107 protein-coding genes and 3 pseudogenes (2 of these 110 cut by a window edge) are annotated in these 113,776 nt (G+C 64.8%); 52 read left to right on the forward strand and 58 right to left on the reverse strand.

Translation table 11 applies throughout. The features are described 5' to 3' along the window. On the reverse strand, positions 1–420 hold the 5' portion of the coding sequence (locus tag LGN19_RS05735) for a GspH/FimT family pseudopilin (RefSeq protein WP_226213556.1). 84 nt of this gene lie to the left of the window's left edge; the window shows 420 of its 504 coding nt (coding positions 1–420); it begins with the start codon at positions 418–420; its stop codon lies beyond the left edge, outside the window. 4 nt (positions 421–424) lie between these two features. Further along, positions 425–904: a type II secretion system major pseudopilin GspG gene (gspG, locus tag LGN19_RS05740; RefSeq protein ID WP_374102098.1), complete on the reverse strand. Its 480-nt coding sequence runs from the start codon at positions 902–904 to the stop codon at positions 425–427. A gap of 72 nt (positions 905–976) precedes the next feature. Here gspG and LGN19_RS05745 point away from each other — a divergent pair, with 72 nt between their 5' ends. After that, positions 977–1,423, forward strand: a complete 447-nt coding sequence (locus LGN19_RS05745; RefSeq protein ID WP_226213557.1) for a type II secretion system protein N — start codon at positions 977–979, stop codon at positions 1,421–1,423. An 11-nt stretch (positions 1,424–1,434) separates the two neighbouring features. On the opposite strand, the gene gspF is transcribed toward LGN19_RS05745, so the two are convergent. Both gspF and LGN19_RS05755 read right to left on the reverse strand, forming a co-directional pair. After that, on the reverse strand, positions 1,435–2,652 hold the full coding sequence (gspF, locus tag LGN19_RS05750) for a type II secretion system inner membrane protein GspF (protein ID WP_122947474.1): 1,218 nt from the start codon (positions 2,650–2,652) through the stop codon (positions 1,435–1,437). A gap of 261 nt (positions 2,653–2,913) precedes the next feature. Continuing rightward, positions 2,914–3,096 (reverse strand): hypothetical protein, encoded by a 183-nt coding sequence (locus LGN19_RS05755; RefSeq protein ID WP_226213558.1) that lies wholly within the window; start codon positions 3,094–3,096, stop codon positions 2,914–2,916. A 197-nt stretch (positions 3,097–3,293) separates the two neighbouring features. On the opposite strand from LGN19_RS05755, the gene LGN19_RS05760 reads away from it, so the two are divergent. Next, complete coding sequence (locus LGN19_RS05760; protein ID WP_043177410.1) at positions 3,294–4,661, forward strand: substrate-binding domain-containing protein; 1,368 nt, start codon at positions 3,294–3,296, stop codon at positions 4,659–4,661. A gap of 474 nt (positions 4,662–5,135) precedes the next feature. On the opposite strand, the gene LGN19_RS05765 is transcribed toward LGN19_RS05760, so the two are convergent. The 8 genes from LGN19_RS05765 to LGN19_RS05800 all read right to left on the reverse strand — a co-directional run bounded on the left by LGN19_RS05765 (position 5,136) and on the right by LGN19_RS05800 (position 27,635). Next, positions 5,136–17,855, reverse strand: a complete 12,720-nt coding sequence (locus tag LGN19_RS05765) for a filamentous haemagglutinin family protein (protein ID WP_413227200.1) — start codon at positions 17,853–17,855, stop codon at positions 5,136–5,138. Between the two features lie 311 nt (positions 17,856–18,166). Beyond that, complete coding sequence (locus tag LGN19_RS05770; protein WP_226213560.1) at positions 18,167–20,407, reverse strand: tetratricopeptide repeat protein; 2,241 nt, start codon at positions 20,405–20,407, stop codon at positions 18,167–18,169. Then, on the reverse strand, positions 20,404–22,647 hold the full coding sequence (locus tag LGN19_RS05775; RefSeq protein WP_226213561.1) for a tetratricopeptide repeat protein: 2,244 nt from the start codon (positions 22,645–22,647) through the stop codon (positions 20,404–20,406). Before LGN19_RS05775 ends, LGN19_RS05770 begins: the two co-directional genes overlap by 4 nt. Positions 22,648–22,688: 41 nt before the next feature. After that, positions 22,689–24,917, reverse strand: a complete 2,229-nt coding sequence (locus LGN19_RS05780) for a tetratricopeptide repeat protein (RefSeq protein WP_226213562.1) — start codon at positions 24,915–24,917, stop codon at positions 22,689–22,691. Between the two features lie 183 nt (positions 24,918–25,100). Beyond that, the gene (locus LGN19_RS05785; protein WP_174956316.1) at positions 25,101–25,763 is read right to left on the reverse strand and encodes a type II secretion system protein J; all 663 of its coding nucleotides are present in this window, start codon (positions 25,761–25,763) and stop codon (positions 25,101–25,103) included. Continuing rightward, positions 25,747–26,178: a type II secretion system minor pseudopilin GspI gene (gene gspI / locus LGN19_RS05790; protein ID WP_175223330.1), complete on the reverse strand. Its 432-nt coding sequence runs from the start codon at positions 26,176–26,178 to the stop codon at positions 25,747–25,749. Before gspI ends, LGN19_RS05785 begins: the two co-directional genes overlap by 17 nt. Before the next feature lie 304 nt (positions 26,179–26,482). Beyond that, positions 26,483–26,689: a hypothetical protein gene (locus LGN19_RS05795; protein ID WP_122949560.1), complete on the reverse strand. Its 207-nt coding sequence runs from the start codon at positions 26,687–26,689 to the stop codon at positions 26,483–26,485. 340 nt (positions 26,690–27,029) lie between these two features. Next, a complete protein-coding gene (locus LGN19_RS05800) occupies positions 27,030–27,635 on the reverse strand; it encodes an alpha-ketoglutarate-dependent dioxygenase AlkB family protein (RefSeq protein WP_226213563.1) in 606 nt (201 codons plus the stop codon). Between the two features lie 241 nt (positions 27,636–27,876). Between LGN19_RS05800 and LGN19_RS05805 the strand changes: the two genes are divergently transcribed. Then, positions 27,877–28,464, forward strand: a complete 588-nt coding sequence (locus tag LGN19_RS05805; protein ID WP_122947481.1) for a malonic semialdehyde reductase — start codon at positions 27,877–27,879, stop codon at positions 28,462–28,464. A 72-nt stretch (positions 28,465–28,536) separates the two neighbouring features. Here the strand turns inward: LGN19_RS05805 and LGN19_RS05810 are convergent, their stop codons facing one another. Continuing rightward, positions 28,537–29,685 carry a metallophosphoesterase gene (locus LGN19_RS05810; RefSeq protein ID WP_226213564.1) on the reverse strand — a complete coding sequence of 383 codons (1,149 nt, stop codon included), beginning with the start codon at positions 29,683–29,685 and terminating at the stop codon, positions 28,537–28,539. A 146-nt stretch (positions 29,686–29,831) separates the two neighbouring features. Between LGN19_RS05810 and LGN19_RS05815 the strand changes: the two genes are divergently transcribed. The 6 genes from LGN19_RS05815 (at position 29,832) to LGN19_RS05840 (ending at position 36,585) form a co-directional block, all read left to right on the forward strand. Further along, a complete protein-coding gene (locus LGN19_RS05815; RefSeq protein ID WP_226213565.1) occupies positions 29,832–30,284 on the forward strand; it encodes a hypothetical protein in 453 nt (150 codons plus the stop codon). A 265-nt stretch (positions 30,285–30,549) separates the two neighbouring features. After that, complete coding sequence (locus LGN19_RS05820) at positions 30,550–30,843, forward strand: hypothetical protein (protein WP_226213566.1); 294 nt, start codon at positions 30,550–30,552, stop codon at positions 30,841–30,843. Beyond that, complete coding sequence (gene mdtN / locus LGN19_RS05825; protein ID WP_174956318.1) at positions 30,840–31,889, forward strand: multidrug transporter subunit MdtN; 1,050 nt, start codon at positions 30,840–30,842, stop codon at positions 31,887–31,889. Before LGN19_RS05820 ends, mdtN begins: the two co-directional genes overlap by 4 nt. Next, the gene (locus LGN19_RS05830) at positions 31,870–34,041 is read left to right on the forward strand and encodes an FUSC family protein (protein ID WP_226213567.1); all 2,172 of its coding nucleotides are present in this window, start codon (positions 31,870–31,872) and stop codon (positions 34,039–34,041) included. The genes mdtN and LGN19_RS05830 overlap by 20 nt, the downstream gene beginning before the upstream one ends. Beyond that, positions 34,028–35,572: a TolC family protein gene (locus tag LGN19_RS05835; protein WP_122947487.1), complete on the forward strand. Its 1,545-nt coding sequence runs from the start codon at positions 34,028–34,030 to the stop codon at positions 35,570–35,572. Before LGN19_RS05830 ends, LGN19_RS05835 begins: the two co-directional genes overlap by 14 nt. 305 nt (positions 35,573–35,877) lie before the next feature. Then, complete coding sequence (locus tag LGN19_RS05840) at positions 35,878–36,585, forward strand: MgtC/SapB family protein (RefSeq protein WP_011354660.1); 708 nt, start codon at positions 35,878–35,880, stop codon at positions 36,583–36,585. Between the two features lie 50 nt (positions 36,586–36,635). On the opposite strand, the gene LGN19_RS05845 is transcribed toward LGN19_RS05840, so the two are convergent. After that, positions 36,636–37,355, reverse strand: a complete 720-nt coding sequence (locus LGN19_RS05845; RefSeq protein ID WP_174960506.1) for an autoinducer binding domain-containing protein — start codon at positions 37,353–37,355, stop codon at positions 36,636–36,638. A 73-nt stretch (positions 37,356–37,428) separates the two neighbouring features. On the opposite strand from LGN19_RS05845, the gene LGN19_RS05850 reads away from it, so the two are divergent. The 3 genes from LGN19_RS05850 to LGN19_RS05860 all read left to right on the forward strand — a co-directional run bounded on the left by LGN19_RS05850 (position 37,429) and on the right by LGN19_RS05860 (position 39,511). Then, positions 37,429–37,872: a DUF4902 domain-containing protein gene (locus LGN19_RS05850; protein ID WP_175223679.1), complete on the forward strand. Its 444-nt coding sequence runs from the start codon at positions 37,429–37,431 to the stop codon at positions 37,870–37,872. Positions 37,873–38,086: 214 nt separating this feature from the next. Continuing rightward, positions 38,087–38,695 (forward strand): acyl-homoserine-lactone synthase, encoded by a 609-nt coding sequence (locus LGN19_RS05855; RefSeq protein WP_043177453.1) that lies wholly within the window; start codon positions 38,087–38,089, stop codon positions 38,693–38,695. A gap of 51 nt (positions 38,696–38,746) precedes the next feature. Then, entirely contained in the window at positions 38,747–39,511 is a 765-nt protein-coding gene (locus LGN19_RS05860; protein WP_175223678.1) for a hypothetical protein, read from the forward strand. Between the two features lie 173 nt (positions 39,512–39,684). Here LGN19_RS05860 and LGN19_RS05865 read toward each other — a convergent pair whose 3' ends face one another. Beyond that, positions 39,685–39,975, reverse strand: coding sequence for a hypothetical protein (locus tag LGN19_RS05865; protein ID WP_122947491.1), 291 nt, complete (start codon positions 39,973–39,975; stop codon positions 39,685–39,687). A gap of 302 nt (positions 39,976–40,277) precedes the next feature. Between LGN19_RS05865 and LGN19_RS05870 the strand changes: the two genes are divergently transcribed. Then, positions 40,278–40,664, forward strand: a complete 387-nt coding sequence (locus LGN19_RS05870; protein WP_319000631.1) for a VOC family protein — start codon at positions 40,278–40,280, stop codon at positions 40,662–40,664. A 21-nt stretch (positions 40,665–40,685) separates the two neighbouring features. Here LGN19_RS05870 and LGN19_RS05875 read toward each other — a convergent pair whose 3' ends face one another. Beyond that, entirely contained in the window at positions 40,686–41,252 is a 567-nt protein-coding gene (locus tag LGN19_RS05875) for a GNAT family N-acetyltransferase (RefSeq protein ID WP_226213569.1), read from the reverse strand. 369 nt (positions 41,253–41,621) lie between these two features. Between LGN19_RS05875 and LGN19_RS05880 the strand changes: the two genes are divergently transcribed. The 4 genes from LGN19_RS05880 to LGN19_RS05895 all read left to right on the forward strand — a co-directional run bounded on the left by LGN19_RS05880 (position 41,622) and on the right by LGN19_RS05895 (position 44,190). Beyond that, entirely contained in the window at positions 41,622–42,680 is a 1,059-nt protein-coding gene (locus tag LGN19_RS05880; RefSeq protein WP_226213570.1) for a RelA/SpoT domain-containing protein, read from the forward strand. Positions 42,681–43,211: 531 nt separating this feature from the next. After that, positions 43,212–43,592, forward strand: a complete 381-nt coding sequence (locus tag LGN19_RS05885) for a hypothetical protein (protein WP_226213571.1) — start codon at positions 43,212–43,214, stop codon at positions 43,590–43,592. After that, positions 43,593–43,874, forward strand: a complete 282-nt coding sequence (locus tag LGN19_RS05890) for a hypothetical protein (protein ID WP_226213572.1) — start codon at positions 43,593–43,595, stop codon at positions 43,872–43,874. Positions 43,875–43,884: 10 nt separating this feature from the next. Then, a complete protein-coding gene (locus LGN19_RS05895; protein WP_226213573.1) occupies positions 43,885–44,190 on the forward strand; it encodes a hypothetical protein in 306 nt (101 codons plus the stop codon). Positions 44,191–44,287: 97 nt separating this feature from the next. On the opposite strand, the gene LGN19_RS05900 is transcribed toward LGN19_RS05895, so the two are convergent. The 13 genes and pseudogenes from LGN19_RS05900 to LGN19_RS05960 form a co-directional block, all read right to left on the reverse strand. Beyond that, positions 44,288–45,181 carry a hypothetical protein gene (locus LGN19_RS05900; protein WP_226213574.1) on the reverse strand — a complete coding sequence of 298 codons (894 nt, stop codon included), beginning with the start codon at positions 45,179–45,181 and terminating at the stop codon, positions 44,288–44,290. A 109-nt stretch (positions 45,182–45,290) separates the two neighbouring features. Next, positions 45,291–45,773 (reverse strand): DUF2514 family protein, encoded by a 483-nt coding sequence (locus LGN19_RS05905; protein ID WP_226213575.1) that lies wholly within the window; start codon positions 45,771–45,773, stop codon positions 45,291–45,293. After that, positions 45,770–46,219, reverse strand: coding sequence for a D-Ala-D-Ala carboxypeptidase family metallohydrolase (locus LGN19_RS05910; protein ID WP_226213576.1), 450 nt, complete (start codon positions 46,217–46,219; stop codon positions 45,770–45,772). The genes LGN19_RS05905 and LGN19_RS05910 overlap by 4 nt, the downstream gene beginning before the upstream one ends. 2 nt (positions 46,220–46,221) lie before the next feature. Further along, positions 46,222–46,506, reverse strand: a complete 285-nt coding sequence (locus LGN19_RS05915; RefSeq protein WP_226213577.1) for a phage holin family protein — start codon at positions 46,504–46,506, stop codon at positions 46,222–46,224. Positions 46,507–46,560: 54 nt separating this feature from the next. Continuing rightward, on the reverse strand, positions 46,561–47,277 hold the full coding sequence (locus LGN19_RS05920) for a hypothetical protein (RefSeq protein WP_226213578.1): 717 nt from the start codon (positions 47,275–47,277) through the stop codon (positions 46,561–46,563). Then, positions 47,277–47,591: a hypothetical protein gene (locus LGN19_RS05925; RefSeq protein ID WP_226213579.1), complete on the reverse strand. Its 315-nt coding sequence runs from the start codon at positions 47,589–47,591 to the stop codon at positions 47,277–47,279. Before LGN19_RS05925 ends, LGN19_RS05920 begins: the two co-directional genes overlap by 1 nt. Further along, the gene (locus tag LGN19_RS05930) at positions 47,582–52,636 is read right to left on the reverse strand and encodes a phage tail protein (RefSeq protein ID WP_226213580.1); all 5,055 of its coding nucleotides are present in this window, start codon (positions 52,634–52,636) and stop codon (positions 47,582–47,584) included. The genes LGN19_RS05925 and LGN19_RS05930 overlap by 10 nt, the downstream gene beginning before the upstream one ends. After that, positions 52,633–52,836 (reverse strand): annotated as a pseudogene (locus LGN19_RS05935) (tail assembly protein); the annotation flags it as partial. The gene LGN19_RS05930 and the pseudogene LGN19_RS05935, both read right to left, overlap by 4 nt. After that, positions 52,803–53,294 (reverse strand): replication protein, encoded by a 492-nt coding sequence (locus tag LGN19_RS05940; protein WP_319000625.1) that lies wholly within the window; start codon positions 53,292–53,294, stop codon positions 52,803–52,805. The gene LGN19_RS05940 and the pseudogene LGN19_RS05935, both read right to left, overlap by 34 nt. Continuing rightward, positions 53,291–54,160: a ParB/RepB/Spo0J family partition protein gene (locus LGN19_RS05945; RefSeq protein ID WP_205191477.1), complete on the reverse strand. Its 870-nt coding sequence runs from the start codon at positions 54,158–54,160 to the stop codon at positions 53,291–53,293. Before LGN19_RS05945 ends, LGN19_RS05940 begins: the two co-directional genes overlap by 4 nt. A gap of 18 nt (positions 54,161–54,178) precedes the next feature. After that, on the reverse strand, positions 54,179–54,475 hold the full coding sequence (locus tag LGN19_RS05950; protein ID WP_205191476.1) for a hypothetical protein: 297 nt from the start codon (positions 54,473–54,475) through the stop codon (positions 54,179–54,181). 1 nt (position 54,476) lies between these two features. Beyond that, entirely contained in the window at positions 54,477–54,734 is a 258-nt protein-coding gene (locus tag LGN19_RS05955) for a hypothetical protein (protein WP_205191480.1), read from the reverse strand. An 82-nt stretch (positions 54,735–54,816) separates the two neighbouring features. Then, positions 54,817–55,116, reverse strand: coding sequence for a DNA-binding protein (locus LGN19_RS05960; RefSeq protein ID WP_264172947.1), 300 nt, complete (start codon positions 55,114–55,116; stop codon positions 54,817–54,819). Between the two features lie 163 nt (positions 55,117–55,279). Here LGN19_RS05960 and LGN19_RS05965 point away from each other — a divergent pair, with 163 nt between their 5' ends. Beyond that, positions 55,280–55,549: a hypothetical protein gene (locus tag LGN19_RS05965; protein ID WP_205191475.1), complete on the forward strand. Its 270-nt coding sequence runs from the start codon at positions 55,280–55,282 to the stop codon at positions 55,547–55,549. 150 nt (positions 55,550–55,699) lie between these two features. Here LGN19_RS05965 and LGN19_RS05970 read toward each other — a convergent pair whose 3' ends face one another. Continuing rightward, positions 55,700–55,939 carry a YdaS family helix-turn-helix protein gene (locus LGN19_RS05970; protein ID WP_205191474.1) on the reverse strand — a complete coding sequence of 80 codons (240 nt, stop codon included), beginning with the start codon at positions 55,937–55,939 and terminating at the stop codon, positions 55,700–55,702. Positions 55,940–56,024: 85 nt separating this feature from the next. On the opposite strand from LGN19_RS05970, the gene LGN19_RS05975 reads away from it, so the two are divergent. Further along, positions 56,025–56,426: a hypothetical protein gene (locus LGN19_RS05975; RefSeq protein ID WP_205191473.1), complete on the forward strand. Its 402-nt coding sequence runs from the start codon at positions 56,025–56,027 to the stop codon at positions 56,424–56,426. A 630-nt stretch (positions 56,427–57,056) separates the two neighbouring features. Here LGN19_RS05975 and LGN19_RS39870 read toward each other — a convergent pair. After that, positions 57,057–57,410: an HNH endonuclease gene (locus tag LGN19_RS39870; RefSeq protein WP_413227188.1), complete on the reverse strand. Its 354-nt coding sequence runs from the start codon at positions 57,408–57,410 to the stop codon at positions 57,057–57,059. Positions 57,411–57,686: 276 nt separating this feature from the next. Between LGN19_RS39870 and LGN19_RS05980 the strand changes: the two genes are divergently transcribed. The 7 genes from LGN19_RS05980 to LGN19_RS06010 all read left to right on the forward strand — a co-directional run bounded on the left by LGN19_RS05980 (position 57,687) and on the right by LGN19_RS06010 (position 62,269). Continuing rightward, on the forward strand, positions 57,687–58,334 hold the full coding sequence (locus LGN19_RS05980) for a hypothetical protein (RefSeq protein WP_205191472.1): 648 nt from the start codon (positions 57,687–57,689) through the stop codon (positions 58,332–58,334). An 834-nt stretch (positions 58,335–59,168) separates the two neighbouring features. After that, entirely contained in the window at positions 59,169–59,405 is a 237-nt protein-coding gene (locus LGN19_RS05985; RefSeq protein WP_174927503.1) for a hypothetical protein, read from the forward strand. A gap of 28 nt (positions 59,406–59,433) precedes the next feature. Beyond that, positions 59,434–59,592, forward strand: a complete 159-nt coding sequence (locus LGN19_RS05990) for a hypothetical protein (RefSeq protein WP_174927502.1) — start codon at positions 59,434–59,436, stop codon at positions 59,590–59,592. Between the two features lie 33 nt (positions 59,593–59,625). Next, positions 59,626–59,790, forward strand: coding sequence for a hypothetical protein (locus LGN19_RS05995; protein WP_174927501.1), 165 nt, complete (start codon positions 59,626–59,628; stop codon positions 59,788–59,790). Positions 59,791–59,993: 203 nt separating this feature from the next. Next, positions 59,994–60,788: a DNA adenine methylase gene (locus tag LGN19_RS06000; protein WP_205168800.1), complete on the forward strand. Its 795-nt coding sequence runs from the start codon at positions 59,994–59,996 to the stop codon at positions 60,786–60,788. A 91-nt stretch (positions 60,789–60,879) separates the two neighbouring features. Next, the gene (locus LGN19_RS06005; protein ID WP_205168798.1) at positions 60,880–61,173 is read left to right on the forward strand and encodes a hypothetical protein; all 294 of its coding nucleotides are present in this window, start codon (positions 60,880–60,882) and stop codon (positions 61,171–61,173) included. A 400-nt stretch (positions 61,174–61,573) separates the two neighbouring features. Beyond that, on the forward strand, positions 61,574–62,269 hold the full coding sequence (locus tag LGN19_RS06010) for a hypothetical protein (protein ID WP_226213581.1): 696 nt from the start codon (positions 61,574–61,576) through the stop codon (positions 62,267–62,269). Between the two features lie 290 nt (positions 62,270–62,559). Here LGN19_RS06010 and LGN19_RS06015 read toward each other — a convergent pair whose 3' ends face one another. Further along, positions 62,560–62,796, reverse strand: coding sequence for a hypothetical protein (locus LGN19_RS06015; RefSeq protein WP_175220846.1), 237 nt, complete (start codon positions 62,794–62,796; stop codon positions 62,560–62,562). A gap of 87 nt (positions 62,797–62,883) precedes the next feature. On the opposite strand from LGN19_RS06015, the gene LGN19_RS06020 reads away from it, so the two are divergent. From LGN19_RS06020 to LGN19_RS06040, 5 genes are read left to right on the forward strand one after another with little or no spacing between them, the layout of a single operon-like run. Beyond that, positions 62,884–63,204, forward strand: a complete 321-nt coding sequence (locus LGN19_RS06020) for a hypothetical protein (protein WP_226213582.1) — start codon at positions 62,884–62,886, stop codon at positions 63,202–63,204. An 8-nt stretch (positions 63,205–63,212) separates the two neighbouring features. Further along, positions 63,213–63,980 carry a hypothetical protein gene (locus LGN19_RS06025; protein ID WP_226213583.1) on the forward strand — a complete coding sequence of 256 codons (768 nt, stop codon included), beginning with the start codon at positions 63,213–63,215 and terminating at the stop codon, positions 63,978–63,980. After that, a complete protein-coding gene (locus LGN19_RS06030; protein ID WP_226213584.1) occupies positions 63,958–65,466 on the forward strand; it encodes a hypothetical protein in 1,509 nt (502 codons plus the stop codon). The genes LGN19_RS06025 and LGN19_RS06030 overlap by 23 nt, the downstream gene beginning before the upstream one ends. Then, positions 65,463–65,729, forward strand: a complete 267-nt coding sequence (locus LGN19_RS06035; protein ID WP_226213585.1) for a hypothetical protein — start codon at positions 65,463–65,465, stop codon at positions 65,727–65,729. The genes LGN19_RS06030 and LGN19_RS06035 overlap by 4 nt, the downstream gene beginning before the upstream one ends. A gap of 11 nt (positions 65,730–65,740) precedes the next feature. Beyond that, positions 65,741–66,178, forward strand: coding sequence for a hypothetical protein (locus LGN19_RS06040; protein WP_226213586.1), 438 nt, complete (start codon positions 65,741–65,743; stop codon positions 66,176–66,178). Here the strand turns inward: LGN19_RS06040 and LGN19_RS06045 are convergent. Together LGN19_RS06045 and LGN19_RS06050 are read right to left on the reverse strand one after the other, a co-directional pair. Beyond that, positions 66,147–66,389, reverse strand: coding sequence for a hypothetical protein (locus tag LGN19_RS06045; RefSeq protein WP_089445524.1), 243 nt, complete (start codon positions 66,387–66,389; stop codon positions 66,147–66,149). The genes LGN19_RS06040 and LGN19_RS06045 overlap by 32 nt on opposite strands. Before the next feature lie 196 nt (positions 66,390–66,585). Beyond that, a pseudogene (locus LGN19_RS06050) lies at positions 66,586–66,795 on the reverse strand (hypothetical protein). Between the two features lie 37 nt (positions 66,796–66,832). On the opposite strand from LGN19_RS06050, the gene LGN19_RS06055 reads away from it, so the two are divergent. From LGN19_RS06055 to LGN19_RS06065, 3 genes are all read left to right on the forward strand, one after another. Beyond that, complete coding sequence (locus tag LGN19_RS06055; RefSeq protein WP_226213587.1) at positions 66,833–67,129, forward strand: helix-turn-helix transcriptional regulator; 297 nt, start codon at positions 66,833–66,835, stop codon at positions 67,127–67,129. 240 nt (positions 67,130–67,369) lie between these two features. Further along, positions 67,370–67,792, forward strand: coding sequence for an NUDIX hydrolase (locus LGN19_RS06060; protein ID WP_122947500.1), 423 nt, complete (start codon positions 67,370–67,372; stop codon positions 67,790–67,792). 68 nt (positions 67,793–67,860) lie between these two features. Next, positions 67,861–68,160 carry a hydrogenase maturation factor gene (locus LGN19_RS06065; RefSeq protein ID WP_226213588.1) on the forward strand — a complete coding sequence of 100 codons (300 nt, stop codon included), beginning with the start codon at positions 67,861–67,863 and terminating at the stop codon, positions 68,158–68,160. Between the two features lie 19 nt (positions 68,161–68,179). Here LGN19_RS06065 and LGN19_RS06070 read toward each other — a convergent pair whose 3' ends face one another. The 3 genes from LGN19_RS06070 to phaP all read right to left on the reverse strand — a co-directional run bounded on the left by LGN19_RS06070 (position 68,180) and on the right by phaP (position 69,564). Continuing rightward, positions 68,180–68,515, reverse strand: coding sequence for a hypothetical protein (locus LGN19_RS06070; protein ID WP_226213589.1), 336 nt, complete (start codon positions 68,513–68,515; stop codon positions 68,180–68,182). A gap of 333 nt (positions 68,516–68,848) precedes the next feature. Continuing rightward, positions 68,849–69,046, reverse strand: coding sequence for a hypothetical protein (locus LGN19_RS06080; protein WP_122947503.1), 198 nt, complete (start codon positions 69,044–69,046; stop codon positions 68,849–68,851). Positions 69,047–69,213: 167 nt separating this feature from the next. Further along, positions 69,214–69,564 (reverse strand): TIGR01841 family phasin, encoded by a 351-nt coding sequence (gene phaP / locus LGN19_RS06085; protein WP_122947504.1) that lies wholly within the window; start codon positions 69,562–69,564, stop codon positions 69,214–69,216. A gap of 499 nt (positions 69,565–70,063) precedes the next feature. On the opposite strand from phaP, the gene phoU reads away from it, so the two are divergent. After that, entirely contained in the window at positions 70,064–70,771 is a 708-nt protein-coding gene (gene phoU, locus LGN19_RS06090) for a phosphate signaling complex protein PhoU (protein WP_226213590.1), read from the forward strand. A 528-nt stretch (positions 70,772–71,299) separates the two neighbouring features. On the opposite strand, the gene LGN19_RS06095 is transcribed toward phoU, so the two are convergent. Next, entirely contained in the window at positions 71,300–71,509 is a 210-nt protein-coding gene (locus tag LGN19_RS06095; RefSeq protein WP_226213591.1) for a hypothetical protein, read from the reverse strand. A gap of 36 nt (positions 71,510–71,545) precedes the next feature. Here LGN19_RS06095 and LGN19_RS06100 point away from each other — a divergent pair, with 36 nt between their 5' ends. Next, entirely contained in the window at positions 71,546–71,719 is a 174-nt protein-coding gene (locus tag LGN19_RS06100) for a helix-turn-helix transcriptional regulator (RefSeq protein ID WP_226213592.1), read from the forward strand. 70 nt (positions 71,720–71,789) lie between these two features. Here the strand turns inward: LGN19_RS06100 and LGN19_RS06105 are convergent, their stop codons facing one another. Together LGN19_RS06105 and ribA are read right to left on the reverse strand one after the other, a co-directional pair. Next, complete coding sequence (locus LGN19_RS06105; RefSeq protein WP_226213593.1) at positions 71,790–73,064, reverse strand: tyrosine-type recombinase/integrase; 1,275 nt, start codon at positions 73,062–73,064, stop codon at positions 71,790–71,792. Positions 73,065–73,285: 221 nt separating this feature from the next. Further along, complete coding sequence (ribA, locus tag LGN19_RS06110; protein WP_122947508.1) at positions 73,286–73,936, reverse strand: GTP cyclohydrolase II; 651 nt, start codon at positions 73,934–73,936, stop codon at positions 73,286–73,288. Between the two features lie 177 nt (positions 73,937–74,113). Here ribA and LGN19_RS06115 point away from each other — a divergent pair, with 177 nt between their 5' ends. Beyond that, positions 74,114–74,575 (forward strand): CBS domain-containing protein, encoded by a 462-nt coding sequence (locus LGN19_RS06115; RefSeq protein ID WP_021162297.1) that lies wholly within the window; start codon positions 74,114–74,116, stop codon positions 74,573–74,575. Positions 74,576–74,729: 154 nt separating this feature from the next. Here the strand turns inward: LGN19_RS06115 and LGN19_RS06120 are convergent, their stop codons facing one another. Beyond that, the gene (locus tag LGN19_RS06120) at positions 74,730–75,059 is read right to left on the reverse strand and encodes a DUF4148 domain-containing protein (RefSeq protein ID WP_122947509.1); all 330 of its coding nucleotides are present in this window, start codon (positions 75,057–75,059) and stop codon (positions 74,730–74,732) included. 512 nt (positions 75,060–75,571) lie between these two features. Here LGN19_RS06120 and LGN19_RS06125 point away from each other — a divergent pair. After that, positions 75,572–75,970, forward strand: a complete 399-nt coding sequence (locus LGN19_RS06125; RefSeq protein WP_043179609.1) for a GreA/GreB family elongation factor — start codon at positions 75,572–75,574, stop codon at positions 75,968–75,970. Positions 75,971–76,147: 177 nt separating this feature from the next. Here LGN19_RS06125 and LGN19_RS06130 read toward each other — a convergent pair whose 3' ends face one another. Continuing rightward, entirely contained in the window at positions 76,148–77,275 is a 1,128-nt protein-coding gene (locus LGN19_RS06130) for a porin (protein ID WP_043179611.1), read from the reverse strand. Between the two features lie 609 nt (positions 77,276–77,884). Here LGN19_RS06130 and LGN19_RS06135 point away from each other — a divergent pair. Beyond that, positions 77,885–78,259, forward strand: coding sequence for a hypothetical protein (locus tag LGN19_RS06135; protein ID WP_226213594.1), 375 nt, complete (start codon positions 77,885–77,887; stop codon positions 78,257–78,259). Positions 78,260–78,750: 491 nt separating this feature from the next. Here LGN19_RS06135 and LGN19_RS06140 read toward each other — a convergent pair whose 3' ends face one another. After that, positions 78,751–79,137, reverse strand: coding sequence for a winged helix-turn-helix transcriptional regulator (locus LGN19_RS06140; RefSeq protein ID WP_226213595.1), 387 nt, complete (start codon positions 79,135–79,137; stop codon positions 78,751–78,753). Positions 79,138–79,466: 329 nt separating this feature from the next. Between LGN19_RS06140 and LGN19_RS06145 the strand changes: the two genes are divergently transcribed. The 3 genes from LGN19_RS06145 (at position 79,467) to LGN19_RS06155 (ending at position 83,025) form a co-directional block, all read left to right on the forward strand. Then, entirely contained in the window at positions 79,467–79,943 is a 477-nt protein-coding gene (locus LGN19_RS06145; RefSeq protein ID WP_122947512.1) for a nuclear transport factor 2 family protein, read from the forward strand. Between the two features lie 222 nt (positions 79,944–80,165). After that, positions 80,166–80,981: a helix-turn-helix transcriptional regulator gene (locus LGN19_RS06150; RefSeq protein ID WP_174960644.1), complete on the forward strand. Its 816-nt coding sequence runs from the start codon at positions 80,166–80,168 to the stop codon at positions 80,979–80,981. Positions 80,982–81,399: 418 nt separating this feature from the next. Next, the gene (locus tag LGN19_RS06155; RefSeq protein ID WP_226213596.1) at positions 81,400–83,025 is read left to right on the forward strand and encodes an amidohydrolase; all 1,626 of its coding nucleotides are present in this window, start codon (positions 81,400–81,402) and stop codon (positions 83,023–83,025) included. A 19-nt stretch (positions 83,026–83,044) separates the two neighbouring features. On the opposite strand, the gene LGN19_RS06160 is transcribed toward LGN19_RS06155, so the two are convergent. From LGN19_RS06160 to LGN19_RS06170, 3 genes are all read right to left on the reverse strand, one after another. After that, a complete protein-coding gene (locus LGN19_RS06160) occupies positions 83,045–83,656 on the reverse strand; it encodes a cysteine hydrolase family protein (RefSeq protein ID WP_226213597.1) in 612 nt (203 codons plus the stop codon). Positions 83,657–83,829: 173 nt separating this feature from the next. Beyond that, complete coding sequence (locus LGN19_RS06165; RefSeq protein WP_226213598.1) at positions 83,830–85,080, reverse strand: MFS transporter; 1,251 nt, start codon at positions 85,078–85,080, stop codon at positions 83,830–83,832. Positions 85,081–85,236: 156 nt separating this feature from the next. Continuing rightward, the gene (locus tag LGN19_RS06170; RefSeq protein ID WP_174976922.1) at positions 85,237–86,553 is read right to left on the reverse strand and encodes an MFS transporter; all 1,317 of its coding nucleotides are present in this window, start codon (positions 86,551–86,553) and stop codon (positions 85,237–85,239) included. A 323-nt stretch (positions 86,554–86,876) separates the two neighbouring features. Here LGN19_RS06170 and LGN19_RS06175 point away from each other — a divergent pair, with 323 nt between their 5' ends. After that, positions 86,877–87,794 carry a LysR family transcriptional regulator gene (locus tag LGN19_RS06175; RefSeq protein WP_122947518.1) on the forward strand — a complete coding sequence of 306 codons (918 nt, stop codon included), beginning with the start codon at positions 86,877–86,879 and terminating at the stop codon, positions 87,792–87,794. Positions 87,795–87,813: 19 nt separating this feature from the next. On the opposite strand, the gene LGN19_RS06180 is transcribed toward LGN19_RS06175, so the two are convergent. From LGN19_RS06180 to LGN19_RS06190, 3 genes are all read right to left on the reverse strand, one after another. Continuing rightward, positions 87,814–88,959 (reverse strand): porin, encoded by a 1,146-nt coding sequence (locus LGN19_RS06180; protein WP_226213599.1) that lies wholly within the window; start codon positions 88,957–88,959, stop codon positions 87,814–87,816. A 63-nt stretch (positions 88,960–89,022) separates the two neighbouring features. Then, positions 89,023–90,120, reverse strand: a complete 1,098-nt coding sequence (locus LGN19_RS06185) for a M14 family metallopeptidase (protein WP_226213600.1) — start codon at positions 90,118–90,120, stop codon at positions 89,023–89,025. A 7-nt stretch (positions 90,121–90,127) separates the two neighbouring features. Continuing rightward, positions 90,128–91,459, reverse strand: coding sequence for an MFS transporter (locus LGN19_RS06190; RefSeq protein WP_174960532.1), 1,332 nt, complete (start codon positions 91,457–91,459; stop codon positions 90,128–90,130). 132 nt (positions 91,460–91,591) lie between these two features. Between LGN19_RS06190 and LGN19_RS06195 the strand changes: the two genes are divergently transcribed. The 3 genes from LGN19_RS06195 to LGN19_RS06205 all read left to right on the forward strand — a co-directional run bounded on the left by LGN19_RS06195 (position 91,592) and on the right by LGN19_RS06205 (position 93,989). After that, entirely contained in the window at positions 91,592–92,485 is an 894-nt protein-coding gene (locus tag LGN19_RS06195; RefSeq protein ID WP_122949563.1) for a LysR family transcriptional regulator, read from the forward strand. A 183-nt stretch (positions 92,486–92,668) separates the two neighbouring features. Then, a complete protein-coding gene (locus LGN19_RS06200) occupies positions 92,669–93,205 on the forward strand; it encodes a VOC family protein (protein WP_226213601.1) in 537 nt (178 codons plus the stop codon). A gap of 28 nt (positions 93,206–93,233) precedes the next feature. Continuing rightward, on the forward strand, positions 93,234–93,989 hold the full coding sequence (locus LGN19_RS06205; RefSeq protein WP_226213602.1) for a glucose 1-dehydrogenase: 756 nt from the start codon (positions 93,234–93,236) through the stop codon (positions 93,987–93,989). Between the two features lie 190 nt (positions 93,990–94,179). Here the strand turns inward: LGN19_RS06205 and LGN19_RS06210 are convergent, their stop codons facing one another. Next, entirely contained in the window at positions 94,180–95,697 is a 1,518-nt protein-coding gene (locus LGN19_RS06210; protein WP_226213603.1) for a purine-cytosine permease family protein, read from the reverse strand. Positions 95,698–95,899: 202 nt separating this feature from the next. Continuing rightward, positions 95,900–96,547 carry a glutathione S-transferase family protein gene (locus LGN19_RS06215; RefSeq protein WP_226213604.1) on the reverse strand — a complete coding sequence of 216 codons (648 nt, stop codon included), beginning with the start codon at positions 96,545–96,547 and terminating at the stop codon, positions 95,900–95,902. Between the two features lie 104 nt (positions 96,548–96,651). On the opposite strand from LGN19_RS06215, the gene LGN19_RS06220 reads away from it, so the two are divergent. Continuing rightward, positions 96,652–97,770 carry a transketolase-like TK C-terminal-containing protein gene (locus LGN19_RS06220; protein ID WP_226213605.1) on the forward strand — a complete coding sequence of 373 codons (1,119 nt, stop codon included), beginning with the start codon at positions 96,652–96,654 and terminating at the stop codon, positions 97,768–97,770. An 18-nt stretch (positions 97,771–97,788) separates the two neighbouring features. Here the strand turns inward: LGN19_RS06220 and LGN19_RS06225 are convergent, their stop codons facing one another. After that, positions 97,789–98,244, reverse strand: a complete 456-nt coding sequence (locus tag LGN19_RS06225; RefSeq protein ID WP_226213606.1) for a MarR family winged helix-turn-helix transcriptional regulator — start codon at positions 98,242–98,244, stop codon at positions 97,789–97,791. 173 nt (positions 98,245–98,417) lie between these two features. Between LGN19_RS06225 and aceE the strand changes: the two genes are divergently transcribed. Next, on the forward strand, positions 98,418–101,156 hold the full coding sequence (gene aceE, locus LGN19_RS06230; RefSeq protein ID WP_226213607.1) for a pyruvate dehydrogenase (acetyl-transferring), homodimeric type: 2,739 nt from the start codon (positions 98,418–98,420) through the stop codon (positions 101,154–101,156). Positions 101,157–101,212: 56 nt separating this feature from the next. Here the strand turns inward: aceE and LGN19_RS06235 are convergent, their stop codons facing one another. The 3 genes from LGN19_RS06235 to LGN19_RS06245 are packed head-to-tail and all read right to left on the reverse strand — an operon-like array spanning position 101,213 to position 107,158. Next, complete coding sequence (locus tag LGN19_RS06235; RefSeq protein ID WP_226213608.1) at positions 101,213–102,736, reverse strand: efflux transporter outer membrane subunit; 1,524 nt, start codon at positions 102,734–102,736, stop codon at positions 101,213–101,215. After that, positions 102,733–105,906, reverse strand: a complete 3,174-nt coding sequence (locus LGN19_RS06240) for an efflux RND transporter permease subunit (protein WP_174960550.1) — start codon at positions 105,904–105,906, stop codon at positions 102,733–102,735. The genes LGN19_RS06235 and LGN19_RS06240 overlap by 4 nt, the downstream gene beginning before the upstream one ends. Positions 105,907–105,919: 13 nt before the next feature. After that, on the reverse strand, positions 105,920–107,158 hold the full coding sequence (locus tag LGN19_RS06245; RefSeq protein WP_174960552.1) for an efflux RND transporter periplasmic adaptor subunit: 1,239 nt from the start codon (positions 107,156–107,158) through the stop codon (positions 105,920–105,922). Between the two features lie 80 nt (positions 107,159–107,238). Here LGN19_RS06245 and soxR point away from each other — a divergent pair, with 80 nt between their 5' ends. Together soxR and LGN19_RS06255 are read left to right on the forward strand one after the other, a co-directional pair. Next, positions 107,239–107,718, forward strand: coding sequence for a redox-sensitive transcriptional activator SoxR (soxR, locus tag LGN19_RS06250; RefSeq protein WP_175220302.1), 480 nt, complete (start codon positions 107,239–107,241; stop codon positions 107,716–107,718). A gap of 129 nt (positions 107,719–107,847) precedes the next feature. Further along, positions 107,848–108,084, forward strand: a pseudogene (locus LGN19_RS06255) (LysR family transcriptional regulator); the annotation flags it as partial. 31 nt (positions 108,085–108,115) lie between these two features. On the opposite strand, the gene LGN19_RS06260 reads toward LGN19_RS06255, so the two are convergent. Then, a complete protein-coding gene (locus tag LGN19_RS06260) occupies positions 108,116–108,769 on the reverse strand; it encodes a TetR/AcrR family transcriptional regulator (RefSeq protein ID WP_226213609.1) in 654 nt (217 codons plus the stop codon). 149 nt (positions 108,770–108,918) lie between these two features. On the opposite strand from LGN19_RS06260, the gene LGN19_RS06265 reads away from it, so the two are divergent. Both LGN19_RS06265 and LGN19_RS06270 read left to right on the forward strand, forming a co-directional pair. Then, a complete protein-coding gene (locus tag LGN19_RS06265; protein ID WP_069252032.1) occupies positions 108,919–110,211 on the forward strand; it encodes an NAD(P)/FAD-dependent oxidoreductase in 1,293 nt (430 codons plus the stop codon). 44 nt (positions 110,212–110,255) lie between these two features. Continuing rightward, entirely contained in the window at positions 110,256–110,654 is a 399-nt protein-coding gene (locus tag LGN19_RS06270; protein ID WP_122947536.1) for a DUF3331 domain-containing protein, read from the forward strand. A gap of 29 nt (positions 110,655–110,683) precedes the next feature. Here the strand turns inward: LGN19_RS06270 and LGN19_RS06275 are convergent, their stop codons facing one another. After that, entirely contained in the window at positions 110,684–112,012 is a 1,329-nt protein-coding gene (locus LGN19_RS06275) for a dicarboxylate/amino acid:cation symporter (protein WP_122947537.1), read from the reverse strand. Between the two features lie 225 nt (positions 112,013–112,237). After that, positions 112,238–113,776 carry the 3' portion of a gamma-glutamyltransferase gene (gene ggt, locus LGN19_RS06280; RefSeq protein ID WP_226213610.1) on the reverse strand. 213 nt of this gene lie beyond the right edge of the window, so 1,539 of the gene's 1,752 nt are visible here — the last part of the coding sequence; its start codon lies beyond the right edge, outside the window — the gene reads right to left on this strand; it ends in the stop codon at positions 112,238–112,240.

A 113,776-nucleotide genomic window follows, 5' to 3' on the forward strand; every position in this document is an offset into this window, starting at 1 on the left:
CGGCACGTCGATGCTTTCGCTGCCGAGCACGATACGCGACGGCGTTTCGCCGCCCCCCGTGTAACGCACCGACACGCCAGTCACCTCCGTGCCCCAGCGGCGCGCGCGATACATGTCGTCCGTCATCGGCGCCCACGCGCCGCTTTCCGTGCGCTGCACGAAGCGATAGCCGCCGCCCACCGCTTGCCACGCGATCGGCATCGAGCGCACCTGCGCTTCGTCGCCGGCCGATTCGAGCAGGTTCGCGAGCCGCTGCGCTTCCTCGGCCAGATCCGTGCGGCGATTGCGCGACGGCGCGAGCGTCACGACCGCGACCAGCAGCCCGACGATCACGAGCACGACGAGCATCTCCAGCAGCGTGAAGCCGGCCGCACGGCGCAACGCGAGCGGACGCTGTTTCCTGACGAGCGCGATCCTCATGCCGTTACTGCCACGAGCCGATGTCCGCATCGTTCCCCTCGCCGCCCGGCTTGCCGTCCGCGCCGTAGCTGAACACGTCGATCGCGCCATGCGCGCCCGGGTTCAGGTATTGATACGGGTTACCCCATGGATCCTTCGGCAAGCGTTCCAGATAACCGCCGTCCTTCCAGTTGTTCGGCACCGGATCGGTGGTCGGCTTCTGGACCAGCGCGGCAAGCCCCTGCTCCTGCGACGGATAGCGGCCGTTGTCGAGTCGATACAGGTTCAGCGACTGCATCATCGTGCCGATGTCCTGCTTCGCGGCGATGCGGCGCGCCTCGTCGGGACGGCTCATGATCTTCGGCACGATCAGCGCCGCGAGAATCCCGAGGATCGCGACCACCACCATGATCTCGATCAGCGTGAAGCCGCGTTGCATGCGACGGCGCGCGCTGTCATGCGGCCGGCCGGCATGCAACGTTCGGACTTCTTCGTGGCGCGTCATCATGCATTCACCCTTGCGTCAAAGAATGGAAACCGTTCCTGTTCATCGAACCCACCGAACCCATTCGCTGCCATGAAACCGCTCGCCCTGCTTCGCACCGTTCCGTCCCGCATCGATCCGCTGGCGCTCGTCGCGACGCTTGCAGCCGGCGCGGCGCTCGTCGCCGTTTCGATGTGGGCCGCGCGCGCACTGAACGCGCCCGATGCACCGGCCCCTGCCCAACCCGCGCCGCCCGCGCCGTTCGACGTCACGGCCGGTGCGCAGCTGTTCGGCGCCAAACCCGACGACAGCCGCAACACGATCCAGTTGCTCGGCGTGCTCGCATTCGACGCGCGCCGTGCAGCCGCGATCGTCAGCGTCGGCGGCGAAGCGGCGCGCGTCGTGCGGATCGGTTCGGTGATCGGTGAAGCCGCGAAGCTTGCTGAAGTGCGCGCCCGCTCGATCGTCGTCGACCGCAACGGCCTGCAACGCGAGATCGCGCTGCCCGCCGTGCAGAACGCCAACGCGTTCGTGCGCTGAGCCGCAGCACATCACTGCACCATGTTGTTCAGCTCGATGATCGGCATCATCACCGCGAGCACGATCACGAGCACGACGCCGCCCATCGCCAGGATCAGCAACGGTTCGAGCAGGCTCGTGAGGAACATCGTGCGGCGCTCAAGCTCGCGCGATTCGCCTTCGGACGCGCGGTCGAGCATCGTCGTCACGTCGCCGGTCGCCTCGCCCGAGCGGATCAGGTGCACGAGCACCGGCGGAAACGTCTTCGTATGGGCCAGCGCGCGCGACAGCGCCGAGCCTTCGCGCACGCGCACGATCGCATCGTCGACGTTCGCGCTCATCGCTCGGTTCGACAGTGTTTCGCCGGCCGCCTGCAACGCGCGCAGGATCGGCACGCCGGCTGCGGTCAGGATGCCGAGCGTGCTTGCAAAACGCACGGTGTTGTAGCCGCGCACGAGCTTGCCGGCGAGCGGCGCGCCCAGCAGCCAGTGGTCGAACTTCAGCCGCGGCCCGTCCTGCGACAGCACCTTGCGGATCGCGAAGACGATCGCGACCGTCGCCAGCAGCGACGCCCACCACCAGTGCCGCACGAAATCGGACAACGCCATCATCACGACCGTCAGCGTCGGCAACTGCTGCTTCGTGCTGGTGAACACGTTGGCCACCTGCGGCACCACGTAGCTCAGCAGGAACGTGACGATGCCGAACGCGATCAGCGTGACGATGCCGGGATACGTGAACGCCAGCAGGATCTTCTGCTTCAGTGCGTTGCTCTGCTCGATGTAGTCGGCCAGGCGAGACAGCACGATGCCGAGCTTGCCCGTGTGCTCGCCGGCCGCGACGAGCGCGCGATAGATCTCCGGAAAGTCGCGCGGATGCTGGCTCAACGCATTCGCGAACGAATGGCCGCCGACGACTTCCGCACGGATCGACGCCATCAGCTCGCGCAGGTATTCGCGCTCCGCCTGCTCGCTCAGCACCGACAGCGATTCGTCGAGCGGCAACCCCGCAACCAGCAGGCTCGCGAGCTGGCGCGTGATGATCGCCTGCTCGCGCTGCGACAGCTTGCGGCCGAGCGACAGGCGTTGATGACGTTCGCCGTGCAGGCGCTGCGCGGCGAGTTCGACCACGAGCGGCGTGAGACCTTGCGTGCGCAGATGGCTGCGGCCTGCGCGCGCGCTGTCGGCTTCGAGCACGCCTTTCAGCGTGCGGCCGGTGGGATCGATCGCTTCGTAACGGAATGCCGACATGTCAGTGCCCTCGTGTCACGTGTGCGACTTGCTCGGCGACGTCGTGCAACGAGTCGGACGGAGTCGTCAGGGAAGACTACGGAGCGAACCGGCGCAGATTTGTGACGGATGTTGGGCTACCTTTTTTGGCTCTGGCAGGCGTTATTACTTTCGGCCGGCGATCTTATATTGGATAAATGATTTAATTCATATCGATAGCATCAATTATTCAATAATTTACCGCCCGTCAATCACGAATCAATACTCTCCAATTAACACCATTCAATCAATTTCATGAATATATAAATCGGATAGCCGATGCGCCGCCAGAAGAAATGTTCCGTAGCATCCGCCACGAAACTGACTTGATGTTGCGATATAGCTGCCGTGTGCGCCAACACGCCTGCAGCGCAAGTCTGTCACCACGGTACGCCACCATCTTCCCAACATCTGGGAATCATTCATCCCGCGAATCGATCCCGATTCACCGCCTACCAATCCGGATAAAGCATTGGCAATATCGCCAAAAATGTTCCGTACCATTCGTTATTAAAAATTCACACGCCGCATACGGATTTCCTCCTACATTTATCCGGCGGTCTACACGGTATTCAAACCGCAGCAGCAGGCTTCCCGTTTATCTTCGTCCAAGGAAATTTCTCATGAAATCCAGCAAGCGCAAGATCTGTCAAGTCCTCGCTCTCGTCGTTTCGGGCATGGGTGCATCCGTCGCGATGGCCGCAGGCCCGCTGATTCAAGGTGGTGGCTCGTCGCTCGTCGCGCCGACGATCGGCGCCAGCGCCAACCCCAACGTCACCCCGCCCGTGACGGCTTCCGGCGAACTCGGTCTGTTCGGCTCGTCCAACGCCTCATTCACGTACTTCTCGGTCGGTTCGGGCGCAGGCCAGAACGCGTTCCTGAACAACCAGCCGACGTACCTCGGCGCAGGCGTCACGGGCACGGTCAACTTCGCGAACAGCGATGCCGCGCTGACCACCGCGCAAGTCGCGTCGTATAACGCCAGCACGATCGGCGCGAACAGCGGCCCGCTGATCCAGATCCCGTACATCGTGACGGCCATCACGGTGCCGGTCGTCAACGGTCCGGCCGTGACGAGCGCGAACACGCCGCAAACGACGCCGGGTCAAGCGCACAGCATCGCGCTGAACGACGACGACCTGTGCGGCATCTTCTCGGGCAAGCTGACGAACTGGAATCAGGTCACCAATCCGGAAGGCGGCCTCTACTCGACGAACGCCCCGATCAAGGTCATCTATCGCTCGGACAGCAGCGGCACGACCGAACTGCTGACCCGTCACCTGGCCGCTGTCTGCACGGCCGGCAACACGGCGACGGGCGTCAAGTTCGTCGATTCGCTGACGTTTGCAAACACGACGGCATTCCCGGCCGGCGTGCCGGGGAACTTCATCGGCGCTTCGGGCAGCGGCCCGATTGTCAATGGTGTCGTGACCGGTGTCCGCGGCTCGCTCGCATCGCTGTCGTCGGCAGGCGTTGCCGCCGTCGCGTACCTGAGCCCGGACTACACGAACACGTTCCTCGCGTCGCAAAGCTCGGTCGTGACGTCGTCGGGCGCGCTGCAGCTTCCGGTCGCCAGCCTGTACAACTCGACGAACGGCGTGTACTACGCACCGACGTATGCAAACGCAACGACGGCACTGGGCACGATTGCCGCCCCGTCCAACCCTGCCGATCCGAATGCATGGGTACCGGTCTCGGGGCCGAATTACGCGGCTCTCGCCAACCCGAAGGCCGGCTATCCGGTATCGGGCACGAGCCAGATCATCCTGAGCCAGTGCTACGCCAACCCGACGGTTGCATCGAATGTTCAGAGCTTCCTGAACAACCACTACACGAACGCCAGCTACGCATCGGTCGTTCATGGCAATGGCTTCGACACCGTGCCGTCGAGCTTCCGGACCGCGATCTCGGCGAACTTCCTGAGCAACTCGAGCGGGAACGGCCTGGACATCGGCGATGCAGGCAACTGCTCCTTGTACACCGGCCGTTAAGCGGTAACACTGCTGATTCAACGCGTCCTGTTGAACCCGCCTCGCTCCTGCGAGGCGGGTTTTTTATGGAACGGCCACTATCGGATGGATAGAGGCACAAGCAGACGCCACATACATCGCATGAAACGGATCGTGGCCGCAGGCACGATTCCATTCCCGTGCCCCTCACCTGCCCCCGGCAATCCGCCGCTGCGCTTCCACATCGCCGTATTCGAAGCAACGCCAGCCTCGGCACCACACGGCCTCGATGTCCGATTGCAGTGCGTTTGAATCAACGGTGTTCCCGAACAAGACCCTCCGGAACAGGCACCGCGACGTCTTCGTTCCCGTTGACCAGCAGGCTGCCTGAGCTTGTGCAACTCGGGGCCTTAAAACGACATGCCCCCACTCCGAACACGAAACGGGGGCATGTGCTTCCATTCACTTCGATCGATGCGGATCCTCGCAGCTCAACACACTCAGTTCGGGTCGAATTCAGAACCTGTTCAATTTCACGAGTTCGTCCTTGCCAAGCAAAGTCCGCTGGGTCGGCCCCGCCGCGCCGAACCCAAGCAGGGCGACCGAGTTCGACGAATCGTAGCCAACCTGCTCCGACCTGCGCCGCTTCGATCCGCCATCCTGACCGTTATCCCCAAAGCCCTCGACCTGCACGCTGATCGTCCAGCGGCGCGGAGCAACGCCCGATGCATTGTTCTTCGCGATGTCCTGCGCGACCTGGCTCGCCGCCGACGCCGCCGAACTCGCGGCAGTCAGCGCGCCCGTATTCACCGCCTGAACGAGCGGGATACCGGTCGCCTTGCCGGTCACCTGGATGTTGTCCGCGTTCACGACACGCAACGCGGCGACGTTGAGGTTGCCTGCGCGTATGCCCGCATCACCAGCATCGACGGTACCCCGCGGCGCGATCAGGTTGACCGTGCCCTTCGGTGCGCCCGGGATGCTCTGCAGCGTCGCGATCCCCGCCCCCGTCACCTGCCCGCGCGAATCGACCGTGCAGTAGTGGTTCGCATCGCAGACATACTGCGGCGCCGGTGTGTCCGCCGACGTTTTCGCGCCCTTGCCTGCGTTGATGTCGCCGTTCGAACTCCAGATCGTCATGTCGCCGCCCTGTTCGGTGAAGATCCGGCTCTGTGCGAGCAGCACGCTCTGGTCCGTGAAGATGTCGACGTTACCCTTCTCGAGCGTCAGGATCCCCATCGTGCCGGGGCCGGCAACGACCTTCCCGCCACTGTCGACGATCTGCGGCGGCGCCGTCGTACTGCCGACGAGCGCCTGCCCGCCCGGCCCGAGGATCGTCACGTCGCCGCCTTGCTGCGTCTGGATCGTCGTGCTGCGGATATCGAGGTTGCCCGTGCTCGCGGGCTTGTTCGCCCCATTCGAGCCGCCCTCCAGATTGTTCGCCGTATAGCCGAACGAAGCGGGGAACAGCGTGTTGATCGCCTGGTACCCTCGCGAATACTTGCCGTTGTACCGGCTCGCCGGGTCGTTGAAGTCCGCACCGACCTGTGCCAGCACGCCGAACAGCACCTTTTCCGCGAAAAGCTGCTGGATGTAAGACGGCAACGCCTGGAATTGCTTCCACGCGTCGTCGGCCGTCAACCGGCCGACCTTCGCCAGCGCAGCGTCCTTGTCCGCCTGCAATCCCGTATCGACGCCAAGCCCCGCGTCGTACTGCTCCATGAACGCGATCAATGCAGGCGTCGCACTCGGCACACCGGCCACAGAGCTGCCCGGAGCGATATAGGCCGATACGAATCCCGGCAGATCGACACCCGGCCCGACGCCGAACAGCACGTTGACGTTCGCGCTCTCGTGCGGCAGGTTCGGGTTGTTCGCGTTACCTACCGCGTCGATACCGGTGAACACTTGTGCGAGCCCACCTGTATTGGCAACCTGGTTGTACAACTCGGCCTGACTCGTCAGCGGGCCGATGTTGCGTCCCGCCTGTATATCGAACCATCCGGGCCCGCCGATCGCCAGCACCGGAACAGCGCCGCCGCCGGTATAAGGGATCGGCGTGTCGTAGATATCTCGGCCGGCCACGACTCGAGTCACATCGGAACTGCGCAGGTTTTGCCCCCAGAACGCGAGGTTAACGATGTCCTGCCCGGCTTGCAGAAGCGCCGGTTTGTCGATCGATAGCGTAATGAGGCTCCGGTAGAGCCCGTCATTGTTGTTGGGATTGTCCGCCGTGCCGTTGACGATGCTTCCATTCAGGCTGTAGATGCGTGCGGGCTGCAAGTCGTCACCGTGAAGTGCATTCAGCGCATGGGCAGCGAGCGTCGTATTCGTCAACGCCGGAATCACCGCTAGTGGATTTGTCGGCGAAGGCATCTGCGAAGGATCGGCGTCGGACATACCGAACGTATTAGGCAGATTAGTCCCTACCAGTACTGACGATATGCTGGATAGATTCACGGATCGATCCGCAACCAGATTCAACTGGCCAACGGCCGACGGATAAAGCACACCACCCGAGTCGATATTGATCCCGCCGTCAAATGCCGTCAGATTGACGCTAGCCGGCAGTACGCCATTGGCCCCTGTCAACAAGCCGCCGAGCGAGCCGAGCCGGACGTCTCCGGTTGTGGACAGCACATTCACCGCAGAAGTCGGCGAGTATCCCTTGCTGTCGGCATACTGGCCGTAATTCGACAGGTTGATTGTAGTGGCGAGTTGCCCACCTGGCGGGTCGAAACGACTTGCATACGACGGGTTCAGCACTGCGCCGATTTCAACGCCTTGACGCGCCATGACATCGAGCACGCCATCCTGCGTCGCAAGCACCGTCGATACGGCAATCGGGGCCTTCACACTAGTCATGGGAGATGACACGGCAATATCAGATCCGATGCTTCCGCCAGCCGATATCGTCCCTGAGCCCTTCGCGACGAAGTAGTCGCCGCTCAGAATATCGGCACCGGCTCGCACCGTCAGATTTCCACCTCCGACAGTCACAGGCTTACCGCTTTCGTTCAAGTACCACGTAGTCGGCAGCGACACGGCGAGGTCGGCAATATTGCCACCGGCGCTGATCGACACGTTGCCGCCAACGCTCATCACGCCTTGACCGAATGCGCCGAAATCGATCGACGATCGGGTCAACGGAGCCTGAATGCCATAACCATCCGAGGTTTTCGCCGCGGTGATCTGCATCCACGGCCACCAGTACTGGCCGATATTGTTCCCCACGCCGCCGGTCACCGCACCCGTCGCATCGGTCACGTTCTGAATTCCGTTGATATCGCCCTGCACGCGAATCGAAATGTCGCCGGCCGAATCAGGGTTCACGGCCGGCGTAACCAGGATGTCTTGCAGGCCCGAGCCGCCATTAGCGACAGCCGAGGCAAGCCCCAACGCGGGCGAACCCTGCGCAGGCGCGCCCGCCGTGTACACGCCCCCTGGAGCGGTCGTATCGGCCAGCGTGAAATCGGTGGCCGCCGCAATGTCGATCGAACCCGTTCCCGTCCTGATCGTTGTCGGCTGCAGCAAGGCCAACCCGTTCGAGTCGATATAGGCAGTGTGCTGATTCAATGTGACGTTGCCCGCGGGCCCACTCGCCGAACTGAGCGCTGCGCTCGGTTGCACGGCGAGGGGATTGGCACTCGCCAGATCTGCGCCACCGACAATACGGTACGACGTGCTTTGACCGCTCAGCAATGCTGCATAGCTGATCGGTAACGGGTTGTCGGCAGTTGCAACGTTCGCGGGTGCGTTGCCTGGCAACGCACCTATATTGACGCCTGAGTTCGCGATCGACAGCGGAGCGGCCGGTGCGTAGAAGAAACTGTACGCATTCCTGGGATTCACGAACACCAGGTTCGGAGACTTCGTGAAAGACAATCGATCCAGATAAGTTCCGTACAAGGCAATGTACTGCCCATAATCACTGGGCTTCGACGACATGACCGGTGGTGTCGGCGTGCCAAATGGCTCGAAGAGGACGACGCCGTTCCGCACCACGCCGGCAACTGTATTATTTGAGTACCCTTGGAACCACGAGCCCGGACCATAGTACGCGTCGGCATAATCCTTGTAGGACGCATAGTTCGACAGCACCGGAGCCGGCGTGCGCAACGGGATATAAGGCATGATGTGGAATGCGTATTTCCCACTTGCCCAGTAGCCGTAATACGAACCCCATGAACTACCGTACTGCAGATAGTCGGAGTAGTACTGAGCCGCTTGATTCTGAAGCGGCGCGGTCAGCGCAACGTTTGGGTCGTATAGCGGATTCGTCGGATTGCTGCCGATCGACGTCAGCGATTGGCTCGATCCATCGGTAAATTGCACGGTGATCGATGCGGGATCGTCAACCGATATCAGGCTGTTGTAAAGGGTCAACGCAGCGGCATACGTCCCCGTAGCAGAGGCATTCCCCGCCGCCCCCAGAATCGTCGCGACCTGGCTCTGAAAAAATCCGTCGGTAATACTCGCTTCCGCATCGAAATTGTTCGATGCGCGGAACGTCAGCATCGGCGCGACCGTCCCGTTATAACGATACGAAGGATCGATCGTCCCGCTGTTGTTCGGCAGTCCCGCGCCGAGATTCCAGTTGGACAGGACCGAGATGTTGCCACCGTTGATCGCCGTGCTCGGATTGTCGAATTCGACACCGGGTGCCATCCGGAAATTCGCGATGTTCGCCGTCGAGCCCTGCAGCGTCGGCCCATTCGCTCCGAGCCCGCTCTGAATGAATCCCATCAGCGTGCCGGGCGTCATCGACAGCGTGCCGTCGCTCGCCTTGACGATCTGTCCGCCGTAGTAATTCTGATGATCGGCGTTCGCAGTCGTCGGAACGAAGTACGCACTGTCTATCCCCGGGAATCCGATCGACGAGATCCCCGTGTACAACGACGCCAAATCTGCCTGGCTCCCCGTCAGCGTCACCTGCGCGCCAGTCGCATTGTTCGTCAGCGTGCCGCCGCCGTCGCCGTTCGCGTCCGGCGTGAACGAGAAAGTCGGCGGATTGGTGCCTTGCGCGGTGAAGGTGCCGGCCAGCAAATGCCCGTTGCTGTCATACCAGCCTGCCGGATCGACGATGCCGTCGAAGTGCTGCGCACCCGATGTCGTATCGGTCGTGCTCCACGTCGCGTACGCCTCGAGCGTTGTCGCACGGGAACCGACGATACCCTTGCCGTCGTTGAACGCATTCGGCAGCTGAACATCGACGCTGCCATCCGCGAGCAACGGCGCGCGGAAATTCACCGTGCCGCCCGACAACCCGCCGGCCATCCCGCCCGATACGTCGATCAGCGCATTCGCACCGACACGGATCAGCCCCGAACGCGACGGATCGATATTCTCGTATCCATAGGTCGCGTTGTACGGGTTCGCCACTGTTGGATCGAACATCGCGCTCGTGCCGATGTTCACCTTGCCACCGCGCTGCGTCGGGTCGGAGCCGCGTGCGAGCAGCGTGCCCTCCACATCGACGCCGCTGCGCCCGTACAGGTCGATTTGCCCGCCCGCCTTGCCCGACGCGTCGATCGTGCCCAGCACGTTCACGTTGCCGTTCGCCGTATCCGACGCATTGCCCGCGCCGCCGTCGGCCGTCAGCGACACCGAGCGCGCGGTCAGCGCGTTACCGGCCGACAACGTCAGGTTGCCGGACTTCGTATGAACCGCAATCGACTGGTTCACGCCGCTCGATGCGAGCGTCTGCGCCAACGAATCGAGATCGGCCGCCCCGGCCGTGTCGAGCGACAGCGAGCCACCCGCATAGCCGTTCGTCGCGCCGCCCTTGATCGTGCCGTTGAGATTCACGACCTGCTTCGGCGCAGACAGCGTCAGGCTGCCCGCCGCGCCGCCGCCTTTCGCGCCGGAGAAATCGAGCGTCGCGCCCGACTGCACGTCGACCGTCCCTGCATCGGCGGTCAGGATGATCGAACCGGCCGGCGCGTACTGCGTCACGTCGAAGAACTGTTTCGACACGCCCGCGGCGCTGACCGTCGAACCGCTGCCGATCGTCAGGTTGCCGGTGGTCGCCTCGAGGCTCACGTTGCCGGCCGGTGCCGCGATCGTCGCGCCGTTGTCGGCCACCGTGCTGCCAACGAATTTCCACGCGCCGCCGACCGGCGTTTTCGTCAGCGCCGTGCCCGCTGCGCCGTTCAGCGTCAGGACACCGGACGTCTTCACGGTCGACGCGGAACTCGTATCGGCCAGATACACCGGGGCATTCAGCGTCACCGGCAATGCACCGAAATCGAACGTCCCCGTGCCTTGCGCCACGATGCCGCCGCTCGCGGTCATGTTCACCGACGAGAACCCGCTCAGCGTCTTCGTGCCGGCGCCGAAGTCGATCTCCTTCCCGTTGACCGTCAGCGTGCCTCCCCCTGCTGAGCCCGCACCGTTGGGCGCGCCCGTCTCGTTCGTGAATGCGATCTGCTGTCCGTTCAACGTGACGTGGCCGCCGTCGCTCGTGAACGTGCCGGCGCTCAGGTCCACGCTCTTGCCGAACGTCGCGTTCACGTCGCCGACGAAACCCATTGCGCCGTAACTGCGCAGCGAAACGAGATCCGCATTGGCAAGCTGCGCGAGCCCGGCCGGATCAATCACGAAGCCCGGCAGGTTCGCGGCGGCCGCACCGCTCGCATTCGTGAACGTGATCGCCGAGCCGTCCGCGGTAATCGCTTTGCCCGACAGCACCGCGCTCGGATCGACCTTCAGGTTGCCCGACGAATCGAGCATCAGCGCCTGGCCGCCCGACAGCGTCGCGCCCGCACCGACCGTCAGCAGCCCCGTGCCGGTGCCGCCCGTGCGCGTGAGCGGCGCCATCGCGCCGTTCGATACGCGCAGCAGCGCGCCGTCGCCTGCGATCGTGATCGGCTGGTCCTTCGCGGCCGGGTAGTCGCCGGCGGCCACGATCGACGCCCCCGCGTCGACACGCAAGCCATTCGCCGCGCTCGAATCCGTGCCGCTCGCGTCGGTCTTCGTCACGAGCAGGATCTCTGGGCCCTTCAACGACGAGCCGGCATCGTTCGACACCACCACGCTGTTCGCAATCGGCGTGATCGTCACGCCCTTCGTCGTCGCGACGCGCGTGCCGCCGATCAGCAGGCTGCCGGCGTTCAGCGAATCGAGCGCATCGCCGCCGATCTGCAGATAGCCGGGCAGCGCCGCGCTGCCGTTGCCGGTGATCTGGATGTCCTGAGACGCGACGTCGACCTCGGCCGGCGCGCCGCCCACACCTGCCGCCGCGTTCAGCGTCGCACCGAGCGTGAGCGCCTTCGTTGCAGCCAGCACGAGCTGGCCGCCGTCCACCGGCAGCGGCGGCGTCACGTTGCCCTGCTTCGCAGCCTGCACGGTGAAGAAGTCGTTTGCCCCCTTCAGCGTGTATTGCGAGTACTGCTGCCACGTCGCACCCGACTGCACGTTGAAGAGCGTCGGCGTCGCGCTGCGGCCGCCCGTCACCGCATCGGCAAAATACCCGGCCGCCACGACGGTGCCGTCCGGCAGCACCTGCGACGCGCCCGGCACGACGTTGCCGGTCGTCGCCGATACCGTCACGCGATAGGCGCCCGGCAGCGTCGCGTACTTGCCGGGCAGCAGCGTGTAATAGCCAGGTGCTAGGCCCGGCACGCCGGACAGGTACACGGCCTTGCCGATCGCGTCGTTCATGCCGGCCTGGCCGACACCCAGCGTCACGGTCTTGGTCGTCGGCGTCCCGTTGCTGGCGACATCAGGCTGCAGGATCTGTGCAAACAGCGGATCGTAGGCGGCAACCGGCGCTTGCGTGCCCGGCACGATCGCGTAGACGTTCCCGGCGCCCGCGTTGACCGGCACGGCCGTTGCGCCCTTGCCGTTCGCATAGCTCACGTTGTATTGCGACAGCACGTCACGCGTGCCGCCCGTGCCCGGCACCCATTCGGCGGCCTGCAGGTCACCGCCGCCGGACAGGTCGATCGTCGCGCCCTTGTTGAGTGCGACGCTGGTGCCGTTCACGCCGATGTACTTGGCCGGCGGCGCACTCAGGTCAGACGCCGTCGTGCCCGCGAGCGGGTTGAACTGCCATTCGACGCCATCGACCGTCGTGCCGTAAGGAATGGTCGATCTGCCGTTCGAAACCGACGTCACGCTGCCGTTCGCGAACGTCACCGAATCGGTCGCGACCAGCGGCAGGTTGCCGAACTGCTTCTGCGTCGCACTGTTCGTCGGGTCGCCGACGCCGAATACGAGCGAGCCGGACGGCGCGCGCACGGCACCGCCCTGCACGATGTTCGTCGCGTCGACGAGCAGCGTGCCGCCCGCCGACAGCGGCGTGCCGGACGCACCAGTCGTGCCGAACGTAACGGTGGTCGGCGCGGGTTTGCCGGTGGTCGAATCGACCGGGCCGACCGCATCGACGATGAACGTGCTGCCGGTCGCCGGATAAACGTCCGCCGCGTTGAACGTCACGTTGCCCGGCGTGTACAGCACGCCGGGCGCCAGCCTGGCGGGGCCGCTCTGCGCCACGCTGGTCGAACCGAGTCGGATATCGCCACTGCTTGCGAGGGTCGCCTGACCGATATTGTTGAGCTGAATCTGATTGCCCAGATCGAGGAACGACGCGTTCACGTTCAGCGTCGCGTCGGAAAGCGTCGCAACCGGCGCGAATGCGGGCGTTGACGAGGTTGCCGTCGGGCCCACCAGCGCGACATAAGGTGCGTTGATCGTCACCGTCGTGCCGAGCGGATGCGCTGGCGGTTGCGCGAGCAGGTTCACCAGCACCGAATTGCCGTTTGCCGGCTGGGCCGGTGTCGACAGCAGCGTCGAGAGCTGGTCCATTCCGATTGCCGCGATGCGTCCGGTGTTCAGCGTCACCGATTCGGGCAACGTCAGGTTCACGTCACCGGCAAACACGATCGGCGGTACCGATACAGGAATCGGGGACGGTGTGCTGTCGCCGAGCACGAGATTCGCGATTCCCGAATCGTTCAGGCGGTCGGCCGCGAACTGGATCACGCCCGTCGGCTGACCGATCGGCTGCCCGGTGGTCGGGTCGATCGCGGTCGAGAAATCCTGGCCGGGTGCAAGCCCGGCGGGAACGAGCGTTCCGCTCTGCCGCACGACGAGCGCTGTCGCGCCGGCCGAGCTGCTGTTCTGATGCGGAAGAATCGTCAGGGTGCCGCCGCGCGCCTGCGGCGCTCCACCGTGGCCAGCCAGGGTCGCATCCGAGAAGAGACCATACGCGGCCGACAGCGTGATTGACCCGGCATCGCTCCACACTGGCTGACGCGCATAGGTGCCGTTCGCCTGCAGTTGGTCGAAGTTCGCCGACGCACCCGACACGTCGATCGTCGAACCGGCCTGCGCGACCACATAACCCGTATCGCTCGACAGCGTCACCGATCCGCCCGGCAACACCTTGCCCGTATTCGGTACCGCGGCCGTTCCGCCGATCTTGACCGGCGAAGCAAACGGATTGGCAAGCGCGACGCCCGACACGTCGAGCGTTGCATTCGAGCCAAGCCAGACGGACCGGCTGCTCTGCCCGGCCACAATTCCGCCAGCATTCGCGCTCAGCGTGATCGCCCCGCCCGGCGCGACCACCGCCCCGAGCACGGTGACCTGCTTTGGCGACGTGAGCGCGACGCTCGCACCCGCATCCGCGTCAATCGACGCACCGGACGACAACGTGACCGAACCGGTCACGCCAGGATACGACACCGATCCCGTACCCGCCGCGTTCGGCCATGCTACGTAACCTCCGCCCGACAGCGCAAGGCTTGTGGGCTGCCGATGATATGCGTCCAGCTGGCCGGTCGTAGTCAGGCCGGCCGTCGCCGGATTTGCGCCCGAACCCGTCTGCTGGAGCGCCACCGCGTCCGGAATACGGTTCAATTGCGTCAGCGCAACCGTCGCGCCCGGTGCGACGATCGCGTCGTAATACGCATTCAGCACATACTTGCCGAAGCCCTGTCGGGAAAAGAAATTCTCGGGTAAGTACAGGTCCCACGGAGACGCTGCAGACTCCGCTCCGCCGATCCGGAAGCCCAGAGCCTGCAGCGTCAGTGTGCCGCCGCCGGAAAAGCCTTCGCTCAGCATCGAGCCGTTCATCGCGATATGGCCGGCTATCGGCTGAGCATTCGGCATGCTCGCGCCGCCGTCACCCGTATCGCCGAACTGCGCTCCGCTCGCCGGTACCGCGTAGGTCCGCAACGCAACGTTGCCCCCGCGCCCGGCCGGCACGCCGTTCTGCATCAGCAACTGGCCGTTCGCGAGCATTTCGCCGCCGCTCGATACGTCAAGCACACTGCCCGGCTGCAGCAGGATCGACCCCGTCGCATCCACGGCGCTGCCGTTCACGAAGTTCGCACTCTGTATCGCCGACAGTGAAATGCTCCCGCCGTTGATGAACTGACTGTTGCCCGGCGCCGTGCCCGACGCGGCCTGCACGTCGTTGTTCACCCACTGTCCGGCCACACTGATCGCACCCTGCGGCCCGACGACGACATTGCCGCCGCTCGCGATCGAAACCGAACCGGACGGCGCAGACAGCCGCCCCGCAACATTGACGTCGGCACCGGCCACCGTACTGTTGAGCGAAATCGAGCCCCCCGGCTGCACGTTCAGTTGCGTGCCCTGCGCAACCGAGATGCCCTTGCCCAGGTACTTGTCCCCGGTCACGTTCAGGTTCGCAAAGCCGCCGTTGTTCAGCTTCGTAACGGGCACGACCTGCGTCGTCAGCAGGTTGTTCGGATCATTGGCGGCCAGCGACTGGGACGCGGTCTTGTCGATCGGCGTATCGATCGAAAAGCCCGGCATCAGCGCGCCGAGTTGCGGCGCGTTGTCCTGCAGGATCGCCAATCCCGAAACGCCGTTGTTCGTGATGGTCGAGTTGACGGCACTGTTCCACGTCATCCCTGCCAGCGCGCCGCCGGCCAGCTTCGGATCGGCACCGAGGTTGAACGTGCCGCCGGACGGCAGGCTGTTGCCCTGCATCTGCTTCGCGCCACCGAACGACTGCGCGCTGATGTCGCCGTCGAGCACCAGCGCCTGCGACGCGAACAGGTCGAGCGTGCCCGCATTGCCGCCGACGATGTAATCGGACTGGTAGGTGCCGCTCGTCAGCAGCGGGTTGTACCAGGATTTCGTCACGCCCCAGCGCGGATGGCTCTCGATGAACTGCCCGGCGATGCCGACATAATTGTCGTAAGGGCTCGCCTGCCCGATCGGCACGATCGCGCCGTTGGCATCGACGAGCCGCGTCGTGTTGACCATCCCGCCGTTGTAGTGCACATACCCGCCGTTCAGGTTCATCGACGAACCTGCCGCGGTCATCACCTCGTTGCCGGACAGCGTGATCGTGCCGCCATTGGTCAGCAACTGGTCGACGGTACGCGGAATCAGGTTCACGTAACCCGACAGGTTCAGGATCGGGCTGCCGACCCACTGCACGCCGTCGCTGCGCGTGCCCGTCAGCGTGCTGTCGACGACGACGCCTTTCAGCCCGAACAGGAAGCTGTTGCGCAGCAGCGGTGAATCGGCGAGTTCGTTCTGGCCGATCCGGTCGACCGTCACGAGCGTCTGCGCGATCGGCACCTGCACGTCCGCCAGCCCCGATACGTCGATCGTCGCCCCGTCGTCCACATAGATCCGGCCCGGCACCGCCGTCTGGCCCGGCACCTTGTTCGCCACGATCGACGGCGCATAGGCCGTCACCGACACGTTCGAGCCCGGCGCCTCGATCAGCGAGCCGCCCTGGAACCAGACGGAACCGGCCGTCATCGTGATGCCGCCCGGCGTGAAGGTCGTACCCGGCGTGGACGTCGCGGTCTGGCCGTTGTTGTCGGGCAGTACCGTCGTTACCGAACCGGGTCCGAAGCTCAGCAGGCCGGCACGGTTTGTATTGTCGGATCCGCTCAGGACCTGATTCGGATACGGTATGCCCAGCGGATTGTTCGACGCATACTCGTCCGCCGTCGAGAGCGTGATCGTGCCTGGCGTATTCACGCTCGTCGTCACGCCCACTACACCGTTTTGCGCAACTCGGCTGCCGAGCAGGTTCACGTTGCCGCGCGCGGCCTGAACGATGCCCGTATTGGTCAACGTACCGGCGGGTGTCACGTCGATCGTGGATCCGGTTTGCAGATCCGTCGTGACGATTTGCCCGCTCAGCTCCGGCAACAGGACCTGAGGATTGGTAGTCACCGCTGCGTTTGGCCGCAGGCTCACCCCCACCCCCGCCGCGAGCACGACCTGCCCCGACGTCGCCGAGATACTGCCCGCGTTCGTCACATTCGGCGCGGCAACCAGCACGAAGCCGCCATCGCTCGCCGTACCGTTGACATGCGTCGTGATCGACGCACCCTGCTCGATCGTCACGTCGCCGGGCGCCTGGTACGTGCCGGTCAGCAGCGCCTGATTACCCAGTCCCAGCACCTCGTTCGGCTTGCCCCCCGACCCGACCACCCCGCTCGAACTCCCCGACTCCGGATAAGCCAGCCCGCCCGTCGTCCCCGCAGGCAAGCTCAAAAACTGCTGATTGCTCGCCACAATGCCCGCAGGCGTCGGCACGAGCTGGTTTTTCATATCGAGCAGGTTCAGCGACGACGCAACGAGCGAATGCACATTGACCTGCGACCCGGCGCCAAACAGCACCCCATTCCGGTTGATCACATACACCGCACCCTGCGCAGTGATATTCCCGAGAATCTGGCTCGGCTTGCCGCTCGGATCGTTGATCCGGTTCAACACGGCCCAGTTGTTCGCGCCGTTCGTCTGCGTACCGCCCGACTGGTCGAAATTCAGCGTCGTCTGCCGCCCGACGTTCATCGTCTCCCAGGTCAGCACCGCGTTCTGCCCGGTCTGCTTGACGTCGACGTTCACGTGCCCGCTGCCGTCGACGTTCTGCGTCGGCGCATTCGCGTTGAACCACAGCACCGGATTGTTCGTATCGCTCGACGCGCCGGCCGCCACCTGCAGCCCGCCCGGCGTCAGCCCGTTCGGCACGGTCGAAGGCAGCTTCGCCGCCGCCGCGGCCGCATTCTGCTGCGCGGCAATCTGCGCGGCGATCGCATGCGCGGCATACCCGAGGTTGCGGATCGACGGCTGGCTCGCCTGCAGCGCCTGCTGCGCCGACACGCCCAGATTCGGCATGCCCGGCACGCCACCGGCGCCGCCCGCGCCGCCGCCCGATGCACGCGCGGCCGCCGCGCCGAGGTTCATGATGCCGGCCGCGTGCACGTGCGCGGACGCGCCCGCCAGCAGCATCAAGGCCACGGCCCGGACCAGCGGCCGCAGTTCCGATTTCAGGACCGGGCGCGAGCCCGTCGCGTCAGGTTGTCGTGCCGTGCGTGCGCGTGCTGCCATTCTTCACCCCGAATCCTATGAAATTGCGCTTGACGACGGTCGCGCCGAAAGCGGCACCGATCCGGTTTCGCGCTGGGTCGTTGCAACCGGGATCGAACCCGGCCGCTGGAATCACAAGAACATACGAAGGCCCGATGGCAGCGGCGTGGCGGGTGTTACGGATCATTCGGGCCGCATGCGAAAGGTCCGTAGCTTTTGTCACAGTCGGCCGGTCACGCGGTTGCGCGGTGCGTGCGGATGCGGGCCGCGAGGGCCTCCGCCACACGTTCGACCAGCGCAGGCCAGTCGCCGGGCAGCCCCTGCCGGAACAGCGTCGCGCTCGGGTACCACGGGCTGTCGTCGCGTTCGAGCAGCCAGCGCCAATCCGGCACGCGCGGCAGCATCACCCACACGGGGCGCCCGAGCGCGCCGGCCAGGTGCACGACCGACGTATCGACGGCGATCACCAGATCCAGCGTGTCGACGAGCGCGGCCGTTTCCGCGAAATCCTTCAGCTCGGCCTCGAACGACAGCACGCCGCTTGCCTCGAAAGCTTCGGCGTCACGCGGGCGCACCTCGACCTGCAGGCTCACGAACGTCGCATCGAGCGCGACGAGCGGCGCGAGCGCGGCGAACGTCATCGACCGGTTCTCGTCGTTCGCATGATTCGGATTGCCCGACCACGCGAGCCCCACGCGCAATCGTTGCGGCCGGGCGACCGTGTCGAGCCGTTCGATCCATGCGGCACGCCGTTGCGGGTCGGCATGCAGGTACGGCACGTCGGACGGCACCGTATCCAGCGTCGTCCGGAACGCGAACGGGAGGCTCATCATCGGGCAATGGAAATCGAACGTCGGTGCCGGCTCCCCGTCGGCGACGACGCCGCTCACGCCGCTCAGCGTGCCCAGCAGCTCGGCCAATGGCGCCGGCGCGTCGATCAGCACGGTCGCGCCGCGCGCGTGCGCGAGGCTCGCGTAGCGGCAGAACTGCAGCGTGTCGCCGAAGCCTTGCTCCGCATGCAGCAGCAGCGTGCGGCCCGCGAGCGGGTCGTCGCCCGTCCATTGCGGACGGTCCGCATGACGCCGGTGCAGCGTCACGTCGGCAGCATCCCAGCGCGCTTCGTGCTGCCGCCAGCCGGCGTCGAAGTCGCCCAGCACCAGGCGGCAGAACGCCTCGGACCGGCGCGCGACGCCGTGATTCGGGTCGCGCCCGCACGCCAGCGCGAAATCGACGAGCGCGGCTTCATGGTCGCCGAGCTGTTGCCGGGCGACCGCGCGCGTATAGATCTCCTGCGCCGTGCGGCCCGGCGCACCGGCGGCCGCCGCGTAACTCGCGAGCGCATCGTCGTAGCGGCCGAGCAGTTGCAGCGCGATCGCGCGATTGCACAGCACTTCCGCGTGCGGACCGCGTGCTTCGAGCGCACGATCGTAATGCGCGAGCGCTTCGTCGAACGCACCGAACGCCCGCAGCGCGCCGGCCCGGTTGCGCAGCGCATCGAAATCCGCTGGCGAGCGCGCGAGGGCTTCGCCGTATGCATGCGCGGCTTCCTCGTGCCGCCGCAGCCCGAGCAGCGCGTTGCCGCGGCCGACCCACGCGCCGACGTTGTCGCGGTCGCGCGCCAGCAGCCGGTCGCTGCGCTTCAGCAGTTCGTCGCGCAAATGCAGCAGGTCGAGCGCGACACAACTCACGAACAGCAGTTGCATGTCGTCCGGCATCCGCGCGAGCGCTTCGTCGAGACACCCCAGCGCTTCGGCCGGTCGCCCCAGCTCGATCAGCGTATAGCCGCACGCGTAGACGAGATCGGGTGTCTTGCCGCGCACCACCATCGCGAGCTGGAAGCAATGCAGCGCCTCTTCGCCGCGACCGAGCGCGCGCAATGCGTGGCCGCGTTCGGCAAGTGCCGCTGGATCGTCCGGATCGATGCGCAGCGCGCGCTCGATGCTGATCAATGCGTCGGCGGGCCGGCCGATCGCGCGCAATGCCTCGCCGCGCCGGACCCACGACACCGCGCGTCCCGGCTCGCGCGTCAGCGCAAGGTCATAGGCGCCAACCGCTTCACCATGCCGGCCGAGCGCATGCAGCGCGTCGCCGCGCGCCGCGTATGCCGACGCATGGCTGGGATCGCGCGCGAGCGCCTGCGCGGCGGCATCGAGCGCTTCACGATGACGGCCCGCGCCGGTCAACGCCGCGGCATGATTTGCGAAGTTCCACGGCTGGTTCAGCCCAAGCTGCATCGAACGCGCAATCAGCGGCTCCGCACGCGCCGGCTCACCGCGCAGAAGGTGCGCGCACCCGAGCAGATGCAACGCCTCGACGTGGTCGGGCATCATCGCCAGCACGCCCTCGTAGAGCCGCCCCGCCCCGGCGAAGTCGTGTTGCTCGAGTTTCAGGCGCGCATTGCGCAGCGCATCGTCGACCGCGGCCCGCAGCGGCGCGGCACCCGCGCCTAACGCCGGTGCCTGCGCCGTGCTCATCGCGACGCTCCCGCCACCAGCGCCGGCAACGCGTCGCGAAGCCGCTCGACGACCGGCGCCCACTGCCCGCCTTCCGGCTGGCGGAACAGTCGCGCGCCCGGATACCACGGGCTGTCGTCGCGATCGAGCAGCCAGCGGAAGTCCGGCGTGTGCGGCAGCATGACCGCGAGCGGCCGGCCGAGCGCACCGGCCAGGTGCGCAACCGACGTATCGACGCTGATCACCGCGTCCATCGCCTCGGTCAGCGCGGCCGTTTCCGCAAAATCCGTCAGTTCGTCGCCGACGAAGCGGATCGGGCTCGCATCGAGCACCGGACGATCTTCGTCGCGGATCACTTTCTGCAGGCTGATCCATTCGAAACGGTCGTCGAGCAGCGGCACCAGGTCGGCGAGCGTGATCGAGCGGTTGCGGTCGTTCAGGTGCAGCGGGTTGCCGGACCACACGAGCCCGATGCGCGGCCGGTCGGTCGCACCCAGCCGCGCGCGCCAGTGCTCGACCCGCGCAGGATCGGCGCGCAGGTACGGCCCGCCCGCCGGGATCGACGACAGGTCGGTGCGGAATTCGAGTGGCAGACTCAGCAAAGGGCAATGCAGATCGAACGGCGGCAGCGGATCGCCGCGCGCAACGAGCACGTCGACCCCATCCAGTGTCGCGAACAGCGCCTTCAGCTCGACGGGCGCCTCGACCACGACGCGCGCGCCGAGCGCCTTCACGAGCGGCACGTAGCGGCTGAACTGCAGCGTGTCGCCGAGCCCCTGCTCCGGATACAGCAGGATCGTCTGCCCGTCGAGCGGCATCCCGTGCGTCCAGCGCGGCTGCGCGAAGTCGCGCCGGCTGCCGTCGAGCTGGCTGTCGCGCCAGCGCCATTCGTATTCGGCCCAGCCAGCCTCGAAATCGCCGATCGACAGGCACAGGAACGCGCGCATGCAGTGCGCGTGCGCATAGTCGGGATCGATGTCGATCGCTTGCGCATACGCGCGCAGCGCATCCTCGTGCCGCCGCAGCGCGCGTAACGCACTGCCGCGATGGAAGTGCGCGAGCTTGTCGCGCGGCGTCGCGGCGATCACGCAGGCGAGATCGTCGAGCGCGTCGTCGTAGCGATGCGTTTCGAGCCGGACACGTGCACGCGTGAACGATGCGGGCGCATAGTGCGGATCGATGGCCAGCGCGCGGTCGCACATGGCGTGCGCATCGTCATGACGCGCCACCTGCATCAGCGCGCTTGCGTAGTTGCACAGCACGCCCGTGCTGCCCGGCTCGACCTCGAGTGCGCGGGCATAGCTGTCGACCGCATCCGCGAAGCGGCCGAGGTGGCTCGCCGCATTGCCGCGATTGGCGAGCGAGCGTGCGTGGCGCGGGTCGATCGCGAGCGCACGATCGCAACGCATCAGCGCTTCGTCGTGCCGGCCAAGCTGTTCGAGCGCGATCGAGCTGTTGAAGATCGCATCGACGAACGTGGGGCTCGCCGCGATCGCCGCATTGAAATCCGCCAGCGCGTGTTCAGGATCGTGCAGGTCGAGATACGCGACACCGCGCTGGAACAGCACGCCGACGCTACCCGGCCGCAGCGCGAGCGCGTGGCCATAGCTGTCTGCCGCGTCGCGAAAGCGGCCGAGTTCACGCAGTGCAAGCCCGCGTGCGCGCATTGCATCGAACGTCCGGCCGGCGAGCGCAATCGCCCGGTCGCAATCGGTAAGTGCGCCGTCGAAGCGCCCGAGCGCGCGCAGCATGTCGCTGCGTTTCACGTAGCCGTCGGCGAACCCGGGCGTCAGTTCGAGCAATCGATCGTAGACCGCGCGTGCTTCGTCGTACCGCGCGAGTTGCGCGAGCAGCCCGGCCCGCTGGAACAGCACGCGCTGGTGCACGGGATTGATCGCGAGCGCCTCGTCGAGCCGCGCGAGCGCATCGTGCTCGCGCCCGAGCCCGGCCAGCACCGCCGAGTAGTTCGCGAGCGCGAGCGGCACCGGCTGGCGCTCGACCGAGCGCCGCATCAGCGGCTCGGCATCGTCGAGCCGCCCTTGCTGGAAACGCACCGCGCCGAGCAGGTGCAGCGCCTCCGGATGCTCGGGATCGAGCGCCAGCAGCTCGGCATAGGCATTCTCCGCGTGCTGCAGCGCGCCCTCGTGATGCGCCTTGCGTGCGCGCACGAGCAGCCGTTCGAGCTGCATGGTGTCGGGCGGACGGCGCTCCGGCGCGACCGTCGCGCTCGCCAATGTCGTCCCTTCCCCGTTCGGTGTCATCGTGTGGCCCCCACTGTCGCTGTTCGTATCGCGTGTCGTGTCTAACGTGTCATCGGTTCGAGCGCGGCACGCACCGCGTCGATCGCTTCGGCCCAGTTGCCGGGTGCCGGCTGGCGAAACAGCCGCGCGGACGGATACCACGGGCTGTCGTCACGCGTGCGCATCCAGCGCCACGCCGGCGGGTCGGGCAGCAGCACCCAGACGCGCGCGCCCAGCGCACCGGCCAAATGGGCGACCGCTGAATCGGCCGCAATCACGAGATCCAGCGCGCCGATCAATGCGGCCCGGTCCGCGAAATCGCCGAGTTCGTCGTCGACGCGGCGTACCTGCGCATCCGCCAGCCGCACGGCGGCGCGTTCGTCCAGCGGTTTCTGCAGGCTGATCCAGTCGACATCGAGATCGAACAGCGGCGCGAGTCGCGCGAAATCGATCGACCGGCCGGCGGCATTCCGTCGTGCCGAATCGCCCGCCCAGGCGAGCCCGACGCGCAGCCTGCGGCGTTCGCCGAGCAGCGTGCCCCACTGGCGCGTGCGCTGCGGGTCCGCATGCAGGTACGCGGCGGTGCGTGGAATGGTGTCCGCGTCGGTGCGAAACGCATGCGGCAGGCTCGGCAGCGGCACGTGGCAGTCGAAGGCCGGCAGCGGTTCGCCGCGCGCGATCACGAGGGCTTCGCCGGTGAGCGACGCCATCAGCGCGCGCAACGCCGGCGGTACTTCGAGCACCACGCGTGCGCCGCGTGCGACGACGAGCGGGACATAACGGCAGAACTGCAGCGTGTCGTCGATGCCCGGCTCCGCATGGATCAGGATCGTCTTCCCGTCGAGCGGTTCGTCACCGCGCCACACCGGCTGCGTGAACGGCCGTGCATGCTGCGCGAGCTGCGTATCGCGCAGCCGCCATTCGTACCCGCGCCAGCCATGCGTGAAATCGCCTTCCATCAGGTGCAGCGCACCACGCGCGCAGTGTGCGGCGGCGAAGTCGGGTTGCAGCGCGAGCGCGCGATCGTAGGCGGTGAATGCGTCATCCACCTTCCCCGTCTCGGCAAGCAGGTTGCCGCGGGCCAGCCAGTGGGTCGCAAGGTCGGGGCGCAGCGCGAGCGCACGATCGACCGACGCGATCGCTTCGTCGTAGCGATGCAGGTCCCGCAGCACATTGCCGCGGTTCGTCCACGCTTCTGCGAAACGCTCGTCGAGCGCCAGCGCGGCATCGTAGCTGGCGAGTGCCGCGTCGAAGCGCTGCAGGTCGCGCAGCACGGTGCCGCGGTTGCACAGCGTATCGGCCGAGCGCGGATCGATGGCAAGGGCCCGTTCGTAGCTGTCGAGTGCGTCGTCGTAGCGCTCGAGCTGCAGCAGCGCATTGCCGCGGCCCGCGAGTGCGCGGACATGATCCGGATCGAGCGCCAGCACCCGCTCGCAACGCGCAAGCGCTTCGTCTGCGCGACCGAGCCGTTCGAGCACGGCCGCACTGTCGCAGAGCGCGTCGAGCCGCTCGGGATCGGCCGCGAGCGCGTCGTTGAAGGCGGCCAGCGCTTCGTTCAGACGGTCGAGTTCGGCGAGCGTACGGCCGCGCTCGATCATGATCGCGGCGATGCCTGGCCGGATCGCGTTCGCGCGATCGAAGCAATGCAGCGCATCGGCCGCGCGCCGCAACGCGCGCAGCACGATGCCGCGGTTGAACCACGATTCGAACGATTGCGGATCGACCATCAGTGCGCGGTCGTAGGTGTCGAGTGCGTCGTCGAGGCGGCCGAGCGCGCGCAGCGCGCCGCCACGATTGCAGAGCGCGTCGAGCACCAGCGGCGACACCGCCAGTGCACGATCGAACGACGCGAGCGCGTCGTCGTAGCGGCGCAGGCCGATCAACGTGTTGCCGCGGCGCACGAGCGTCTGCACGTCGTCGGGTGCCGCTTGCAGCGCGGACGCGAAATGGCCGAGGGCTTCGTCGACGCGACCGCGTTCGCCGACGATCGCGCCGAGATCCGACAGCGCGCGCACGTCCGGCGCGATCGCGATCGACTGGCGCAGCAGCGCTTCGGCCTGATCGGCGTCACCGCACTGGAATTGCAGTACGCCGTACAGGTGCAGCGCCTGCGGATGATCGGGTTCCTTCGCGAGCACCGCGAGATAGTCGCGCGCCGCTTCGCCAAAACGTCCGGCGCTGTGCCAGTTTTGTGCGCGGCCCAGAATCGCCGCCGATTGCCATTGTCCGCGCGCATCGTGTCCCGACGCGAGCGCGTGTGCATCATGCCGGTGCTCGACCGTCACGTTCACCCCCCTTCCCGTTTGCCGATGCCGCCGCTGAGCCGGTCGATGGAACCGGTCGCGTCGGTCATGCTCGTGACGAGACTAACGGACGGCCAATAACAGACGTATGACGAAAGTTACGGACCATTTTGCCCGGGGGACGGAACGGCTTTCGGGGCGTGGCCGCGTGCGCAGGACGCCATCGCGCGCTCACTGGCCGATCGGGATCGTCCGCACGTATTCGACCGCCGGCGCACCCATCGTGACCGAGAAGCGAACCCCGCGCGGCACCGGCACGCCGATCGACGTCGAGTTGCTGATCCCGTGCTGCGCGAGAAACTGCGCATAGGACTGTTCGATGGCAGCCTGGCTCGTCGTCCATCCGCCGGGCGGAATCCACACGGAAAGCTGCATCGAGCGCGCATCATTGCTGACCACCACGCGCGCGAACGCATCCATGTGATGCAGCGCGTCGTCGACCTCGGCGAGCGACGCGAGCGGCTGCGACGCGCTGCGCACGAGCTCGCGCCCGTTAAGCTGGTAGCGCACGACCTGCATCTGCGTCGGCCCGCCGCCGACCCCGAGATGGCGCACCATCACGAGTTCGCCCGGGTGGATGCGCAGCGGCGGCCCGAACACTTCGTCGGGCGTCACGAGGTTCGTCAGGTCGAACTGCAATTGAGAGAAGTAGCGGCCGAGCAGACGCGTTTGCGCCAGATTCGACGCGATATCGTCGCGGCCACGGATCGTTGCATCGAGGCCGCGCCACGACAGCAGCGCGATCACCGCGAGCAGGGTAATCGCGACCAGCATCTCGATCAGCGTAAAGCCGCGGGCACGCGCCGCCGCGCGCGGGTCAGCGGCGCGCTTCATTCTGGATCACCGTGACGACTTCGGCGAGCACGTTGCGGCTCGACGCGGACGGATACACGCTCACCGTCACGCGACGCACGAGCGGGCTCGGCAACGCGGCCACCGACTGGCGGCACACGAACCGGTAGCGGCCCTGCGGGCATGCAAACGTGTTCGTGCCGACGGACGGCCACGTCGATGCGATGCGGATCTCGCCGAGCGCGTTGTCGGCGCTCCATAACGCGAGCAGGCGCATGCGCGCCATGTCGGTATCCGACGCGAGCGCGCCGATCGCGCGCATCACGGCGCCGAGCGCCACCGCGACGATCGCCAGCGCGATCAGCACCTCGATCAGCGTGAATCCCCGTTCCGGCGCCCGCGCCGTGCGCGATCCGTCGCGCGCATGGCGGTTGTAGTCGGTTCTGTCGTCGCACATGACCTGCATTCTTGTCGATGGGTCGTCGTCCGGCGTCCGGCGTGCAAACCGCGGCGCGAGGCCGCATCGCCGGCGCGACGGACGCCGTGCGAGGACGTTAAGCGCGACGTATGGCACACACGTGTCGAATGGTACGGACCATTTGGTACGGCGAGCTCAGGCGGACGGGCGCGCAAGCACGCCGCACGCGCTGTCGCGCGAAGCGCGACAGGCGACGGAAAACTGAAAACGATCGGGAAAAACCACCCGGCGCGCGGGCGGCAAGAAATGAAGACGATCCTCGGGCGGGATCGCCGCGACGGCGTCAGGCCGTCACGGCGGCGTCATACTCGGCGCGGGCAAGCTGGCCAGCGGCATAGGCCTCGGCTTCGCCGCGAAAGCCGTCCCGGCTGAACGCAACGACTTTCACGCCGACGCCGGTCGCCCGCCTCACCGTCAGCGCCCATTGCCATCCGCCGTCTTGTTCAAAGACGTGCAGCGAGGGTTCGAAGGAAGGGTCGAATACGGTCACGCGTTTTGCTCCTGCCCCCTTGCGCACCGTATCGGCAACGCGTGGGGCATGTCGAAAGGATCGCGTCGGGATGCGACGCGTTTCTGCCATTGGACAGTCTAGTCAAAGATTGTTGCGACGCACCATCAGAGGTTTCACTCATCTATCGGAACCGGGCGGTCGATGAAATTTTCCTGAAACCCTTATGGGACGGGCTTCAGCGCGGTTTCAGTGCGCGCAGTTTCGCGTTCGTGCGGCAACGTGCCGCACGGGCGGCCGCTTGCCTGCATCGGTCACCCGTGAATCGCAAAAACGGGGCGCGATTCGCCCGACGCTCCGGGCACCACGGCGACGACGGTGGTTACCGGCCCGTACCGGCCGGCATCACGCGCCGGAACGTCAGGTTCACGCGCTCGCCCTGCACGCCCGGCGCCTTCGGCACGCGATGCTGCCATTCGGCCTGCGTGCGTCCGCGCATCACGAGCAGGCTGCCATGCCCGAGGCGATACGCATGCGTGACGCCGGTCTTGCGATGGCGAAGGTCGAACACGCGCATCGCACCGAGGCTCACCGACGCGATCACCGGCGCATCGCCCAGCTCGGGCTCGTTGTCCGCATGCCAGCCGAGGCTGTCCTGCCCGTTGCGGTAGCGATTGAGCAGCACGCTGTTGAAACGCGCGCCACACGTCGCCTCGACCGCGCGCTTCAGGTCGAGTACGGCCGGCGTCCACGGCGCCGGCACGTTGCGGATCCCCGAATACACGTAGACGGCATCCGGCTCGCCCTGCCATGCGGTGAGCCGCGGCAACGGAATGCGTCCGCGCGGCGTGCGGATCGTGTCCTGCTGCCACGCGACCTCGCCGATCAGCGCGGCCAGCGCGCGATCGGCATCGGTCGGCGCCAGCCAGTCCGGGTACCAGTCCACGTCGGGGGCGGGCGTGTCAGCGAAGAGATCGGGCGTCGACATATGGGGAGAAACGGGCGATGAACGGAGCGAACAGTGCATGCCTGCATACTAGCCAACGGCGTCGCACACCGCCATGCGCTGTCATTCGCGGATGAAAGGAAGCCGCCGCGCCCGGCGATGCGCGTTCGTGCATCACGCTATCATCGCGGCGTGTCGTGGCCCGCCCTGCCGACGGGCGCCGCCTTCTCTCCTCCGCCATGCCGGCCGGCGCGATCCGGCCGCTTTCTTTCCGGATCCCATCATGACGACGCTGTCCGACTCCGCCCTCGATCAACTGTTTCTCACCGCGCGCACGCACAACGCGTGGCAGGACAAGCCCGTCGACGACGCGCTGCTGCACCGGCTGATCGACCTGGCGAAATTCGGCCCGACGTCGGCAAACGCGAGCCCCGCGCGCTTCGTGTTCGTCAAGTCGCCCGAAGCGAAGGCGCGCCTGAAGCCCGCGCTGTCCGCAGGCAATCTCGCGAAGACGATGGCCGCGCCCGTCACCGTGATCGTCGGCATGGACATGGCATTCCACGAGCACCTGCCGCGCCTGTTCCCGCACGCCGACGCACGCAGCTGGTTCGCCGGCAACGATGCGCTGATCGAGGCCACCGCGTTCCGCAATTCGTCGCTGCAGGGTGCCTACCTGATCCTGGCCGCGCGTGCACTCGGCCTCGACGCGGGCCCGATGTCCGGCTTCGACGGCGCGAAGGTCGATGCCGCGTTCTTCGCGGGCACCGCGATCAGGAGCAACTTCCTCGTGAATCTCGGCTACGGCGATCCGGCCGGCCTGTTCCCGCGCAGCCCGCGCTTCGACTTCGACGAGATCGCCCGCATCGAGTAACGGCCGCTGGCCAGGGCCTGTTCCCGTCGATGACGCGCTTGCACCGGCCTTTTTCCAGACGGGGAACGTGCCCTACCCGCCGCGCGTCAGCCGGATCATCGTGATCTCGGACGGCACGCCGAAGCGGTTCGGCGGGCCCCAGTATCCGGTGCCGCGGCTCGTATAGAGCCACAGATCGCCGAAGCGGCTGAGCCCGCCGATCACCGGCTGCTGCAGCCGCACGAACGGCGGCCACGGCAGGAACTGGCCGCCGTGCGTGTGCCCCGACAACTGCACGGTAAAACCGGCGCGATTCGCCGCATCCGCGCTACGCGGCTGGTGCGCGAGCAGGATCTTCGTGCCGACGTCGCGCGGCGCGCCCGCCAGCGCCTGCGCGGGATCGCTGCGATGAGCGGGATCGAACCCGCCTGCCGTGAAATCGGTTACACCCGCGAGCACTGCGCGCGCGCCATCATGCTCGATCAGCACGTGCTCGTTGAGCAGCACCGTCAGCCCGATGCGCCGGAATTCGTCGATCCACGCATGCGCGCCCGCGTAATACTCGTGGTTGCCCGTCACCAGGAAGCTGCCGTGCCGCGACTGCATGCGGCCGAGCGGCGCCGTGTGCTCGCGCAGGCGCTTGACCGAGCCGTCGACCACGTCGCCCGTCACGACGACGAGGTCGGCATCGAGCGCATTGACCGCGCGCACGATCCGTTCGACATAGGGCCGCTGGATCGTCGGCCCGACGTGGATGTCGGACAGTTGCACGATCGTCAGCCCGTCGAGCCCGGCCGGCAACCCTGCGACCGGGATCGACACGTGCTTGACCGCCGCCGTGCGGCGCGCACCGACGAACCCGACCACGGTGACGAACACCGCGCCGGCCAGCACGCCGAGCGCCGTGTCGGTCGCCGCGCCGGGCCACGCGCCGTCGTGCCCGAGATGCCGCCATCCGACCACGCCGAGCAGCACGAATTCGCGGAGGAATGTCAGCAGGAGCAGCGACGAGAAGAAGCCCATCACGAGCGAGCCGGCCCAGCCGGCCAGCGTCGCGGCCCAGCCTTCGTCGAAGCGGCGCGAGAACATGCCGACCGGGATCAGCACGACGAAGCTCGCCAGCACGAGCGCCGCAATCGTGCGCGCGACCGGCGACGCGAACGCGTCGGGAATGATCCGTATCCCGACGTACAGATGGAACAGCACGCCGATTGCAATGAACCGGACAAAGAAACTTCGCATGGAACGCTCACCTTCGTTGCGATACCGCTTTACCGCTTCCGCGCCGCGTGTCGCACGAGACCGTGAGGCTTCGTGCCGCGCGGCGCACCATCCGTACGATGGTACACAGATCGCGGCAACGGCGACCGGTCGCCGGCCTGGCTTCGATGCCGTTCGCCGCAGCACTCGACCGCGGCTTCGTCCGGCGGCCCGAAGCGAGCGCGCTCGACGACCTCCTGAAGCGCCCCGCTCGCAACATGCAGCGCATGCTGCGCTCGCCCATCCAGGTCAGCCACGTCGACACTGCCTGCAACACGATCGACGCGAACGACCGCGTCTTGCCCGAACTCGCAGCACGCCGCCATGCGGCGCCGATGGCGCTGCGCGTCGCCGCCCTCGCAAACGACCCGGGCCGCACGCCCGCTGCCGGTCTGCATCGGCGAAGCGCGCCGCGCTGCGACGCTTCGCACGCAATCCCGGCGACCTGCCCGTCAACATCGCCCCCCGGCCGGCCGAACCGGAACCGATTGAATTCCCGTGCGTTGGAACGGCAATCGCCCGCTTCCGCGCCGATTCCGTCCCGTCGACACGGCAAATTCGGTGACCCTTCGTTCGTCTGACGATCCTTTACAGTCCGTTAGCAACCCTACGCGAGCCTGCACTGGCAGAATCGCGGCGATCCGGTCCCGGTTGCCGAAACGCAATGCCGGACGTGTGGACTCGCCCCCCGCCCGGCAACGCCCCCCCATGGTGCGCAGGGCGGATGGCTGGCGATCCGCATCGCACTGATTTATTATCGGCTCCGTATCCCGGAATCGTCGTCGCGGCGACGATTCGCATTGCGCCGCGCCCGGCATCCACCCCCAACGTCGAGCTCGTCACACCATGAGAAAAACAACGCCGCGCGCGCCCTTGCGCGTCGCCGCCGTCCTGGCGCCCGCCCTGCCGCTCGCGGGCTGCGCATCGCGCGGCGCACCATCGTACGACCTGTTCGGCGCGTATTTCCCGCTTTGGCTTGTCAGCGCGATCATCGGCGTCGTCGGCGCGATCGTCGCGCACCGCGTATTCGTCGCGACCGGCTGGGCCGCCACGGTGCCCTACCAGCTTGCCGTCTGCACCGCGATCGGGCTCGTGGTCGCCGTGATCGTCTGGCTCACCGGCACGGGGCCGTTCGCATGAAGGCCGCCGGCACCGCCCGCCCCTCCGCCAAAGGCCGCGTGATCGCACTGGCGATCGTCGCGCTCGGTATCGCGGCACTCGTGTACGCGTACTACCGCACGACGGCCTACCCGTCCACCGACGACGCGTCGATCGACGCGGACGTCGTGCACGTCGCGTCGCCGGTCGGCGGCCGCATCGTGCAGCTCGCGGTGCATGAAAACCAGCGCGTCGCGAAGGGCGACCTGCTGTATGTCATCGATCCCGTGCCGTACCGGCTGACGGTTGCGCAGGCGCAGGCCGACCTCGAGCTCGCGCGTGCATCGCTCGACACGCGCCGCCGTTCGCTGATCGGCGAACGCTCGAACGCGGCCGTGGCCGCCGAACAGGTCAAGCGCGCAACGCAGAACCACGACCTTGCGATGCGCGACGTGAACCGGCTCGCGCCGCTCGCCGCGCAGGGCTACGTCAGCGCGCAGCAGTTCGACCAGGCGAAGGTCCGCCAGCGCGACGCGGCCGTGTCGCTCACGCAGGCGCAGGAACAACAGCGCGCGTCCGCGCAGACGATCGGCGACGAGGCCGATGCGATCGCGACACTGCATGCACGCGAGGCCGCGCTGGCTCGCGCGCAGCACGCGCTCGACGACACCGTCGTGCGCGCGCCGCACAACGGCCTCGTCACTGGGCTGACGGTACTCGCCGGCGAAACCCTTGCGCCGAACCAGTCGATCTTCACGCTGATCGACGCGAGCGAATGGTTCGCCGTCGGCAACTTCCGCGAGACGTCGCTGAGTCGCATCGAGGTCGGCGACTGCGCAACTGTCTATTCGATGATCGACCGCAGCCGCCCGCTGACGGGCAAGGTCGTCGGCATCGGCGCGGGCATTGCGGACAGCGACCGCATCAACCTGCCGCGCACACTGCCGATCGTGCAGCGTTCGGTGAACTGGGTGCACGTCTCGCAGCGCTTCCCCGTGCGCGTGAAGCTCGACGAACCCGACGGCAAGCTCGTGCGCGTCGGCGCCAGCGCGATCGTCGAGGTCCGGCATGGCACTGCCTGCCGCTGAGGTTCGCTCGCCGGGCCCGCGCGAAGTCCTGCGACTGCTCGCGCCGTTTCCGGGGCGCGCGTCGATTGCCGTGCGGGTCGCGCTGATCTGCGCGCTGACCGCACTCGTGACGGCCGCCTACGGCACGCCCGAGGCCGCGCTGGCCGCGTACGTCGTGTTCTTCATGATCCGTGCCGATCGCGTGACGAGCATCGTGCTCGCGGCCGCGCTGCTGCTGATCGTCACGATCGTGATCGGGCTCGTGCTCGGCGTCGCGATCTTCAGCATCGACTATTCGATCCTGCGGGTCGCGTGCATGGCCGTGCTGTCGGTCGGCCTCCTGTACCTGACGTCGGCCAGCAAGCTGCGCCCGGTCGGCGCGATCCTCGCGATGATCGTCGGCTTCGGGCTCGACCAGCTCGGCCTCGCCCCCTTCGGCGAAGCCGCGACACGCGCGCTGCTGTACATCTGGCTGACGATCGCGATCCCGGTCGGCGTCGCGATCGTCGTCAACCTGCTGATCGCGCCGTCGCCGCGCAAGCTCGTGCACGCGCAGCTCGCGAAGCGCCTGCGGCTGGCCGCACAACGGCTGCGCGGCGACGATACGGCGCGCGATGCATTCGATGCCAGCCTGCACGAAGGCGACAAGCAGCTGCTCACATGGCTCAAGCTGTCGAAACTCGAAGGCTCGTCGTCCGCCGCCGATTTCGCGGCATTGCGGCAGGCCGTGGCATCGAGCACCGCACTGCTGGTCGGCGTCGCGCTGGCCGATCGCGAACCGGACGCGCGGCTGCCCGATGCGGTCGCCGCACCGATCGCCGCGACGCTCGACGAGATGGTCGACATCCTGGAACGAGGCGGCTACCCGGTCGACGTGACGCTCGCGCTGCCGCCGACCGATGCGCTGCCGCCGCTCGCGCGCGTCGCCGCGACGGATCTCCATGCGGCGATCACGCACTTCGCGGAACCGGCCGCAACGGCCAATGTCGCTTCGGCAGCTTCGGCAGCTTCGGCAGCTTCGGCAGCTTCGGCAGCTTCGGCAGCTTCGGCAGCTTCGGCAGCTTCGGCAGCTTCGGCAGCTTCGGCAGCTTCGGCAGCTTCGGCAGCTTCGGCAGCTTCGGCAACTGCACAAGATGCGCCTGCAGCCGCCCCGCCCCCCGCACCGCGCGGCGGCTTCTTCCTGCCCGACGCGCGCACCAATCCCGACCATATCCGTTACGCGCTGAAGACGACCGCCGCCGCGATCTTCTGCTACCTGCTGTATTCGCAGCTCGACTGGTCGGGCATCCATACGTGCGTGGTCACCTGCTACATCGTGTCGCTCGGCTCGACGGCCGAGACGGTCGAGAAGCTCACGCTGCGGATTCTCGGCTGCATCGTCGGCGCACTGCTCGGCACCGCGGCACTCGTCTTCGTCGTGCCGTCACTGTCGTCGGTCGGCCACCTGATGGCGCTGGTGTTCGCCGGCGGGTGGCTCGCCGCATGGGTCGCGTTCGGCTCGCCGCGCATCGCGTATGCCGGCTTCCAGATCGCGTTCGCGTTTTTCCTGTGCGTGATCCAGGGCGCCGGCCCCGGCTTCGACCTGACGATCGCGCGCGATCGCACGATCGGCATCCTGCTCGGCAACGTGGTCGTGTATCTCGTGTTCACGCGCATCTGGCCCGTCAGCATCAGCAAGCAGATCGACGTCGGGCTGGCCGCGCTGATCGACCAGTGGCGGCGCCTCGTGCAGGTCGCACAGCCGGCCGAGCGGCGCGCCCTCGCTGCTGAAGCGTTTGCCCGCCACGGCGCGATCGCGCAGGAGCTCGGGCTGGTCCACTACGAACCGTCTTGGGTGCGGCCGGCCGCCACGTGGCTCGCCACGCGACGGCGCGCGCTCGCGGAACTCGGCGCGCTCGAAGGGCCACTGTTCCTGCTCGCCGAACGCAAGCCCGGCGACGCGGCGATCGGCGAGCAGCTCGCCCGCGTGACCGAACCGCGCGACGACGAAGCCGCGCCCCAAACGGATTCGCCCGCGCCGCCTGCCAGCCAGGCGGCCACCCAGCCGGGCACCGCCCCCACCGACCCCGCACGCGACGCGCTGCTGAACCTGATCGACACGCGGCTCGCGCACATCGCCGATGCCGCGCGTCAAGCCACATCGAAGGAGTCTGCCCCTCATGCGCCTACCTGAACCGCCGGCCGCCTCGATCGCCGCCGCCGCCCTCGCGACCGCCGTCGCGCTGGCCGGCTGCGCGACGTCGTCGATCGATCTGGCGCCGGAGGCGTCCGACCGCCCGTGGCAGCCGCAAACGTCGGCCGCAGGCGACATCGTGCCGGGCCCGCCGCGCGCGTCCGCGCAAGGTGCGCACGACTACACGCTGCCCGCATCGCCGGCGCTCGCGTCGGTCCCGCCGCCGGCCGCGCTCGATGCCGCGCATGCGTACACGCTGCCCGAGCTGATCGATCTCGCCGAATCGGCGAACCCGCTGACCCGCATCGCGTGGAACGACGCGCGCAACGCCGCGCTCGCGGTCGGCCTGGCCAAGACCGCCTACCTGCCGAAGCTGTCCGCGACGGCCATGGGCGGGTACCAGGCAAACCACGGCTCGACGTCGACGTTCCTCGGCGATTCGTCGAGCAACTCCAGCGTGCACGGCACCATCTCGGCGCTGTCGCTGCAATGGCTGCTGTTCGATTTCGGTGGTCGCGCGGCGCGTGTCGAGGCCGCCGAGCAGGCGTCGATCGCGTCGAACGTTGCATTCACGGCCGTGCACCAGCAGGTGATCCACGACGTGACCGTCGCGTACTACCGCTACGAAGCCGCACGCTCGCGCGCCCTCAGCGCCCAGCAGGGCCTCGCGAACGCCGACGCGATCCTCGCGGCCTCCCGCGCGCGGCTCAAGCATGGCGTCGGCACGGTCGTCGAGCTTGCGCAGGCGACGCAGAACCGCGCGCAGGCGAACCTCGCACTCGTGCAGGCGAACGGCACGGAGAGCGACAGCTACCTCGCCCTCGTCTCCGCGCTCGGCATCTCGCCGCTGTCGAAGCCGACCATCGCCGCGCTGCCGAAGCGGCCGTTGCCGCCCGCGCTCGGCTCGTCGGTCGACGCGATCGTGTCGGATGCGATCGCGCGCCGTCCCGACCTGCAGGGTGCGTTCGCGCTTGAAAAGGCCAATCGCGCGAAGATCAAGGCCGCACAAGCCGCGTTCATGCCGAAGATCTTCCTGTCCGCGTCGACGTCGTACGCGAGCGGCGGAACGTCCATCTCCGCACTGCCCGCGATCGGCGATCAGGCACCGACCGTCAATCTGAACGGCAGCCGCTACGGCGGCGGCGTGTTCCTCGGCGTGACGATCCCGCTATACGACGGCGGCCTGCGCTCGGCCGTGCTGATGCAGGCGCGCAACGATGCGGAAAGCGCATCCGCGCGCCTCACGCGAACCAAGGAGGAAGCCGTCCGCCAGGTCGTCGCTGCGCAGAACGCGGTGCAGACGAGCCTGGCGTCGCACGACGCCGCGAACGCGCTCGTCGATGCCGCGCAGACGAGCTACGACGCGGCGCTCACCGCGTACCGGAACGGCGTCGGTTCAGTCACCGATGCGACGATCGCGCAAAGCCAGTTGCTCGCGGCCCGCAACGCGGAGGTCGACAGCTATGCCGGTGCGCTATCGGCCGCTGCCGCACTCGCGCTCGCGACGGGGACGATCGGCTCGGCGCAGTAGCGCAACCGCCGCGCGGCGGTTGACGCAGGCGCTCGCCGCCCACTAGAATGCCGCCCATTCTTCCTTCAGGAACCATCGTGGACAGTTGCAGCACTCCGTTGCGTGCGCCGCTTGCCGCCTGAACGCCTGTCCGACGCAGTTCTCCTGCCCGGCTCGCGTTCCGCGAGCCGCACGCCTACCGTTTCACACTGAATGACGCATTCACGCGGTACAGTACCGCGCGATGACGGCTATCTTCGCGTCGCCTTCGGCATTGCGCCGCGGCGACGCGAAACGGCACGCGCTCCTTGCACGGCAGGACAACCATGACTTTCGATTTCGCACTCCGTCTTTTCACCGCGTTCGCCTGCGGCGTCGCCATCGGCATCGAACGCCAGATGCGCCAGCGCACGGCCGGCCTGCGCACGATCACGCTCGTCGCGAGCGGCGCGTGCCTGTTCGTCACGCTCGGCGTGCTGACCGGCAACGGCGTCGCGGGCGTCACGCAGATCGCCGCCTACGTCGTGTCGGGCGTCGGCTTCCTCGGCGGCGGCGTGATCATGCGCGACAAGGGCTCGATCCAGGGCATCAACACCGCCGCGACGCTGTGGTGCTCGGCCGCCGTCGGCGTGCTGTCCGGTTCCGGTCATTACGTGCCGGCGCTCGCCGGCACCGGCGTCGTGCTGCTGACCAATACGCTATTGCGCAGCGTCAGCCAGGCGATCAACGCGACGCCCGTATCAAACGCCGATCTCGTGCGCGAATACCAGATCACCGTGATCTGCCTGGCCTCCGACGAAGTGCACATCCGCACGCTGCTGTCCAACTCGATGTACGCGAAGCCGCTGTCGTTCCAGAGCCTCACGAGCGAGGACGTGCCCGACCAGCCGGACCGGCTGAAGGTGACCGCGACCCTGAAGCTGCATCCGAAGGATCAGCAGAAGCTCGAACAGATCGCGAGCCGGATGAGCATGGAGAAGAGCATTTCCAGCGTGAGCTGGACCGCGAAGGAAGCGGAGCCGATGATGGAGTGAGCGGCCTGGCGGCAGCCGCGTTCCGAGCCGCCGCCCGCCCTCGTGCCCTGTCAGGGGGTCTCGATCAGCCCGGCCGAGATTGCCTTGACGACCGCCTGGACCTTGTTGGTCGCACCCAGCTTCTCGAGGATGTTGTTGACGTGGAAGTTGACCGTCCGTTCCGAGATGCTGAGGATCTGGCCGATTTCACACGCGGTCTTGCCCTCGGCCGTCCAGCACAGCACCTCGCGCTCGCGCGCGGTCAGCGTGACGCCCGCCGCCGGCGCCAGCTTCGGCACCATGAAGCGGCTCATCAGCGAGTGCGACAGGTTCGCGAGCCAGTTCGTCTGCAGCGTCAGCATGTTGATTTCCGCCGGTGTCAGCCGGTCGGCATGGCGTGCGATGCTCAGCAGGCCGAACGCGCCGCGGGCCGCCCAGCTCGACTGCGCGACCCCCACCGACAGCCCGAAATCGCGCGCGTCCTGCCACAGCGGACACGGTTCGATCCGGTCGACGTCCGGCCAGACGATCATGTTGGTACTGAGCGCGCCGTCGCGCACCGTCGAATCGATCTCGATGTAGTTCTGCGCCTGGTAGTGCGCCATCCAGCCGTCCGGATAGGTATTGAAGATCGCGACCGACGGCTTCGATACGGGCAACGGCACACGAATGCCGTAGCAGCAGTATTCGAATCCCAGCCGTTTGGAATAGGCGGCGATCCGCTGGAAGAGCTGCTGCTCGTCTTCCGCGGCGCTGAATTGTTGGTAGGCATCCTGCCAGCGCAGTTCCATTCATTCTCCGACAACGACACGCTGTCATACTTGTCAGGTTCCAGCACCCGTTCGAGGCTGATACATTCCGCGCATGACTTCACCTTTGCTGCACCCGGTCCCCGGCCCGTCCCCGGACGGCTACGTACGCCTGTCAGAAGGCGCACTGGCCGCGCTTGCGCTCGACCATGTCGCAAGCGGCCTCGACGCATCGCTGCTTGCGGAACTGCGCGACAGCGCCATCGATGCACGCCTTGCCGGCTACACCGAATGGCATCGCCCGGCCCATACCGGCGTCGCTTACGTGACGGTCGGCTGGGACTGGTATCTCGACCGCGCGACGGGCGCGTTCGTGATCGCGGGCGGCGACGTCCGCAGCAACGTAATGGCCGTCGACGCCACGGGCGCCGACATCGGCATGTTCCGCACGGCCGCCGCGCTCGCCGCGCGGCTCGCGTGCATCGACTGGCCCGCTGCAGTCGCGTCTGCCCTGCTCGGGCACAACGACGCCTATCATGCCGGTCCGACGCTCCAGTGACAACTGGCGGCGCACTCAATCATCTGACGATTTCCGTGATGCTGGCGCTCTTTATAAGCAAAAGCGGCACAGTTTTCAATCCCGTTGATCAAGAAACCGTTACCACGTCCTAAACGGCGTCTTTCCACCGTCACCCTGTAAGAGTTACCAGTTACAGCCCCCTCGTGGTGCGCGATGTAATGCACGCATACAAAAGCACAGATCCGAGGACACCATGCGGACCTTCGTTCACGAGGAAGGGCGGTTGCCACACGAACTTGCGGCGGATCTCGGGCGCTATCGGCGCCGCGTGTTCGTCGAGCAGCTCGGTTGGGCGCTCCCGTCGGCGAACGAATGTTTCGAGCGCGACCAGTTCGATCGCGACGATACCGTCTACGTGTTCGCGCGAAACGCCGGCGGCGACATGTGCGGATGTGCGCGCCTGCTGCCGACGACGCGCCCGTATCTGCTGAAGTCGCTGTTCGCCGACCTGATCGCCGAAGACATGCCGCTGCCGCAATCGGCCGCCGTCTGGGAGTTGTCCCGGTTCGCGGCAACCGACGACGAAGGCGGGCCGGGCAATGCCGAATGGGCCGTGCGCCCGATGCTCGCAGCCGTCGTCGAATGCGCGGCGAAGCTTGGCGCGCGGCAGTTGATCGGCGTGACGTTCGCAAGCGTGGAGCGGCTGTTCCGCCGGATCGGCATACACGCGCACCGCGCAGGCTCGCCGAAGCAGGTGGACGGGCGTCTGGTGGTCGCGTGTTGGATCGACATTGATCCGCAAACGTTTGCTGCACTAGGAATCGAGCCGGGGCAAGCCGCCCGGCAAGCCATCGCCGCCTGACCCGGAACGCGCGTTTCGGTCCGGGCGGTATCGTAACGAAGGAGAATCAACGTGGACCAGTCCCAGGTCTTTCGCGCGATGATGCCCGGGTTGACGAGCGCCAACGGCGCCCGCATCGCGGTCGCCTACCCGTCGTTTCCCCGGCCGCTGCCGCTCGTGCGGCTCGACCGCCGCGGCCTCGTGTTCCGTGCCGCCGGCGCCGCGCCGCTCGTGTGCGGGCTGCCGCGTGCGGCGACGCTGCTGGTCGCGGACGAGCCGCTCTGCTCGCTGCGCCTCGTGATCCGCGACATCGCGCCGGCCGGCGACGGCCGGCATGACCTGACGATGCAGCCGTCCGGCGCCGCCGGCGACGAATTGCTGTGGCATGCGCTGCGCGATCGCGAGCCCTACCGCCGGATCCGGCACCCGCTCGCGCCCGTCGACACGTCCATTGCCACCGACAACGAACCGCACGCATCGGCCGGTGAAGCCGGGCCGCGCCCGTCGCGCAGCGCGGCCTTCCGGCTGCCGTGCCACAGCGACGCGCTGTTCTTTGCCGACTGGCTCGAATATCACTTCGACGAACTGCGCGCGCTATCGCAACAGCACGGGCCGCAACTGCAGCTCAACCAGCTCGAGCGACGGGTCGCCGACGACGAGGTCGGCGTGCGCTTCGTCTACGACATCGACGGGCACGCGACACGGCACGCGCTGACCGACTGCGCGCGCGAGGCATGTGCATGGATCGAGACGGAGATGCGCGACAAGTTCGCGTTGCCTGTCGCGCAGGAGCGGTTCAGCGCGTTCGCGGCGCACGCGCGGGCAGGCGCGATGTGAATGCGGCGCAACAAAAAGTTGTATCGATACAACTAGGGCTTGCCATGACTCGGGTTTTCCCTTAAATTTACGTCTGTCTCCTCCATGTCTCCAAACATGGATTCAGCCCGCTCAATGTAGCGGGCTTTTTCTTGCCTGCGCGAATTGCGGGGACACATCCCCTTCCGCCCCGCCTAACCCGCCGGGTGCACACCGACCGGTCGCAGCCAGTAGTGGCGCACCACGAATATCAGCGCGACTGCCCCGACCATTACCAGCAGCAGGTACAACCAGCCCTTTCGGGTTGTCGGCAGATCCGTCAGCGCACTCACATCGCCCGTCAAGGCCGTCAACGCGGCCAAGCCGAGTCCGAGCAGCACCATCGTCCCCTTGGCCACCCATCCAAAGGCAGCCTCCAGCACGCCCGCCCATCGCGACTGGCGATAGGGGCCGGCAACCGGCCGACGGAGATCGGGCTTACTCATTCGCGGCCTCTCGTCCGGGATCGGTGCATCCGCCCGTCGATCGACAGGCTGAGGTCAAAGCAGAACTTCGAAGGTTGTCCGGACAAGCACCCGCTGCATCGGGGTACGCGCAATTGCATTTGATCGGAAGCGTCATGTTTTTTCTTTCGCGAGACGAGGTTCGACGGTTCGACTCGTTTGGCCGGAACGCGCTCATATCGTTCAACACGGCGAGTATGCGCCGGGCGTGCTCCGTTCACCTCGCGCAATCCGGATCGGCCGGCTTATCATTGACCGGCCCGCCACTCACCCCCGAGGCCATCTTGCACGCCCATCTGCGCATTGCCCGCCCGGTCAGCAACCTCACCCGAACCGAGCGCATGTATCGCGAAGCCCTCGGTTTGTCCGTTCTTGCACGCTTTGAAGATCACGACGGCTTTTCCGGCGTGATGCTCGGACGCGACGGCCTCGACTATCACTTCGAATTCACGCACTGCCCCGACCATCCGATCGCGCCGTCGCCGACACCCGAAGACCTGATCGTGTTCTACCTGCCCGATCGACCGGAATGGGAAGCTGCCTGCGCGCGCGCCATCGCCCAAGGCTTCATGCCCGTCACGTCGTTCAATCCTTATTGGGACATATCCGGTCAGACCTTCGAGGATGCCGACGGCTACCGGATCGTGCTGCAGAACGGCACATGGCGCTGATACGCGAATACGCGTAAGCGGTTACGCGCCGGCCAGGCCGGCGGCGCGGGCGACATACACGACGTGCCGACGTAGCGCATGCCCTTCCGGCAACGCTGGATGGTCGAAATCGCGCGCGGGCTGGCGCTGCATGCCGAGCCGCTGCATCACGTGCTGCGATCGCAGGTTGGTGTCGGCCGTCCACGCGAAGATCTCGCCGAGCCCGATCCGGCCGAACCCGTCGGCCAGTGCAGCGGCCGCCGCTTCGGCGACGTAGCCATGCCCCCATGCGTGGCGAGCTTGCCGCCACATGATCTCGACACATGGCGCCATCGGATGCGTTACGCGCACTTCGCGCGACAGACCGCACACGCCGATCAACATCGCGTCGGCGCGGCGCTCGACCGCCCACGGGCCGAAACCGTGTGCATCGAAATGTGCGTCGAAGCGCGCGATGACGTCGCTCGCCTCGCCAACAGACATCGGGCCGCGCGCGAGCCACGCGGTCACGTCCGGATCATCATGCATCGCCGACAGCGCATCCGCATCCGCCGGCTGCCAGCGACGCAGCGTCAGACGCTCGGTTTCGATCTTCGACGGTGTGGACATGGAGGATACGGATCGTTCAGGCGGCGTAACGCAAGCGCCATCGCAAATCCGAAAGCGGAACGGACGAAGGGGAAATCGGGATCGTCGCTTCTGCCAGCGACGATCCAGGGAACCGGTGACGAGAAACGGGCGCCGGCGCGCCCGCGGCGATTACTCGTTTTCTTCGAAGTAGTAGATTTCCCCACCACATATAGCTATTACAAAAAAGCTACGCCAAAACTTACGCCCCATCAAGCGATCTGCGCCCCATTATTGAGCTTCGGCCCAGTTCCCGTGGCAGAATCGGAACGTTACCTGCGATCATCAGGGTAACGTGATGATAGCCCGCTAAGTACGATACGAAGCGAACACAATTTGACGGGGTGCGAAATGGCATGGGTTGAGCCCGAATTTTCACGCGAGCGAGTCAATGCTGCAGGTCGTAGACTCGTCGCAGGTGTTGAAGTTATCGAAGATCGTGAACCCTTCAATTTTGTGGATCTCAACGACTACCTTGATGCAACCATGATCATGTCCAACTGGCGCGCCTCTCACCAGTTTCCCCTCAATACATTCAAGATAAATCTGCGAGATCGCGCAATCAAGATTGACGACGCGGCATTTGTCGCACAGCGCCTTAAGCGTGCTACGTCGATTATAGATAAGTTGAAACGATTTCCTCGCATGCGACTATCTCAAATGCAGGACATCGGTGGGTGCAGAGCCGTTCTATCATCCCTGGAACAAGTCAATCAACTGCGCGATTCGATAAAAGGAAGTAGGATTAAGCATCGGTTGGTGAATGAAAAAGACTACATAATCACACCCAAAGAAGACGGATATCGCGGAATACATTTGATTTATCGCTATGTCAGCGACAAGAAGGAGACGTATAACAATCATTCGATTGAAATTCAGATCCGAACGAAGCGCCAGCATGCGTGGGCGACAGCCGTGGAGACTGTGGGTTCCCTGACCAATCAAAAGCTGAAAGCAGATCAAGGCGAACAAGCATGGCTGGAATACTTCTCCTTAATTTCCGCCGCATTCGCACATCGAGAGGGAGTTCCAGGCGATGAGGATTTTGAAGTAATTCGCGAAAGACTAAAAATATTCGAGGCGGATCTTCATGTAGTAGAACGACTAACCGCCTTTCAAGCCATGATGAAAGAAGTCATTGCTGACCCGGACCGGCGGAAGTCCGCCTACTTCTTGATGAAACTAGATCTCACCAACAGAGAAACGCTTGTTGTTTCATATTCACAAGAGCAATTTGCAGCAGCGACTGCAGACTACAAGAAAATCGAGGAAGAAAATAAGCCGGGGGTTGATGCCGTCTTGGTCATGGCAGATTCCGTTCACGCGCTGAAAATCGCATATCCCAACTATTTCGGCGATACCACTCTGTTCATCGCCGAATTGAAGGAAATATTGGAACCGGAGGCGTAGAAGTGGATCCCAACCTGATCGAGTGACGTTTCCTGTCGGGGGGACCAGCGACACCCCATCTCAGCCTTATCCCGCAAGCCTCTCTGCCGAATTTGGCGTAAATTTGGCGTAACACCAAATCACTTCGGCTCGACCGCCAGCCAGGCCGACGCCCGGTATCGTATGATGTAATTTGATCGCGATCGGAGAGCGAGTCGAATGGCATCAGTGACTATCGATATGGGTTCCGGGAAGCGGGCCACGCTGTCTAGCGACGGCGGATCACGGCAATCGGTTGACCAGCGCGCAGCCGTCTCGGAATTAATGCTGCACTGGCCGAGGTATTCCGGGCTGACGACGGGAGCTGCCGACTACCTTCGGGAACTTGGGCTGGGAGCATTCCACAGCGATCCGGTGGCTGCACTCAGGTCAGCCATAGAGGACGGGCGTGTGTCTGTGTCAATCGACCGCCCAGTAGCCGGCGGCGGCGCTGGCGGCCAACCCTCAACCCCACCTTTCCCGCGAGCTAACAGGCTCGCCAGCGTGCCTGGAATGGCGTCGCTACCGATAGATAAGCCCATTCCGAGTTGGGCCACGCCGAGCGACGTATCGGCAGGCGAACTGATAAGCTATTTGGAAAGCGTCGTGGGAGGGGCTGGCAGCAGCCTCGCCGGCTCCGCATCCGGGTTGATTAACGGCACGCCGCTCGGCGACGCTGCACCGTTCGCGCTAGATGACTCACCCTTGGGCGACGATCCTTTGAACGTAGCTGGACGCGTGGTGAACGAGGGGTTAGAAGCAGACTGCATGGACAAATACGAAGCAGCCATTGAATTGTGTAACCGGCTTGCCAAGGTCATGGGCGGGCCTGCCGGCCTGGCACTGTGCAAGCAGAATGCGTTCATGGACTACCAAGAATGTAGGGGGCTTTAAATGGCAAGGCATTCACCTTACGCCGTCGTGGTGATCTACGACGAGGACCAGCAAAGGCTTAACGTGAAAGCTGCTGATCCCAGAAAACTCGCGCCACAATTGGAGGGCGTGCTTGAAATGCCAATCCTGTTAGAGGAGTTCGACTATCGGATTGATGACGAATTTGCGCGTCGCCTCGGTGCCGCAATGCTAAATCTCATCGCTGCCGGGCAACCCGACATCGAGAAATACATGAGCGTGACACTTGAGCCCATCCCTAGGGATGGGGACGGCAGTCGTTAAGGCTTCTGGCATGAGCAAACCGAGACGCGCGACCATCGTGTTCTACGACGAGGACACTGAACAGGTGACGCTGTGCACCGTGTTCCGCAAGGACGTGCAGGCCGCTCTCGACCGCGAATTGAAATCAGGTGTCGCCATCACGATCCCGCCACATGCCGAGCCGAACGATGGGTGCGAGATTACGGACGAGGACGCGCGCCGACTAGGCGGCATCGCGCTACTGATGCAGGCAGGCGTTCACCCCGAGCTGCGAGATCGGCTCAAGTTCGCTGACGCGGACGGCGTTGACTGGTCCCCTGTCCGCCACCCGGGCTAATCGCTTTCCTGCGCCGCACAGTCGGGATTCCTGCCGAGGCGCTTGCTGCGCTCGCAAGCGCCTCGAGATCAGTCATTCGTAGCGCGCCGACCGGGGTTTATTTCTTCACAGGCTCAATACCCCAACACTGTGCCGAACGGCCGTCCTCCGGAATAGCTTCCGGGTTGTACTTGCACTTGTTGATCGTGTCGAGCGCGACCTTGTAGCGATCAACGAGCGGATCAACAATGCTAGCCAGATATGCGTCCGTTGCCACCTGATCCGGCGTCTCGCAGTCTGCCCCCATGTGCGCTGGATCCGTTTTCAAAACACCACCAATCGGCTGAACACCGTCGCCCCACATGCCTAACAACGAAAAATAGAGAACTTCAGTTGTAGGCGCATACTTTTTCTCAACTACATAACCACTCTCGCTAACTGATCGCACAACCTTAGCAGGCGCACACGAAACATTTGGAAGTGCAGCAAATACGACACGGCCTTTCAAATATTCTCGGCTGGCGTAGGTTCGAAGATCCTTAACGAACTGGCGGAAATTCGCCTCCTTTTCTTCCGAGTCGATATATCCGGTCATATCGTCGAGAACAAAGTTCACGAGAACCCACTCGCTAATGTTGACATTCGCCTTTGCAATTTCATCACCCGATGGCGTGCCTCCATTGCCCTCAGCCATCACCAGTTGATGCAAGGTCGTACCGTCAATCACGCCCGGATAGACACCAATTTCGGCACCCCGCGCCTTAAATGCATCCTGCAAAGCAGTAATCGTGGACTGCGCGTCACCACTGGAAGCACCCGGCGCAGATGCGGGGCCAGCAACATCGACGGCGGCAGCCATTGCACGGGTGCGCTGGGAGGCGGCCAACGGCGCGCCAGAATACGTGAGTCGAATTGCCGGCCCAGAAGAGGCGGAGGTCGTCGAGTCATCGCCGCCACCGCAAGCCGAAAGTGCAAGTCCCGCCAAAACTGCTGAAATCAGTGTTCTTTTCATTGTGGTTCTCAGGTCCGATGTTGTTGTATCCCCAGGCTGAATATTTTACATATTGATTACAAGATTGGGAAACAGAAAGCCCGCGGCAAGCGCGGGCAGTCCCCGGAACCTAACGCGTCGCCGCGCCCGTCAACGAGTCGTAGTCGCTTTCGCACTGCCGCCCGGCAATGCCCCGCTCGTCAGCGATTCGCGCGAACTCTCCCGCAGCCTCGTCAGTCCGGCCGAACATGTCGGCAAGCAGATCGATGGCACCGCCGGCTGCCGCGCCTCCGGTCGCAGCGCCGGGATCGCGCGCACGGGCGATGAGTTCGTCGACTTGCTTGCGCAGGCCGTCTGCAGCAGAAGCAGCGCGGACAGCATCAGCGCGCGCCTGATCACGTTTGCTCGAAGCATCTTCAGCGTTCCCCTGTTGTTGGCGCGCGATTCGGTCGCTTTCGTCGCGCTCGGCGACGAGCTCGCGAATTCGCTGCGCCTGCGTTTCTACTGTGTGCGACTGGTCGGCGTCGCGATGTCCCTTGAAATAGCCTGCCGCGGCGCCGATGACCACCGACGCGACAATCGCGAACCACACGCGCGGATCGATCCAGGTCACAGCCCCTCCGAGTACGTCGTGTTCTTCGCGCCGAACGATGCCGTTAGAACCTGGCGACGCGGCTTCGTGCCGAGGGGCGCAAGGCCGATATGCACCCACGTACCCTCCTGAATCAGCTGGTCGAACTCGATCGACGACGCGCTGATCGCTCGGCAGATATCGAGCGGCGCACCAAACTTCGGACAAACAAAGTCGGCGGCCAGGCCCGACAGGTGCGCACTGGTCGGAACACCGCCAACCGCACGATTGAGTGCCGCCGCCCGGTAGCCAGAGTTGATGATCACGGGCCGTCCGCCGAGCACGTCGCGCACGCGCTCGAGCGTTTCGGCAGTCCTGCGCAGGTTCGCCGTGACCGCGGCCGACGGCGTGTTATCGATGCCGCGCCGGCGCGCCGTGTCGCTCGCGGTCAATTCCTCGAGCGCAAAATGTGCTGTGAGATTTCCCATATTTATTTTTCTCCGAATACCCGTTTTGCATTTCGCCGCAGCAGCACCTCGAGGTACTGCGAACCGACGATACCCAATGCGCTGCCCAGCCCGAGCAGGGCGATCGGCGGAAGATCCGGGATCTGCAACAGCGCCAGGCCCGCCACCATCGACGTCGCCGAACCCAGCACCGCGCGCCCGGCCACAAGCCGAACCGTCAGCTGCTCACTACCCACCAAAACTTTCGCAATGCCAATCAGTCCGCCCATGAGGATCAACTCCACGATCGTCTTTTCGTGCTCTTGCATTACCGCTCCCCGTTCGCTACCTCAAAAAATAAAGGCCGCCAAATTGGCGGCCAATCACACAATTCCAGTTGCATCCAGCACCATGAAGCGCAAATGCCACTGCTCCCTGAATCCAGCCAAATTTGGCTTTCTCCCACCCCCGTACATCGTCGTTCCCCAATACACCGTATTTCCGCTGACCCGAATCGAACTCAACTCGACACCCGCCGGGTCATAGCTCCACGCGTGACGAACTGGATAGATTCCCGACACGATTACCGGGACACCGTATGTTCGCGACTCCCAAGACGGGGATGGCGCCCCGACTACGTCCCATCCAAACCCCGGCATATACTCGTTGTAGATCACATCGAGGACACGCAGAAATGGCTTTGACGAGTCTGCGATGAGGCGCCCCTGTCCGTTGAACACCTGAAGCCCGAAACTTCCGGATGCCAGCGGAACTTGGTCGAATTGAAAAAAATATACGGTGCATGGCCGCTCCGTAACAAATCTCAGTGTGTATGTAGTCCCGTCTACATCCGTGCTCCAAACTGTGATTCCCACACCGCCCGATGCATACACCCCATACATCGGGCCCGCTGTGGCATTGAACGAAAATGCAACGCTTGGAAAAGTCGCGTTGTATGGTGTGCCTACATCGTTGACAGCCAGGCGCAGCGATGTATCCACCGACTGGGCCGACATCGCCTGCACTACTTGATAGTTAGGCGTCGCGCCATCAATCTGATACACACCCGAATCTGTGAACGCCTGAAATCCCGCCGGCATCAATACACCCCGTAAACGATCCAACCTGGAACCTGCGTGTACGCATTCGAGCCAGTCGTATTTCCGCTATACCACCAACTGACGCCGTTCCGATTGATTGCAATAACCGGAGACGGCTCGGCGCCAGATACACGATAGAAAATCCGGACCGGCATAAATGACCAAAATGGTTCCCCGCCCGACATGTCCGCCGCGACACTTCCATTTCCACCACCCGTCCACACGATTCCAATTACCCGTCCCGCACGCGATTTCGCGTCCAGGATCGGGCGGCCGGCGCCGTCGAAAATCTGAAGTCCAGCCGTCATTGCCATACTCCCCAACGAACGCGCAAAACGCCGTTCGCATCAAATGTCCGCCCGCCGTTGCTATCGATCACGGTTCGGTTTCCCTGGCCGTCTGTCGAATTGATCTCGAACCAGCCGCTCTTGTCGAGCCGCCAGCCCTGCCGCCCCGCGATGTAGTTGTCGGATTGGATGTAGCTACCGATCATCGCGTTCGTAATCCAACCTGCACCGATAAGCGCCTGGCGCAAGAACACCTGGCCGCCCTGCACCACGAACGGCACGATCGAAGCGCCACCGTTGTTCGGGTCGACCACAGCAAAGCGCTGTGCCGACACCAATACCTGCGACTCGACAACGCCGTCGTTGTTGTCGATGCCGATACCGATGCCAGCGATATACGTGCGCCCGTCCGACGTGATCTGCGTCTTGATCTGGTACGAAGCCGATACCCGACCATTCAGGTCTGCATACGACTTCGCGACCGTTTGGACCGCGGCAGCGCTCTCGTTAACTTGCACTTGCACCGTCGTGATCTGCTCGGCCTGCGCGCTATCGGCATCCGCACGCGCCCTCGATTCAGTGCGAATATCAGCGACTAGCGAAGCTTGCTTCGACTGCATCTGAGCGGTTACGGAATCGAGTCGCTGCGCCAGCGCCATGTCGGCCTCGGCGCGTGCGGACTGCTCCGAGTAGACCCCAGCCATTACCGCGGTCGATCCCGCCGGCTGCCCCATATCGCCGGCCATCGGCACATTGATCTGTGCCGATACCTGACTGATTTGCTTCGAAAGCGCCGAATCGGCATCTGCGCGCGCCGACGATTCCTGACGAATGGCCGCCGAATTGGAGTCGACTGTCGCTTTTAGCGACGTGATCGAATCCGCATTGGCCTTATCGCCCGCCGCGCGCGCTGACTGCTCCGCAGTGATTGCAGCCGCGTTGTCGCCCGACGCCACTGCGACAGCATCGACACGTTTTCCGAGCGCCGCATCTGCATCCGCCCGCGCCTGCTGTTCGGACGTGATAGCTGCCTTGTTCGCACCAACATCGGCCGTCACGGTATCGATGCGCTTGCCTAGGGCCGCGTCTTGAGCGGCACGAGTCGTCACCTCCGACGTGATCGCCGCGGCGTTGTCGTTCGCCTTCGCAGAAACGGTATCGATGCGCGTCGACAGCGCGCCGTCAGCATTCGCCCGCGCAGTCGCCTCACTCGTTACCGCAGCTTGCGCAAGTGCAGCAGCCTGCCCGTTCGGCCCACTCAACAGCCGCCCGTTGAGCATCGAGAACGTATAGGAGATTTGCGACGCAGGATCGGAATCAACCGAACCCGCCCGCATTTCAGCCCCTGCACCCTCTCCACTCCCCGGAACGCCAACCAGCACGTATGCGCCGCGATGCTTGATACTGCCGAGCACAGCATTGCTCGCGCCGCACCTCACGAGCGCCGACTGAAGAACACCCGCAAGGTTTGTTCTCGGTTCATCGAACGTCCACACGATCACCGACACAGCGCTCGTCAGCCCGTTAAGGGCATCAGCCATTGCAGAAGCATTCGCGGCCGAACCGAACACGTCCCACCGGCCAAGCAACACAACCGCGTTGTTCGCAGCCACGGTTGCAACGTTCCAGCTCCGCAACGACCCAGCGATCTGCTTGCCCGAAACGGCATTAAACAACCCGTCAGGGGCTGGCGGATTCGCGCTCGCGCCTACTGCCGCGACCTTAAGCATCAACGCATTGCCTACCTGCGCCTGCAAGCCTGTAATGCTTTGCGCGTTCGCGGAATCGCCATTCGCGCGCGCGGTCTGCTCGGCAACAATCGCCGCCTTGTTCGAGTCGGCCGTCGCCGTCACCGCATCGATACGCGTCGACAACGCCCCGTCGGCATTCGCGCGCGCGGTCGCCTCGGATGAAATCGCCGCGGCATTGTCTTTCGACGACGCCACAACCGCATCGATACGTGTCGACAGCGCCCCGTCGGCGTTGGCGCGCGCCGTCGCCTCTGCCTGGATCCCCGCCGAGTTCTTTCCGACGTCGGCCGACACCGTATCGATACGCTTACCGAGCGCACCATCAGCATCGATTCGCGCGGTCTGCTCCTTCTGGATCGCGCTCGACGCGTCACCGACCTGCGCCACGACAGTGTCGATACGCTGGCCCAGCGCGGTATCCGCGTTGGCGCGTGCTGTCGCCTCCTGCTTGATGGCGGCCGCCGCATCACCGACACCCGCGCTCACCGTGTCGATACGCTTTCCAAGCGAATCGTCTGCCGTCTGCCGCGCCTGCTGCTCGACAGTGACTGCCGCGCCGCGCTGGCGCGCCTCGTCGGCCACCGCATCAGCCCGATCCCTAGCCTCTTTCGCGATCGCATCCGTGCGATCCTTCACCTCCTTCGAAATTGCGTCCGCACGGGCCTGCGCCTCTCCCGCGACTGCCGCGGCCCGATCTGTGACTTCTTTCGCAATTGCACTCGCGTTATCGGCGACGCCCTGCTGGATCCCGGGAATCGCGTCAATCGGCTTTTTCAGATCCTCGCCGAGCGCCGAGTGCGAAATCTGCCCTTCGAAATATTTCTCGTACTCGCTTTGATCGGCCGACGGTTGCCCCTGCACACCGGGGCCGGTCGCCGGAAACCATGGACCGATGTTCCCGGTTGTGTCGACAAGCCGCGCCCAGAAATAAAAAGCCTGGCAGACGGCGAGCCCTTGCATGGACGTCGATGCTTGCGGATACGCGTAATCAGATAGCTTGATTGCGTCGGAACGATTCGGCGTGCGGCTGTACCAGACCTCCGTGCGCTGCGCATCGCCGGCCGTCCCATCGCCCGGAAATGCCCAGGACAGGTTGATCCCGTACACAACGCCGGCAGCCTTGAGCGATACGATCGCCGGCGGCGGCGTCGTTTTTCCCTTCAGCTGCGTTTCTGCGCTGACGGCCGGCAGCGACGTGACGTTCATTACGTTTTGCGCACGCACGCGCGCAACGTACCGCCCTTGATAGATCCCAAGCACCTCGACCTGCAGACCGCCCGTGCGCGGCACACTCACCCACTCGCCGTTATCCTTCCGCCATTCCGGCAGGTAGGTCACCGAGTTGTCCGCGGCATCCCACGCGATGACCATCGTCGTTTTGGAAATGCCCTGGTCGACCGCCGAATACGTCGTGATGCGCACGTTGGTCGGGGGTGCCTGCACCGACGGCGGCACGACCGTCACCGGCCGCTGCTGGATCTGCGCGCCGTCATCGATCGCCGCGTACTTCCCCGGCTCGTGCTTCGTCGCTGTGATCGTGTACTCGATCAGGCCGTCGTCATCGCCCTCCTGCACGCTCACGACACGGTAGAGCTGCGCCGCGACGTCGGCGTTTTCCAGCATCCATACAGCGCCAGGCACGGGGTCCGCGTCGAACCGATTCGCGAGCGTGAGCACATCACCATCAACCGACTTCACCGCGCGATACTGCGCAACGCCTGACGGCAGGATCGCCGTGAAGCGATCGCCAGGCGCCACGGTCGGCGCTTTGTCCAGCGTGACGACCGCGCCGGCCGCCGAACGAATCCGGCCACCGATGCGCCGGCCCGCCTTCCGCGGATCCGCGATCGCGATCACCTGCCCGGGGCCGACGAGCACGCCATCCATTCCGACCTTGAAGGACACCGTGCCCGACTCGTAGCGCGACGTCAGAAGCAGCCACTGTCCAAGCCGATGCGCCTGCGCCTGAGACGTGCACCCGAACGCCGTAACCTGCGTTTTGATAACGCCATGCCGCGCGATACCGTCCTCATCCGGTACGTACTCGACGGCTTGTTTGTACTGGTTCGTCGGATCGTTGTAACTGACGAGCGCGACCGTATATCGTGTCTTGCGCTCGCTCCCGACGTATCGGAACGCCCCATCGATCACGTTGGCAGCCGTGTACACGTACACCGGATCGGACGGCATATCCGCCGATGCAACAACCGCCCCCGGCCCCCAATACGCAATACCGCGGAACACTCCAGCGATGTCCTGCAGCACCTTGTACGCGTCGGCCGCCGACTGGATCACGCAATTGCACGTGAAGCGCGGCTCCACGCCACCCTTGCCGTCCGACACCATCACATCGCAATAGCGCGCGATCTCGTACAGCCCCCACTTGTCGACCATAGATGCGTCGACGGTTTTGCCGAGGCCATACCGGTCGTTCAGCAGCAGGTCATAGAAAATCCATGCCGGGTTATTCGTCCACGCCGGTTTGAACGTCCCGTCCCATGCCCCCGAATACGTGCGCGTCTCCGGATCGTAGTTCGATGGCACGCGGATGATCAGGCCGCGAATGTGGTACGAACGCACCGGCACCTGCGAGAACGATCGAGCATCGAACGTCATGCCGACGAGCGCCGTCATCGGATACCGCAGCTTGCGATCAATCACCTCCGTGATCGCTTCTATGTTCACCGCATCAGCGATCAACGAGCTGTGCGCATTCGGCGTGATGCGGCGCACACGCGCCAGCCATCCGGTTTTCGCGCGTGGCAGCTCGATCCGGTGCGAACGCTCATAAAGCGATGTCGTCTTGCCGTCGAACGCCGTCGACAGCACCTGCGCGTATGACCCACCGTCGACCGATAGATCGACCGCATACTCAACCCGGTAACCGAAAACACCAGTCGCCGGATCACTCTTTTGCAGCGCCGGCACACCTAATCGAATACGGACGGCGGTGAGCTGCGTGTTTTGCACCTGCCGCACCCACGGCGCATCAGACGTCAGAGGCACACCAATAGCCGACTCGCGCTCGACCGCCGGAAAGCCCGGCATGAACTCCTGGTCGAGCGTGCCGGTGCGAACGTCGACGCTGTAATTCTGGAAGTTGACCGATCCGTCGGAATTCTGGATCGGCGTGCCGTCGAGAAACACCGACTGCATGCCCTTCACCAGACCGACGATCGGTCCCTCCGAAATGATGTCGAGCACCTTCGCGCGCGCGATCGAGTGCAGGTTGTCCGGTGATTCCCCGCCCCCTCCACCGCCACCACCGCCCTTTGCACCGTTGATCCGTTTCAGCCCGGATTCCGCGTAGATCTTTTTCACACCTGATCCTCTGTGTAAATGCCCGAGCTGACGACCTTTGACCCGACGACCATTTCGCCGTACACGAGCGACACCGGTTCGCCTTGCGCAGCGCTGTTCACCGGTCCGTTGAAGTAGTACGACGTGCCGTTGTCGGCCACCCCGGCAAGCCCGGCCTGCTGCGGGCTCAACATCTGTGCGACGCCGCCGAGCGCCATCGAGATAACCCCTCATGACTGTTTTGGTAACCCTCTATTACCGTTTCGGTAACCCCTTCGTTACCGTTTTGGTAACCCAAAATCTTCGACGTATCGATCCGCGCTTTGCCTATCCACTGATCAAAGTCCTTGTTGATCGACAGACTCGCGGCGTATCGTCCCGGCGACTTCACAAGAACCTGCATGTCAATCAACTCGCCGATCGCGGCAGAGATGTGCGGCGGCAAGACACCGGTCTTGTCATGGAACTGCGTCAGACTGATTTCGTCAGCGGCCTTGTCATAGCCGTATGTCTGACGCATCAACACCATCAAAATCTTGTAGTGCCGCTTGCCAAAATCAGCCAGCGCAAGGGCCTCCAGAACGCTATGCGGCACGCGGGTGTACCTCTCTTCAGCTTGGGCGGAGCGCGGCCGCTCCGGCATAGGAATGACGTGCGCGAGCGCCATACACGCACTCATCCCTGCGTAGCTGAAATGGCATCATCAATCGTCGCCTGACGCGGATCGGCTGCATCCTGTGCGCCGACATCACCTTCCAGATTGAGAACCCACCGCAACGCTTCAGCGCGCTCGCCCGCGGCCTTCTCCAGCTCGGCCGCAATCTGCTTGCGGGTGCGCATGCGCGGGGCCGCGTCTCCGGTCACGGCCTCTTTCTGCGCGCGCGCCTTCGCATGCCCTTCCTTGCCCTCAGCCGCAGCGACGACGGCCTGCACCTTCTGGCGCTGTTGATCCGGAGTCAGTTTCGCGAGCTTCAGCGCGTTCGATACGGTGATCTGGTCAGCCTCGAGCGCATCACGCACGGCAGCCGTGCAATCGAGCAACTTCAACTGCTGGCGGACCGTCGGCACCTCGACACCGAACATAGTTGCGACAGTTTCTTCCGTGTGGCCGACTTCGAGCATGCGCGCCATCTTTTCGGCGCGATTGATCGGGGAATCCTCTTTGCGGATTTCGTTCGTGCTGACCATAACGGCAGAGAACGACTTTCCGCCGTCGTTGATGACCCGTTGCGGTATGGCCGGAATCGTGATCGGCGACTCGCCGGCGGCGATCAGCTGCCGATTGAGCTCGCGGGCATTGATCACCCGTGTTCGGCCATCGATGACCAGGTTCTTGCCGGTCTCCGGATCCTTGTAGAACAGCACCGGCTTGCGCACGCCAATCGCGCGGTAGTTCAACACCGTCTTCGGGTTCGGCTCTTGATGAACGCGCCGGTCGTACAGCGGGTGCGACGGGTCCGTGACAAGTTCGAGGTCGTTCGGGTCCATCGCAAGCGCAGTTACCTTGCTCTGCGCGCCGTATGCTTCAACGGAGCTTTTTGCCACGTTTCCTCCAGGGAAAAGTCAGGCCGCCAGCACATCGGGCGGCGGATTGCGATCCGCGAAATCGGAATCGCCGGGTGATCGAATCGAGCCGTCCGAGCGGTGCCAGCAGTACAGCGAGCCTCGGCGATGCCAAAACCAGTAACCAGCGCACGTGCATGCCATGAGGCGGGTGTTTCGCTTCTGCATCCATGCGTCGATTCGAAAATCACGCCGACCGCAGACGTTGCATTGCGGCTGCCGCACGTACTCGTCGGGACGCTTCTTCAGCACCCGGCGCGTCTCGCAGTGTCGGCAACGGCAATGGAAGCGGGCCATTTCAGTGGCCACACGGCACGGAGCCGTCGAGGGATTCGACCGCCCCGCACGACAGGCACTTGCGCGGGTACATCGGGTGTCGGTTGATGTCGCGCGTGATGCGCTTCACTTCGTCGGAGCGATCGGGCTGCGAGAGCGCCCGAAGCAAAGTCGCCCGCATCCCTTCCGGCACGTTGTAGAACTTGATTCGCCCCTCCGCTGCCGCACGTTGCATGTATTCGCTGGCATCCTGCGGGGCCGAGAAAATTTCGTTTTTCACCCTCAACCTCCATATAGGAGTACTAAACCAAGACAGAAGCACTCTCCGTCGAAAGCGCTTTTGCCTAGGCCCGTCGCTTACATCACCACCGACCGCCACACTCCCCGAAACCTTCTCGCGCGCAGTGGCAGTTCACGCCCACCTTGCTCATCGTCGACAGCCCATCCAGGTACTCTCGCGAGACGACGCGCAGCTCGAGCGCATTCAGACCGGCGTCGATCTTGTTGATCGGTACGCCCAGATTCCCCGACAGGAATCGACTCACCTGCGAGTCGTCCCAGCCGAGTGCATCCGCCACCGACCCGCGGCTACGCGGATCGCTCAGCGCTTCCCGGAACGCCCGTTCGATGCTCGGCTTCCGGATGACTTCAATTGTGCTCATAGCAACTCAACTCCGTTCAAAACTGATTGAATGACCTTGAAGGTCGAATTTTCTAAACTTCAAGCATCGAATCTCGATGCAGATCGGACTATGGCGAGGGTTCCGGCCCTATCTGTAGAATTGGCAGCTCTCACACAACCATTCCTACGGACGGGGAACCCTCATGGAAGACAACCTCAAAAAACTCGTAACCGTGGTCGAGGAGCTCAATTCTCAGATCGCTTTCCTCGTCGCGGACCGTGCGGCAGCTGCAACCGTGATTCGCGCGCTCGCTGAGGCCAATGCACACAATCCGGTGTTCCTAGCCGCACTCAAGAACCAGGCCGAAATTCGAAACGTCGGCCAACTCAACAGCACCATGAAGGACGGCCAAATCGAAGCATTCAGGAGCGCCCTGCACTCCCTGTTGCCTCAGCAGCTTCGCGACATTTGATTTCCCGCTGGATCAACGCCGTGTTGGATGCGCACAAGGCCGAAATCGCATTGATGCGCTCACCGACGGCCTGGTCCGCCGCCAGCCCGACCTCGCGCTCTGCGAGTGCCGGCCGGATCAGCCAAAGAACCAGACGTGCGTACAGGCGCTTCATGCGATCTCCTTTTGTTGAGCGAGTTCGGGCCAAACGTCTCGGATCACGTCTGCCGGAAACAGATCGAGGCGACCGACTGCGCCGGAAGTTTCGCGTTCGATCGGCCAGCCGAACGGAACTGGCACGGGCCGCTTCTTGTTTGCCCATGCACTAATGTCGGACGCGTGCGCATCGATTGCCGCAGCTAGCTTCACAAGTCGTCCGCGCTCGGCGTCGAGATAGGTTCTCAGATCCATAACGAAACTTTAGCGAAACGCAAAAGGAATGTCTATAGCGTTTCGCGCATATACGACTTTAGCGTTTTGCTATTGAATGCACGTCATGAAGGACATTGACCAAATCCGTCGCGACAACCTCAAGCTCATTGAAGCCGAGAGCGGTGGCCCTGCCGCCGCAGCCGCAGTGATCGGTATGTCACATTCACAATTCACAAACTTGCGCGATGGCGCGAAAGACTCGAAGACCGGACGTGCTCGTGGCATGCGCGCGTCGACAGCGCGCAAAATTGAAGAGAGCGCAGGAAAGCCGCTTGGATGGCTTGACACCGACCATTCGGAAACGGCGCCCCCTGCTCCATCGACGGCCGCCCCCGTAGGATGGGATCAATTGAACTCAGATCAACGAGCGAAGGTTGAATCATTCATCGGCTGGCTCCTTTCGCAAGCAGCCACCCAGCAGACAGATCCGCCTTCAACAGGCAAACGATTCGGTAAGGGTGGATAGCGCCGTTTCGGTTTCAACGCGTCGCGGCTCGAGAAGTTTGTCCGGGAACAACCAATCGCGCGTAAGCAGCATGCCTAGTCCATCATCGGCCAAACCATACACAGCGTCCCCTTGGAGAACGCACTCCCAGCGCCCGTCGTGATGTAACCGCACTACATCGACGGTACGCCCGACCAGCGCCTCATTTGGCGAGTCGATCACCTTCGCCTCATTTCCCGCGCGACAACGCAGGCCCCGCGCACGCGCAACGCCCTCAGCTATACCCCAATCATTGTTTTTCAAGATGCACTCCCTGCGGTTGAACAACGGAGGCCACAACCTTGCCGTTGCGGCCCTGCTGCCAACCAACTTTGCCAGACAGCCTCCAGTTAGGAATGCCCGCGCATAACCCCGCGCAATCATGCGGTGTTATGCGCTCGTGCGCGGAAAGCGCTCCGTCTCGCCCACATTTTCGGTCCGCCTCTCTCACTTCTTGCCCCACACTAGCCCCCGCTTACCCACTTAGAACACTGTATGCATGTACAGTAGTTTGCCAAGTAAACAGATAGCTTTCAACTAGATAAGCAGCGTGGTTAAGATCGGAGCCGAAGTTACTGAGTTTTCGCCGCACGTGCCTCGACCGGCACACACCTAGATAAGGCCGGATTCGAAGACCCATTTGCCGTGCCACTTCCTTCGATTTATGCAGCGCCGAACATATGACCGGTGCTCGCGCGGATCTCGCGCGGCCTTCCTGCGATGCCTCCGTGCATTGCAAATTCGGCACGCTGCAACGATGTTCCCCTGGCAATCCTTCCCCCCGTCCATTCGAGCATGAAGATGCTCGGCCGTGCATTGCAGCTGCAACGCCTGGCGCCGAGAAAGCTTGTATCGCGCCATGAACAGGGTTACGCCGTTGTCCCACATTGGACAACCGCAGTAGAAGCACCGACCAGATTGGTGATTGAAAGCACGTGCGCGGTTTCGCGCGATTGACGAGGCCATAAGCGGCTCCTGACTTCAGGAAGTTTCGGGAAATATCGAAACCCGCTCGCCCCTAGAGAGGTGATACGCGGGAGCCAGCCGACTCAGTCGCGCCGACACCACATCAGATCCTCAAGATACTGATAGTCAAAGTCTAAAGCCTGTCGGACTCCCCTGGCAAGCCAGTGCGGCGCCGGGAAGCCCTGCGTCTATAATGCTTTCATTCTGGTTTCGACACATCAGTTCCGCCTCAACGGCGCATGGCGCGAAATCAACCATTCGAACGTTAGAAAGAGAATGATCACATCTCGGGGAAAATCGATCGTCGCAGGACTGGTGGTATGCGTATCTATCGTCGGATTTATTGCGCTTTATGCTGCCAGAGAAAGGCAAGTTATCCGCCTCACAAAGGTAGCGACGTTCGCATCTAAGACAATTGCAACAACCCTGAAGGCCGACAGGACGCTTGGTGCCGACTACGGGCAAGTAATCGCGCCGGTGCGTGAGACAGCCTGGGACGCAGTGAAGGACGTTCAGTCACGCTCTCTAGCCACGGCATCCTCACTCGAAAAGACCAGCCTGAACCGAGCAACAGACGAATATTTATCGTCAGCCTCCGGCGCATTCGCAAAAATCGCGAAACGAGAGGCCCTTTTACGAGATCTCAGATCCACTAGGGCCCTCATGGCCGCAGCACGGCGGGACCTCGATATCGTAGCGACAGGCCCTATGAATCAGTATGCGACCAACCTCTTACGCTCAACTCAAAACGATGAAGCACGAGAGCTTCGCAACATCGCAGAAACGGCAAACGAACTACGCATCGCTTTGGCGGCAATCGAGGCCAAGGGCGATGAACTGACTCGCGAATTGGGGGACATTGGGTTACCACGCGATGAGTTGCGGGCCGCCATCGATCGATACAGCGCCACCGCTGCGGACTAGTCTCTGTCACGCGACTCCACCATACACCTCCCCGAGCCCGCCACCAGCGGGCTTTTTTGCGGCCCGCTCGTAGCGGCCGCGGCATCCCCCCAACGAGCGAAGTCCGGCGTTACAAATTCCCCCTCAATATTTTCGCGTTTCGCTATAGACAATCTTTTCGCGTTTCGCTAAAGTTCAATCCAACGCAGCACAGAACGCTGCGCCTCCCCTCCGGGGGATTGCTCCTTAACCTGACTGCTGGGATAAAAGTTGCCCGGGCCTTTGGCCCTGTCGCATACATGCCCCGACCGACCCGCCGCATGACAGTTGCTCGAAGTGCGGGACACACAGCTCTCAAGAGCGCGCATTCGGACGCGGATCCTCCGCACCAATCAACCGACCTGCAGCGCAAACAGGACGTCGAGTGCGCGCCCTTGAGAGTTTCGAAATTGCGCCCGGGTAGATGGACAGCACACTCCATCGGTGAGCGCGACTCGTCCGCCCTGCGAGTGATAAAGGAAGTGGGCCCGTCACCTCAGAAAGCGGGCTTGGCAAGCCGACGGAAGGTCGAGAGAACGGGCGGGATGCCAACCGTCGCCGGATACGTAACCGGCCATCGACCGCGCTGATCGAATCGCATTGACCTTCAGTGCCATTCCTTGAGCGCGGTCAGGCCGCCAGAAATCTAACCGGCCTCAATATATTTCGGATGACTAATCTATGACCACATTACTTGTTGGTGTCGGTCTCGGTGTTTTCGCTTCAGCCCTTCTGCTCGTCGTGGTGTTTGATCTTCGGCAAGGGCCACGCCGACAGCGGAAACAGTGACCAACGCAACACGAAGGGGAAACGCCGATGAACGCACGTCAGCGCCGCAAGGCTTATCGCGCGATGCCGCAGCAAGGACAGCGCGTCACCTGGACCACCATGTCGGGCCGCGTCAAATCGGCCACGGTCGAGGGCCACAAGGAATGGTTTCACGGCCAATGGAACGAAGAGCGCCTGAACGTGCCATGCGTTCATCGCGTCCGCGTTCGGCTCGACTCCGGCAGCCACGCCCATCCGCTCGTTTCGCGGTTGAACCCCGTCTAACCACTGCTCCCGCGACAGGAGAAAGACGATGGAAAAGCTCTACCACGTCGTCCTCGTGTATGAGCGCACGGGGCATCGGGTTCGCAAGACGAAGCGGCCCGTGACTCGGGACCGCGGGCTCGAACTGATCGCCGCGATCGCCAATCGCCCGAACCAACGCACAGAACTAGAACCGGCGACCACATAACCCGCGCCCGCTACGGCGGGCCTTGGAGAACGCATGGCAAAGCTCTCACAAGCCGCGCTCCTGCTTCTGCGCGAAGCAGGGGCGACCGAGATTGACGACGATTTCGTCGTCATCGGCAATACGGACATCCGCATTTTGCTGTCAGCGCGGGCCGTCAGCGATTTGAATCAACAAGCCCGCGAGCGAGACAGCGCATAACGAGATCGGACGCGAATGGCAACGCATCGATAAGGCTGGTCGCGATCGACCAGCAGCAGTAGGAAAGGACGCGGCGACGTACCTGGTGTTAGAGCACCCGGCACGCCCCGCACCCGCAGTGCGCACTGCGAATCCGGCAAGGCCACGTCACCCCTGCAGAGGCGGACGAAAGGCTATCACGGATGGACTCACTTGGCCAATAGATGCAACCAACACCAATCATTCCTTGGCTCGGCGGCAAACGCCGCCTTGCCGACAAGCTGATCCCGCTTTTCCCTCCGCACGAATGCTATGTCGAAGCGTTCTGCGGTGGCGCTGCACTCTACTTCCTGCGACCAGTGCCGGCACCCGTCGAGGTCATCAACGACGTCAACGGCGAACTGGTCAATCTCTACCGGGTTGTACAAAACCACCTGGAAGAGTTCGTCCGCCAGTTCAAATGGGCGATCAGCAGCCGGCAAGTCTTCAAATGGCAGCAGATCACGCGGCCCGAGACACTGACCGACATTCAGCGGGCGGCCCGTTTTTTCTACCTTCAGCATCACGCGTTTGGCGGGAAGGTCTCCGGACAGACTTTCGGCACCGCCACGACCGCACCTTCGGTCAACCTGCTGCGGATCGAAGAACAGCTTTCGGCGGCACACCTACGCCTAGCCGGTACTCACGTCGAAAACCTTCCGTGGCGAGAGTGCGTCGAGCGATATGACCGACCGCACACGTTCATTTACCTCGATCCGCCGTACTGGCAAACCGAGGGATACGGCGTCCCATTCGGCTTTGAAGAATACGAGGCAATGGCAGCGCTGATGCGCGATGCACGAGGCAAGGTCATGGTCTCGATCAACGAACATCCGGACATTCGCCGCGCCTTCGATGGTTTCCACATGCTCGAGCTCGACATTCGCTATTCCGTTGCCAATCGCAACGGTCGGCCGGACACAAGCGGCGAGCTGGTGATCACGAACTGGACGCCCGGGGTGATGGATGGCCTGTTCTAGCCCGCCTGCAGCGTTCGAACATGTGGCCTTTCTAGCCCGCGATGCACTCACCGAAACCGGCCTCGGCTGACCATCTCTTGAGGAACCCACGATGACAACCGTCACCAAGGAACAAATTTACGACGAGCAAATCTCGCCGCTCATGACGCAGATCATCGCGATCTGCAAGGAACACAGGATTCCGATTCTCGCGTCGTTCTTCACACCCGGCGACGACGATCCGGAGCTCGCGGTCACGACCGCACTCCTCGGAAACGGATTCGAGGCGCCCGCAAATTTCAGCAACGCGCTGCGCGCCCTCCGACCGGAACTGTTTGGCAGCTCTCCGCTGATGCTGCACACCGACCACGGAGATGGCAGCACGACGCTCACTGCCGTCATCTAAATCGACAGCGGACACAACAACACCGAGGGATCAATGAACAGCCTACAGCCTGCACTTCCACAAAACAGACGACCAGTAACGCGCTCGCCGAGCGATAACGCCCTGCTCGCCTCCTGCAATCAGATGCGTGGGTATGTCGCGAAGGGTAGTGCAGTCGCAACGGCATGCGGTGTCGCTATCGGCTGCGTCTGGTTCCTCTGTGTTGCGTACCGCGCGAGGGTTCTCACGTGGCCGTGGTGAAAGTCTGGCTCGGCGCGCTCGCGGCCATCATCGTATTCCTCTGCCTGCAATCCATTCTGCAACAAGACTCCGATCGCATCCAACACGCGCCAGTCGCCCAGCACACTTAACGCGCGGCCTGTCGCGACCACTTCGACATCGCACACTTACGGGAAAGCCCATGAAAGAGCTTGAACAAGCCGTCTCGAACGCATTTTCGAACATCGTCACGTCCGGCACCATCGAGAAAGCCATCGAAGAGAAGCTGACGAAAACTATCACGTCGATCGTCAACGAGGAGCTGCAAAGCTATTCGGAATTCGGCAAGCAACTGAGCGAACACGTCAAGAAAGCTGTCCAGGTCGATTTCTCGAAGCTCGGCCTCCCCGGATACAACGACCTGATCCTCAAGATCATTCGGAAGCGTGTCGAAGAAGGTCTGAATGAGCAGATCGAAAGGCACGTGGCGACGCAGCTCGACGAACTTCTCGCTCCTGCTCCGGAAGAAATCAAACTGTCCGAGCTGGTTGCGGACTTCATCAAATTTCAGGCCGAGAAGCAGTCATATTCCTGCTCGTGCGACTTGCCCGACCGAATCACGTTGACGGTGGATACCGAGGGGTCATTCACCCATATCGGGCTCGACAAGGAAGCCGGAATCGACCGGTATCGGTGCCCGTGGCGAATTGACACGATGGACGGGCGCGTGTACAGCGTCAGGATCAACGAGATCGACCCGAAGAATACGCTCTTCATCGGGCCGATTTACGGTTTCGAACGGAAGCTGTTCCAACTCTACGCAACCGGTACGAAGCTGGTCATTGATTGCGACGTCGACGACATCGATACGTCGTATCCCGGTCGCGGAGATTACTGACTCCCCCACTACCCTCAAGCCGCGCAAATTCCGTTGCCTCGGATGCGCGGTTTCTTCTTGCGGGTGGCCTGTTCGGCGCCCTTCTTTTTTTCTTCCCGGCTTCAACGGCGGATGCTCGGCTACTCAGTGCAGCCGAGCACCCGCAATTGGGGCTGTATTACTGATCGACGATGACGATGCTGCGTGATCCGGTGACCTTGCCGCTGACCCTCGGCTGCGAAATGCTCATCGACAACTTTACGGCCCGATCTGCTGGGACATCTCTATCTACTGATGAAAGAAATAGGAATTCAATCAGCTGGTCCGAGCAGAACGTCAATCGCCGCCTGCCCTGCGATCTCGGCCACGAGGTATGCCCAGCGTCGGGTAAATGGGCCGTTTCGAAGCTTTATCCGATGTCCACGCGCACCAAGGATACCGAGATTGTCGTGACCCTTTATCTGGAACGTGACGTCGTACATGTCCGGAGCAGATGAAGTCAGTTCGACATCAATTTCAAAGCCGCGGTACTGGATAGTTCGCTGCATGACGACCTCCGCTATGTGAGTCCGAGCCTAGCACGAATGCAATACAACCTTCCGACGTCCTGAGCACCACACATGATCACCACACCGATGCTGCAAAAAATCCCCGTCGTGCGTGACCAAGACGGCTATTTCATCCACCCCGATTTGCTCCACTTCTGGACGGTCACGAGGGACAGCGCCGAGCACTGCACGAAGGAACAGTGGGCCGCGCTCGAGGCGCAGGCCGGCATCAAGACGTCGATCTACTACCTCGAATCCGAGCCGGCAGATCATCCGGCCGTCGTGGCGTATTGGGAACGCGGCGAAGGTGTCTCGCTCTGGAATCCCGATCCGGAGCCAGGCTGGTGGCTGATCGAGATCGGCGACAACGACGACGGCCCGTACGCCGTATATGCAACGCACGCGTGAGGAGCGCCATGACTGAACGAATCGTCTGTTGGTTTTCGTGCGGGGCCGCGTCCGCCGTCGCTACGAAGATCGCGATTACTGAGAACGCCCGCGGCGCAAATCTGCCGATCGTCGTCGCGCGCTGCGTGATCGACGAAGAGCATCCCGACAACGAGCGATTCGCCGGCGAGTGTGAAGCGTGGTTCGGCGTTCCGATCGTCAGGCTGTCGAGCGAGAAGTTCGGGACGTCGATCTTCAACGTTTTCCAGAAGGAACGGTACATCGTCGGCGTGGCCGGTGCGCCGTGCACGCGGGCGCTGAAGAAGCGCGTCCGCGAAGCCTTCCAGCGACATGGCGACCTGCACGTTTTCGGGTACACGGCCGACGAGCAGGAGCGCATTGATCGCTTCATCGACGCCAACAACGAGATCCGCCTGTGGTCAGTGCTCGCCGAGAAGCAGATCACGCACTCAGACTGCCTGGCACTCGTAGACCGCGCCGGCATCCGGCTGCCCGAAATGTACCGCCTTGGTTACACGCACAACAACTGCGTTGGCTGCGTCAAGGGCGGCGCTGGCTACTGGAACAAGATCCGCGTCGACTTCCCGGGCGCGTTCGATCGCATGGCAAAGCTGGAACGCCTCATCGGCGCGTCCATCTGCCGCCACAAGGGCAAGCGGACCTATCTGGACAAACTACCTCCCGACGTCGGCCGGTACGACGACGAGCCGAAGATCGAGTGCGGGATTTTTTGCGAACTAGCGGAGAAGGAACTTGAAGGATCGAACCATGGATAACGCCGCATCCCCTGTCGAGACGAGGAGCGCTGATGCGCTGACGGAAGCCGCGAAAATCTGCGATGACATGGCCGACGCCAACGAACGGCTCGGGCCTGCCAGCGGGCGAGGCAGCTATATCCAGAAAATCGGCACCGACTCGATGCGGCGATGCGCGGCAGCAATCCGCGCCATCCTCGCCGCATCCCCTGTCGAGCAGCACGAAGCAGCGCCGGCCGACTCAGCCGAAGAAATGCGCGACGCAGCCATGCGCACTGTGCAAGCGATGGGGTTGGTCTACACGCCGGGCTCTGACCGCTGGCGTCCAGGCCCCGCACAGCCCGCACTCTCCGCCCCGCTCGAAGGCACGGGCAATGGGGCGACGGCGCAAGGGGAGATCTATCAAATCTCATTCGCCGACGAAGAAGGATGGTGCGACACGAACAAAAAGGTATTTGATGCACACCCTGTGCACGCGCGCCGCATCGTCTACCGCGCCCCTCGCACTGAGGTGGCGGGAGCGGTGCCGATTGCATGGGTATGGTGCGACACGATTTGCCCGGACCACTGCCACTCGACTGACGCAGAGGCGATCGAGGAAGGATGGATTCCGCTTGTATATGGGGACCCGAAGGCGGTGCAAATTGCGGATGAAAAACGCTCGAAAATCGAAGCAGCAATCAAGGTCACCGAGTACAAGTATTTCGGCATGTACGAGTTCACCGAAGCGCAGCACGATGCGGTTGATGTGCTGGTCGAAGCCGCCCGCACCTTTCTTTCGGCCCCGCATATCGCCCCGCAGCCTCCCTCCGCAGATGCAGCGGCAGCGCCGGAAGACGAGCGGGCGGCGTTCAATGCCGACGCTCTGGATTTCGAGCCAGATGCACGGCACGCCGTCGCCGACATGGCGAACATCGGCTATGCGCTGCTCGAACAGATTTCGAGGATGGCGCCCGGCTACCACTGGAACGACTCGCCGGTCGAGATCGTCAGCGACCTGATCAACGAGCGCGACGAAGCCCGCGCGGCAGCATCGCAGGCCGCAGCGGCAGCGGGGCAAGAGGCGGTGGAAGCGGCGTCCACGAAAACTCATCAGGTCTGGGTGGAAGAAACCAGTTCCTGGGCGGACGTGACGCCCGCCTACTATTCCGAGCGTCTGCCGAGCAATCGTCGCATTGTCTATTACACCGCCCCGCCCGCGCAGGTCGCCACTCAGATCGACATCGAGACAATGCTTCGCGCCTGCGTCCCTGGTGGTGACATCGTCGATCCGCAGCTTGTGTGCGACAACATCCGCGAGTGGTTCGCCGAGCATGGTGCACAGGTCGCCAATCGGCAGGGGCTGACGGAGGAGCAGATCACCGAGGTTCGATCTGCAACGATCGAAAGGTGCGCTCAATTGGTCGACAGGATAGCGAAAAGCAAGTGCGATCGCGGATCTGATGATGCCCTCGTGCGCTCAATCGCAGCCCGCATCCGCGCCCTTCTCGAAGGAGACAAGCAATGAACGAACCGTCTTTCATCCAACGTTGGCGCAACGCCATCATGAGCCTTGGTCGCGAAGTGAATCAGACGCCCATCGAGCCGAAACCCATGACCGACGAGCAATGGCTTCGCCGATGTGCTGCTCGCTTTGTTCGGCGCGGCAACGTTGATCCGCATATTGCAGCCTCATACGCAGAAGCGGCCTTCGAGAACGTGGCCGACTTCGGGTTTGAAAATGATCCAGAGGGTGCTGCCGACTGCGAAATGTCGTACTGGAGCGAATGATGAAGCCAAGCATGAATAAGACGCTGACGGATGAGCAGATCGATGACTTTGCGCGCCCGTACCGGCTGCTGCCGAACCCCGGCGACTACTTCGACTATCACGGTTTCGCCCGCGCCCTCCTCGCCGCTCAGCAGCCGAAGCCGCAATGCACCTGCGATATGCGCACGAAGGTTCTCGGCGACGGTTGTGCGATCTGCCAGCCGGAGCCGCGCGCCGAGGTGACAGACGACGATAAGGTGTGTGCCGAGCGGTATCGATGCCTACGGCGCGGCCAGCGCTGGAGCGTGATCAACGGCATTGGCGACACGCTGCGCGCCGATGAACTCGATGCCGCCATCGACGCCGCCCGCGGTCACGGCTGGGATAAAAACCCCTGGGTGTGGGTTGTTGAATTCCGGACTGGACGGTGTCTTGAAACTACTCCTCCCCGAAACTCCCCTCGTCGATGAGCAAATGACAGTAGGCGTCGGAGGCGTCGAGTGCCAGGCCCTCCGAAATGAAAGTGCCAGGCACGCTCATCTGCGAAATCACGGTTTCGGTGGTGCCGTTCCAATGGCGCCGAAGAACATCTATCGTGCCGCGCCACTGGCCATCGTCGCCGAAATTTGCAGAGACTCGGTAGAAATAGCCACGATATGGCTTGAATTCGTCCAGGTCCATTGCTCCCCCCGCTCGCCGATCAATCATCGTAGCACGCGGCGGCGACTGAGATTTCGGGAAGCGGCACACTGTTTGAGGTTGACGGCGCACTTTGGCAGGCGTGCCGCGAAATTTACGACGCCACCGCTATATCCGGATCTCGTTTGGTCGCCTCAATCTCGACGTCGTAGCAGAGATAGGTGTTGCTCCTGCTCCGTCACGCGTACCGGCTCAGCCATTCTTCAGAATAATTCTTCGCGCAGGCAACAGCCTCGGCTTCAGTGCCAAACACGCCAAGATTCCGAAACGCAGCTTCCCGGCTGAATCCCAACTTCGTTACTTCGACCTAGGCGGCGTACTTGCCATCCTCCGCCACGCGCGGTTCGCAGTTCATCTCGTACCCGCGAATCACAAATTTCTTCTGCATTGATTCAACACCATTTTGAGACAGAGGGATCTGTAGCATGTCCGCATCGACCAAAATGAAACCGCTCTACCTCGATCTACCTGCTGTGGCGACCGCTCTTTCGCTGTCGGAGGCGACCGTCCAGAAACTGGTAAGAGAGAGCAAATTTCCGAAGCCTCGGCTGCTCTCCGATCGGCGAGTTGCCTGGCTGACGCGCGAGGTAGAAGCCTGGGCAGAAGCATGCCCGGAATCGGACCTCGCACCTCCTCCCAACACTGGCCACGGCAACCGGCGCCGCAAGGTCACTTGCGCAAGTCAAGACTTGACCTCTCAGTCAGCGGCAGATCAGGTCTGAGATTGCTTGGCCGTCACTTCATCAAGGGCCGTGATCGACCCACTGCGGCCGGTCATTTGAATAACTTACGGATGGCAGGTCTCAGGCGTGCAACGGTCATCGGACTTGGTTACTGGCCCGTCGTTGGCGCCCCCGACGTTGCGCTACGATATTCGTCACGTACGTGGTAATTCACCACGAGTGAGGTACTATCCGTCCGGCCGAAATTGGGCCTTTATCCCACGCAACGTAACCAGAGCCATGTCCCCTCGATCAAGCACGCCAGATCTCAAAGAGCGAGCCACCATCGTCTGCCGTCAAGGGCAGAAAGTTTTGCTCGTGGCGCGTACCGCGTCGCGCTGGGCACTGCCGGGCGGCACCATTAAGTCTGACGAATTTCCCGTTGATGCCGCCCATCGTGAACTCAGGGAAGAAACGGGTTTAATCGGGCTGAAATTGACCTATGTTTTCCAGTTCGGAGGATTGACGAAGCTGCACCATGTGTTCGTGGCCGACGTTCCTGTGCACGCCAAACCACAACCGGGCATGGAGATCACGCGCTGTCGATGGTTCGGACATTTCGAGGTGACTTCGCTTCCGACCAGCGTGCCCACACTGCAGATCGTCGAGCTTCTATACAATCGTTCACGCGTAAGCGCAGAAGGTGTGTCTGCGGGCCGATAACGTCGCCATCGGACACCCCGGATTGGATGAGCCGACTGCTACGTCAATCCGAACATGTCGAGGTACCGATGAGCAGCACGTACGATTATCACGGTTACACGATTGAGGTGCGATGCGAAGTCGATACCTGCCTCGCTGATGCCTGCACCCAGATCACGAGCAACGGTCGGGGATACGTTGTGGTTGTGCAGGTTCGAATGAGCGACACGTCTGCGCTACTCTTCACGCCGGTTCGACTAGCCGGCGATCGCGGGAAGCCGTTCGCCGAAAGTCTGGAAGCGGTGCGTGCGGGGCGCGCAGCAGGCCAGATCATCGTTGATGACCTGCTGCTGAGCGTATCGATGTGTGACCGGCAATCGCGGAATTAGCGGAGAGTGCCTGCTTCGTTCAGTGTCGCTTTTTGCGCGTCATCTCATGACCTGCGTACACGGCGAGCAGGACGCCGAACATCACGGCGCTAATAGCCAACGACTCATCGAAATTGCCGGCGCCGTTGACGAGTTTCGAGGCGATTCCGAGGCCGATTCCAGTCGCTACCATTAAGACGCCGGCAATCACCCCCCAAATCGGCCCAGCCGGTACTTCTTCAGGATTCCGCATATTGCCCCCGGTACTTGGTTGTTTTCCGATCATGTCGGTAACAAAAACCGATGACAAGCCATTGCGAGGGAGTGGAACCGGCAGCACATCGAGCGTGTGGCCGGTTTCTACTCCTTGATTCATTTTTTCAGCGAACAGCGTCTCATCGTTTCACTGACCTTGAACCGGCTCGATGCGCATGTGTCCATCGACACCAGTCGTGGTGATCCAAGTTTCTGAGCAATTCCGCACGGCGATGCTCGCGGCGATAGTGGCTCGCGACAGCGAGCGCCGCGAGGGCCAGCACGAACGTCCCGACCACGATCCCAACCCATGATCCGTCCATCGTTGCCTCCGTCATTGCGTCCAGTCCTGGCGACGGCTGACTCCCACCTAGTCTGAGAGTTATGGTCGATTATCGCGCCGCCCTGCTGGCTTGGATAGACTAGGCAAGCCTTGTCGAATTGCCCAGTCTGCCTAACGAATTCGTGAGACCGCTTTCAGGACAGCGTGACCTTCGGCCGTCACCAGAATATGTCGATCTTCTGACGCCGACGGATCAAAGGCAATCAGTTGGCGCTCCAGTAACGTGAAAAGCTCTTCGCGGTCGGATTCAATCTGGTCCGGGGCGTCCCACGCCATCATCAACTTGGCGATTTCGTGCGGACTCGGCATCGTAAGCTCCTCGCATGGAATATGGATGCATGCGCAGACACATGGCGACGCCACATCGCTGTGGTACCAACAACAACGCGACCCCGGTCAATGACCGCAGCCGAAACAACGCGGTCAGCATGCTTGTTGTAACGTCCGTGCGGGCCGGTATATGCCTCGCAAGACGGTTAGCCGCGCGGAAGGCCGCGGGAATGCAATTCGACTTGCGATCCGACGATCTTCAACCATTCTGCGTGAGTGTTGGACGCAATGGCGGCAAGTTGACTGCCATACGACAGCGCAATCTTGGTGCTCGATTGCAACAGCATCGTATGGTGTGCGATGGCATGCTCCGGAGCCTTGTGCGACAGCGCTTCAGGCCAATACGACCGGCTTTCGGTAAGCGCCTGTCGAGCCGTTTGCAGGTTAAGTTGAATCATTTGCTCGTAACCGTGGAACGCCTGGTTCGCGAGCGCAAACATGGCGGCCACCGTGGCTTTGCTTGAGGCAACCAGTTGGTCCGGCGTGAAACCCGTCATTTGTACGCTCCCTTGTGCAGTTCGACGCCTGCCCGAACGACTCGGGGGCAAGGGCAAGCTGGGCAAACCCGACTCTTTCCCATCAGAACGCAATGTTAATTTAGTGGGAACATTCTAGCTTGATCGTATTGAATCGGGGGCGCCACCCTATAGGTGGATGCCCCAGTTCGGAAACGTTACCAGCCGGACCGATCAAGCAATCATGCGAAACGACATGAAACTCGGGTCGTCCGACGGCCGTAACCCAACAGTCCACTCGACGTCGGTAGGTTCCTGCACATGGCTTCGAGCGCGCTGAGGGACAACCGACGAGTTGCGCCCCGCTCGTGTCAGAGCAGTGAATATTGGTCGCGATAGACAGTGCCACATTCTTCTGACCACAATGAGGCAACCAAGTTTCTTGGCCGCCAACTGCATCACGGGCGGATGCCTCTTGTAGGCAGTCACCGAACTAAAAGCGACGATAACAGTGCCGGTCAATACGTCGACGGAGCTCTCCATGGCATACAAACATATTTCAAGTCACTTCGACGCTGAACTGCAGCATCTGTCGTCCAAATTTCTCGAGATGGGGGGCATCGTTGAGTCGCAATTGAATGATGCGATCGCGGCGCTGAACCACTTTGACTTGGAATTGATCGAGAATGTCATTGCCACAGAGCATCGTCTCAATGAGATGGAAGTCGAGATCGACGCGGAGTGCTGCAACGTGATCGCGCGACGCCAACCCGCAGCGTCCGATCTGCGTCTGCTGGTGGCGATCTCGAAGGGCATCACCAATCTCGAGCGTGCCGGCGACGAGGCGCGCAAGGTTGCGAAACGGACCCTGCGTATCGCCCAAGAGGGAGCCGGCATCAAGATCAACATCGCGGAAATACTGTTGTCCGGTCAGTTGGCAGCGGCCATCCTGCGCCATGCCCTCGATGCATTCGCTCGACTCGACACTAGTGCCGCAGCGCAAATCTTGCGTGAAGACGATGCGATCGATGACCAGTACCGCGGATTCATGCGCAAGTTGGTCACGTACATGGCTGAGGATCCTAGTGTCATCACCGCCGCACTCGACTACCTGGCCATCGCATCGGCCATCGAACGGATTGGTGACCATGCGACGAATTTGGCGGAACTCGTCATCTATATCGTCAAGGGAACGGACGTCCGGCATTTGCCCCGCGAGCTGATCGAGCGAGAAGCCCTGCGCAAATGAAGGGCTGACAACGCGTCGAGCCGCCCAAGGGATTGAGCGTTACGCGACGGCCATGCGTGGCGCACGGTGGCCACGCGAAGGGAATGGCAGCTCACCAGCGCAGAACAGACGTCTGAATGTCTGGGCAACCGTGCGAGCGGATGACTCTGCGTGGCCGAACTGAGTCAGCTGAACATACGCTGTCTCGTCTAGTCCAGGCTTATACAGATGGCCCCATGACCGCGCGCCCCTACCCAACCACGCTTACGCCGGCCCTGGGCCACGCACTCGGCATGATGGTTTGAGAGACCGGGCAGATCAGAGCTAATACGTATCAATGCCGCGCGCCATCGACCAAGAACCAGATGCGCGCCTCCGGCACTGCCGCTACGGAACGTGAAGACGAGGCGCCACATATCGGGCACTGATAGTGCTCTTCGAACGGACTCCCATTCCGCGCAACCACTCCAACCAGCTCGAGATGTCGTGGCTCAATATCGGCAGATGCACCATGCATTGCAATGCAGGCACTGCATGGGGTATCGATCGTCACGCGTACCGGCTCAACCACTCTTCCGAAAACTTCTTCGCGTAGGCGACAGCCTCGACCTCGGTATCGAACGTGCCGAGCGCGCGGAACGCGGCCTCACGGCTGAATCCCAACTTCGTTACCTCGACCTGGGCGGCGTACTTGCCGTCCTCCGTCACGCGCGGTTCGCAGTTCATCTCGTACCCGCGCATCAAAAATATCTTCTGCATTGATTCAACACCATTTTGAGACAGAGGGATCGTAGCATGCCCGCATCGACCACCATGAAGCCGCTCTACCTCGACCTGCCCGCAGTCGCGACAGCTCTCTCGCTGTCGGAAGCGACCGTTCAGAAACACGTGCGCGAGAGCAAATTTCCGAAGCCGCGGCTGCTCTCCGATCGGCGCGTAGCCTCGATGACGCGCGACGTGGAAGCCTAGGCAGAAGCGTGCCGGGAATCGAACCTCGCGCCTCCGCCCAACACGGGCCACGGCAACCGACGTCGGCGCGCTACTTATTCGGATACTTCAGCGCGAGCTCGTCAAGAAACTGCCCGAGGCGCGTGAGCCACTCACGTCGTTCGCGGTCATAGTGGTGACGGTTATACACACCAGCCACACCGGGTTGAATATGACCGAGTACCGCCTCTGCCACATCATGTGGACACCCGAGCGCCGCAAGCATTGTTCGGGCAGTCCTGCGCAAGTCATGCGGCGACCAGTGCGTGACAGGAAGCCGCGGCCGATTATGATTTGGCACCTGCTTACAGTACGGCTGATGATAGTAAATGCCGTGCGAAATAACGGTCTGCTTCATCATCGCGCCGGTCGACGTCGGGAACAGATAGCCGTTTACGGCCTGGTCTTTGCGTCGACGGACAACGGCCTCGGCTCGCCCAACGAGCGGCACCCGCAAATCCCCTGCTTTCGCGCGCCACGAATTCTTAGTCTTTTCCTTCGGCACAGTCCACCAGAGGCCGTCCGCCTCGTCTGCGATTTCGTGCGACTCCATCGAAATGATTTCGCCGCCGCGGGCCCCGGTCCACAAATACAACGTGATCGCGTCTGAAACCGTTAGGCTCATATTCGGGAGCCAGCGGAGCAGCGCGCCGATCTCACCTTCGCTCAATACGCGCTTTTTTGTGCCCATGGCGACGCCATCGATCGTACGCCCCTTGCTCCGCAGCTTCCCGCGCAGGATCATTCGCCACCAGTTTGGCGTTCCGTCGGGGAGTCGGCCGGCGTCCATCGCATAGTCCCAAGCGCCGCCCAGTTCCATCCGAAGTCGCGCCGCGAGCGCTGGCGTCGCCCGGTACGAATCCAGAAATTCGAACGCCTGGGCGCGGGTGATCGACGCGGCCGGAACGCTCTCGATCGGTCCCAGCATGGCTTTGAACATTCGCCTCACCTCGACGACGCCCTTCTCCTTGCGGTTCGGCTCGAGATAGCCGCCCATATAGTCGAAACACACCTGCTTGACGGTATAGGCGTCGACAGAGCGAGAAGCAACAACCGCGGCACGCTTCTCACGCTTTGCGGCAGCGGGATCCGCCCCAGCATCACGTTCGGATCGCTTTTGCTCCCACTCAGAGATCGCCGCAGGGAAACCCATGGCTGGCCATTCGCCGAGCTTCACCTGGCGCATGCGGTCGTCGATGGGGGATTTGTATCGGTAGATCCAAGATCGGCGGCTTTCGCTCGCCTGGAAGCGAAGTCCGGGAAACCCGTCAAAGGTCATATGTTGGCCCGCAGGCAGCTTGCTCGCGGTACGTGCGTCGAATCTCATCGGCGGTCGGCGTAGGTTTCTGTTGGAGGCCGGGACCGCAGCGTAGCTTTTCGGTCTGGCGTAGGAAAATGTTACGCCAGAGTGCCAAGTTTTCGCCTATTTCGTCAAGTGCAGACAAGGCACCTGACAAACGCAACTTTCCGCTCAAACCCTTTGCCAGAAAGACTTCGAGGTGTGAGAGCCAGATGGAGCAAGGGGCTCCGCAGAGCCCCTTGTTTTCGCTACTCGTTTTCCTCGAAGTAATGCCCGAACTTCACCTGCTTCGTGCGGATATAACGCTCGTTTTCCTCGCGCACGGGCACCGCAAGCGCCACGCGCTCGCAGACGGGAATGCCGTGCTTCGCGAGCGTGTCGAACTTCGCCGGGTTGTTGCTCATCAGCCGCACCGACGTCACGCCGAGGATCCGGAGGATCGCGGCGGCCGAGTCGTATTCGCGGGCGTCGTCGGGCAGGCCGAGGTCGAGGTTCGCCTCGACGGTGTCGCGCCCCTGCTCCTGCAGTGCATAGGCGCGGATCTTGTTGCTCAGGCCGATCCCGCGCCCTTCATGACCGCGCAGATACAGCAGCACGCCGCGGTCTTCGGCCGCGATGTAGCGCAACGCGAGATCGAGCTGCTCGCCGCAGTCGCAGCGGTACGAGCCGAACACGTCGCCGGTCAGGCATTCGGAATGCAGCCGCGTCAACACGGACTGCTCGCCGGCGACGTCGCCCATCACGAGCGCGAGATGTTCGGCATCGCTGCCCGATACGCGAAACGCGTATGACTTGAACGTACCGTAGCGCGTGGGCAGCGACGCGGTGGCGACGAGTGTCACGCACTCGTCGGCCTGGCCGTTGCCCGGCGTGGGTGATTGGGGACGCGAAGACATCATGAATTCAATCGAAACGTTCAGGAATGTAGGAGTTGTGTGGATAGTGCGTGACGGGAGTTTACCGCTAATCTGGAATCGTCACGCGACTGCCGCCACCTGCGCGGCTATACTGGGCTCGTCGGGTGACACGCATCACGCCCCGCCTGCCCAGCATCGACCTGCACACGGAGAAAGCGAATGAGCACGACTGTCGCGCAGATTCTCAAGGCCAAGCCGGATTCGGGCCGCACCATCTACACCGTCACAAAGACCGATCTCGTCTACGACGCCATCAAGCTGATGGCGGAAAAGGGCATCGGTGCGCTGCTGGTCGTGGACGGCGACGACATCGCGGGCATCGTCACCGAGCGCGATTACGCGCGCAAGGTCGTGCTGCAGGATCGCTCGTCGAAAGCCACTCGCGTCGAGGAAATCATGACGGCGAAGGTGCGCTACGTCGAACCCTCGCAATCCACCGACGAGTGCATGGCGCTGATGACCGAGCACCGGATGCGCCACCTGCCCGTCCTCGACGGCGGCAAGCTGGTCGGCCTCATCTCGATCGGTGACCTCGTCAAGAGCGTGATCGCCGATCAGCAGTTCACGATCAGCCAGCTCGAACACTATATCCACGGCACACCCGCGGTCACGTCCGCCTGACCCGCTCCAGCAAAAAAGGCCCAAACGCGCGAGCGTCTGGGCGGAAAGCCGCCGGAATGCGGCGACGGAGGTTCTGCTCCTGCGGGCGGGTGACGCGCGCAACTGGCGCGCGTCTCGTCGAATAAGCGGTGCGCTCGGGCAGCCCCGGGGACAATCAGTTGCCGAAGTAGACCGAGTTCACGGGATTCGGTGCTTCGCGCGTCATGCGACGGCCGGCTTGCCCGGCACCCGTCGCGACTGCGCCGTAGCCGCTCGTATCGGCACGCGCAAGCATCGGCTGATTCGGTTGAATGCGTTGTTCGGCGGCCTGGATGTTGTCCGGATACTGCGAATCGGTCGCCAGCGGCTTGTAGCCGTTCTGTTCGAGTTGCACGAGCTCAGCCTTGACCTGGTCTCGGGTCAGCCCCTGCTCGGACTGGGCAAACGATGCGATCGGGGCGGCAAGGACGGATGCGGCGATGGCTGCGTAGATGATCGACTTCATGATTTACCTCCGGAATATGTTCTCTTATGGCGTCGCCTCGGCAGGACTGTCTGAAGCGATTGAATTCAGTGTAGTTCTCGCCACCCCAAGGGGAAACCCTTAGTTTGAACATACAGCGTTGCGATTTCGACAAAAATCACCGGCCCTTCCCGGGCGATATCGGCGCAACTTGCTTCATTCGCACAACAATCGCTGACGAAATGCCGACAGCCAGATCACATATCCCGAAGGTTGTGTTGTAGAATCGTAAGGTTATATTCGCTAGTCGATCTTCCATCCACCATGTACGCGCTCACGCCCCTTTCGGTTTCGCCGTCCGGCCCGGCCGGCGTGCGCGCGCGCGCCGGTTATCCGGCGCATCCCCTCGCTCGACGCACGGCCCAGGCGCCGCTCGCCCCTGCCCGGCGCCTGATCTGACGGCTCGGTCTCCTCCCGGAGCCAGGTCAGACAGGCTCCGGGCGATCCCCATAGGCACGCCCTGCCTGCCCCTGCCGATCATTTGGAGAACTGCCATGAAACAACGCCTTTACCAGCTGACCGAACTCGACGTCGCTCGCCTCGAGAAGCACGCCGAACACAACCCGCGGTTCCAGACGATGCTCGATACGCTGCTCGAGCGTGCCGACATCGTCCAGCCCGACGCCATCAAGGCGAACGTCGTCACGATGAACTCGCAGATCACCCTGCTCGACGAAGCGACCCAGGAACAAGCCACCTGGACGATTGTTTATCCGGATGCCGCCAATCTCGAGCACGGCCGCCTGAACGTCTTCTCGCCCGTCGGCATGGCACTGCTGGGCACCCAGCGTGGCCAGATGGTCAAGGTCATGCAGCCGAGCGGCGCCGAAAAGCTGATGAAGGTCGCCGCGATCGTGTTCCAGCCGGAAGCCAACGGCGAATACACGCGCTGACGCCACCTGCCGCCGACACCGCGCCGCAACGGCACGCAACGAAAAAAGCGAGGCACAGGCCTCGCTTTTTTGCATCCGGACGATGCGAATCGTCGACAGCACTTTCCGCAGACGAAAAAAAAGGCGCCCGAAGGCGCCTTTTTTGATGCTGCGTAGCGGGTTACCCCGCCGTCACGCTTAGAAGCGGTGACGCAGACCAACCGTTGCTGCGGTTTGGTTGATCGACGAGCTCGGCAGCGTGTTGATGTCGCCGTTGTAGATCGATGCGCCAACGCCGTTCTTCGCTGCACGTTGGTACACAGCTTGTGCGTAGACGTCCGTGCGCTTCGACAGTGCGTAGTCAGCTTGCAGACCGAACTGGTTCCAGTGCGTGCTGCCGTTGTTGATCTTCGCGTTCGTGTACGTGTAAGCAGCGCCCAGGCCGAGAGCCGGCGTCAGGTTGTACTTTGCGTTGACTTCGTAGTTGTCCGTGCGCACCGAACCCGTACCGACTGCATTGTTGTCCAGACGTGCTTGCGTCCATGCAGCGCCGACTTGTGCCGGGCCGAATGCGTAACCAGCAGCAGCACCGTACGTGCGGACGCGGCCTTGGCTAGCGATGCCACCGATTGCCGACGACGTTGCGCCGTTACCGTTCGAACCGTCACCCAGGTTTGCTTGCGAGTATGCAGCAGCAAGCTTCAGGCCTTGGAACTGGTATGCAGCGCCCGCGCTGTACGCACGGTTGTTGCCGAAGTTCGTGTTGTTCGAGAACGAGTACGTGCCGCCGAATTGCAGGCCAGCGTAGTTCGCGCTCGTGAACTTGACCGTGTTGTTCGATGCGACATCGCCGTTCGTGCTCAGACGGTCGAGGTTCAGCGGGTGCGCGAAGTACGTGCCGCCCCACGAACCCGTTGCCGTCAGCGGCGCCAGGTAGTCTTGCGTTGCGTCATACTGCTTACCCAGCGTGACCGTGCCGTACTGGCTCGACAGGCCGACGAAGGCTTGACGGTTGAACATGCCGCCGTTGTTGCCCAGCTTGCCGTTACCGATGCCGAAGCCGCTTTCCAACGTGAAGATTGCCTTCAGGCCGCCACCGAGGTCTTCCGAACCACGCAGACCGAAACGGCTTTGGTCGATACCCGAGCCCATCGACCACAGCGACTTGCCGTTCACCGGCTTGCCAGCTGCGTTAACGCCCGTTGCGACGTTGCTTTGGTAGGTGATGCCTGCGTCCAGCACGCCGTACAGCGTGACGCTGCTTTGCGCGTGAGCGACGGTAGCGAACGATGCTGCTGCTGCTGCAACGATCAGAGTCTTGTTCATTCGTGGAACTCCCTTCTAAAAAGAGGCAGGTCTCGCGACCTTGTTCATAAACGGTCTGCAACCGCCCGGGAGCGCCATCGATCCTGCTGGCCGCGCCCGGATAGTTGCCCGTTTGGGAACCGTGAGTTTAGGGGTGTACCCTAGGGGAGCGATCCGCAAATAAAGAAATAAGCTTTTCCAGAACTAGAAATAATGAAAGTGGGGCCGCGTTATAAGTATTTGTTTTGACGTTTGTTTTTGACTTCTTGACGGGGCCTTTTTGGAGGCTTCCATCGCACCATTCTTTCATGTCATCGTCTTGACGGTTGCATAGAAACAACAAACGGATTCAGCGCGACACCCCGGAATCGGCAAATTTTACCCAAATCAGTCTCGAATTTCGGGCGCCGGGCGCCTAAAACCCATCCGTCAGCCAGTAAACAGCGCGCGACGTTCGTGCAGTGGGCACCGTCCACCCATCAGTTGCTGAAACAGAAAGGCCAGCCCCGACCCGCCAGCGGTTCGCCCGCCCGCCGTGACACACCGTAACAGCCTTAACCGCTCGCGTAACCCGGCCGGCCGACTGGCAGGCTAATGTAAGGCAGCCTCGTATACAGACTAGGACACGCCATGAATCGACGCTCGTTGTTACGCGCCATCGGATTGACCGCCGCCTTCGTCGGCGCCGGCGGCTGGCTCCGCGCCGCCTCGGCCCAGCCCGCGCCGCCCGTGTACCGACCGTCCGGTCCGAACGGCGTACCCGGCGGGCCGCCCTATGGGGACCGCCCGGGCTTCGCGCCGCCTGCCGCCCGGCACGACCGCCGCCCGCCGCCGCCACGGCCGCATGGCTATATATGGACGGACGGCTACTGGCGCTGGCAGCGTGGCCACTATATATGGGTGTCCGGCCGCTGGGTCACGCGGCACCCCGGGCGCAGGTGGGTGCCCGGCTACTGGCGCCGTCAGGGACCGGTGTGGATCTACGTCGACGGTACGTGGCGCTAGGCAAGCACCCGGCATCCGGCCTAAGGCAGGCTTGCAACCGGGCGGCGCGAGCGAACCCGCGCCGTTCGGCCCCGACATCGTGATACCCGGCAGGCACCTCCGCGAATCCTGCCCCACTCCGCCCCGATGCCGGCGCCCAAATCGATGCCGAGGCGCCTGGCCACGTCCCCTGAACCATCGACATGCCCGCCGATCTACGGGGCGTCTTCGCGAATCGACCGGATACTGCCGCACCCGTCGTGCGTCGCGCAGTGGAGACCCGCTATTTCGGTCGCCCCGGCGCACGCCTCGTACACGGGGCACCGCCAGCGCATTACCGCATTCGGGACAAACGGCATACACCGAAGCATCGGCACCCCTGCCCGCCCCGACCGAATCATTCGGATAACGAAATCACGCGATGGCGATGCACATGCAGTTTCGCCCTATCTCGTCGCGTCGCATCCGATCGCAGCACAACGCCCTTCGACAGGACCGCGCGAACGCCCCGCTCAGCGCCCGCCGCCCTCCAGCTCCCGTGCACGACGTCGCGCGGCGCAGATCACACGATGATGTTCGTCGGCCCACCGGATCATCGCCTGCATCGGCATCAGGAACGAACGCCCGAGGTCGGTCAGCGCATATTCGACACGCGGCGGCACTTCGGCGAACAACGTGCGACTGACGAAGCCGTCCTGCTCGAGCCGCTTGAGCGTGCGCGACAGCATCTGGTTCGACACATCGCCGATCGCGCGGCCAAGTTCGTTGAAGCGCATCGTGCCGCCGGACAGCGCTTCGAGCACGAGCAGGCTCCACTGGTCGCCGATGCGGTCGAGCACATCGCGGATCGGGCACGGCTGATCGAGTTCGACGGTTTCATCGGCGGGCTGGGACGGCATGGCTGGATTCTCTTTCACGGGCAACGCACGGTCAGCGCGGTGTGACCTGTTCACACCGCGCTGACTTCTTGTGACGGGTTCGCGGCAACTGTACCATTCGATCGGCCCGACAGCCGCGCCGAATCGCCAGTTGAACGAAGCATGACGACAACGCGCGGCCTCGCCCTGCCCATATCGTGACGATACGGACCGGGCGGCGAATCCCTCGCGTCGATCACGCACATGCATCCGCAGCCAGGCCCCTTCGCCCGCCGATCGGCACGGCCGCGTCACCCCGCCGTCGCGCATCGCGCGCCAACCCACGCTTCGTCAGACAAGGAACCCGCACCATGCCATCGCTCCGCTCCCCCGCTCGCGCCGTTGCCGCGCTCGTCCTGCTGGCCGCGTCGACGGCCGCGCTGGCCGCCGGCCCGGCCACGCGCGACCTGGCCGCCGAGGAAGCCAACCGTCAGCTCGTGCTGACGTTCTACGACCGCTTCTTCAACAAGCACGAAGCGGTCGAAGCCGCCGCCGTCGTCGCGGACGACTACAAGCAGCACAACCCGCACGTGCCGGACGGCAAGAAGCCGTTCGTGTCGTACTTCGTCGGCGCCTTCCAGAAGAACCCGGCATCGCGTGCGCGCATCGTGCGCAGCGCAACCGACGGCGATCTCGTCTACCTGCACGTGCATGCGACCGAGCGTCCGGGCGATCGCGGCGAAGCCGTCGTCGACATCTTCCGCGTGAAGGACGGCAAGATCGTCGAACACTGGGACGTGATCCAGCCGGTGCCCGAAACGGCCGCGAACGCGAACACGATGTTCTGACGCGCCGGGCCGGTACGCGGTGCGCAACGTTGTGCGCCGCCCGTCGACGGACGATCGGCCACCCGCCGCACAAGCGCGTGTGCCCCGCAGCGGCGAAGTCCCCTACAATCGAGCTTCGCCGCCGCGCCGGCCTCCGTCCCGCATGACCGCACCGCCGCCGGCGCGCCGTCGTACGCGAAACACGGCCGGCACGGGCGGCCGTTCGCGAAGACGGTGTCAACGATGAGCCCCGCCCATATTTCCCTCAGCAATGCCGGCGACCTGGTCGCCAGCCTCGGCAGTCCGCAGTTTCCCGCCCGGCTTTGGGCGTGGCTGCGCGAAACCGTCGATCCGCAATCCCATTACAGCGTCGCGACGCGCTACCGTCGCGACGCGCCGTCGCAATCGGTCGACAGCGTCGACGTGCTGTTCTTCGCGGGCGGTGACGATCCCGACGGCACGCGCCACGCGCTCGATCTGTATACGCAGGGCGACTGGCGCACCGACACGCTGCTCCCGCATATCGAGCGCGCCACCGATTCGCAGCTCGTGTTCTCGTGCAATGAAGAAGTCGACACGGCGACCGAATACGGCCGCCATTTCGCGCTCGGCGAACTCGGCGAAGACTGCACGCTGCTCGGCAGCGAGCGCGACTATGTCTATGCGTTCTCATTGTTCCGCCGGCGCGGCCAGCCGTCCTACACGCTGGCCGAACTGGCGCTGCTGCGCCAGCTCGGCGATTTCGTGCTGCCGCTCCTGATCCAGCATGCGCGGCTCGCACGCCTGACGCCGCGCTCGGACGACGGCGCGCTGCTGCAGCGGTTCGAACAGCGCCTGTCGGCCAGCGGCGCGGCGCTGTCGCAGCGCGAACGGCTCGTGTGCCGCGCGGTGCTGCAAGGCCAGCCCGTCCCGCAGATCGCCGACACGCTGGCGCTCAAGCCGAGCAGCGTGCGCACCTATCTCGGGCGCGCGCTCGCGAAGCTCGGCGTCGCGAACCGGGCCGGGCTGTTCGCGTGGTGCGTGACCGAAGAGGAACCGCCGGAGGATCGCGGTCACTAGATGACGCGTCCGCATCGCTGCGACGCCCCTCGCCCCCGCCGCCTTTGTCGCGGCTTGTCCTCAAAACGATGACAGACAGTCGGCCGCCCCGCTCCTAGTATCTGACTCACCCGACGACAGGAACGCGTCGGATATCACGGAGACACGGAATGCCGAATACCGGATGGACGCCGGCCCGCACGGCCGCGCGCGCGTCGCCCATCGACCTGCCGATTCAGACCGGGCGGCGAGATCGGCATGACGCTCCGGCAGCAGCCGGCCCGCTCCAAGACGTATCGCCGAGCCTGCCGCACCGCACCGGCACCTAGCCGCCCCTCATCTCATTCCAACCCGACCGGGTTCACGCGACCGGACGAGCCACACGGCCCGCCCGCCGGACACGTGCGCCCGTCGATCTGCCCCCATCCGGAGGAGACACATGCAACACGCCGACACCGTCTATCTGAACGGCCTGCTTTACACGGGCGACGCGCAGCGCCGCTTCGCGCAGGCGCTCGCCACCCAGGACGGCAAGATCGTCGCCGTCGGCCGCGACGACGACATCCGTCCGCTGGCCGGCCCCGCGACGCGCATCGTCGACCTGGCCGGCCGGCTGATGCTGCCGGGCCTCATCGACGGCCACGTGCACCCGCTCGAAGGCCACCAGATCCTCGGCGACTTCGACCTGTCCGGCATCAACGATCCCGACGCGATCCTGCAGCGCATCCGCGCATGTGCCGACGCGACGCCGAACGAACCGTGGGTCTATCTCGGCGGTGCCAACCTGGCCGCCTTCGGCGCGTATCCGACCCGCGAGCTGCTCGACCGGATCGTGCCCGACCGGCCGCTGCTCGTGGTCGGCTTCGACGTGCACAGCGGCTGCCTCAATACGAAGGGTCTCGAAGCGGCCGGCATCCAAGCGGACACGCCCGATCCGACCGGCGGCGTGTACGAGCGCGATGCGTCCGGCGCGCCGAATGGCGTCGTGCACGAAGCGGCGTTCTACCGCGTCTGCCCGATCATTCCCCAACTGAGCCCGGCCGGCTACCCGAAGTCGCTCGCGAAAGCGCACGCGATGGCACACGGTTACGGCATCACCGGCTGGTTCGACGCACGCGTCGAGGAAGCCGAACTCAAGGCGTATGCCGACGCGCAGCGCGCGGGCACGCTGAAGGTATACATGAGCGCCGGCCTCTATGCGAACCCGCGCCGCGATCCGCACGAGCAGATCGAGCGCTTCGCCAGATGGCGTCGCGAGTACGAATGCGACAACCTGCGCCTGCATACGGTGAAGATCTTCGTCGACGGCGTGCCCGAATCGAAAACCGCCGCGCTGCTCGAACCGTACGCCGGCACCGACGACTGCGGCCTCGCGCTGTGGAGCCAGGACGCGCTGAACGAGATCTGCCTGCTCGCCGATACGGCCGGCTTCGACCTGCACTTCCACACGCTCGCCGATCGCGCGGTCCGCATGACGCTCGACGCGCTCGAATATGTCCAGATCCGCAACGGCATGCGCGACCGTCGCGCGCAGCTCGCGCACCTGCAGATTGTCGATCCGGCCGACATGAGCCGCTTCAACCGGCTCGGCGCGATCGCCAGCGTGCAGACACTGTGGACGGCCGCGCGCGAGGAGCAGCAGCAGCTCTATCACGACCTGCTCGGCGCGGAACGCACTGCGCGCAACTATCCGTTCCGCAGCCTGCGCAACGCGGGCGCGATGCTCGCGGCCGGCTCCGACTGGTCGGTCAGCACGATGGACCCGATGCAGATCATCCAGACAGGCGTCACGCACCTGCTGATCGACCAGCCCGACAGCCCGCCGTGGAATCCGCACGAACGCCTCGACCTGCTCACGATGCTCGAAGCCTATACGGTGAACACCGCGTATGCACTGCGCTTCGACGACTGCACGGGTTCGCTCGAAGCGGGCAAGGACGCGAGCTTCGCGATCCTCGACCGCAATCCGTTCGCGCACCCGGTCGAGACGTTCGCGCAAACCCGTGTGATCGAGACGTGCTTCCGCGGCGAAGTCGTGTACGCCGCGCCGGGCTGGGCCGACTGAAGCACGCCCGCGGCGGCCGTCAGGCGACGCTGAGCGCCAGCACCTGCTCGGTCGTCAGCACGTCGCCGAACGTGTCCGACAGCGCGGCCAGCGTCGCGCGATGGAGGTCGCGGTGCGCTACCGTGCCGCCATCCGCGATGTCGAGGTCGCGCGTCGCACAGGCGTCGTCGACGACGATCACCGCGTAGCCGAGCGGCACCGCATCGCGTGCCGCGCCGGCGACGCACGCATGCGTCATCAGGCCCGTGACGATCAGCGTGTCGATACCGGCCGCCTTCAGGCGCGCATCGATGTCGGTCGTCGGGAACACGCTCACCGACGTCTTTTTCACCACCGTGTGATGCGGCGCCGGCTGCACGTCCGCATGAAAGCGGAAGCCGTCGCTGCCATCGGCGAAGATCGGGCCGTCGGCCGCATCGACGTGCTGGACGTGATACACCGGAATGCCCGCGCGATCGGCGAACGCGATCACGCGCTGCGCATTGCCCAGCGCGCGCGGCCCCTCAGGAATCGGCAGGCGGCCGCTGAAGTATTCGTTCTGGAAATCGATCACCAGCAGTGCGGTGCGGGCGGCGGCGATCGACGTCGGCGCGCTCGCGCCCGCCAGGGTACGGATGGTCGGATGTTGCATGGGTCGCTCTCTCGGTTGGCCTATCGAAGAAACGGCGCGCCGGGCCAGCCGGCGCCGCCGGACGCGTCCCGGACACTCCCGGGACGCGAGGCGCCAGTGTCGGGCCGCGCGCGCTGGCGCGACAGCAGCGAGCGGGACAACGTCCGACAGATTCGGGCCAACGTGCAAATCGGCTATGACAGCGCAGCCGTTCGCGCGCCGGGCTGCGTGCGGCCGTACGCGACCATCAAAGCGAAGCTGAGCAGGAAGCCCGCGCCGCCGATCAGCAGCAGGCCGATCTCGCCGAACACCGGCAGCAGGTTCGTGAGCGCGCCCGTCACGACCCACGCGACGGCCATCACCGAACCGGCCACACCGAGCGCCCAGCCTTGCCGATCCTCGCTGACCGCGTCGGAGAACGCCGTATACATCGTCGTATACGCGACCATGTCGAAGCAGCCGACGACCATCGCGAGCGCCCACAGCACCGGCTCGTGCGGAAACAGCGCGGACAGGACCTGGCCGACGCCCGCGACGAGCAGGCCCGTCTTCGCGATGTCGACCACGCGCCACACGCGCAGCATCAGCCGCACGACGAACAGCAGGCCGAACACGAAGCAGAGGCCGATCACGCCGCTGAACAGCCCGAGCCGCGCGCTCGTGTAGCCGAATTTCGCCTGCAGCAGCAGCATGATGGTCTGCAGGTAAAGCCCATAGCCGACCTGCATCAGGAAGAACACCACCGACAGGAACGCGACGTTGCGCTGGCGCGCGGCCTCCCCGATGATCCGCAGCGGCAGCAGCGGATCGATACGCGTGTCGCCGCGCGGCGCGGCCGAGTCGCGATACGACGCCCAGGTCCAGCACGCGCAGATCAGCGACAGCGCGGCGACCAGCACGAACGGCGTGCCGTAATCGAACAGCGGTGAAATCGTGTGGTCGGACGTCACGCCGCCGAGCACGGGGCCGACTATCACGCCCGCGCTGAACGCGAGCGACATGATGCTCATGTTGTACGCCTTGTTCTCCGGCGTGCTCAGGTCGGTGATCGCTGCCTGCGCGATGCCCTGGCAACCGGCCATCAGCCCGGTGAGCCCGCGGCCGGCCAGCAGCAGCGCGACGCTCGCATGCCATGCGCCGGCCGCCATCATCGCGTAGCCGGCCGCGAGGCCGAGCACGCACAGCAGCATGATTTTGCGGCGGCCGTAGCGATCGGACAGGTCGCCCATCAGCGACGAGCCGAAGAACATGCACAACGGGTAGATCCCGTAGCCGAGACCGAGGTAGAAATTGCGCGCGTGCGCACCGGCGTCGGCCGGCAGGATGCCCGCATGCGGATCGCTGAAGATCGCGGACATCATCGGATAGACGAGCCCGAATCCCATCGCGTCGATCGCGATCGCGAGCAGGCAGGGGCCGAGCAACTTGTAATCGAGCCGGGACATGGCGACCTTCCGGACAGAGTGGATGATCGCCCAAGCGTAACGACCGGGCGGCCGCCGCGGTAGGCCGCCGCCCGCGATGCTAAGCATCGGCTGCGCCAATACCTTGCCTGTCGCCCGCGCCGATGGGTCACCAGTGTGGGCGACAGGCTGCGGCCGCTACTTGGCGCTCACCGGCTCGCCCTGAAACTGCCGGCGTGCGAGCACACACGGCGCGCCGTCGTGCATGAATACGCTCGCGAGCAGCCCGAACGACGCCGCGAACAGCACATACCACGCAGGTGCGACAGGCGACCCGCTCGCGTGCGTCAGCCACGTGACGATGAACGGCGCGAAGCCGCCGAACACCATCACCGCGACGTTGTACGCAAGCGCGATGCCGGTCGAGCGCGAACGCGTCGCGAACTGCTCGGCGAGCGTGGTCGGCGCGGGGCCATAGCAGATGCCGATGATCGTGCAGATCACGAGCTGCATCACGAGCAGGCGCCCGATACCCGGCGCGGCAGCCAGCCACGTGAACAGCGGATACGTGACCGTCAGCAGCGCCAGCGAACCGGCGATCAGCACGGGACGCCGGCCGATGCGGTCGGACACGAGCGCGGCGAACGGAATCGTCACCGTCAGCAGCGCAACCGCCGCCATCTGCACCTTGAAGACCTGGTCGAGCGGCAGCCCGAAGGTCTTGTGCACGAACGTCGGCATGTTGACGAGCATCACGTAGAACACGGCCGTGCCGGTAATCGTCTGCCCCATCGACACCAGCACGCCGCGCAGGTTGTCGCGCAGCACGCGCGACACGCTCGCCGGCGGCTCGACGGTCGACTTGCTCGCGTCGAGGAACGCCTCGGTCTCCTCCATGTGCCGGCGGATCCACAGGCCGACCGGCCCGATCAGCAGCCCGAGCGCGAACGGCACGCGCCAGCCCCAGCTATGCAGCGCCCCCTCCGACAGCGACTGCGTGGCCCACGCGCCCATCGCGGCGCCCGAGAACACCGCGAGACACTGGCCGATCAGTTGCCATGATCCGTACAGCCCGCGCCGGTTCTCCGGCGCACTTTCCACGAGGAACGCGGTCGCGCTCGCGTATTCGCCGCCCGTCGCGAAACCCTGCAGCAGCCGCGCAACGACGATCAGGACCGGTGCCGCCGGGCCGATCGCTGCGTACGACGGCGCAAACGTGATCAGCGCGATCGACAGCGTCATCAGGAAGATGATGAGCTGCATCGCGGCCTTGCGGCCCTTCCGGTCCGCATAGAGCCCGAGCAGGATGCCACCCACCGGGCGCATGAAGAAACCGACGCCGAAGGTCGCGAGCGACATCAGCAGCGACGCGTACTGGCTCTCGGCGGGAAAGAACAGCCGCGCGATGATGCCGGAGAAGAACCCGTAAACGATGAAGTCGTACCACTCGAGGGTGTTGCCGACGACAGCGGCAACCACCTGCCGATGCCGCGAGTTCCGACGTGAGTCGTGCATGCTTGTCTCCTGCAGTCTCATGGCGCCGCGCCGCATGCGTGCCGCGTTCCGTGGCTGGCATGGGCGAACCGGCTGTTCGTATCGCCGGCCGACGAGGCTCGGGCCCGCACCATCGGAACCTCGCGGCCCGCGCGCACGACCGGCGTGAAACGATCATAGGGACACCGAAAACCCGCATCAATTAACGCCCGCAGCGGATGATTAGCCGGAGATTAAATGTTTCCCCGCCAGGCTCCGCCATGCGAAAACCCCGGAAATTCGCGCATTGTTGCGGCCCCGGTTCTGCGGCAGAATCGTCGGCCACCCTTCCCGTCGTCCGCATCATGCGCAACCGCATCAACGAAGAGATCACGTTCCGCAAGCTCGAGGTGCTGCTCGCCTTCATGGAAGCCGGCAGTCTCGCGAAGGCCGCCGAGGCGCTGGGCGTGAGCACGGTCAGCGTGCACCGCGCGCTGCACACGCTCGAGGAAGGGATGCACTGCGCGCTGTTCCGCCACGAGGGGCGGAACCTGATTCCGACCGACGCCGCGCAGGTGCTCGCCGAAGTCGCGGGCGAAGTGCTCAAGACGATGACGGACGGAATCCGCTCGACGCGCGAGGCGGCCGGCTACGGCGCCGGCCAGTTGAAGATCGGTTCGCTCTACTCGCTGACGATCCGCACCGTGCCCGAAGTCGTGATCGCGTTGAAGGAGCGCCGCCCCGAGCTGCAGGCCGAGCTCGTGCTCGGCTCGAACGCCGACCTGCTCGACAAGCTCCGGCAGGGCGCGATCGACGCGACGCTGATGGCGCTGCCCGAACCGGACGCCGAGATTGAATCGATTGCGCTGTTCGAGGACGAGATGTTCTTCGCCGCGCCGATCGACTCGCCGTACGCACAGCACGACGCCATCGATCTCGGTACGTGCGGCGACGCGCCGTTCGTGTCGCTCGGCGAAGGCTTCGCGACGCATCACGGCTTCACGGAAGCGTTTCGCGCGGCCGGCATCGCGCCGAACGTCGTGATGCGGGTGGGCGACATCTTCTCGCTGATCAATCTCGTGTCTGGCGGCGTCGGCTGCTCGCTGCTGCCCGGCCGTGTGCGCGACCTGTTCGCGCACAAGATCGCGCTCGTGCCGCTCGCCGGGCCCGCGATCCGCCAGACGATCGGCCTGAGCTTCCTGCATCGGCGCGAACGCGACCCGAACCTGCTTGCACTGGCGACGGTGTGCCGGCTGACGGTCAAGGGGCCGAACGCGCGGTAACGCGTCGCGGCGCCCGACCTCAAAACTTGACGAGCAAGCCGAGCCGCAGCAGCAATTGATTGGCGGTCGACGACGGTGTCGTCTGGTTGATCTGCGCGACGGCCTGCCGGCCGTACGAGTCGAGGCCGGACGCATGCTGGTAGATGCCGATCATGTAGAGGGTCGTGCGCTTCGACAGGAAATACTGCGCGCCGGCGTTGACCTGCTGATACTTCGCATCGGGCGCCGCCGTGTACGTATATGCAACGCCGAGCGACACGGCGGGCGTGACGAGGTACGTGACGTTGGCTTCGTAGTTGTCGAATGCGGCCTTGCCGCGGTATCGCGTGCTCAGCGTCTGCGCGATGTCCTGGAAGCGCGTGTTGGTGTACACGAAGCGAATCGTCGCATTGCCGAGTGCATAGCTGCCGCCGGCACCATAGATCTGCAGCTTCGATGCCGACTGGTAGCCACCCCAGATCGGCGTAGGCAGCGCGGTCGAGAAGGCCGTGTTCGGTGCGGGATTCACACTCGCGCCCCACAGCGCCACGCCCGGGTCGTTGACCGTCTCGTATGCGGCGTCGAGCGTCAGCGGGCCGCGCTCATAGCGCGCGCCGACGCTGATCGCGCGGTTCGCGGAGAAACTGCCCGGCACGCCGCCGAAGCCGTATAGCGCCGCCATCGAGAAGCCATTGAAGTCCGGCGTCTTGTACTTGATCGAGTGGTTGATACGCGCGGTGTCGTTCAGGTTGTCGACGTCGGCCGCATGCGCGCCAAGATAGCCGGCAAAATTGCAGCCGGCCGCGAGCAGGCCGAGATATTCGCCGCTCAGCTCGTCGTACTGGCGGCCAAGCGTGACGGTGCCGAATCCCCCGGTCAGGCCGACAAACGCCTGCCGGCCGAACATCAGGCCGCCCTGCCCGAGCCGCCCCGTATTCGCGTCGTAGCCGTTCTCCAGCGTAAAGATCGCCTTCATCCCGCCGCCGAGATCCTCACTGCCCCTGAAACCGAGACGGTTTCCGTACAGCGTGCCCGATACAGCCTGGAACGCCTTGCCGCCACCCAGGTTGCTGACGTAATTCACGCCATTGTCGATGGTCCCGTACACCGTGACCGAATTCTGCGCATGCGCGACGACGGCGACGGAAGCCGCCACGCCCGCCGCGATGACTCCATTTATTTTCATCAGATCTCCTTATTAATGTTCTTATGCGATGACAGGCAACGCAAGCCGCCTGTCGTCCTGCCCTTACGTTGCAGCCAGACCCATCAATGCCTGCAGCAGCGCGACACGCGTCTGCCCCCAGATTGCGCCCTTCCAGGCGTCGTCGTCGCCGTAGAACGCGTCGCGAATCCGCTGGAGAATGTCGCGACGCAACTCCGCCGGCGCATCGGGGTGGCGAAGTAGCCAGTGCGACGCGCGCAGCCGGTAAATCACGTCGTCGAACGGCAGCGTGCCGAATTCAAGCGCCATCAGCGCCGCAACCGCACGCGGGCATTCGTCGTGCGCGATCGACGCAACAGGCCCCGACACGCCCGGCGACTCCGATTCGCCGTCGAACGGCGCGACGACGTCGGCGCCCCACCACGCTCGGGCGCGCGCAAGTTCCGCGGCGTCGTTGCGGCCCGCGTAGATCTTTTCACCGTGTCCGCGCGGCCCGAGGCCCGTATGCATATCGATCCACGCGATCGTCTGCGCATGCGAGGCGCGTTCGCGCAGGATCGTACGCATCGTGCGGTTGTTCCAGGTCGGCTCGCGTCCGCCGTAGAACATCCCGTCAGGTGTCGCGTACTGCCCGCTGCTCAGCGCGCCGTGATACGCGAGCTTGCCGTTTCGTGCGATGTAGTCGGCCAGCGCCCGCTCGTCGTCCGGCGAAGGCGGCCAGGTTTCGGTGAGCACAAGGCGGTCGATGTCCGGATACGCGCTGTTGGCAGGCAGCGGCGCGCTGAAATCGATGTGGTTGCGGTTCAGGTCGACGTTGTCCTGGTTGGTGCGCTGCAGGTATGAGAAGCCGTAAGGATTGATCGCATGGATCAGCAGCAGCCCGACACCGGCGCGCGCGAGCCGCGCAACCAGATCCTCGTCGAACAGCATCGCAACCTGGCAGCCCGACCCGCAGAAGCCTTCCGGCCCGTGCGTGCCGGAACTGACGATCAGCAGCCGCTCGGCATCGGCCATGCCGAGGCCGGCCACATCGATCGCCAGCGCTTCGCCGAGCGCACCGTGCAGCCCGGGCAGCACGAACGACTCCAGCGTCGCGCGACGGTGCGCGGCGGCGTCGAGAAACTTCTGGCGGGCTTCGGCATAGGTGCCGGAAAAATAGCGGGTAACGGCGGTAGATTCCATGGAATGGTCAGACCTTCGAGTAGGAGGAAGCGCCGGAAACGGCGGGAGTGTCGATCGTTTCACCGGTGCGGTCGCGCAGATACGGCAGGCCGGCCATCGACACGAGTGCGACGACGATCAGGTACCAGGCCGGCGCAACCTTGTTGCCGCTCGCGTTCACGAGCCATGTGCTGATGAACGGTGCGAAGCCGCCGAAGATCGCGACACCCACGCTGTATACGAGCGACATGCCCGTTGCGCGAACCGATTCGGGAAACATCTCCGGCAGGATCGTGATGCTCGGTACGGCCTGAATCGCGAGCACGACGGTCAGCAGGCCAACCACCGTGAACAGGACAGCCGGGGTCGGCGACGCCTTCAGCCACGCAAACGCCGGATAGATCAGCAGAACGAGCGCGATGCGGCCCGCGACGATCAGCGGCTTGCGGCCGACGCGGTCCGACCAGCGCCCGACCAGCGGCGCGCATCCGAATGCCAGCGCGCCGGTCAGCGCGGCGGCCGACAACGCCACGGCCGGGCTCATCCCGAATTCGCGGATCGCATAGGTCGGCATGTAGAAGCTGACGACGTAGGACGCGCCCGTGCCGCCCATCGTGATCATGATCGCGACGACAACCGCACGACCGTGCTCGCGGCAGAGCGTCGCGACACGCCCGTTGCTCCGTACGCGGCCCGGTGCGGGCCGCGCAGATTCGCCCGTGTGCGTTTCCTCGAGCCGGCGGCGGATATATGCGCCGACCGGCGCGATCAGCATCCCGAGCGCGAACGGCACGCGCCAGCCCCAGCGCTCGAGCGCGTCGGGCGTCAGTGCGGACGACAGGATCGCGACCGTCAGCGCGGCCGCCAGCACGCCGAGCCCCTGGCTCGCGAACTGCCAGCTCGCCATGTAGCCGCGCGTGTGCGGCCGCGCCTGTTCGACGAGCAGCGTGGTCGACGCGCCGAATTCGCCTCCGGCCGAGAACCCCTGGATCGACCGCGCGACGACGATCAGGATCGGCGCGGCAACACCGATTTCCGCATAGGTCGGCAGCACGGCGATCATCCCGCAGCCGAGTGCCATCAGGAAAATGGTCAGCACCATCGCAGGCTTGCGCCCTGCACGATCGGCGTATGCGCCGATCACGACGCCGCCCAGCGGCCGCATCACGAAGCCGGCCCCGAAAGTGCCGACGGCCAGCAGCAATTGCCCGGCCGCGTCGAATGACGGAAAGAACAGCTTGCCGATGATGAGCGCCAGAAAACCGTAGACCGTGAAGTCGAAGTATTCGAGTGCGTTACCGACGGTCGTCGCGAGGATCGTCCGGCGCAGATCGGCGCCGGACTGCGGGTGGGGTGCCATCACGGGTATCTCCTTCGTTGTGCGGTATCGCACTGGTTATGTGCGACGCATTCTAGGCGGCCCTGTGTTACCCGAAAAGACAACAATCCATTACACTCGTTGCCATTTGGTTTACACCCCCTGGAGTGCTCCGTGAAGCCAAACCAGTTGCATGCGTTCGTGGCCGTGGCCACTCAGATGAGCATCCGTGGCGCGGCCCGCCAGCTCGGCGTATCGGCGCCGGCCGTCACGAAGATCATCCGCGAACTGGAGCGTGAGGTCGGCGCACCGCTCGTCGAGCGCAGCGTCAAGGGCATCGCGCTCACCGAGTACGGCGCCGCAATGCTGCCGCGTGCGCGTCTGCTGCTCGACGACATGCAGCGCGCCCGTGACGAAATCGTCCAGCTGCGCGACGGCAACTTCGGTCACGTTCGCGTTGCGATCAGCACGTCGTTCGCGCAGACGGTGTTCGTACCGGCGTACCGGTTGCTGCGTGAGCGGCGCCCCGGCGTGACGGTCCACGTGACCGAATCGGGCCTCCCCGGCACGCTGGCGCGATTGCGCGACGCACAGACCGACGTCGCGATCATGCATGTCAATCCGCAGTCGCTCGCTGACGAATTCGTCAGCGAGCCCCTTGCCCCCGTGCAACTCGTACTCGGCGTGCGCAACAAGCATCCGCTGCGCAACCGGCGCACCGTGCGCGAGTTTCTCGATTCCGAATGGGTGCTGCCCGGCGACGGCAACGATCCGATGTCGGCAACCCAGTGGCTGTTCGGATCGTTCGGGCTGCCGGTACCCGCGCGCATCGTGCACGGCGATTCGATCTCGACCGCGCTCGCGCTCGTTGCGCAACTGGATCACGTCGGCTTCTTCGTCGAGCCCCTCGCAAACGAGGTGTTCCAGCGGATGGGGATCCGGCGCGTGGCACTCGACGACCCGATGCCCCAGCTGCAGATGTGCGCGATCCAGCGCCGCGGCAGCTCGCTGACGCCGGCCGCCACGCAGTTCGTCGACTGCGTGCGCGAGGTGCTCGCCACGCGCTGACGTTCGCCCCCTTCTGCTTTCGCCCGTGCCGGTGCCACCACGGCGCGCGGCGCTCCATGAGTGCTACCGCATGACCGCCGCGCTCGGCTAGTCCGTTTGGACGGCACGCCACGCGCGCTTTGTTGCGATCATGGCCGTCATTCATCGCGCGGCACGCACACGCGCGTCCGCCACGGAGACGCCATGAACGACCCTGTCCTCGGCACCATCGACCAGATCGGCTACGTGGTCGCCGATCTTGACCGCAGCATCGCGCGCTGGCGCGAACGCCACGACGCCGGCCCGTGGACCGTGTTCCGCAACGTGCGTCTCGACGGCCATCATCTCGGCGCACCGGTGACGGTCACGATGGACGTCGGGCTCGCGTATCGCGGCGATCTGCAGATCGAACTGATTCACGTGACGAACGACACGGCGTCGCCGTACCGCGATGCGCATGGGCAGCCGCTCGTCGGGCTGCATCACGTCGCGTGGGTCGTCGACGATCTCGATGCCGCGCTCGCGCGGCTCACATCCCGTGGCCTGCGTGTCGTGTTCGAAGCACGCAACCCGGCCACGCGCGTCGCGTATCTCGACGACACCGACGATCCCGGCGTGCGCATCGAAGTGATCGAAGGCGCCGGCATGCGCGACATGATCGCGCACGGCATCGCCGAAGCCCGCACCTGGGACGGCACCGATCCGGTTCGCATCATCGACGCGGCGGGCACCTCCGCGTAAGCCCCTCTCACTCACTGGAGCAAGCAGCATGAAACGACTCGAAGGCAAGGTGGCGCTGATTACGGGCGGTGCCCGCGGCCAGGGCGAAGCGGAAGCGCGCCGGTTCGTCGCCGAAGGCGCACGCGTGGTGATCGCCGACGTGCTGGACGACGCCGGCCGGCGCGTCGCGGCCGAACTCGGCGACGCCGCACGTTTCCAGCATCTCGACGTGACGAGCGAAGCCGACTGGCAGGCCGCCGTCGATGCAACGCTCGCGCAGTTCGGCCGGCTCGACATCCTCGTGAACAACGCGGCGATCCTGAAGCTCGTGCCGATCGAAGCGTGTTCGCTCGACGACTATCGCAGGGTGATCGACGTGAACCAGGTCGGCTGCTGGCTCGGCATGAAGTCGGCGCTTGGCGCGCTGAAGGCGGCAGGGGGCGGCTCGATCGTCAACGTGTCGTCGACGGCCGGGATGGAAGGCGTCGCGGGCGGCAGCGCATACGTGTCCAGCAAGTTCGCGGTGCGCGGGATGACCAAGGCCGCCGCGCTCGAATTCGGCCGCTACGGCGTTCGCGTGAACTCGGTGCACCCGGGCGGTATCGATACGGTGATGGCGCGCCCGCCCGAGTTCGCGGATTTCGATCCGTCGTCGATCTACAGCGGCCTGCCGATCGCGCGCATCGGCAAGCCCGACGAAGTGGCGAACCTCGTGCTGTTCCTCGCGTCCGACGAATCCGCGTACTGCACGGGATCGGAATTCATCGTCGACGGCGGGATGCTCGCAGGCAGCGCGTTCCACTGACACGCATCCAGATCGACGCACGCCCGCCAATCCGGCGGGCGTTTTCATTTTCGCTTTCGCTTTCGTTTGCGGGCCACCGAGTGGAAAGTACGGCCTTCCCGTTCAGGCAATCACGCACCCGGAAACGACGATGCCGCGGCTCTCCCGCGCCGCGGCATCGTCATGTGCGGAGCAACCCAGCACGCGCCGCTCAGAAGCCCTTCGGCTGGATCGCCGGCGCGCCGCTACCGCGCGCCGCCTGCCTGCCGCCGCGCACGAAGCGTCGCCCGTGCGGGCCGTACACGCCGTCCGGTTCCGGGTACAGCGTCAGCAGCACGAAATACAGCATCCCACCCATCACCAGCGACACCGGCACGCTCAGGTCGAGCCCGCCCGCGAGGTTGCCGAGCGGCCCGACGAACTGGCCCGGCAGGTTCACGAACGACAGCCCGACGAACGCCGCCGGCAGCCACGCGCCCATCGCGCGCACGTTCCAGCCGTGCGTGAACCAGTAATGGCCACCGCGCAGCCCGCGGTTGAACACCTGCAGGTCATCGGCGAGATAGTAGCCGCGCCGCGTTACATAGCCGATCACCATGATCGCCATCCACGGGCAACTGAACGTATCGATCAGCGTCGAGAACGTCGCGACGCTTTCGACGAGGTTGAACCAGAAGCGGCCGACGAAGATGAACGCGATCGCGATCGTGCCGATCAGCAGCGTCGCACGCACGCGGTTCAGCAGGCGCGGGAACATGCTCGATACATCGAGGCCGGTGCCGTACAGCGCGGTCGTGCCGGTCGACATCCCGCCGATGATCGCAATCAGGCACATCGGCAACAGGAACCAGCGCGGCGAGATCGCGAGCAGCCCGCCGACGTAGTCGTTCGATGCGATGAACGCGGGCGCCTTCGTCGCGATGATCGTCGCGGTCGCGAGGCCGAAGAAGAACGGCACGAAGGTCGCGATCTGCGCGGCGAACACGGCGCCCATCACGCGATGCTTCGGTGTGCGCTGCGGGATGTAGCGCGCCCAGTCGCCGAGCGTCGACGCAAACGACACCGGGTTGCTCAGCGCCACCAGCACTGCGCCGACGAACGCGGCCCAGAAGCCCGCGCTGCCCTGCTGCACCGTGCCGGCGTAGTTCATGTCGAACAGACCGGCGAACGCGAACAGGCCCGCGACGAACAGCACGCTCGCGGCCCACACGGCGATCTTGTTGACCCACAGCATGAAACGGAAACCGTAGATGCAGACGATCAGCACGAGCACCGCGAACACCATGTACGCCGCGCCGAGCGTGAAGCCGTTGACCGGCACGCCGACCATGTTGTGCGCACCGCCGACGAGCGCATCGCCCGAGCTCCACACCGCAAGCGAGAAAAACGCGATCGACGTGAGCAGTGCGAGGAACGAGCCGACGATCCGGCCGTGGATGCCGAAATGCGCGCCGGACGACACGGGGTCGCTCGTACCGTTGCGCGGGCCGAACAGGCTCATCGGCGCGAGGATGCAGGTGCCGGCAAGCACGCCGAGCACGATCGCGCAGACTCCTGCCTTGAACGACAGCCCGACCAGCACGGGAAAACTGCCGAGCACTGATGTTGAAAACGTATTGCAGCCGCCGAACAGCAACCTGAACAGATCGATCGGCCGTGCATAGCGCGATACATCGGGAATGCGCTCGAAACCGAACGACTCGACCTGCGTAATCCTGCCTTCACTCATTTGTCTCCCACTCCTCTGGTGCATCTGTACGGCCCGGGACTGCGGCGATACGACACATCGTCATCGATTCGCGGCCACTCTAAACCGGATCGCGCGGCGCAAATATCACGCATTCGAGACGTTTACGACGAAGGAGAGCAATGTTTCCCGGCCGGCCAGCGGCCGGCACCCGCGCCATCCGTATGACGCGGGCGATGCGACGTCAGTGCGCGCCCTCCACCGCCGGCGCTCGGCATGCGACCAGGCCGCGCTGAACGGCCTGCCGCGCATCGATGCCGGCAAGCCAGCGCTCGACGTGCGGGTAGCCGACCAGATCGATACCGAGCGTGGCCGCCGAGCGCAACCACGGGAACGCGGCGATGTCGGCGATCGAGTAGCGCGAAGACGCGAGATACGCCGATTCCGCCAGGCGGCCGTTCACGACCCCATAGAGACGCCGCACCTCGTTCCGGTAGCGCTCGAGCGCTTCCGCATTGACCGTCTTCGATGCATGCAGGAACCACCAGAGCTGGCCGAGCATCGGCCCGATCCCGCCGATCTGGAAGTGCAGCCATTGCTGGACGGCCGTGCGCTCGGCCAGCGTGTCCGGATGCAGAAAGCCCGTCTTCGCGGCGAGATAGCTCAGGATCGCGCCGGATTCGAACACGGTCAGCCCGATGTCGTGGTCGACGATGGCCGGGATCTTGCCGTTCGGGTTGATCGCGAGATACGCCGGGCTGCGCTGCTCGCCGGCAGACAGGTTCACATGCACGCGGTCGTGCGCGAGCCCGGCCTCTTCCAGGTAAATGGCAACCTTGTGCCCGTTCGGCGTGTCGGCCGTATAGAACGTGAGGGGGTGCGTCGAGATCATGTCGGTCCTTGTCTTCCGGTTATAGTTGCAACTACAATCGTTGCAATTGCAATCCTACGCCGGAACCGATAGCCCGGCGACATGCCAGTACTCGAAGGAGGGACATGCAGACTGCGCGACCCGGTCCGCCCGTGCGGACACCCGACACCCACCGCGCCGCGGCGGCCTGCCTCGACAGGCTGATCACGCAGCGACTCGCGCCGCGTGGCCGCGCGGTATCGCCGCTCGGCGCGATGCGCGCGGCCGCCGATTGCCTCGAACGCGATGCGGCGACCTCGGAACGCGTCTGGATCGTGCGCGCCGATGCGCGGGAGCCGGTTGCAGACGCAGGGGCGCAGCGCCGTATCAGTGCATGGCCGCTGCGGTTTCTCGATGCGCGCAAACGGTTCGAGCGGCCGCTGCTGTACCTGCTGCATGCGCGCGCGACCGACCGGCTGCGGCTGGCGTCGGTCGAAACCGTCGATCGCGGGATCTTCGTAAACGATGCCGAAACGGTCGCGTCGTCCTGGCCGAAAGGCGTGACGCCCGACGTCCCGCACTGGCTGGCCGCGAACCCCGCGTGCACGCCGTACGATCCGGCTTCGGGGCATGAGGCGATCGCGATCCTGCGCCACGCGCTGCGCACGTTCTATGTCGCCGGCCAGCCGGGATTCTGCTACCTCGCGAGCCACGACGACCCGGTGCCCGGTGCGAAGCCGCTATCGGCCACGGCGGCCCGCGATGCGTTCAGCGGCATGGTGCGGGCCGGCCGGCGCGCGGCAGCCGGCGCGGCCGCGCAGATCCGGCTGTGCGGCGCGGGCAGCACGCTCGCGCAGGTGATGGAGGCGGCCGATCTGCTGCACAACGAATGGCACGTCGATTCGACGATCTGGAGCTGCCCGAGCTACACGCGACTCGCCCGCGACGGTCGCGCGGCCGATCGGTGGAACCTGCTGCACCCGCACGACGAACCGCACATCGCGCATGTGCGCCGATGCCTCGGCGACAGCCGCATACCGGTGCTGGCGGTGACGGGCTATGCGGGGCACGTCGCCGCGCAGATCGGCGCGTTCGTACCGGCCCGCTTTACGGCACTCGGCGCGGATCTGGCCGGCCCGGGCCCCGGCATGCGCGCGCCGGATGCGCGCTGGATCGCCGCAGTCGCGCTACGCCTGCTGGCCGACGACGGCCGCGTGCCGGCCGACTGGGCCGCGCAGGCAATGCGCCGCCATGCAAGCGACTGACGCGCGGGCCCGCCGCCGCTACTTCGCGTCGGCCGCCGCGTCGCGCGCCGCGGCGGTCGCACGGTCGAGCGCGGCGGCGATCGCAGCCTGCTCCTTGCCGCCGAACTGGTCGAGAAAGAGCTCCGCGACCGTCGACTGGTACACCTTCCACATCTTCTTGCGTAGCGTCCGCCCCTTGTCGGTGATGCTCGCGTACGCGGCGCGGCCGTCGTCCGCCGAACGGGCGCGCGTGACGAGCCCTTCCTGTTCGAGCCGGTCGACGAGCCGCGTGAGGTTGTAGCGCTCGATCGCGAGCACGTCGGCGAGTTCATGCATGCGGCGCGTGCCGTCGGGCCCGCTTTCGAGCCCCCACAACGCGTCGTACCACGCATAGGCCGGCAGGCCGGCCGCCGCGAGGCGGCGCTCGATCTCGCGAATCATCGTCCGGTGCGCGCGGACGAACGAGAACCACAGATCGGGTTCGGGTGCGCTCATGTCAGGTCGTTCCTCTCGTTGAATTGCAGTTGCAATTAAATTTTACCTCGATAACAATTGCCCTCATACGATTGCAATTGCAACTATCTGCCCGCCGATCGGCGGGCGTTCCGTCGCGCGTCGCGGCGCCACGACCGTCGCCCCGCGCAGCCTTATGCTTCTGGAGACACTGCATGACCGCATCTCTCGCGCTACCCGACATCGACCCGCAGGAAACCCGTGAATGGCTCGATGCACTCGAATCCGTGATCGCGCTCGAAGGCCGTCCGCGCGCACACTACCTGCTCGACCAGCTTTCCGACCTCGACGCGGCTCGCCACGGCGACCTGCACGGCCGCGTGACGACCGCGTACGTGAATACGGTGCCGCGCGAACGGCAGCCGGCCTATCCGGGCGATCTCGCGCTCGAACGGCGCCTGAACGCGATGATCCGCTGGAACGCGATGGTGATGGTGCTGCGCGCGGGCCGGCATTCGAACGTCGGCGGGCACATCGCGACCTACCAGTCGGCCGCGGTGCTGTACGACGTCGGCTTCGATCACTTCTTCCGCGGCCGCACCGACACCTTCGACGGCGACATGGTCTACATCCAGGGCCATTCGGCGCCGGGCATCTACGGCCGTGCGTACCTGGAAGGCCGCATCACGGACGCGCAACTCGACAACTTCCGCCGCGAGACCGGCCGCGAAGCGGGACGCGACGGGCTGTCGTCGTATCCGCATCCGCGGCTGATGCCGGATTTCTGGCAATTCCCTACCGTGTCGATGGGGCTCGGGCCGCTCACGGCCGCGTATCAGGCGCGCTTCATGCGCTACCTCGAGTATCGCGGGTTGAAAGCGCATCAGGGCCGCAAGGTCTGGGCCTTTCTCGGCGACGGCGAAATGGACCAGCCCGAATCGCTCGCCGCGATCTCGCTCGCCGGGCGCGAACGGCTCGACAACCTGATCTTCGTCGTCAACTGCAACCTGCAACGCCTTGACGGGCCGGTACGCGGCAACGGCAAGGTCATCCAGGAACTCGAAGGCACGTTCCGCGCGGCGGGCTGGAACGTCGTCAAGGTGATCTGGGGCGCCGGCTGGGATCGCCTGCTCGAACGCGACACGACGGGCCTGCTGCGCCAGCGCATGATGGAATGCGTCGACGGCGACTACCAGACCTTCAAATCGCAGAGCGGCGCGTACGTGCGCGAGCATTTCTTCGGCAAGTATCCCGAACTGCTCGAACTCGTCGCCGATCTGTCCGACGACGACATCTGGAAACTGGCGCGCGGCGGCCACGACCCGGAAAAGGTGCATGCGGCCTATGCGCAGGCGATGCGCGCGGAAGGACGGCCGACCGTCGTGCTCGCGAAGACGGTCAAGGGCTTCGGGATGGGCGAAGCCGGCGAAGGCCAGAACGTGAACCACCAGTTGAAGAAGATGAGCGCGGACGCCGTGCGCGCGTTCCGCGACCGCTTCGCGCTGCCGGTCAGCGACGCGCAACTCGACGACCTGCCTTACCTGAAACCCGAACCGGGCAGCGCCGAGGCACGCTACTTTGCGGAGCGCCGTGCCGCGCTCGGCGGCCACGTGCCGGCCCGCTTCGGCACTGTGGCGCCGCTGCCGGTGCCGCCGCTCGCCGCGTTCGACGGTCAGCTCAAGGACAGCGGCGAGCGCGGGCTGTCGACGACGATGGCGTTCGTGCGCATCCTCGGCACGCTGCTGAAGGATCCAGCACTCGGCAAGCTCGTCGTGCCGATCGTGCCGGACGAGTCGCGCACGTTCGGGATGGAAGGCCTGTTCCGTCAGATCGGCATCCACTCGCATCTCGGCCAGCTCTACACGCCGCAGGACGCGGGCCAGCTCAGCTACTACAAGGAAGCGAAGGACGGGCAGATCCTGCAGGAAGGCATCAATGAATCGGGCGCGATCGCGTCGTGGATCGCAGCCGGCACCGCGTACAGCAACCACGGCCTGCCGACCATCCCGTTCTACATCTTCTATTCGATGTTCGGGCTGCAGCGTGTCGGCGATCTCGCGTGGGCGGCCGGCGACGCGCGTACGCGCGGCTTCCTGCTCGGCGCGACGTCGGGCCGCACGACGCTGATGGGCGAAGGACTGCAGCACGACGACGGGCACAGCCACGTGCTGTCGTCGGTGATTCCGAACTGCGTGTCGTACGACCCGACCTATGCGTACGAACTCGCGGTGATCGTGCGCGACGGCCTGCGGCGGATGTTCGCGGAACAGGAGGACGTCTACTACTACATCACGCTGCTCAACGAGAATTACCCGCATCCGGCACTGCCGGACGGCGCGGAGGCCGGCATTCTCAAGGGTCTCTACCTGCTGCGAGAAGGCCCGTCGCGGGCGGCCGATGCGCCGCATGTGCCGCATGTGCCGCATGTGCCGCATGTGCCGCATGTGCCGCATGTGCCGCATGTGCAATTGATGGGCAGCGGCGCGATCCTGCGCGAAGTGCTCGCCGCGAGCGACCTGCTCGCGCAGGACTTCGGTGTGACGAGCGACGTGTGGAGCGCGACGAGCCTGAACGAGCTGCGCCGCGACGGGCTTGCCGCGGAACGCTGGAACCTGCTGCATCCCGAGCAGGCGCCGCGCGTGCCGTACGTGCAGCAATGCCTCGACGGCCGCACCGGGCCGGTGGTCGTCGCGACCGACTACATGAAGATCGTCGGCGACCAGATTCGCGGGTTCGTCGACGGCCGGCGCTTCGTGTCGCTCGGCACCGACGGCTTCGGCCGCTCGGATACGCGCGACGCGCTGCGCACGTTCTTCGAGGTCGACCGGCACTTCATCGTGATCGCGGCGCTGAAGGCACTCGCCGACGACGGCGCGATATCGCGTGCCCAGGTAGGCGAAGCGATCCGGCGCTACGGCATCGACATCGACAAGGTCGATCCGGCCAGCGTGTAGTCATGCGGCGCGCGGCAGGCAGGATCAGGCCGGCCTGCCGCGCCACCCGGCCCGCGCTACTGCCCCGACTGCGCGAGCGGGCCTTGCGGGCCCTGCCCCGTTCCCGACGGCCAGCCGCCCGCCAGCGCCTTGTACAGCGCCACCGTCGACGTCGCACTGCGCATCCGCCCGTCGGCCGCCGCATCCTGCGCCTGCAGCAGCGTGCGTTGCGCGTCGAGCACTTCGTAGTAGTCGATCGCCCCCGCCGAGAACCGCGCCTGCGCCAGTTGCGCAGCGCGCGCGCTGTCGGTCGCGGCCCGCACGAGATGGTCCGTCTCGTCACGCGTGCGGGCGGCGCGCAGCAGCGCGTTCTCCGTTTCCTCCAGCGCCCCGAGCACGGTCTGCCGGTACTGCGCGAGCTGCCCGGCCGCTTCCGCATCGCTCGCGGCGATCCGCGCACGGACGCGGCCGACGTCGAGGAACGACCAGTCGATGCCGAGTGCGATCAGGTTCGTGTCGCTGCCCGAGCGGAAGAACCCGTAGCTGCTCGTCGCGCTGCCGAGCAGGCCCGACAGCGTGAAGCGCGGGAACAGGTCGGCCGTCGCGACGCCGACGCGCGCGGTTGCCGCGTGCAGCCGCGCCTCGGCGGCCGCAACGTCGGGCCGCCGCCGCAGCAGGTCGCCCGGCGTGCCGGGATCGATGTCGGCGGCCAGCGCCGGCAGCGGCACCGGCGTGCCCGCCGACGCGGCTGCCTTCGGAAGATCGAAGCGGCCGATCAGCGCGTCCGGCGTCTGCCCGGTCAGCACCGCGAGCCGGTGCTCGTCGACGCCGATCGCCGCTTCGTACACGGCGATCCGCGACGTCGTCGATTCGTACTGCGCGCGCGCCCGCGCCGCATCGAGTTCGGACCCTCTCCCCGCGCCGACGCGCGCATTGATCAGCGCGAGCGTCTGCTTCTGGTTGTCGGCGTTCTCGCGCGCGATCCGCAGCCGCTCCTGCGAGCCGCGCAGATCGACGTACGTGCTCGCCACCTCGCCGGCGATCGCGACGCGCACCGCGCGCACGTCCGCCGCGCTGGCAGCCGTTTCGGCACGCTGCGATTCGATCGAACGGCGTACGCGGCCGAACAGGTCGAGTTCCCACGCCGCATTGATCCCGACGCTGGAGGTCGGCGTATCGCGCTGGCTGCGCGGCGCGCCGAACGCCTGGTCCTTGCTCATCAGCTGATGACCGATCTGCCCGCTCGCGGTAATCGTCGGGTAGCGGTCGAACGTGGCCTGCGACAGCAGCGCATTCGATGCGTCGTAGCGCGACACGGCGACCTGCAGATCCTGGTTCGCCGCGAGCGCCGCGTCGATCAGCTGCGTCAGCGTCGGATCGCCGAAGCCACGCCAGAACGCGGCATCGGCGTCGGCCGACGCGTCGGGCGGCGTATTCGCCGTCGTATCGGACGGCGACGTATCGCGCGGCGACGCCGGATGCGCGTCGCGCGCGAACCGCGCGGTGGTGGCCGTGTCGGGCCGCTTGAAATCGGGGCCGACCGCGCACGCGGCGAGCGTCACCGACATCGCGAGCGCGGAAAGACGGAAAGCGGCGCTCATCGGTTTTCTCCTTCGAGGGTGCCGTGGTGTTCGCTCCACACGGCCGGTGTGCCGCCCGCGAGCTTGCGGATCGCCACATAGAACACGGGCGTGAGGAACAGCCCGAACAGCGTGACGCCCAGCATCCCCGCGAACACGGTGATGCCGGTGGCCGCCCGCACTTCGCTGCCCGCGCCGCCGCCGATCAGCAGCGGCACCGAGCCCGCGATGAACGCAACCGACGTCATCACGATCGGGCGCAGCCGCAGCTTGCACGCTTCGAGCGCAGACTCGATCACGCCCTTGCCCTGGATTTCGAGCTCGCGTGCGAACTCGACGATCAGGATCGCGTTCTTGCACGCCAATCCCATCAGCACGACGAGACCGACCTGCACGAACACGTTGTTGTCGCCACCGGACAGCCAAACGCCGAACAGCGCCGCGCAGATGCACACCGGTACGATCAGGATCACCGCGAGCGGCAGCGTCCAGCTCTCGTACAACGATGCGAGCACGAGGAACACGAGCATCACCGCGAGCGGGAACACGACGATCGCCGCGTTGCTTTGCGTGACCTGCTGGTAGCTGAGGTCGGTCCATTCGAGCGTGATGCCCGGCGGCAGCACGTCCTTCGCGATCTGCTGCAGCTTCTCGATCGCCTGCGACGACGACATCACCTTCGGATCGGCGTCACCGATCAGGTTCGCGGCCGGATAACCGTTGTAGCGCACCACCGGGTCGGGTCCGTACGCGGGCGCCACCGTCACCATCGAGCCGATCGGCACCATCTCGCCCTTCGAATTGCGCGTGCGCAAGTTCGCGATGTCGGCGGCCGTCTGCCGGTGGCCGGCATCCGCCTGCGCCATCACGCGGTACACGCGGCCGAACAGGTTGAAGTCGTTCACGTACATCGAGCCGAGATAGACCTGAAGTGTGCTGAACAGGTCAGTCAGCGCGACGCCCTGCGCCTTCGCCTTCAAGCGGTCGACTTTCACCTCGAGCTGCGGGATGTTCGCCTGGTACGAGCTGACGGGGTAGCTCATCCCCGGCGTCTTCGCGACCGCGGACTGGAACGCGGTGAGCGCGTTCTGCAATGCGCCGTAGCCGAGCCCGCCGCGATCCTCCAGGTACAGCGAATACCCCGAGCCGTTGCCGAGGCCCTGGATCGGCGGCGGCATCAGCGCGTAGGTAATGCCGCCGCCGATCGCCGCGAAACGTGCGTTCAGGTCCGCGTTGATCTGCGCGGCGCTGCGGTGGCGCTGGTCGAACGGCTTCAGGATCACGTACGAGTTCGTGATGTTCGGCGTGTTCACGCCCTGCAGCGCATTCAGCCCGGCAAACGCCGGCACCATCTCGACACCGTCGGTGCCGAGCGCGATCTTCGTCATCTGCTCGGTCACCTCGCTGGTGCGCGCGAGCGACGCGCCTTCCGGCAGCTTCGCGCCCGCGAACAGGTACAGCTTGTCCTGCACGGGGATGAAGCCGCCCGGCACCGCGTTGAGCAGCAGCGTGGTCGCCGCGAGCAGCGCCGCATAGACCGCGAACACCACCCCGCGCCGCTTCAGCGTACGCGACACGAAGCCGTGATAGCGATCGGAACTGCGATCGAAGAAGCGGTTGAACGGATGGAACAGCCAGCCGAACGCACGGTCGAGCCCGCGCGTGAGCGCATCCTTCGGCGCGCCGTGCGGGCGCAGCAGCTTCGCGGCGAGCGCGGGCGACAGCGTCAGCGAGTTGATCGCCGAGATCACCGTCGAAATCGCGATCGTCACCGCGAACTGCCGGTAGAACTGGCCCGTGACGCCGGACATGAAGGCCATCGGCACGAACACCGCGCACAGCACGAGCGCGATCGCGACGATCGGCCCCGACACCTCGCGCATCGCCTGGTGAGCGGCGTCGCGCGGGCTCAGGCCCTGCGCGATGTTGCGCTCGACGTTCTCGACGACCACGATCGCATCGTCGACGACGATCCCGATCGCAAGCACGAGCCCGAACAGCGTCAGCGTGTTGATCGAATAGCCGAGCAGATAGAGCCACGCGAACGTGCCGACCACCGACACGGGCACCGCGACGAGCGGAATGATCGACGCGCGCCACGTCTGCAGGAACAGGATCACGACGAGCACGACCAGCACGACGGCCTCGATCAGCGTGTGCTGCACCGCGCGGATCGATTCGCGCACGAACACCGTCGGATCCCACACGGGACGGAACGCGACGCCGGGCGGGAAGCGCTTCGACAGTTCGTCGAACTTCGCATACACGGCCTTCGCAACCTCGAGCGCGTTCGCGCCCGGCGACAGGAAGATGCCGACCACGGCCGATTGCTTGTCGTTGAAGTACGAGCGCAGCGTGTAGTCGCCCGCGCCAAGTTCGACACGCGCGACGTCCGACAGCTTCACGACCTGGCCGTCGTCGCCGGTGCGCAGCACGATGTCGCCGAACTCCTGCGCCGTGCGCAGCCGGCCGCGCACGTTGATCGACAGCAGGAAGTCGTTTTTCTTAGGCGTCGGCTCCGCGCCGAGCTGGCCGGCCGACACCTGCACGTTCTGCTCGCGCACGGCGGCAATCACGTCGCTCGCGGTCAGCCCGCGCGACGCGAGCCGGTTCGGGTCGAGCCACAACCGCATCGCATAGTCACCGGCACCGGACAAGCCGACGTCGCCGACACCGGTGAGCCGCGACAGCTCGTCCTTCACGTGGAGCGTCAGGTAGTTGCGCAGATACAGCGAATCGCGGCTGTTGTCCGGCGAATAGAGGCTCACGTACATCAGCGGCGTCGGCGACTGCTTCTGCGTGGTCACGCCGTATTGACGCACCTCGTCGGGCAGGCGCGACAGCGCCTGGCTCACGCGGTTCTGCACGCGCACGGCGGCCGTGTCGGGATCGACGCCCTGCAGGAACGTGACGACGACCTGCAGGCTGCCGTCGGAACCTGCGACCGACTTCATGTACATGATGCCTTCGACGCCGTTGATCGCCTCTTCCAGCGGTTCGGCGACCGATTCGGCGATTTCCTTCGGGTTCGCGCCCGGGTACGTCGCCCGCACGACGACGCTCGGCGGCACGACTTCCGGGTACTCGCCGGCCGGCAGCATCGGAATCGAGATCAGGCCGATCGCGAAGATGACGATCGACAGCACGACCGCGAAGATCGGCCGGTCGATGAAGAATCGGGAGAAATCCATGGCGTGTCTCCCGTCACTGCGCGGCCGGCGCGCCGGCATCGGCGATGGCCTGCGTGCCGTTGCCCGGCCCGTTGCCCGCGCCACTGCCCGCGCCGTTGCCGGCACCCGCGTCGGCGCGCGCAGGCAGTGCCTTCGGCTTCACCTGCGCGCCGGGGTAATAGATCCGCTGCATGCCGTCGACGACCACGCGGTCGCCCGCCTGGATCCCCTTCTCGATGATCCGCTCGCCGTCCAGCCCGCGGCCGATCGTCACGTCACGGCGCAACGCCTTGTCGCCGGGCCCGATCACATACACGTACTTGCGGTCCTGGTCGGTGAGCACGGCCTTGTCGTCGACGAGCAGCGCATCCTGGTCGCGGCCGCTGACGAGCTGCACGCGCGCGTACAAGCCCGGCGTAAACGTATGGTCCGCATTCGGCAGCCGCACGCGCGCACGGATCGTGCCCGTTTGCGGGTCGAGCCGGTTGTCGAGGAAATCGACGGTGCCTGCATGCGGGAAGCCCGTCTCGTTCGCGAGGCCCACGCGCACCGGATCGGCGCCGATCGCGCGATGCTTCGGGTCGGCACGCCGTGCGTTGTAGCGCAGGTAGCTCTGTTCGTCGCAGTCGAAATACACGTAGACGGGGTTCTGCGACACGACGGTCGTCAGCAGCGTGTCGTCCGCGCGCGCCAGGTTGCCGACGGTGGCGACCGCGCGGCCGACGCGGCCCGCGATCGGCGCCCGCACTTCGGTGAAACCGAGATTGAGCTTCGCGTCGGCGACGGCCGCGTCGGCCGCCTGCAGGTCCGCGCGCGCCTGCTCGGCCGTGGCACGCGCGTTGTCGAGTTCTTCCTGCGACGTCGCATGCGCATCGATCAGCGTCTGCACGCGCTTGAGCTGTACGTTCGCGAGGCTCGCGGCCGCGCGGGCCCGCTGCAGCTGCGCATTCGCGCGATCGAGTGCGATCCGGTAAGGGCGCGGGTCGATCTCGAACAGCAGCGCGCCCTGCGCGACCAGGTCGCCTTCCTTGTAGGCGACGCGTTGCAGATAGCCGCTCACGCGCGGCCGCAGTTCGACTGCGTCGACCGCTTCGACGCGTCCGTTGAATTCGTCCGCGAGGCGGATCGTGCGCGGCGCGATGGTGGCGACGCCGACTTCGGGAAGGGATTGGGCCGACGACGTGCCTTTGCCGTCGTGACAGCCCGACAACGCCAGCAGCAGTGCACAGGCCGCGCTCAAAGGCGACGTCCTGCGTAGGGATAAGGAGAGCATGATGCCTCGCGACGGGTTAAACTGCCGCGTAGCATAAAAGTTGAAGTTAACTTCAAGTCAAGTTTTCCCGGAGAGGCAACATGGGTATCCAGGAAGTCCCGCAATGGCCGCTGATGTCGATTCGCGAAGTAGCCGCGCGCAGCGGCGTGCCGGCGTCGACACTGCGGTTCTACGAGACGCGCGGGCTCATCAAGTCGCACCGTAACGGCTCGAGCCATCGCCACTATTCGCGCGCGGTGCTGCGGCTGATCGCGTTCATCGTGTTCGCGCAGAAGATCGGCTATACGCTCGACGAAATCGCCGAGCAGCTGGTCAGCCTGCCCGAGGACGCTGCGCCGAGCAACAAGGACTGGCAGCGGCTGTCGCGCGGCTGGAAGCAGCGCGTCGCGAGCCGGATCGAGGAATTGCAGCGGCTCTACATCAGTCTCGACGAATGCATCGGCTGCGGCTGCCTGTCGCTGAAACGCTGCAAGCTGACGAACCCGGAGGACCGCGCGGGCCGCAACGGGCCCGGCGCGCGGCGCTGGCTCGGCGACCCGCCGCCCACGGACCTCGAATGACCGATGGGCCGGGCGCGGCGCCCGATGCCGCGCCCGGTCGCCCGGGTCGCTTGCGTCACCCGGCGCGCCAGCCGCCGTTCACCGCGATCGTCGCGCCGGTGACGAACGATGCACGCGGCCCGGCGAGGCACGCGACCGCGCCAGATGCGGACGATGGCCGGGCACGTCGCGGGCGGCATCGGCGTCGCGCGGATGCCGCGCATGTTCGTGCCGATGCAACCGCAAGGCATGACGTTCTGCGAATTGAAGGATGCGGGCAGCCCGCTCGCGTACGAGCCGGCGATCGCGTACCGGACGCCATCGCCGCGCGTCGATGCGCTGCGCGAGACCGCGCGAAGCGCGGAGCGCGAACCGGGGCGGGTATGAGTGATGTGACTGCGCGCAGCGCGCGCGGCGCTCAGCCGCCGACGACGTTGAACGCGACGTCGACCACGGCCTGCCGAAATGCATCCTGCCGGGTGGGCAGCGACGTGTACTCCAGCATCATGTGGCTATACGACACCGTCGTGCCGATCGCGCTCGCGATCATGAAGAACAGCACCGTCGGCTCGACCGGGCGGATCACGCCGGCCTCCACCGCATCCGACAGCAGCGGGAACATCACGTCGTAATACGGGCGCACGATCCGCTCCTGCAGCCGGTCGAGCCGCCCGCCCACTTCGGTCGCCGCCGTCGAGAAGAACATGCCCATGTCGGGCTCGTCGAACTCATGGTCGACGCACAGCTCGATCGCGCGCCGCACGCGGTCGCGCTGCGGCAGCGGCGACGTGCGCAACGCGCGCAGCGCGTCGAACATCGGCTCGGCCAGCTCGGCGATCTGCTCGACGACCGCCAGCCACAACGTTTCCTTCGTCCCGAAATGGTGCGCGATCAGTGCCGCATCGACCCCCAGCTCGCGCGCGACCTCGCGCACGCTCGTTGCGTCGTAACCACGCTTCGCGAACGTGCGACGCGCGGCCCGCAGTATCACGTCCGGCCCCACCGACGCCCCGGCCAGCGGCCGCCCTCGCATACGCCGCTTGGCCGGCGCGCGCTCAGTGACTTCAGCCACGTTCTCCTGCTCTCCTTGAATGATTCGAATACCCCTGTTCAGGCCCCGCTTTAACGGCGCCGAAAACCGGGTGACCTGCCCTGCTCCGTTGACACGCGAAGCCGGGAAGCGCTAGGATCATACCTTATTCATCACGTGATGATTTATACATGACAACCCCTACACGCATCGTGATCGTCGGCGGCGGGATCGCCGGACTGCAGCTCGCCACCCGCCTGGGCGAGCGCCTCGGCCGGTCCGGGCGCGCGCAGGTCACCGTCGTCGACCGCAGCCCGACCCATATCTGGAAGCCGATGTTGCACACGATCGCGGCCGGTACGCGCGACGTGCAGCAGCAGCAGGTGATCTTCCTCGCCCATGCACGTGATCACGGCTACTCGTACCAGCCCGGCGAACTGACGGGGCTCGATCGCGCGCGCCGCCGCGTGCAGCTCGGCGAGATTCGCTCGCAGGACGGCGAACTCGTGCTCGAGGCACGCGAACTCGAATATGACGTCCTGATCCTCGCGCTCGGCAGCCAGGCCAACGATTTCGGCGTGCCGGGCGTGCGCGAGCACTGCTATTTCATCGACAGCCAGAAGCAGGCCGAGACCTTCAACGAAGCGTTGCGGGTGCGCGTATTTCGCAGCATCGCGCGCGACGAGCCGTTCCGCGTCGCGATCGTCGGCGCGGGCGCGACCGGCGTGGAACTCGCGGCGGAGCTGAGCCGCTTGCTGGAAGTCGCGCAGGCCTATGGCGACGCGACGGTGCGCGAGCGGCTGCAACTCACGCTGCTCGAAAGCGGCCCGCGCATCCTCGCTGCGTTTCCACCGCGGATTTCCGCGTCCGCGCAGCGGCGGCTCGAACAGATCGGCTTTCATGTGCTGACGTCCACCCGCGTCACGTCGGCCGACGCAAACGGCTTTCACTACGGCGACGGTTCGTTTGCAGAAGCGGACCTGATGGTGTGGGCAGCCGGCGTGAAGGCGCCCGATTTCATGCAGGCGCTCGACGGGCTCGACACGAATCGCGCGAACCAGATCGTCGTCGGGCCGACGCTGCAGGCCACGGGCGACGAACACGTGTTCGCGATCGGCGACTGCGCGAGCCTGCTGCCCGACGGCCAGGAACGGCCGCTGCCGCCCACCGCGCAAGTCGCGACGCAGCAGGCCGAGCATCTCGCGAAGCACCTGCCCGCATGGCTCGACGGCACGCCGATTCCGCCGTTCGCGTTCCACGATTTCGGCGCGCTCGTGTCGATCAGCGACTACGACGCGTTCGGCACGCTCGGGCAGTTCGGGTTCTTTCGCGGCGGCTTCATCCAGGGGCGTTTCGCGCAGTTCAGCCACCTGATGCTCTACCGGCGGCACCAGCAGGCGCTGCACGGCTTCTCCAAGGCGACCCTGCTGTGGATCGCCGAACGGATCAACGGCTGCGTGCAGCCGCGCATCCGGCTCTCGTGATACCGCGCGTGGCGGTGTCGCGTAACGTTTCGAGGAAAACTGACATGAACAACCGTTTAGCGCCCTGGCTCGTGACCGTCGCCGCGATCAGCAGCTTCGATATGCCGTCCGTCTCGTGGGGCCTGCCGCGGCGACGCAGCGTCACGCGCGACCGGCTGCCGTCATGGGACGCGACGAGCAAGCCGTCCATCAGCGTGCTCGAGCGACCCACGGCCGACACCGTGATGATTTCATGGCGCGACGCGTGCACCGGGCACTACGGTTATCAGAAGTGGCGGCTGTTCACCACGCGCAAGCGCGGCGTGTGCGCGCTGTCGGGGCAGCCGATCGAGATCGGCGACAGCGTCTTTGCGCCGCAATTGCTCGGCTCGACGCCGGGCAACGCCGCCGCGATGGTGCTGGCCGCGTGCATCGACGCGGCCCGCCCCGCCGAGGCGGCCTGAAAGCCCGGGATTCGACCCGGGATCCCGGTTCAGGCAGTGGTGACGCGATCCGTATCGCGAACCGCCTCGTTCATGCGTGCTTCGGCTTCCGCATCCAGCCGCGCCGCATTCGCTTCGGCTTCCGCTTCCGGCATCAGCTCGCCTTCCCATTTCGCGACCACCGCGCTGGCGATCGAGTTGCCCACCGCGTTCGTGGCCGAACGGCCCATGTCGAGGAACGTATCGACGCCCAGAATCAGCAGCAGCCCCGCTTCCGGGATGTTGAACTGGTGCAGCGTCGCGGCGATCACGACGAGCGACGCGCGCGGCACGCCGGCCATGCCTTTCGACGTCAGCATCAGGATCAGCAGCATCGTGACCTGCGTGCCGAGCGACAGGTGAATGCCGTATGCCTGCGCGATGAACAGCGACGCGAACGTGCAGTACATCATCGAGCCGTCGAGGTTGAACGAATAGCCCATCGGCATCACGAAGCTCGAGATCTTGCGGCGCACGCCGAAACGGTCGAGCGCATCGAGGATCTTCGGATAGGCGGCTTCCGAGCTCGCGGTCGCGAACGACAGCATGAACGCTTCCTTGATCAGCACCAGCAGCTTGAACACACGGCGGCCGAGGAACAGCAGCCCGGCGGCGACGAGCGTGCCCCACAGCAGGAACAGGCTCAGGTAGAAGTCGCCCATGAACACCGCGAACTTCAGCAGGATCGACAGGCCGTTGATCGCGACGGTCGACGCCATCGCCGCCAGCACCGCGAGCGGCGCAAGCTTCATCACGTAGCCGGTGATCTTCAGCATCACGTGCGCGAGCTGGTCGATCGCCGCGACGAGGATCCTGGCGCGTTCGCCGAGCGACGCGAGCGCGACGCCGAAGAACATCGAGAACACGACGATCTGCAGGATCTCGTTGTTCGCCATCGCCTCGGCGATCGACTTCGGCACCATGTGGCCGACGAAATCCTTCAGCGTGAACTTGGACGTCGCGAGATGCGCGGACGCGCCGATATCCGGCAGCGGCAGCCCGAGGTTTTCGCCGGGGCGCAGCAGGTTCGCCATCAGCAGCCCGAGCAGCAGCGAGATCAGCGACGCGGTGATGAACCAGCCGAGCGCCTTCACGAACACGCGGCCCACCGACGACGCGTCGCCCATGTGCGCGATGCCGACGACCAGCGTCGAGAACACCAGCGGCCCGATCACCATCTTGATCAGCCGCAGGAACACGTCGGACACCAGCGAGATGTAGCCGGCGATCTCCGTCGCGGCCTGCTTGTCCGGCATTTGCGTATAGATCATGTAGCCGAGCAGGATGCCGGCTGCCATCGCGAGCAGGATCCAGCCTGCCGCGGACATTCGTTTGTTCATAACGGAATTCGATGCACGGGAAGAAGTTGACGGATGAAAGGCGCGCATCCCGTGCCGTGCCAGGGGGCGCGCGTGGCAAGCCGGTCGTGCCCGGTGTGTCAGGCACGGGCGCCGGCGCCGGTCAGGCTCGCGGATCTCCGCGAACTGACGTGCTGCCGCCGCAACGGCATTCGCGCAGAGGCGAACGCCGGCGGCAGCGATTCAGCATGATGCAATCAGATCAGGTCAGTAACCGATCGCCGAACCGGCCGGACGACGCGGGTCGTTGTAGCCGTAGATGAAGCCGACCCGCACGTTGCCGGACACGGACGAATCGTTCCCGGAACTCTGGCGGCTCGCCGCTTCGGTACCCGGCAGGCCGACCATGATCAGCTCGGCGGCGCCCCACGGCGTCTGCTCGACCATCTTGTAGCCCATGTTGCGCAGGATCGCGAGCGTGTCGGGCGACAGGCCGTAGGTTTCGTAATAGACCTCGTCGGGCAGCCACTGGTGGTGGATGCGCGGCGCGGTGACCGCGTCCTGCGGCGTCATCCCGTAGTCGATTACGTTCAGCACCGTCTGCAGCGTGATCGTGATGATGCGCGAGCCGCCCGGCGAACCGACCACCATGAACACCTTGCCGTCCTTCTTCACGATGGTCGGCGCCATCGACGACAGCGGACGCTTGCCCGGTGCGATCGAGTTGCGCGTGCCCTGCACGAGACCGAACAGGTTCTGCGCGCCGACCTTCACGGTGAAGTCGTCCATCTCGTCGTTCAGGAAGAAGCCCGTGCCCGGCGCGATGACCACGGCACCGAAGCGGCCGTTGACCGTGTAGGTCGTCGATACCGCGTTGCCGTCATGATCGATGATCGAGTAATGCGTCGTCTCCGGCTTCTCGTGCACGCCGACGCCCGGCTGCACGTCGACCGACGGCGTTGCCGTATCGGCATGGATGCTCTTGCGGATTTGCGCCGCATAGTCCTTGCTCGTCAGCTTTGCGACCGGGTTGTCGATGAAGTTCGGATCGCCGAGCAGCGTGTTGCGGTCTTCATATGCGTGGCGCATCGCTTCGGTCATGTAGTGGACCGCCGCGGCCGAATGGTAGCCAAGCTTGCGCATGTCGTACCCTTCGAGGATGTTCAGCGTCTCGCACATCGTCACGCCGCCCGAGCTCGGCGGCGGAGCCGACACGAACTCGTAGCCGCGATACGTGCACGTCAGCGGCGCGATGTCCTGCGCGCGGTACGACGCGAAATCGGCCGCCGTGATCAGGCCGCCGCCCTTCTTGGCCGCGGCCTCGACGATCTTCGGGATCTCGCCGTGATAGAACGCGTCGGGCCCCTGCTCCGCGATGCGCTCCAGCGTGCGGGCCAGGTCCTTCTGCACCAGGCGATCGCCCGGTTGCAGCGGCGTGCCGTCCGGCCGCAGGAAGATGCGGGCCGCATCCGGGTCCGTCTTGAAGCGGTCGATCGTCGTGTCGAGGATGTCCGTATCGGCGCGCGTCAGCACGAAGCCGTTGCGCGCGAGCCGGATCGCCGGCGCCATCACCTGCTTGCGCGTCAGCTTGCCGTACTTGCGCTGCGCGAGATCGAGGCCGGCGACCGTGCCCGGCACGCCGACCGCGCGATAGCCGTACAGGCTGTCGTCCTGAATGACGTTGCCCTTCGCGTCGAGATACATGTTCGCCGATGCCGCGGCCGGCGCCGTCTCGCGGAAATTGATGAAGCGGTCGCGGCCGTCGGCCAGGTGCACGGTCATGAAGCCGCCGCCGCCGATGTTGCC

The organism is Burkholderia sp. AU30198 (genome assembly GCF_020419825.1).
Classification (GTDB): domain Bacteria; phylum Pseudomonadota; class Gammaproteobacteria; order Burkholderiales; family Burkholderiaceae; genus Burkholderia.

What these genes read in the sequence shown, in the direction of transcription:
- gspG (WP_374102098.1), bottom strand. Translation starts at nt 904, where the DNA reads ATGACGCGCCACGAAGAAGTCCGAACGTTGCATGCCGGCCGGCCGCAT.
- LGN19_RS05745 (WP_226213557.1), top strand. Translation starts at nt 977, where the DNA reads ATGAAACCGCTCGCCCTGCTTCGCACCGTTCCGTCCCGCATCGATCCG.
- gspF (WP_122947474.1), bottom strand. Translation starts at nt 2,652, where the DNA reads ATGTCGGCATTCCGTTACGAAGCGATCGATCCCACCGGCCGCACGCTG.
- LGN19_RS05755 (WP_226213558.1), bottom strand. Translation starts at nt 3,096, where the DNA reads ATGAATGATTCCCAGATGTTGGGAAGATGGTGGCGTACCGTGGTGACA.
- LGN19_RS05760 (WP_043177410.1), top strand. Translation starts at nt 3,294, where the DNA reads ATGAAATCCAGCAAGCGCAAGATCTGTCAAGTCCTCGCTCTCGTCGTT.
- LGN19_RS05765 (WP_413227200.1), bottom strand. Translation starts at nt 17,855, where the DNA reads ATGCTGCTGGCGGGCGCGTCCGCGCACGTGCACGCGGCCGGCATCATG.
- LGN19_RS05770 (WP_226213560.1), bottom strand. Translation starts at nt 20,407, where the DNA reads ATGAGCACGGCGCAGGCACCGGCGTTAGGCGCGGGTGCCGCGCCGCTG.
- LGN19_RS05775 (WP_226213561.1), bottom strand. Translation starts at nt 22,647, where the DNA reads ATGACACCGAACGGGGAAGGGACGACATTGGCGAGCGCGACGGTCGCG.
- LGN19_RS05785 (WP_174956316.1), bottom strand. Translation starts at nt 25,763, where the DNA reads ATGAAGCGCGCCGCTGACCCGCGCGCGGCGGCGCGTGCCCGCGGCTTT.
- gspI (WP_175223330.1), bottom strand. Translation starts at nt 26,178, where the DNA reads ATGTGCGACGACAGAACCGACTACAACCGCCATGCGCGCGACGGATCG.
- LGN19_RS05800 (WP_226213563.1), bottom strand. Translation starts at nt 27,635, where the DNA reads ATGTCGACGCCCGATCTCTTCGCTGACACGCCCGCCCCCGACGTGGAC.
- LGN19_RS05805 (WP_122947481.1), top strand. Translation starts at nt 27,877, where the DNA reads ATGACGACGCTGTCCGACTCCGCCCTCGATCAACTGTTTCTCACCGCG.
- LGN19_RS05810 (WP_226213564.1), bottom strand. Translation starts at nt 29,685, where the DNA reads ATGCGAAGTTTCTTTGTCCGGTTCATTGCAATCGGCGTGCTGTTCCAT.
- LGN19_RS05815 (WP_226213565.1), top strand. Translation starts at nt 29,832, where the DNA reads ATGCCGTTCGCCGCAGCACTCGACCGCGGCTTCGTCCGGCGGCCCGAA.
- LGN19_RS05820 (WP_226213566.1), top strand. Translation starts at nt 30,550, where the DNA reads ATGAGAAAAACAACGCCGCGCGCGCCCTTGCGCGTCGCCGCCGTCCTG.
- mdtN (WP_174956318.1), top strand. Translation starts at nt 30,840, where the DNA reads ATGAAGGCCGCCGGCACCGCCCGCCCCTCCGCCAAAGGCCGCGTGATC.
- LGN19_RS05830 (WP_226213567.1), top strand. Translation starts at nt 31,870, where the DNA reads ATGGCACTGCCTGCCGCTGAGGTTCGCTCGCCGGGCCCGCGCGAAGTC.
- LGN19_RS05835 (WP_122947487.1), top strand. Translation starts at nt 34,028, where the DNA reads ATGCGCCTACCTGAACCGCCGGCCGCCTCGATCGCCGCCGCCGCCCTC.
- LGN19_RS05840 (WP_011354660.1), top strand. Translation starts at nt 35,878, where the DNA reads ATGACTTTCGATTTCGCACTCCGTCTTTTCACCGCGTTCGCCTGCGGC.
- LGN19_RS05845 (WP_174960506.1), bottom strand. Translation starts at nt 37,355, where the DNA reads ATGGAACTGCGCTGGCAGGATGCCTACCAACAATTCAGCGCCGCGGAA.
- LGN19_RS05850 (WP_175223679.1), top strand. Translation starts at nt 37,429, where the DNA reads ATGACTTCACCTTTGCTGCACCCGGTCCCCGGCCCGTCCCCGGACGGC.
- LGN19_RS05855 (WP_043177453.1), top strand. Translation starts at nt 38,087, where the DNA reads ATGCGGACCTTCGTTCACGAGGAAGGGCGGTTGCCACACGAACTTGCG.
- LGN19_RS05865 (WP_122947491.1), bottom strand. Translation starts at nt 39,975, where the DNA reads ATGAGTAAGCCCGATCTCCGTCGGCCGGTTGCCGGCCCCTATCGCCAG.
- LGN19_RS05875 (WP_226213569.1), bottom strand. Translation starts at nt 41,252, where the DNA reads ATGTCCACACCGTCGAAGATCGAAACCGAGCGTCTGACGCTGCGTCGC.
- LGN19_RS05880 (WP_226213570.1), top strand. Translation starts at nt 41,622, where the DNA reads ATGGCATGGGTTGAGCCCGAATTTTCACGCGAGCGAGTCAATGCTGCA.
- LGN19_RS05885 (WP_226213571.1), top strand. Translation starts at nt 43,212, where the DNA reads ATGGCGTCGCTACCGATAGATAAGCCCATTCCGAGTTGGGCCACGCCG.
- LGN19_RS05890 (WP_226213572.1), top strand. Translation starts at nt 43,593, where the DNA reads ATGGCAAGGCATTCACCTTACGCCGTCGTGGTGATCTACGACGAGGAC.
- LGN19_RS05895 (WP_226213573.1), top strand. Translation starts at nt 43,885, where the DNA reads ATGAGCAAACCGAGACGCGCGACCATCGTGTTCTACGACGAGGACACT.
- LGN19_RS05900 (WP_226213574.1), bottom strand. Translation starts at nt 45,181, where the DNA reads ATGAAAAGAACACTGATTTCAGCAGTTTTGGCGGGACTTGCACTTTCG.
- LGN19_RS05910 (WP_226213576.1), bottom strand. Translation starts at nt 46,219, where the DNA reads ATGGGAAATCTCACAGCACATTTTGCGCTCGAGGAATTGACCGCGAGC.
- LGN19_RS05915 (WP_226213577.1), bottom strand. Translation starts at nt 46,506, where the DNA reads ATGCAAGAGCACGAAAAGACGATCGTGGAGTTGATCCTCATGGGCGGA.
- LGN19_RS05920 (WP_226213578.1), bottom strand. Translation starts at nt 47,277, where the DNA reads ATGCCGGCGGGATTTCAGGCGTTCACAGATTCGGGTGTGTATCAGATT.
- LGN19_RS05925 (WP_226213579.1), bottom strand. Translation starts at nt 47,591, where the DNA reads ATGGCAATGACGGCTGGACTTCAGATTTTCGACGGCGCCGGCCGCCCG.
- LGN19_RS05940 (WP_319000625.1), bottom strand. Translation starts at nt 53,294, where the DNA reads ATGAGTGCGTGTATGGCGCTCGCGCACGTCATTCCTATGCCGGAGCGG.
- LGN19_RS05950 (WP_205191476.1), bottom strand. Translation starts at nt 54,475, where the DNA reads ATGGCCCGCTTCCATTGCCGTTGCCGACACTGCGAGACGCGCCGGGTG.
- LGN19_RS05960 (WP_264172947.1), bottom strand. Translation starts at nt 55,116, where the DNA reads ATGAGCACAATTGAAGTCATCCGGAAGCCGAGCATCGAACGGGCGTTC.
- LGN19_RS05965 (WP_205191475.1), top strand. Translation starts at nt 55,280, where the DNA reads ATGGAAGACAACCTCAAAAAACTCGTAACCGTGGTCGAGGAGCTCAAT.
- LGN19_RS05970 (WP_205191474.1), bottom strand. Translation starts at nt 55,939, where the DNA reads ATGGATCTGAGAACCTATCTCGACGCCGAGCGCGGACGACTTGTGAAG.
- LGN19_RS05975 (WP_205191473.1), top strand. Translation starts at nt 56,025, where the DNA reads ATGAAGGACATTGACCAAATCCGTCGCGACAACCTCAAGCTCATTGAA.
- LGN19_RS39870 (WP_413227188.1), bottom strand. Translation starts at nt 57,410, where the DNA reads ATGGCCTCGTCAATCGCGCGAAACCGCGCACGTGCTTTCAATCACCAA.
- LGN19_RS05980 (WP_205191472.1), top strand. Translation starts at nt 57,687, where the DNA reads ATGATCACATCTCGGGGAAAATCGATCGTCGCAGGACTGGTGGTATGC.
- LGN19_RS05985 (WP_174927503.1), top strand. Translation starts at nt 59,169, where the DNA reads ATGAACGCACGTCAGCGCCGCAAGGCTTATCGCGCGATGCCGCAGCAA.
- LGN19_RS05990 (WP_174927502.1), top strand. Translation starts at nt 59,434, where the DNA reads ATGGAAAAGCTCTACCACGTCGTCCTCGTGTATGAGCGCACGGGGCAT.
- LGN19_RS05995 (WP_174927501.1), top strand. Translation starts at nt 59,626, where the DNA reads ATGGCAAAGCTCTCACAAGCCGCGCTCCTGCTTCTGCGCGAAGCAGGG.
- LGN19_RS06000 (WP_205168800.1), top strand. Translation starts at nt 59,994, where the DNA reads ATGCAACCAACACCAATCATTCCTTGGCTCGGCGGCAAACGCCGCCTT.
- LGN19_RS06005 (WP_205168798.1), top strand. Translation starts at nt 60,880, where the DNA reads ATGACAACCGTCACCAAGGAACAAATTTACGACGAGCAAATCTCGCCG.
- LGN19_RS06010 (WP_226213581.1), top strand. Translation starts at nt 61,574, where the DNA reads ATGAAAGAGCTTGAACAAGCCGTCTCGAACGCATTTTCGAACATCGTC.
- LGN19_RS06015 (WP_175220846.1), bottom strand. Translation starts at nt 62,796, where the DNA reads ATGCAGCGAACTATCCAGTACCGCGGCTTTGAAATTGATGTCGAACTG.
- LGN19_RS06020 (WP_226213582.1), top strand. Translation starts at nt 62,884, where the DNA reads ATGCTGCAAAAAATCCCCGTCGTGCGTGACCAAGACGGCTATTTCATC.
- LGN19_RS06025 (WP_226213583.1), top strand. Translation starts at nt 63,213, where the DNA reads ATGACTGAACGAATCGTCTGTTGGTTTTCGTGCGGGGCCGCGTCCGCC.
- LGN19_RS06035 (WP_226213585.1), top strand. Translation starts at nt 65,463, where the DNA reads ATGAACGAACCGTCTTTCATCCAACGTTGGCGCAACGCCATCATGAGC.
- LGN19_RS06040 (WP_226213586.1), top strand. Translation starts at nt 65,741, where the DNA reads ATGAATAAGACGCTGACGGATGAGCAGATCGATGACTTTGCGCGCCCG.
- LGN19_RS06045 (WP_089445524.1), bottom strand. Translation starts at nt 66,389, where the DNA reads ATGGACCTGGACGAATTCAAGCCATATCGTGGCTATTTCTACCGAGTC.
- LGN19_RS06055 (WP_226213587.1), top strand. Translation starts at nt 66,833, where the DNA reads ATGTCCGCATCGACCAAAATGAAACCGCTCTACCTCGATCTACCTGCT.
- LGN19_RS06060 (WP_122947500.1), top strand. Translation starts at nt 67,370, where the DNA reads ATGTCCCCTCGATCAAGCACGCCAGATCTCAAAGAGCGAGCCACCATC.
- LGN19_RS06065 (WP_226213588.1), top strand. Translation starts at nt 67,861, where the DNA reads ATGAGCAGCACGTACGATTATCACGGTTACACGATTGAGGTGCGATGC.
- LGN19_RS06070 (WP_226213589.1), bottom strand. Translation starts at nt 68,515, where the DNA reads ATGAATCAAGGAGTAGAAACCGGCCACACGCTCGATGTGCTGCCGGTT.
- LGN19_RS06080 (WP_122947503.1), bottom strand. Translation starts at nt 69,046, where the DNA reads ATGCCGAGTCCGCACGAAATCGCCAAGTTGATGATGGCGTGGGACGCC.
- phaP (WP_122947504.1), bottom strand. Translation starts at nt 69,564, where the DNA reads ATGACGGGTTTCACGCCGGACCAACTGGTTGCCTCAAGCAAAGCCACG.
- phoU (WP_226213590.1), top strand. Translation starts at nt 70,064, where the DNA reads ATGGCATACAAACATATTTCAAGTCACTTCGACGCTGAACTGCAGCAT.
- LGN19_RS06095 (WP_226213591.1), bottom strand. Translation starts at nt 71,509, where the DNA reads ATGCAGAAGATATTTTTGATGCGCGGGTACGAGATGAACTGCGAACCG.
- LGN19_RS06100 (WP_226213592.1), top strand. Translation starts at nt 71,546, where the DNA reads ATGCCCGCATCGACCACCATGAAGCCGCTCTACCTCGACCTGCCCGCA.
- LGN19_RS06105 (WP_226213593.1), bottom strand. Translation starts at nt 73,064, where the DNA reads ATGAGATTCGACGCACGTACCGCGAGCAAGCTGCCTGCGGGCCAACAT.
- ribA (WP_122947508.1), bottom strand. Translation starts at nt 73,936, where the DNA reads ATGATGTCTTCGCGTCCCCAATCACCCACGCCGGGCAACGGCCAGGCC.
- LGN19_RS06115 (WP_021162297.1), top strand. Translation starts at nt 74,114, where the DNA reads ATGAGCACGACTGTCGCGCAGATTCTCAAGGCCAAGCCGGATTCGGGC.
- LGN19_RS06120 (WP_122947509.1), bottom strand. Translation starts at nt 75,059, where the DNA reads ATGAAGTCGATCATCTACGCAGCCATCGCCGCATCCGTCCTTGCCGCC.
- LGN19_RS06125 (WP_043179609.1), top strand. Translation starts at nt 75,572, where the DNA reads ATGAAACAACGCCTTTACCAGCTGACCGAACTCGACGTCGCTCGCCTC.
- LGN19_RS06130 (WP_043179611.1), bottom strand. Translation starts at nt 77,275, where the DNA reads ATGAACAAGACTCTGATCGTTGCAGCAGCAGCAGCATCGTTCGCTACC.
- LGN19_RS06135 (WP_226213594.1), top strand. Translation starts at nt 77,885, where the DNA reads ATGAATCGACGCTCGTTGTTACGCGCCATCGGATTGACCGCCGCCTTC.
- LGN19_RS06140 (WP_226213595.1), bottom strand. Translation starts at nt 79,137, where the DNA reads ATGCCGTCCCAGCCCGCCGATGAAACCGTCGAACTCGATCAGCCGTGC.
- LGN19_RS06145 (WP_122947512.1), top strand. Translation starts at nt 79,467, where the DNA reads ATGCCATCGCTCCGCTCCCCCGCTCGCGCCGTTGCCGCGCTCGTCCTG.
- LGN19_RS06150 (WP_174960644.1), top strand. Translation starts at nt 80,166, where the DNA reads ATGAGCCCCGCCCATATTTCCCTCAGCAATGCCGGCGACCTGGTCGCC.
- LGN19_RS06155 (WP_226213596.1), top strand. Translation starts at nt 81,400, where the DNA reads ATGCAACACGCCGACACCGTCTATCTGAACGGCCTGCTTTACACGGGC.
- LGN19_RS06160 (WP_226213597.1), bottom strand. Translation starts at nt 83,656, where the DNA reads ATGCAACATCCGACCATCCGTACCCTGGCGGGCGCGAGCGCGCCGACG.
- LGN19_RS06165 (WP_226213598.1), bottom strand. Translation starts at nt 85,080, where the DNA reads ATGTCCCGGCTCGATTACAAGTTGCTCGGCCCCTGCCTGCTCGCGATC.
- LGN19_RS06170 (WP_174976922.1), bottom strand. Translation starts at nt 86,553, where the DNA reads ATGCACGACTCACGTCGGAACTCGCGGCATCGGCAGGTGGTTGCCGCT.
- LGN19_RS06175 (WP_122947518.1), top strand. Translation starts at nt 86,877, where the DNA reads ATGCGCAACCGCATCAACGAAGAGATCACGTTCCGCAAGCTCGAGGTG.
- LGN19_RS06180 (WP_226213599.1), bottom strand. Translation starts at nt 88,959, where the DNA reads ATGAAAATAAATGGAGTCATCGCGGCGGGCGTGGCGGCTTCCGTCGCC.
- LGN19_RS06185 (WP_226213600.1), bottom strand. Translation starts at nt 90,120, where the DNA reads ATGGAATCTACCGCCGTTACCCGCTATTTTTCCGGCACCTATGCCGAA.
- LGN19_RS06190 (WP_174960532.1), bottom strand. Translation starts at nt 91,459, where the DNA reads ATGGCACCCCACCCGCAGTCCGGCGCCGATCTGCGCCGGACGATCCTC.
- LGN19_RS06200 (WP_226213601.1), top strand. Translation starts at nt 92,669, where the DNA reads ATGAACGACCCTGTCCTCGGCACCATCGACCAGATCGGCTACGTGGTC.
- LGN19_RS06205 (WP_226213602.1), top strand. Translation starts at nt 93,234, where the DNA reads ATGAAACGACTCGAAGGCAAGGTGGCGCTGATTACGGGCGGTGCCCGC.
- LGN19_RS06210 (WP_226213603.1), bottom strand. Translation starts at nt 95,697, where the DNA reads ATGAGTGAAGGCAGGATTACGCAGGTCGAGTCGTTCGGTTTCGAGCGC.
- LGN19_RS06215 (WP_226213604.1), bottom strand. Translation starts at nt 96,547, where the DNA reads ATGATCTCGACGCACCCCCTCACGTTCTATACGGCCGACACGCCGAAC.
- LGN19_RS06220 (WP_226213605.1), top strand. Translation starts at nt 96,652, where the DNA reads ATGCAGACTGCGCGACCCGGTCCGCCCGTGCGGACACCCGACACCCAC.
- LGN19_RS06225 (WP_226213606.1), bottom strand. Translation starts at nt 98,244, where the DNA reads ATGAGCGCACCCGAACCCGATCTGTGGTTCTCGTTCGTCCGCGCGCAC.
- aceE (WP_226213607.1), top strand. Translation starts at nt 98,418, where the DNA reads ATGACCGCATCTCTCGCGCTACCCGACATCGACCCGCAGGAAACCCGT.
- LGN19_RS06235 (WP_226213608.1), bottom strand. Translation starts at nt 102,736, where the DNA reads ATGAGCGCCGCTTTCCGTCTTTCCGCGCTCGCGATGTCGGTGACGCTC.
- LGN19_RS06240 (WP_174960550.1), bottom strand. Translation starts at nt 105,906, where the DNA reads ATGGATTTCTCCCGATTCTTCATCGACCGGCCGATCTTCGCGGTCGTG.
- LGN19_RS06245 (WP_174960552.1), bottom strand. Translation starts at nt 107,158, where the DNA reads ATGCTCTCCTTATCCCTACGCAGGACGTCGCCTTTGAGCGCGGCCTGT.
- soxR (WP_175220302.1), top strand. Translation starts at nt 107,239, where the DNA reads ATGGGTATCCAGGAAGTCCCGCAATGGCCGCTGATGTCGATTCGCGAA.
- LGN19_RS06265 (WP_069252032.1), top strand. Translation starts at nt 108,919, where the DNA reads ATGACAACCCCTACACGCATCGTGATCGTCGGCGGCGGGATCGCCGGA.
- LGN19_RS06270 (WP_122947536.1), top strand. Translation starts at nt 110,256, where the DNA reads ATGAACAACCGTTTAGCGCCCTGGCTCGTGACCGTCGCCGCGATCAGC.
- LGN19_RS06275 (WP_122947537.1), bottom strand. Translation starts at nt 112,012, where the DNA reads ATGAACAAACGAATGTCCGCGGCAGGCTGGATCCTGCTCGCGATGGCA.